The organism is Paraburkholderia sp. EG286B (assembly GCF_040965655.1).
GTDB lineage: Bacteria > Pseudomonadota > Gammaproteobacteria > Burkholderiales > Burkholderiaceae > Paraburkholderia.
In genome coordinates this window covers 1-113981 of the sequence record NZ_JBFRCF010000012.1, presented here as the reverse complement: position 1 = coordinate 113981, position 113981 = coordinate 1, and the positions used below count along the sequence as shown (strand labels likewise).

The 113981-nt window shown below is 65.9% G+C and carries 100 protein-coding genes, 1 other RNA gene and 5 pseudogenes (1 of these 106 running past the window's edge); 69 read left to right on the top strand and 37 right to left on the bottom strand.

Annotated elements, in window-relative coordinates; all coding sequences use genetic code 11:
* Window positions 1-669, top strand: the 3' portion of a protein-coding gene (locus AB4Y42_RS25410; RefSeq protein WP_368692562.1) for an alpha/beta hydrolase. It extends 300 nt beyond the left edge of the window; the window shows 669 of its 969 coding nt (coding positions 301-969); its start codon lies beyond the left edge, outside the window; its stop codon occupies window positions 667-669.
* On the opposite strand, the gene AB4Y42_RS25405 is transcribed toward AB4Y42_RS25410, so the two are convergent.
* A complete protein-coding gene (locus AB4Y42_RS25405) occupies window positions 639-1514 on the bottom strand; it encodes an EcsC family protein (RefSeq protein WP_368695704.1) in 876 nt (291 codons plus the stop codon). The two genes, AB4Y42_RS25410 and AB4Y42_RS25405, sit on opposite strands and share 31 nt — an antisense overlap.
* Before the next feature lie 123 nt (window positions 1515-1637).
* Between AB4Y42_RS25405 and AB4Y42_RS25400 the strand changes: the two genes are divergently transcribed.
* The gene (locus AB4Y42_RS25400; RefSeq protein WP_368695703.1) at window positions 1638-3221 is read left to right on the top strand and encodes an MDR family MFS transporter; all 1584 of its coding nucleotides are present in this window, start codon (window positions 1638-1640) and stop codon (window positions 3219-3221) included.
* An 87-nt stretch (window positions 3222-3308) separates the two neighbouring features.
* Window positions 3309-3785 (top strand): MarR family winged helix-turn-helix transcriptional regulator, encoded by a 477-nt coding sequence (locus AB4Y42_RS25395; protein ID WP_368692565.1) that lies wholly within the window; start codon window positions 3309-3311, stop codon window positions 3783-3785.
* A gap of 23 nt (window positions 3786-3808) precedes the next feature.
* On the opposite strand, the gene AB4Y42_RS25390 is transcribed toward AB4Y42_RS25395, so the two are convergent.
* The gene (locus AB4Y42_RS25390; RefSeq protein WP_368695702.1) at window positions 3809-5089 is read right to left on the bottom strand and encodes an amino acid deaminase; all 1281 of its coding nucleotides are present in this window, start codon (window positions 5087-5089) and stop codon (window positions 3809-3811) included.
* 127 nt (window positions 5090-5216) lie between these two features.
* Here AB4Y42_RS25390 and AB4Y42_RS25385 point away from each other — a divergent pair, with 127 nt between their 5' ends.
* From AB4Y42_RS25385 to pyrF, 14 genes are all read left to right on the top strand, one after another.
* Window positions 5217-6149, top strand: a complete 933-nt coding sequence (locus AB4Y42_RS25385; protein WP_368695701.1) for a MurR/RpiR family transcriptional regulator — start codon at window positions 5217-5219, stop codon at window positions 6147-6149.
* A gap of 34 nt (window positions 6150-6183) precedes the next feature.
* Window positions 6184-7665 (top strand): amidohydrolase family protein, encoded by a 1482-nt coding sequence (locus AB4Y42_RS25380; protein WP_368695700.1) that lies wholly within the window; start codon window positions 6184-6186, stop codon window positions 7663-7665.
* 84 nt (window positions 7666-7749) lie between these two features.
* A complete protein-coding gene (locus tag AB4Y42_RS25375; protein ID WP_028201897.1) occupies window positions 7750-8139 on the top strand; it encodes a RidA family protein in 390 nt (129 codons plus the stop codon).
* 501 nt (window positions 8140-8640) lie between these two features.
* Window positions 8641-9588 carry an IclR family transcriptional regulator gene (locus AB4Y42_RS25370; protein ID WP_368692569.1) on the top strand — a complete coding sequence of 316 codons (948 nt, stop codon included), beginning with the start codon at window positions 8641-8643 and terminating at the stop codon, window positions 9586-9588.
* A complete protein-coding gene (locus AB4Y42_RS25365; RefSeq protein WP_368695699.1) occupies window positions 9585-10601 on the top strand; it encodes a 2-dehydro-3-deoxygalactonokinase in 1017 nt (338 codons plus the stop codon). The genes AB4Y42_RS25370 and AB4Y42_RS25365 overlap by 4 nt, the downstream gene beginning before the upstream one ends.
* Window positions 10602-10708: 107 nt before the next feature.
* The gene (locus AB4Y42_RS25360) at window positions 10709-11386 is read left to right on the top strand and encodes a 2-dehydro-3-deoxy-6-phosphogalactonate aldolase (RefSeq protein ID WP_368692571.1); all 678 of its coding nucleotides are present in this window, start codon (window positions 10709-10711) and stop codon (window positions 11384-11386) included.
* Complete coding sequence (locus AB4Y42_RS25355) at window positions 11383-12162, top strand: SDR family oxidoreductase (protein WP_368695698.1); 780 nt, start codon at window positions 11383-11385, stop codon at window positions 12160-12162. Before AB4Y42_RS25360 ends, AB4Y42_RS25355 begins: the two co-directional genes overlap by 4 nt.
* 152 nt (window positions 12163-12314) lie before the next feature.
* Window positions 12315-13316, top strand: coding sequence for an arabinose ABC transporter substrate-binding protein (locus tag AB4Y42_RS25350; RefSeq protein WP_368692573.1), 1002 nt, complete (start codon window positions 12315-12317; stop codon window positions 13314-13316).
* 105 nt (window positions 13317-13421) lie between these two features.
* Window positions 13422-14933, top strand: a complete 1512-nt coding sequence (gene araG / locus AB4Y42_RS25345) for an L-arabinose ABC transporter ATP-binding protein AraG (RefSeq protein WP_324162371.1) — start codon at window positions 13422-13424, stop codon at window positions 14931-14933.
* A gap of 23 nt (window positions 14934-14956) precedes the next feature.
* Complete coding sequence (gene araH / locus AB4Y42_RS25340; RefSeq protein ID WP_342949485.1) at window positions 14957-15985, top strand: L-arabinose ABC transporter permease AraH; 1029 nt, start codon at window positions 14957-14959, stop codon at window positions 15983-15985.
* Window positions 15986-16018: 33 nt separating this feature from the next.
* Window positions 16019-16831 carry an SDR family NAD(P)-dependent oxidoreductase gene (locus tag AB4Y42_RS25335; protein WP_368695697.1) on the top strand — a complete coding sequence of 271 codons (813 nt, stop codon included), beginning with the start codon at window positions 16019-16021 and terminating at the stop codon, window positions 16829-16831.
* Entirely contained in the window at window positions 16828-17748 is a 921-nt protein-coding gene (locus AB4Y42_RS25330) for an SMP-30/gluconolactonase/LRE family protein (RefSeq protein ID WP_368692575.1), read from the top strand. Before AB4Y42_RS25335 ends, AB4Y42_RS25330 begins: the two co-directional genes overlap by 4 nt.
* 291 nt (window positions 17749-18039) lie before the next feature.
* Window positions 18040-19230, top strand: a complete 1191-nt coding sequence (locus tag AB4Y42_RS25325; RefSeq protein WP_368695696.1) for an aldose 1-epimerase — start codon at window positions 18040-18042, stop codon at window positions 19228-19230.
* Between the two features lie 182 nt (window positions 19231-19412).
* Window positions 19413-20228: an orotidine-5'-phosphate decarboxylase gene (gene pyrF / locus AB4Y42_RS25320; RefSeq protein WP_368695695.1), complete on the top strand. Its 816-nt coding sequence runs from the start codon at window positions 19413-19415 to the stop codon at window positions 20226-20228.
* A gap of 92 nt (window positions 20229-20320) precedes the next feature.
* Here the strand turns inward: pyrF and AB4Y42_RS25315 are convergent, their stop codons facing one another.
* Window positions 20321-23641: an ATP-binding protein gene (locus AB4Y42_RS25315; RefSeq protein WP_368695694.1), complete on the bottom strand. Its 3321-nt coding sequence runs from the start codon at window positions 23639-23641 to the stop codon at window positions 20321-20323.
* A 685-nt stretch (window positions 23642-24326) separates the two neighbouring features.
* On the opposite strand from AB4Y42_RS25315, the pseudogene AB4Y42_RS25310 reads away from it, so the two are divergent.
* The 3 genes and pseudogenes from AB4Y42_RS25310 to AB4Y42_RS25300 form a co-directional block, all read left to right on the top strand.
* A pseudogene (locus tag AB4Y42_RS25310) lies at window positions 24327-24656 on the top strand (ESPR-type extended signal peptide-containing protein); the annotation flags it as partial.
* Between the two features lie 6 nt (window positions 24657-24662).
* A complete protein-coding gene (locus AB4Y42_RS25305; protein ID WP_368695778.1) occupies window positions 24663-26900 on the top strand; it encodes a YadA family autotransporter adhesin in 2238 nt (745 codons plus the stop codon).
* A 117-nt stretch (window positions 26901-27017) separates the two neighbouring features.
* Window positions 27018-27461, top strand: coding sequence for a nuclear transport factor 2 family protein (locus AB4Y42_RS25300; RefSeq protein WP_368695693.1), 444 nt, complete (start codon window positions 27018-27020; stop codon window positions 27459-27461).
* Here the strand turns inward: AB4Y42_RS25300 and AB4Y42_RS25295 are convergent.
* Genes AB4Y42_RS25295 through thiL form a run of 4 tightly spaced genes read right to left on the bottom strand, consistent with a single transcriptional unit; the run spans window position 27458 to window position 30171 of the window.
* A complete protein-coding gene (locus AB4Y42_RS25295; protein ID WP_368695692.1) occupies window positions 27458-28006 on the bottom strand; it encodes a cupin domain-containing protein in 549 nt (182 codons plus the stop codon). The genes AB4Y42_RS25300 and AB4Y42_RS25295 overlap by 4 nt on opposite strands.
* Window positions 28007-28061: 55 nt before the next feature.
* On the bottom strand, window positions 28062-28562 hold the full coding sequence (locus AB4Y42_RS25290) for a CinA family protein (RefSeq protein WP_342919401.1): 501 nt from the start codon (window positions 28560-28562) through the stop codon (window positions 28062-28064).
* A gap of 45 nt (window positions 28563-28607) precedes the next feature.
* Window positions 28608-29192, bottom strand: a complete 585-nt coding sequence (locus AB4Y42_RS25285) for a phosphatidylglycerophosphatase A (RefSeq protein ID WP_368692581.1) — start codon at window positions 29190-29192, stop codon at window positions 28608-28610.
* The gene (gene thiL, locus AB4Y42_RS25280) at window positions 29182-30171 is read right to left on the bottom strand and encodes a thiamine-phosphate kinase (RefSeq protein ID WP_368695691.1); all 990 of its coding nucleotides are present in this window, start codon (window positions 30169-30171) and stop codon (window positions 29182-29184) included. The genes AB4Y42_RS25285 and thiL overlap by 11 nt, the downstream gene beginning before the upstream one ends.
* Before the next feature lie 187 nt (window positions 30172-30358).
* On the opposite strand from thiL, the gene AB4Y42_RS25275 reads away from it, so the two are divergent.
* From AB4Y42_RS25275 to AB4Y42_RS25265, 3 genes and pseudogenes are all read left to right on the top strand, one after another.
* Complete coding sequence (locus AB4Y42_RS25275) at window positions 30359-32653, top strand: NADP-dependent malic enzyme (RefSeq protein WP_368692583.1); 2295 nt, start codon at window positions 30359-30361, stop codon at window positions 32651-32653.
* A gap of 406 nt (window positions 32654-33059) precedes the next feature.
* Window positions 33060-33347 (top strand): annotated as a pseudogene (locus AB4Y42_RS25270) (ribonuclease); the annotation flags it as partial.
* A gap of 7 nt (window positions 33348-33354) precedes the next feature.
* Window positions 33355-33912 carry a barstar family protein gene (locus AB4Y42_RS25265; RefSeq protein ID WP_133182332.1) on the top strand — a complete coding sequence of 186 codons (558 nt, stop codon included), beginning with the start codon at window positions 33355-33357 and terminating at the stop codon, window positions 33910-33912.
* An 86-nt stretch (window positions 33913-33998) separates the two neighbouring features.
* On the opposite strand, the gene AB4Y42_RS25260 is transcribed toward AB4Y42_RS25265, so the two are convergent.
* The 3 genes from AB4Y42_RS25260 to speE all read right to left on the bottom strand — a co-directional run bounded on the left by AB4Y42_RS25260 (window position 33999) and on the right by speE (window position 36140).
* Window positions 33999-34739: a 16S rRNA (uracil(1498)-N(3))-methyltransferase gene (locus AB4Y42_RS25260; protein WP_368695690.1), complete on the bottom strand. Its 741-nt coding sequence runs from the start codon at window positions 34737-34739 to the stop codon at window positions 33999-34001.
* 19 nt (window positions 34740-34758) lie between these two features.
* The gene (locus tag AB4Y42_RS25255) at window positions 34759-35172 is read right to left on the bottom strand and encodes a VOC family protein (protein ID WP_342919395.1); all 414 of its coding nucleotides are present in this window, start codon (window positions 35170-35172) and stop codon (window positions 34759-34761) included.
* Between the two features lie 104 nt (window positions 35173-35276).
* Complete coding sequence (speE, locus tag AB4Y42_RS25250) at window positions 35277-36140, bottom strand: polyamine aminopropyltransferase (protein ID WP_368695689.1); 864 nt, start codon at window positions 36138-36140, stop codon at window positions 35277-35279.
* Window positions 36141-36519: 379 nt separating this feature from the next.
* Between speE and tkt the strand changes: the two genes are divergently transcribed.
* Together tkt and gap are read left to right on the top strand one after the other, a co-directional pair.
* Window positions 36520-38562: a transketolase gene (gene tkt / locus AB4Y42_RS25245; RefSeq protein WP_368692586.1), complete on the top strand. Its 2043-nt coding sequence runs from the start codon at window positions 36520-36522 to the stop codon at window positions 38560-38562.
* A 137-nt stretch (window positions 38563-38699) separates the two neighbouring features.
* Window positions 38700-39710, top strand: a complete 1011-nt coding sequence (gap, locus tag AB4Y42_RS25240; RefSeq protein ID WP_368692587.1) for a type I glyceraldehyde-3-phosphate dehydrogenase — start codon at window positions 38700-38702, stop codon at window positions 39708-39710.
* Window positions 39711-39763: 53 nt separating this feature from the next.
* Here gap and AB4Y42_RS25235 read toward each other — a convergent pair whose 3' ends face one another.
* Window positions 39764-40489 carry a FadR/GntR family transcriptional regulator gene (locus tag AB4Y42_RS25235; protein ID WP_069268413.1) on the bottom strand — a complete coding sequence of 242 codons (726 nt, stop codon included), beginning with the start codon at window positions 40487-40489 and terminating at the stop codon, window positions 39764-39766.
* Between the two features lie 307 nt (window positions 40490-40796).
* On the opposite strand from AB4Y42_RS25235, the gene AB4Y42_RS25230 reads away from it, so the two are divergent.
* The 3 genes from AB4Y42_RS25230 to AB4Y42_RS25220 all read left to right on the top strand — a co-directional run bounded on the left by AB4Y42_RS25230 (window position 40797) and on the right by AB4Y42_RS25220 (window position 43754).
* Window positions 40797-42140, top strand: coding sequence for a C4-dicarboxylate transporter DctA (locus tag AB4Y42_RS25230; protein ID WP_368692894.1), 1344 nt, complete (start codon window positions 40797-40799; stop codon window positions 42138-42140).
* 68 nt (window positions 42141-42208) lie between these two features.
* A complete protein-coding gene (alc, locus tag AB4Y42_RS25225) occupies window positions 42209-43228 on the top strand; it encodes an allantoicase (RefSeq protein WP_368695688.1) in 1020 nt (339 codons plus the stop codon).
* A gap of 13 nt (window positions 43229-43241) precedes the next feature.
* Entirely contained in the window at window positions 43242-43754 is a 513-nt protein-coding gene (locus AB4Y42_RS25220; RefSeq protein WP_368695687.1) for an ureidoglycolate lyase, read from the top strand.
* Between the two features lie 103 nt (window positions 43755-43857).
* Here the strand turns inward: AB4Y42_RS25220 and fur are convergent, their stop codons facing one another.
* Window positions 43858-44286, bottom strand: a complete 429-nt coding sequence (gene fur, locus AB4Y42_RS25215; RefSeq protein ID WP_069268417.1) for a ferric iron uptake transcriptional regulator — start codon at window positions 44284-44286, stop codon at window positions 43858-43860.
* A gap of 136 nt (window positions 44287-44422) precedes the next feature.
* Here fur and AB4Y42_RS25210 point away from each other — a divergent pair, with 136 nt between their 5' ends.
* The 11 genes and pseudogenes from AB4Y42_RS25210 (at window position 44423) to AB4Y42_RS25160 (ending at window position 58577) form a co-directional block, all read left to right on the top strand.
* Window positions 44423-45358 carry an outer membrane protein assembly factor BamE gene (locus AB4Y42_RS25210; RefSeq protein ID WP_368695686.1) on the top strand — a complete coding sequence of 312 codons (936 nt, stop codon included), beginning with the start codon at window positions 44423-44425 and terminating at the stop codon, window positions 45356-45358.
* 173 nt (window positions 45359-45531) lie between these two features.
* Window positions 45532-46329 (top strand): 4-hydroxy-tetrahydrodipicolinate reductase, encoded by a 798-nt coding sequence (gene dapB / locus AB4Y42_RS25205; RefSeq protein WP_368692890.1) that lies wholly within the window; start codon window positions 45532-45534, stop codon window positions 46327-46329.
* A 53-nt stretch (window positions 46330-46382) separates the two neighbouring features.
* Complete coding sequence (locus AB4Y42_RS25200) at window positions 46383-47111, top strand: MotA/TolQ/ExbB proton channel family protein (protein ID WP_254352461.1); 729 nt, start codon at window positions 46383-46385, stop codon at window positions 47109-47111.
* A 12-nt stretch (window positions 47112-47123) separates the two neighbouring features.
* Window positions 47124-47555: a biopolymer transporter ExbD gene (locus AB4Y42_RS25195; protein WP_324162301.1), complete on the top strand. Its 432-nt coding sequence runs from the start codon at window positions 47124-47126 to the stop codon at window positions 47553-47555.
* A 178-nt stretch (window positions 47556-47733) separates the two neighbouring features.
* On the top strand, window positions 47734-50328 hold the full coding sequence (gene leuS, locus AB4Y42_RS25190; protein WP_368695685.1) for a leucine--tRNA ligase: 2595 nt from the start codon (window positions 47734-47736) through the stop codon (window positions 50326-50328).
* Window positions 50329-50426: 98 nt separating this feature from the next.
* Window positions 50427-50990, top strand: coding sequence for an LPS assembly lipoprotein LptE (lptE, locus tag AB4Y42_RS25185; RefSeq protein WP_342950336.1), 564 nt, complete (start codon window positions 50427-50429; stop codon window positions 50988-50990).
* 43 nt (window positions 50991-51033) lie between these two features.
* Complete coding sequence (gene holA, locus AB4Y42_RS25180) at window positions 51034-52233, top strand: DNA polymerase III subunit delta (RefSeq protein WP_368695684.1); 1200 nt, start codon at window positions 51034-51036, stop codon at window positions 52231-52233.
* 192 nt (window positions 52234-52425) lie between these two features.
* On the top strand, window positions 52426-53697 hold the full coding sequence (locus AB4Y42_RS25175; RefSeq protein ID WP_368695777.1) for a glutamate-5-semialdehyde dehydrogenase: 1272 nt from the start codon (window positions 52426-52428) through the stop codon (window positions 53695-53697).
* Window positions 53698-53773: 76 nt separating this feature from the next.
* On the top strand, window positions 53774-54196 hold the full coding sequence (locus AB4Y42_RS25170) for a CopD family protein (RefSeq protein ID WP_368692886.1): 423 nt from the start codon (window positions 53774-53776) through the stop codon (window positions 54194-54196).
* A gap of 769 nt (window positions 54197-54965) precedes the next feature.
* Window positions 54966-55100 (top strand): annotated as a pseudogene (locus AB4Y42_RS25165) (ESPR domain-containing protein); the annotation flags it as partial.
* Window positions 55101-55304: 204 nt separating this feature from the next.
* Window positions 55305-58577: a YadA-like family protein gene (locus AB4Y42_RS25160; RefSeq protein WP_368695776.1), complete on the top strand. Its 3273-nt coding sequence runs from the start codon at window positions 55305-55307 to the stop codon at window positions 58575-58577.
* A 100-nt stretch (window positions 58578-58677) separates the two neighbouring features.
* Here AB4Y42_RS25160 and AB4Y42_RS25155 read toward each other — a convergent pair whose 3' ends face one another.
* The gene (locus tag AB4Y42_RS25155; RefSeq protein WP_368690178.1) at window positions 58678-59535 is read right to left on the bottom strand and encodes a MurR/RpiR family transcriptional regulator; all 858 of its coding nucleotides are present in this window, start codon (window positions 59533-59535) and stop codon (window positions 58678-58680) included.
* Between the two features lie 289 nt (window positions 59536-59824).
* On the opposite strand from AB4Y42_RS25155, the gene edd reads away from it, so the two are divergent.
* The 4 genes from edd to AB4Y42_RS25135 all read left to right on the top strand — a co-directional run bounded on the left by edd (window position 59825) and on the right by AB4Y42_RS25135 (window position 64619).
* The gene (edd, locus tag AB4Y42_RS25150; protein ID WP_368695683.1) at window positions 59825-61738 is read left to right on the top strand and encodes a phosphogluconate dehydratase; all 1914 of its coding nucleotides are present in this window, start codon (window positions 59825-59827) and stop codon (window positions 61736-61738) included.
* 2 nt (window positions 61739-61740) lie between these two features.
* Window positions 61741-62382 carry a bifunctional 4-hydroxy-2-oxoglutarate aldolase/2-dehydro-3-deoxy-phosphogluconate aldolase gene (gene eda / locus AB4Y42_RS25145; RefSeq protein ID WP_368695682.1) on the top strand — a complete coding sequence of 214 codons (642 nt, stop codon included), beginning with the start codon at window positions 61741-61743 and terminating at the stop codon, window positions 62380-62382.
* A gap of 297 nt (window positions 62383-62679) precedes the next feature.
* Window positions 62680-64041 (top strand): GntP family permease, encoded by a 1362-nt coding sequence (locus AB4Y42_RS25140; RefSeq protein WP_368690181.1) that lies wholly within the window; start codon window positions 62680-62682, stop codon window positions 64039-64041.
* A 68-nt stretch (window positions 64042-64109) separates the two neighbouring features.
* Entirely contained in the window at window positions 64110-64619 is a 510-nt protein-coding gene (locus tag AB4Y42_RS25135) for a gluconokinase (protein WP_368695681.1), read from the top strand.
* A gap of 96 nt (window positions 64620-64715) precedes the next feature.
* Here AB4Y42_RS25135 and purB read toward each other — a convergent pair whose 3' ends face one another.
* A complete protein-coding gene (gene purB, locus AB4Y42_RS25130; protein ID WP_368695680.1) occupies window positions 64716-66104 on the bottom strand; it encodes an adenylosuccinate lyase in 1389 nt (462 codons plus the stop codon).
* 254 nt (window positions 66105-66358) lie between these two features.
* On the opposite strand from purB, the gene AB4Y42_RS25125 reads away from it, so the two are divergent.
* From AB4Y42_RS25125 to AB4Y42_RS25095, 7 genes are all read left to right on the top strand, one after another.
* Entirely contained in the window at window positions 66359-68161 is a 1803-nt protein-coding gene (locus AB4Y42_RS25125; protein WP_368695679.1) for a tetratricopeptide repeat protein, read from the top strand.
* 100 nt (window positions 68162-68261) lie between these two features.
* On the top strand, window positions 68262-69218 hold the full coding sequence (locus tag AB4Y42_RS25120) for a LysR family transcriptional regulator (RefSeq protein WP_368690186.1): 957 nt from the start codon (window positions 68262-68264) through the stop codon (window positions 69216-69218).
* A gap of 200 nt (window positions 69219-69418) precedes the next feature.
* On the top strand, window positions 69419-70705 hold the full coding sequence (locus AB4Y42_RS25115; protein WP_069268469.1) for a Glu/Leu/Phe/Val dehydrogenase: 1287 nt from the start codon (window positions 69419-69421) through the stop codon (window positions 70703-70705).
* Window positions 70706-70951: 246 nt separating this feature from the next.
* Window positions 70952-71845: a glutamate/aspartate ABC transporter substrate-binding protein gene (locus AB4Y42_RS25110; RefSeq protein ID WP_342919373.1), complete on the top strand. Its 894-nt coding sequence runs from the start codon at window positions 70952-70954 to the stop codon at window positions 71843-71845.
* A gap of 89 nt (window positions 71846-71934) precedes the next feature.
* The gene (locus tag AB4Y42_RS25105) at window positions 71935-72675 is read left to right on the top strand and encodes an amino acid ABC transporter permease (protein WP_133182381.1); all 741 of its coding nucleotides are present in this window, start codon (window positions 71935-71937) and stop codon (window positions 72673-72675) included.
* Window positions 72675-73352, top strand: a complete 678-nt coding sequence (gene gltK / locus AB4Y42_RS25100; RefSeq protein WP_368695678.1) for a glutamate/aspartate ABC transporter permease GltK — start codon at window positions 72675-72677, stop codon at window positions 73350-73352. Before AB4Y42_RS25105 ends, gltK begins: the two co-directional genes overlap by 1 nt.
* A complete protein-coding gene (locus AB4Y42_RS25095) occupies window positions 73349-74074 on the top strand; it encodes an amino acid ABC transporter ATP-binding protein (protein ID WP_342919370.1) in 726 nt (241 codons plus the stop codon). Before gltK ends, AB4Y42_RS25095 begins: the two co-directional genes overlap by 4 nt.
* Window positions 74075-74142: 68 nt before the next feature.
* On the opposite strand, the gene AB4Y42_RS25090 is transcribed toward AB4Y42_RS25095, so the two are convergent.
* Together AB4Y42_RS25090 and AB4Y42_RS25085 are read right to left on the bottom strand one after the other, a co-directional pair.
* Entirely contained in the window at window positions 74143-75051 is a 909-nt protein-coding gene (locus AB4Y42_RS25090) for a class II glutamine amidotransferase (protein ID WP_133182387.1), read from the bottom strand.
* A 77-nt stretch (window positions 75052-75128) separates the two neighbouring features.
* A complete protein-coding gene (locus tag AB4Y42_RS25085) occupies window positions 75129-75380 on the bottom strand; it encodes a hypothetical protein (protein WP_368695677.1) in 252 nt (83 codons plus the stop codon).
* A 36-nt stretch (window positions 75381-75416) separates the two neighbouring features.
* On the opposite strand from AB4Y42_RS25085, the gene pyrC reads away from it, so the two are divergent.
* From pyrC to rnpB, 3 genes are all read left to right on the top strand, one after another.
* A complete protein-coding gene (pyrC, locus tag AB4Y42_RS25080; RefSeq protein WP_368690189.1) occupies window positions 75417-76472 on the top strand; it encodes a dihydroorotase in 1056 nt (351 codons plus the stop codon).
* Between the two features lie 71 nt (window positions 76473-76543).
* Window positions 76544-77419, top strand: a complete 876-nt coding sequence (locus AB4Y42_RS25075; protein WP_368695775.1) for a DUF3025 domain-containing protein — start codon at window positions 76544-76546, stop codon at window positions 77417-77419.
* A gap of 70 nt (window positions 77420-77489) precedes the next feature.
* Window positions 77490-77900: RNase P RNA component class A (gene rnpB, locus AB4Y42_RS25070), an RNA gene on the top strand.
* An 83-nt stretch (window positions 77901-77983) separates the two neighbouring features.
* On the opposite strand, the gene AB4Y42_RS25065 is transcribed toward rnpB, so the two are convergent.
* Entirely contained in the window at window positions 77984-78406 is a 423-nt protein-coding gene (locus tag AB4Y42_RS25065; RefSeq protein WP_027795839.1) for an OsmC family protein, read from the bottom strand.
* A gap of 636 nt (window positions 78407-79042) precedes the next feature.
* On the opposite strand from AB4Y42_RS25065, the gene rplM reads away from it, so the two are divergent.
* The 4 genes from rplM (at window position 79043) to AB4Y42_RS25045 (ending at window position 81930) form a co-directional block, all read left to right on the top strand.
* Complete coding sequence (gene rplM / locus AB4Y42_RS25060) at window positions 79043-79471, top strand: 50S ribosomal protein L13 (protein WP_027795838.1); 429 nt, start codon at window positions 79043-79045, stop codon at window positions 79469-79471.
* Between the two features lie 11 nt (window positions 79472-79482).
* On the top strand, window positions 79483-79875 hold the full coding sequence (gene rpsI / locus AB4Y42_RS25055) for a 30S ribosomal protein S9 (RefSeq protein ID WP_028209425.1): 393 nt from the start codon (window positions 79483-79485) through the stop codon (window positions 79873-79875).
* A 235-nt stretch (window positions 79876-80110) separates the two neighbouring features.
* Window positions 80111-80476 carry an iron-sulfur cluster insertion protein ErpA gene (erpA, locus tag AB4Y42_RS25050; protein WP_042262553.1) on the top strand — a complete coding sequence of 122 codons (366 nt, stop codon included), beginning with the start codon at window positions 80111-80113 and terminating at the stop codon, window positions 80474-80476.
* 185 nt (window positions 80477-80661) lie between these two features.
* Window positions 80662-81930: an IS4 family transposase gene (locus AB4Y42_RS25045; RefSeq protein WP_368695774.1), complete on the top strand. Its 1269-nt coding sequence runs from the start codon at window positions 80662-80664 to the stop codon at window positions 81928-81930.
* A gap of 43 nt (window positions 81931-81973) precedes the next feature.
* On the opposite strand, the gene AB4Y42_RS25040 is transcribed toward AB4Y42_RS25045, so the two are convergent.
* Window positions 81974-83128 carry an anhydro-N-acetylmuramic acid kinase gene (locus AB4Y42_RS25040; RefSeq protein WP_368695676.1) on the bottom strand — a complete coding sequence of 385 codons (1155 nt, stop codon included), beginning with the start codon at window positions 83126-83128 and terminating at the stop codon, window positions 81974-81976.
* A gap of 289 nt (window positions 83129-83417) precedes the next feature.
* Between AB4Y42_RS25040 and AB4Y42_RS25035 the strand changes: the two are divergent.
* The 6 genes and pseudogenes from AB4Y42_RS25035 to AB4Y42_RS25010 all read left to right on the top strand — a co-directional run.
* Window positions 83418-83693: pseudogene (locus tag AB4Y42_RS25035) on the top strand (type II toxin-antitoxin system RelE/ParE family toxin); the annotation flags it as partial.
* Between the two features lie 15 nt (window positions 83694-83708).
* Complete coding sequence (locus AB4Y42_RS25030; protein ID WP_368690366.1) at window positions 83709-84020, top strand: HigA family addiction module antitoxin; 312 nt, start codon at window positions 83709-83711, stop codon at window positions 84018-84020.
* A 125-nt stretch (window positions 84021-84145) separates the two neighbouring features.
* Entirely contained in the window at window positions 84146-85411 is a 1266-nt protein-coding gene (gene tyrS / locus AB4Y42_RS25025) for a tyrosine--tRNA ligase (protein ID WP_342919364.1), read from the top strand.
* A complete protein-coding gene (dtd, locus tag AB4Y42_RS25020) occupies window positions 85408-85878 on the top strand; it encodes a D-aminoacyl-tRNA deacylase (protein WP_201694296.1) in 471 nt (156 codons plus the stop codon). The genes tyrS and dtd overlap by 4 nt, the downstream gene beginning before the upstream one ends.
* A gap of 31 nt (window positions 85879-85909) precedes the next feature.
* Window positions 85910-86593, top strand: a complete 684-nt coding sequence (locus AB4Y42_RS25015; RefSeq protein ID WP_368695675.1) for a histidine phosphatase family protein — start codon at window positions 85910-85912, stop codon at window positions 86591-86593.
* Between the two features lie 313 nt (window positions 86594-86906).
* On the top strand, window positions 86907-88058 hold the full coding sequence (locus tag AB4Y42_RS25010; RefSeq protein WP_368695674.1) for a branched-chain amino acid ABC transporter substrate-binding protein: 1152 nt from the start codon (window positions 86907-86909) through the stop codon (window positions 88056-88058).
* An 89-nt stretch (window positions 88059-88147) separates the two neighbouring features.
* Here AB4Y42_RS25010 and AB4Y42_RS25005 read toward each other — a convergent pair whose 3' ends face one another.
* The 9 genes from AB4Y42_RS25005 to AB4Y42_RS24965 all read right to left on the bottom strand — a co-directional run bounded on the left by AB4Y42_RS25005 (window position 88148) and on the right by AB4Y42_RS24965 (window position 97608).
* The gene (locus tag AB4Y42_RS25005; RefSeq protein ID WP_368690194.1) at window positions 88148-89092 is read right to left on the bottom strand and encodes an oxygenase MpaB family protein; all 945 of its coding nucleotides are present in this window, start codon (window positions 89090-89092) and stop codon (window positions 88148-88150) included.
* Window positions 89093-89129: 37 nt separating this feature from the next.
* A complete protein-coding gene (ruvB, locus tag AB4Y42_RS25000; RefSeq protein WP_042262539.1) occupies window positions 89130-90206 on the bottom strand; it encodes a Holliday junction branch migration DNA helicase RuvB in 1077 nt (358 codons plus the stop codon).
* 98 nt (window positions 90207-90304) lie between these two features.
* A complete protein-coding gene (gene ruvA / locus AB4Y42_RS24995) occupies window positions 90305-90886 on the bottom strand; it encodes a Holliday junction branch migration protein RuvA (RefSeq protein WP_368695673.1) in 582 nt (193 codons plus the stop codon).
* Between the two features lie 107 nt (window positions 90887-90993).
* A complete protein-coding gene (ruvC, locus tag AB4Y42_RS24990; RefSeq protein ID WP_028201962.1) occupies window positions 90994-91536 on the bottom strand; it encodes a crossover junction endodeoxyribonuclease RuvC in 543 nt (180 codons plus the stop codon).
* Between the two features lie 189 nt (window positions 91537-91725).
* Window positions 91726-93291 carry a bifunctional phosphoribosylaminoimidazolecarboxamide formyltransferase/IMP cyclohydrolase gene (purH, locus tag AB4Y42_RS24985; protein WP_368695672.1) on the bottom strand — a complete coding sequence of 522 codons (1566 nt, stop codon included), beginning with the start codon at window positions 93289-93291 and terminating at the stop codon, window positions 91726-91728.
* Window positions 93292-93361: 70 nt separating this feature from the next.
* On the bottom strand, window positions 93362-93595 hold the full coding sequence (locus AB4Y42_RS24980) for a Fis family transcriptional regulator (protein ID WP_028216158.1): 234 nt from the start codon (window positions 93593-93595) through the stop codon (window positions 93362-93364).
* On the bottom strand, window positions 93592-94659 hold the full coding sequence (dusB, locus tag AB4Y42_RS24975) for a tRNA dihydrouridine synthase DusB (protein WP_368690196.1): 1068 nt from the start codon (window positions 94657-94659) through the stop codon (window positions 93592-93594). The genes AB4Y42_RS24980 and dusB overlap by 4 nt, the downstream gene beginning before the upstream one ends.
* Before the next feature lie 191 nt (window positions 94660-94850).
* Window positions 94851-96140 (bottom strand): UbiH/UbiF/VisC/COQ6 family ubiquinone biosynthesis hydroxylase, encoded by a 1290-nt coding sequence (locus AB4Y42_RS24970; protein WP_368695671.1) that lies wholly within the window; start codon window positions 96138-96140, stop codon window positions 94851-94853.
* A 52-nt stretch (window positions 96141-96192) separates the two neighbouring features.
* On the bottom strand, window positions 96193-97608 hold the full coding sequence (locus AB4Y42_RS24965; RefSeq protein ID WP_368695773.1) for an aminopeptidase P N-terminal domain-containing protein: 1416 nt from the start codon (window positions 97606-97608) through the stop codon (window positions 96193-96195).
* Window positions 97609-97879: 271 nt separating this feature from the next.
* On the opposite strand from AB4Y42_RS24965, the gene AB4Y42_RS24960 reads away from it, so the two are divergent.
* Window positions 97880-98491, top strand: coding sequence for a glutathione S-transferase family protein (locus tag AB4Y42_RS24960; protein WP_368690198.1), 612 nt, complete (start codon window positions 97880-97882; stop codon window positions 98489-98491).
* A 96-nt stretch (window positions 98492-98587) separates the two neighbouring features.
* Here the strand turns inward: AB4Y42_RS24960 and AB4Y42_RS24955 are convergent, their stop codons facing one another.
* The 3 genes from AB4Y42_RS24955 to AB4Y42_RS24945 form a co-directional block, all read right to left on the bottom strand.
* A complete protein-coding gene (locus AB4Y42_RS24955; RefSeq protein ID WP_368695670.1) occupies window positions 98588-100195 on the bottom strand; it encodes an FMN-binding glutamate synthase family protein in 1608 nt (535 codons plus the stop codon).
* Window positions 100196-100442: 247 nt separating this feature from the next.
* On the bottom strand, window positions 100443-101639 hold the full coding sequence (mnmA, locus tag AB4Y42_RS24950; protein WP_368695669.1) for a tRNA 2-thiouridine(34) synthase MnmA: 1197 nt from the start codon (window positions 101637-101639) through the stop codon (window positions 100443-100445).
* A gap of 12 nt (window positions 101640-101651) precedes the next feature.
* Window positions 101652-102146 carry an NUDIX hydrolase gene (locus AB4Y42_RS24945; protein ID WP_368695668.1) on the bottom strand — a complete coding sequence of 165 codons (495 nt, stop codon included), beginning with the start codon at window positions 102144-102146 and terminating at the stop codon, window positions 101652-101654.
* Window positions 102147-102441: 295 nt separating this feature from the next.
* Between AB4Y42_RS24945 and AB4Y42_RS24940 the strand changes: the two genes are divergently transcribed.
* From AB4Y42_RS24940 to AB4Y42_RS24930, 3 genes are read left to right on the top strand one after another with little or no spacing between them, the layout of a single operon-like run.
* A complete protein-coding gene (locus AB4Y42_RS24940) occupies window positions 102442-103593 on the top strand; it encodes a Re/Si-specific NAD(P)(+) transhydrogenase subunit alpha (protein WP_368695667.1) in 1152 nt (383 codons plus the stop codon).
* 17 nt (window positions 103594-103610) lie between these two features.
* Window positions 103611-103940, top strand: a complete 330-nt coding sequence (locus tag AB4Y42_RS24935) for an NAD(P) transhydrogenase subunit alpha (protein ID WP_028201972.1) — start codon at window positions 103611-103613, stop codon at window positions 103938-103940.
* Entirely contained in the window at window positions 103941-105395 is a 1455-nt protein-coding gene (locus tag AB4Y42_RS24930) for an NAD(P)(+) transhydrogenase (Re/Si-specific) subunit beta (RefSeq protein WP_368695666.1), read from the top strand.
* A gap of 75 nt (window positions 105396-105470) precedes the next feature.
* Here the strand turns inward: AB4Y42_RS24930 and AB4Y42_RS24925 are convergent.
* The 7 genes and pseudogenes from AB4Y42_RS24925 to AB4Y42_RS24895 form a co-directional block, all read right to left on the bottom strand.
* Window positions 105471-106163, bottom strand: a pseudogene (locus AB4Y42_RS24925) (helix-turn-helix transcriptional regulator); the annotation flags it as partial.
* 75 nt (window positions 106164-106238) lie between these two features.
* Window positions 106239-106628, bottom strand: coding sequence for a VOC family protein (locus AB4Y42_RS24920; protein ID WP_342919346.1), 390 nt, complete (start codon window positions 106626-106628; stop codon window positions 106239-106241).
* A 187-nt stretch (window positions 106629-106815) separates the two neighbouring features.
* Window positions 106816-108132, bottom strand: coding sequence for a class I SAM-dependent RNA methyltransferase (locus tag AB4Y42_RS24915; protein WP_368690203.1), 1317 nt, complete (start codon window positions 108130-108132; stop codon window positions 106816-106818).
* Window positions 108133-108369: 237 nt separating this feature from the next.
* The gene (locus AB4Y42_RS24910; protein ID WP_368695665.1) at window positions 108370-109074 is read right to left on the bottom strand and encodes a membrane integrity-associated transporter subunit PqiC; all 705 of its coding nucleotides are present in this window, start codon (window positions 109072-109074) and stop codon (window positions 108370-108372) included.
* Entirely contained in the window at window positions 109071-110684 is a 1614-nt protein-coding gene (locus AB4Y42_RS24905; protein ID WP_368690205.1) for an intermembrane transport protein PqiB, read from the bottom strand. Before AB4Y42_RS24905 ends, AB4Y42_RS24910 begins: the two co-directional genes overlap by 4 nt.
* Entirely contained in the window at window positions 110677-111339 is a 663-nt protein-coding gene (locus tag AB4Y42_RS24900) for a paraquat-inducible protein A (RefSeq protein ID WP_342919343.1), read from the bottom strand. Before AB4Y42_RS24900 ends, AB4Y42_RS24905 begins: the two co-directional genes overlap by 8 nt.
* The gene (locus AB4Y42_RS24895) at window positions 111336-112151 is read right to left on the bottom strand and encodes a paraquat-inducible protein A (RefSeq protein WP_368695664.1); all 816 of its coding nucleotides are present in this window, start codon (window positions 112149-112151) and stop codon (window positions 111336-111338) included. Before AB4Y42_RS24895 ends, AB4Y42_RS24900 begins: the two co-directional genes overlap by 4 nt.
* Before the next feature lie 408 nt (window positions 112152-112559).
* Between AB4Y42_RS24895 and AB4Y42_RS24890 the strand changes: the two genes are divergently transcribed.
* Window positions 112560-113159: a YceI family protein gene (locus AB4Y42_RS24890; RefSeq protein ID WP_368695663.1), complete on the top strand. Its 600-nt coding sequence runs from the start codon at window positions 112560-112562 to the stop codon at window positions 113157-113159.
* Between the two features lie 42 nt (window positions 113160-113201).
* A complete protein-coding gene (locus tag AB4Y42_RS24885; RefSeq protein ID WP_368695772.1) occupies window positions 113202-113771 on the top strand; it encodes a YceI family protein in 570 nt (189 codons plus the stop codon).
* Window positions 113772-113981: the final 210 nt, after the last annotated feature.

Sequence of the window (113981 nt, the reverse complement as noted above, 5' to 3'; positions counted from 1 at the left end):
CGCGCCGGCGCCGATGTCTTCTCGCTCGACTATCGCCTCGCGCCCGAGCATCCGTTTCCGGCCGCGCTCGAAGACGCATTGGCCGCGTACCGCCATTTGCTGGCAAGAGGAACGCAGCCCGGCTCGATCGTGATTGGCGGCGATTCGGCGGGCGGCGGGCTCGCGCTTGCGACGCTCGTCGCCTTGCGCGACGCAGGCGACGCGCTCCCCGCCGGCGCCGTGCTCTTTTCTCCGTGGACCGATCTTGCGGCGACGGGCGCTTCGATACGCGAGAACGACGGGCGCGATCCCATGTTCAGCGGCGCGGTATTCAAGCGCATCGCGCCGTTTTACCTCGGATCGGCCAGCGCGACCGATCCCTACGTGTCGCCGCTCTATGCCGACTTTCGCGGCTTGCCGCCGCTAAGCCTGTTCGTCGGAAGCTCCGAAACGCTGCTCGACGACACGCGCCGCGTCGCCGAGCGCGCGCGCGCCGACGGCGTGTCGGTGGAGTGCGAGATTGCCAGCGGCATGCCGCATATCTGGCCGATCTATGCGCCGTTCATGCCCGAGGCGCGCCGCACGCTCGACGTCGCCGCGAGCTTCGTGCGCCGCGTGACGCCTGGGCCGGCGCGCGGCGACGAGAAACCGCAGCCGCCTCAATCGAGCGAGACGTCGATCGCGTCATAGGCCGCGTGCACGGCGGCTTCGCCGTAGCGGCGCTCGAGCCGGCGCACGGTGAAGTGCCCATGCGCCACCTGCTGGAAATGGTCGATGAACACGGTGTTGACCATGGCGCCGAGCACCGCGCCGATGGCCGGTATCGATTTCGCCGCGACCTGCTCGCTCACCTGCACGGAGAAGCGCGCGGCCACGGTCTGCATGAGCTTGAGGAGCGCGGTTGAGCCGTGGGCGGCGAAGCCCTTGGTCGCCATTTCCGACGACGCTGCCGATACCGCCTTCGCGAGCGCGCCGCGCGCGATGAAATAGCCGAAGTCGGCTTCGTCGTCGGCGGCCGAGCGGCCGCCCATGCCGAACACGGTCAGACATTGCAGCTGCGTGTCGGTGCTGGCCAGATTTTCTCCTTCGCTGCGCGCGATGTCGCAGATCGAGCGAAACATCAGCGTGGTCGTGACGGGCAGCTCGACCGGCAGCGCGAAAAGGCCGAACGCGCCGCCCGCCGCGCCGGTGGTCGCCACCGCGAACTTGTGCAGCAGGTTGCTCGGCTTCGTGCTCGCACGCGCTTCGGCCGTGGAGAGGGCGCCTTGCTTGCCGAGCGTCTTCAGCGCGAGTTGCAGACACTTGCGCAGCGCGGCTTGCGTCGCGTCGGTCACCTTGTCGTTCGCGACGCCGGGCAGCCGCGCGATTAGCTTTTCCACCGGCGCACCCACGATCGCTGCGAGCTTCATGCCGAGCGGCGGCGTTTCGAGCTCATGCTTGGCGCGCCGCAGCGCGTCGAGATCGGCCTCGGTGAAGGCCGCGGCGGCGCCCGCGCGGGCTGGATCTGCGGCGGTCGGCTCGGTCGTGGGTTCCATTGCGCTCCCGGATTTTCAGCAACGACGGCGAGGGCATCGCCGCCGTTCGACGCCCCAGTGTAGTGGATCGGAGCGTGCTATGATGATAAATCTTTGACGCGTCAACCGTTGCTGGATCAAAAAATGGCCGTTCATACCGCCGCCCACCATTCGAGCGGGCAGGTTCTGCCGTTCCGGGAGTCGCTGCTCGCGATGCTCGGCGTGTCGTTCGTGACGATGCTCGTCGCGCTCGACCAGACCGTCGTCGGCACCGCGCTGCCGACCATCGTCGCCGAACTGCGCGGCTTTGAGCTTTACGCGTGGGTCGCCACGTCCTATCTGCTCACCTCGGTCATTACTGTCCCCATTTTTGGGCGACTCGGCGACTATTACGGGCGCAAGCCGTTCGTGATCGCGTCGATCGTCGTCTTCACCGCCGCTTCCGTGCTGTGCGGCGCGGCCAACAGCATGCTGTTCCTCGTGATCGCGCGCGGGCTGCAAGGCATCGGCGGCGGCATGCTGGTCGGCACGGCGTTCGCCTGCATTCCCGACCTCTTCCCCGATTCGGTCGTGCGCCTGCGCTGGCAGGTGCTCATGAGTTCCGCGTTCGGCATCGCCAATGCGGTCGGGCCGTCGCTCGGCGGCTTTCTCACGCAATACTACGGCTGGCGTTCCGTGTTTTACGTGAATCTGCCCGTTGGCCTGCTTTCGCTGTTTTTCGTCTGGAAGTATCTGCCGCATCTGCGCCACGTCGCGCACGAGGCGCGCATGCGGCTCGACTGGCCAGGCGCGCTCCTCATCGCGGTCGCGCTCGGCAGCCTGCAGCTTTTCGTGGAACGTCTGCCGGGGCGCGGTCTCACCGCGTCGGCCATCGGCCTGCTCGCTCTCGCGCTGGCAGCCGGCTGGGCGCTCTGGCAATGGGAGCGGCGCTGCCCCCAGGCCATCCTGCCCGTCGACATGTTCCGCAACGCGAGCCTGAATGCGCTTTTCACGCTCGCCGTGCTGGGCGGCTTCACGATGTTTTCGCTGCTCTTCTACGCGCCGCTCCTGTTCCAGGGCGGCTTCGGCATGACGCCGAAGGAAGCGGGCGTCGTCATCACACCGCTCGTGGTGTTCATCACGATCGGCAGTATCGCGAATGGTCGCATCGTCTCACGCATCCGCAATCCGAACCTGATGCTCTACATCGGCTTCGCGATGATCGCGGCAGCCTGCTTCGCCGTGGCGCTCGCTACCCGCAACACGCCGCGCGGCCTGCTCATGACGCTAATGATCGTGGCTGGCATCGGCCTCGGCTTCGTCATGCCGAACCTCACCGTGTTCGCGCAGCAGACCGCGGGGCGCGAGCATCTGGGCATTGCCACCGCGCTGCTGCAGTCGCTGCGCATGATCGGCACGGCGCTCACCGGCACGATGGTCACGCAGCTCTACTCGAGCGGCGTGCAACGCGCGCTCGACGCCGACCACGCCACGCACTGGCTGCCGCAGCTCGCCGACCCGCAGATCCTCATCAACCGCGACGCGCAGGCTTCACTGATCGCCGATCTCGCGCACGCCGGGCATAATGGCGCGCCGCTGCTCGAAGCCGCGCGCGAGGCGCTCGTGGGCGCGATTCACCTGGGCATTGCCGTGGCGGCGGCGATCGCGGTGGTGTCGATCTGGCAAACCCGGCGTGTGCCGCCTGTGAAGCTGCAGCGCAAGGTGGAGCCCGTGATTCACGCGGATTGAGACGTTCCGCCCCTGGCGGGCACCGGCACAGGCCCCGGCACGGACCCCGGCAAACGCGCGGCGATGAAGCCGGCAGGAAAACAAAGCATGGATATTCAGGATCGCATCGCCATCGTGCAGCAGTTTGGACGGACCTACCGGACGTTCATGTCGGCGTTCGAGGCGCAGGTTGGACACCCGCTGCCGCGCTGGCGCATTCTGCTCGCGCTATACGAGCAGAACGGCGAGTCGTCGCAAAAGCGGCTCGTCGAGCGGCTGCGCGTGGACCCGGGCGCGCTCACGCGGCAATTGAAGGCGCTGGAGGCACTCGGCTGGATCGCGCGCCGCGCCGACGAGCGCGACAACCGCATCACCAACGTGACACTGACCGACGCGGGCCGCGCCGTGACCGAAGAGGGGCTGCCGCGCCGCAACGCGTTCCTGAACGTGACGATGTCGCTGCCCGACGACGCGCTCGCGGCGCTGTCGAGCGCGTTGGGGATGATGGAGGCGCGCATCGGCGAGGCCGCCACGGCGGCGGCCTCGCTAGCGCAGGCTCAGGAGGCCGCGCCCGAAGCGGGCTGAGCCCGCGCCGATGCGCGCTGCGCTCAGAAGAACGTCTCGATCACTTCCGTCACGCGATACTTCGCATCGACCATCAGCACCTGGCGCCACTTGTCGAACGTGAGGCAGGGGTGCGAGATGTCGAACGCGATCATGTCGCCGACCTTGAGGTCCGCGCCCGCCGGAATCTTCAGGTAGGCGTGCTGATCCATCATCTGGAACACTTCCCAGCCTTCGCTTGCCGCCACTTCGCGCGGCGCGCCGCCGTTCGCGGGGCGGTAGTGGCGCGACGGCTCCGGGAAGCCCGCGTCGAACGCGGCGTCGCGCTTGCCGAAGCCGATGATCGCTCGGCCAGGCTCCGGAATTGACTGCACGTAGGCCCAGAGCTGCAGCGCGGGCAGCAGCGCCACGCCCATTTCGCGTGCCACGGGGTTGCGCGTGAGGATCTGCGACTGAGCCTGCTTGTAGACGCCCACGTCGTGCGTCACGTAACAGCCGGGGCGCAGCACCACGTCGATCGCGCCCGCCTGCGTGGCCGGCGCGAACTCTTCCGCGACGATGTCGTACCAGGCCGAGCCCGCCCCCGAAAGCAGCGCGGGCGTGCGCGCGAAGCGGCCGGCGGCGGCCAGTTCCTGGGTGACGTTCAGCGCGTCGCGCAGGAAGGTGCGCACTTCGCTTTCTTCCTTGAGGATGCCCTCGTAGATTTCCACACCCGCCAGCTTGAGCGAGTCGGGATAGCGCGCGATCGCCGCGAGCACGGCGTTGCGCGTGTCGGTGTCGCGCACGCCCGTGCGGCCGCGCGGCACGCCCAGTTCGAGCAGCACCTGCAGCGTGCGGCCCGACGCGCGGAAGAACTCGCCTAGGTGCTCCACGCCTTCCACCGAATCGACGAGGCAGAAGAACTCGAAGGTTGCATCGCTGAGCAGCTCGGCGATGATCGCCATGTTGCGCCGGCCCACGAGCTGGTTCGCCATCAGTACGCGCGTGATGCCGCCGCGGTAGGCGGCGCGCGTCTGGTGCGCCGTGGCGAGCGTGATGCCCCACGCGCCGGTGTCGATCTGGCGGCGAAAGAGCTGCGGCGCCATCGTCGTCTTGCCGTGCGGCGCGAGCTTCACGCCATAGCGCGTGACGAACTCCTGCATCCACTTGAGGTTGTGCTCGACGCGGTCGGCATACAGCACCGCAGCGGGCAGGCTCACGTCCTCTTCGAGTAAATTCCATTCGAGGCGCCCTGCGTCCCCGAGCGGCACGCTCGCGCCCGGTACGTTGCCAAGGCCCTTGCTGTTCGGGTCGATCGTTGCACTCTGATAGTTTGTAACTTTCATTTCCCTTCGCTCCATATGCTTCATGCGTCCCGGCTACGCCGGAGTCCTGAGAACCGGCGTTGACTCGGAGATAGTACACAAAGTAACATCGCTTCGTGAATTGTTATTTATTAACAGACTCCCTGCGATGAACACCGCCGCCGATCCGGCCCGCTTCGACATCGTCGCGCGTATTGCGCAATGCGCGCCCGAACTGCGTCCGGCCGAGCGCGACGTGGCCGCGCTCATTCTCGACGATCTTGCCAGCGCCGCGCGCGCGAGTATCGGCGAGCTGGCGCAGCGCGCGGGCGTGAGCGTCGCCTCCGTCACGCGCTTTGCGAAGGCGGTGGGCTGCCACGACGTGCGCGAACTCAAGCTGCGGCTCGCCCAGGCGGCCGCCGTGGGCGACCGCTTCCTGCGCGGTGGGGCTGCCGGCGCTTCCGAAGGCGCGGGCAAGCCGCGCGCCGCCGACGCCAGCGGCGAAGCCGAACCGCTGGCCACGCGCGTCTACGACGAAATTCACACGGCGCTCGCACGCAACCACGAACTGCTGTGCCAGGCGCCGTTTGGGCAAGCCGCCGCGGCGCTGGCGCAGGCCCGCATGGTCTACGTGTTCGGCATGGGCGGCGGCTCGAGCGCGCTCGCCGACGAAATGCGCTTTCGCCTCGTGCGCCTGGGCCGTCCGGTGGCGTCGTACCAGGACAGCCTGCTGCAGCGCATGGTGGCGAGCACACTCTCGCCCGAAGACGTGGTCGTCGCGCTTTCCGTAACAGGACGCGTGCCCGAACTCGTCGACGCGTGCCGCATCGCGCGCGACTACGGCGCGAAGCTCGTCGCGCTCACCGCGCCGGCTTCGCCGCTCGCCGCGCTCGCCGACTGGCTCGTGCCGATCGTCGCGAGCGAGACCGATTTCATCTACAAGCCATCGTCGTCGCGTTACGCGATGATGATGGCACTCGACGTGCTCGTGACCGAGCTGGCGCTCGCGCAACCCGAGGAAAGCCGCGAGTTGCTGCGCCGCATGAAACACACGCTGGACGCGCATCGCGGCGGCGGCGAACGCCAGCCGCTCGGTGACTGAGCGGCCAACCAAGAGCCATCCTGAGGAGACGCGCATGCATTCGCACCCCGAAGCCGCCGACACGCTGATTGTCGGCGCCATGCTTTACGACGGCACCGGCGCGCCGCCCGTCGAGCGCGACGTGGCGCTGCGCGACGGACGCATCGTCGCGATCGGCAACCTGTCGAACTGGCTCGCGGAAGAGGTGATCGAGGCCAATGGGCGCGCGCTCGCGCCGGGTTTCATCGACGTCCATACGCACGACGACACGCACGTGATCCGCGCGCCGCAAATGCTGCCCAAGATCAGCCAGGGCGTGACGACGGTGGTGGTCGGCAACTGCGGGATCAGCGCGTCGCCGGTGACGCTCAGGGGCGATCCGCCCGACCCGATGAACCTGCTCGGCGAGCGCGACGCGTTCAGCTATCCGACGTTCTCCGCGTACGTCGACGCGGTGAACGCGGCGCGGCCCGCCGTGAACGTGGGCGCGCTGATCGGCCATACGGCGCTGCGCAACAACCACATGAACGACCTGAAGCGCGCCGCCACCGGAGACGAGATCGCGGCCATGCGCGCGCAACTCGAAGACGCGCTCGCGCACGGCGCGCTCGGCCTTTCCACGGGCCTCGCGTACGGCTCGGCGTTCGAGGCATCGACCGAAGAGGTCGCCTCGCTGGCCCAGCCGCTCGCCGCCGCCGGCGCGCTCTACACGACGCACATGCGCACCGAGTTCGACGCGATTCTCGAAGCGATGAACGAGGCGTACCACATCGGCCAGCATGCGCGCGTGCCGGTGGTGATCTCGCATCTGAAGTGCGCGGGTCCTTCCAACTGGGGGCGCAGCACGGAGGTGCTTGCGTCGCTCGAAAGCGCGCGCAAGTATCAGCCGGTAGGGTGCGACTGCTATCCGTATAGCCGCAGCTCTTCGACGCTGGATCTCAAGCAGGTGACGGGCGACATCGACATCACGATCACGTGGTCCACGCCGCACCCGGAGCAGGCGGGCAAGCTCATCAAGGACATCGCAGCGGAGTGGGGCGTGTCGCAGCAGGAGGCGGGCAAGCGTCTGCAGCCGGCGGGCGCGGTGTACCACAACATGTCCGAAGACGACGTGCGCCGCATTCTTTCGCATCCGGCCACGATGGTCGGCTCGGATGGACTGCCCAACGATCCGCTGCCGCATCCGCGCCTGTGGGGCGCCTTTCCGCGCGTGCTCGGGCACTACGCGCGCGACGCGGCCTTGCTGCCGCTCGAAGAGGCGGTGCGCAAGATGACGGGCCTGTCGGCACGGCGTTTCGGTCTTTCGCAGCGCGGCGAGGTGCATGTGGGCTGGCACGCCGACCTCGTGCTGTTCGACCCCGCCCGCGTGCGCGACGCCGCGACCTTCGAAAAGCCGCAGCAGGTGGCGGAGGGCATCGATGCGGTATGGGTGAACGGCGTGCTTTCGTACCGCGACGGGCAGCCCACGGGCGAGCGCGCGGGCCACTTCGTCGCGCGCGGCAAACGCGAGGCGCAAGCCGAGGCGACGGGCTTTTAAGCAGGCTTTATCGATCGAATTTCGACCCCCGGCGCGCGTGGCCCAAAAAGCCGCGCGCGCCGCACGATCTCAAAGGAGCAAACGATGAAACGAATTGGAGCGGAAGGCGGCAAGGGCCAGGGCGGACAGCATCTGCCGTTCGCGCGCGCCGTGGAAGCCGACGGCTGGCTATACGTCTCGGGCCAAACGCCGATGGAAGGCGGCGAGGTGATCAACGGCGGGATCGTCGAGCAGTCGCACAAGGCCATCCAGAATCTTTTCGCGATCCTGAAGGAAGCGGGCTACGGCGCGGAGCACGTGGTGCGCTGCGGCGTGTGGCTCGACGACGCGCGCGACTTCACCTCGTTCAACAAGGTGTTCCGCGAGTACTTCGGCGAGCATCCGCCGGCACGCGCTTGCGTGCAGTCGAGCATGGTGGTGGACTGCAAGGTCGAAGTCGACTGCGTGGCCTACAAGGCGCCGGCCGGGAAGTAAGGGCGCGGCTTTTGGCGAGCGATACGCGAAAGCCTCATTGAGTGCCGCACGAAACGGCTGCCGGAATTATCCGGCAGCCGTTTTTTCTTGCGGGGTCATGCCGACGGGATTCTCGAAGCGGAGTTCCGTCCCTCATTAGCCATTCGGCAGATGACACTCCCGTTGTTCGATATTCCCAATATATGAGCGACCCAATCACATATTGGAGAACTCGAAAAAACCTGCCTACAATCCAGTCCATCCGATAAGCCGCGACTGCACTGCGCGGCAAACATCGTCGGCAGACCCAGATAAATCCGGCGCACGCGCAAGACGCGGAGCGAACCGGACCGCAAAGGAGACGTTCGCCATGCTTCAGCCAGCGCTTTGCGCGGCCACGCGCCGCCCGCCGCTACCTGTTCGAGCCCCGGCCGCCCGCGCGCCGGGCCGTCTCCCGAAGCACGGTTCGCGCGCCGCCTGACGGCACGCGCCTTTCGATCGTCTCTTTTCATCGCCCTCGCCATGAACAAAGCGATGTCTTCCACACTCGCCGCGAACCTCCCCGACGAGGCCGCGCCCGAGCAAAACGCCGCGGCAAGCTCCGCGCAAGCGCAGCCGAAAGCCCGCCCCGCCGCCGACGAAATCGGCGTCGCGAGCACGTTGCTCGACGGCTCGATGCAGCAGGCCGGCACCCAGACGCTCCTGCGCGGCCTCGCGATCCTCGAAGCGGCCGCCGCCGGCGTGCGCGACCTGCGCTCGTTTGGCGCGGTGCTCGGCACGACGCGCAGCACCACGCACCGTCTCGTTTCGAGCCTCGTGCAGGCGCGCTACCTGCGCCAGGTGCAGGGCGGCTACCTGCTCGGGCCGAAGCTCATCGAACTCGGCACCATCGCGCTCGAGCAGATGCCGCTCACGGCCGTTGCGCGGCAGCATCTGCAGGCGCTCGCCGACGAAACGCTCGACACGATCCACCTCGGCGTGCGCGACGGCGACGACGTGCTGTACATCGACAAGATTCCCGGCCAGCGCGGCCTCGAAATGCGCTCGCGCGTGGGGCACCGCATGCCGCTCGCATCCACGGGCATCGGCAAGGCAATGATGCTCGACCTTGCGCCGCAATCGTGGCGCGACCTGTTCGACGCGTCGCGCCGCACGCTCGCGGGCGTGAGCTTCCGTCCCGATCACAGCCTCGAACCCGATACCTTCCTCAAGCGCATGGCGACTTACTCAGCGGGCGGGTACACGTTCGATCTGGAGGAGAACGAAATTTCGATCCGCTGCGTGGCGGCGCCCGTGCGCGACGCTTCCGGCGCGATCGTGGCGGCGCTTTCGGTGGCGAGCACGATTCCCTACATGCCACTCGAGCGCATGGACGAACTGATTCCGGTCGTGCAGCGCGAGGCGCGCGCGATTTCGCAGGAACTGGGCTGGCGTGCGCCGCAGCCCACCACGCGCAGGATTCGTCGATGAAAGCACGCGAGAAGTCTGTAAGCGGCGTGGCCATCGACGCCGCGATCGCTCGCGACGCCGCGCTCATCGCGCTCGACTGGGGCACGACCTCGCTGCGCGCGTATCTGTTCGATGCAGCGGGCAAGGTGATCGCCACGCGCGTTTCGACGGCGGGGATCATGAACCTGCCCGTGCCCGCCGAAGAAGGCGGCTTCGACGCCGCCTTCGACGAAGCGTGCGGCGTGTGGCTCGCGCAAGCGCCCTCGCTGCCGGTGCTGGCCGCGGGCATGGTCGGCAGCGCCCAGGGCTGGGTGCAGGCGCCTTATGTCGAAACGCCCGCGAGCGCCCAGGCGCTGGTGGCCGGCATCGTGCGCGTGCGCGCCGCATCCGGCGCCGAAGTCGCCGTGGTGCCGGGCGTGCTGGAGCCGGGTGCGCTGCCCAACGTGATGCGCGGCGAGGAAACGCAAATTTTTGGCGCGCCTGGCGCATCGGGCGACCAAGCCGAGCCGCAAACGGCGCTCGTCGGACTGCCCGGCACGCACGCGAAATGGGTGGTGGTGGAGGGCGAGCGGATTGCGCGCTTCTATACCTTCATGACGGGCGAGGTCTACGCGGCGCTGTGCGCGCATACGATCCTCGGCCGCACGATGAAGCATCCCGTCGAGCCCGACACGGCAGCGTTCCTGCGCGGCGTGAGCGTGGCGCGCGAGCAGGGCTGCGTGGGGCTGCTCGCCACCGCGTTCAGCACGCGCACGCTCGGCCTCACGGCCCAGCTCGCCGCCGACGAGCAGCCCGACTATCTCTCGGGCCTCGTGATCGGCCACGAACTGGCGGGCCTCGAGGCGGCGCTGGCGCGACGCGACGTGGCGCTCGCTGGCTGCGCGCCGCAGCTGATCGGCGCCGAGGCGCTGTGCGAGCGTTACCGCATGGCGCTTGCCGCATTCGGATGCAGCGGCGCGCATCTCGTGCGCCAGGCGACCGAACACGGGCTTTGGCGCATCGCCGTGCAGGCCGGGCTCGTCACGCCGCGCTAAACGCGTGCCGATGGGCCGATGAATCGAACCCGCTGCGAACCCGCTGCGAACCCGCTGCAAATGCGCTGAACCGAACCAGACACGAAGCCACGCAACAGGAAGCCGACATGGAACCCGAACTGAATCTGCCCGCCCCGTACACGCCGCACGCCGGCTTCGTCGCCGCGTTCGGCGCCTGCGGCATGGTCGCGATCGTGCGCGGCATCAAGCCCGCCGAGGCCGCCGAGCATGGCCGCGCGCTCTACGACGCGGGCTTCCGGTTGATCGAGGTGCCGCTCAATTCGCCGCAGCCGCTCGACAGCATCGCGGCATTGCGCGACGCGCTGCCCGACGACGCGATGATCGGCGCGGGCACCGTACTCACCACCGAGCGCGTGCGCGACGTGCGGGAAGCGGGCGGCGAGCTGATCGTGATGCCGCACGCCGATACCGACGTGATCCTCGCCGCCAAGCTCCAGGGCCTCGCCTGCGTGCCCGGCGTCGCCACGCCGACCGAAGCGTTCGCGGCGCTCAAGCACGGCGCCGACGCGCTCAAGATGTTCCCCGCCGAGCAGCTCGGCCCGGCCGTGACGAAGGCGTGGCGCGCCGTGATTCCGCCGATCGTGCCGCTGCTGCCCGTGGGCGGCGTGAAGCCCGACAACATGGGCCCGCAGCTGGCCGCGGGCGCGAGCGGCTTCGGCCTTGGCTCCGCGCTCTACAAGCCGGGCCAGGACGCGGCGGCCACGCGCGCGAACGCGCTGGCTTTCATCGAAGGCTGGAAAGCTGTGCGAGGAGCGCAAAAGTGAATCGCCTCGCGGGCAAGGTCGCGCTCGTCACCGGCGCCGGACGCGGCATCGGCGCGGCGATCGCGCGCGCGTTCGCGGCCGAGGGCGCCGCTGTCGTGCTCGCGGAGCTCGATGGCGCGACGGCGGCTGCGACGGCGCGCGAGATTGCGAACGCATGCGACGGCGCGCGAACGCTCGCCGTGCAAACCGACGTGACGCAGCCCGCCTCGCTGCGCGCCGCCGTGGAAGAAGCGCAACGCGCGTTCGGCCCGGTCGACGTGCTCGTGAACAACGCCGGCATCAACGTGTTCGCCGACCCGCTCACGATGACCGACGACGACTGGCGCCGCTGCTTCGCCGTCGATCTGGACGGCGTGTGGAACGGCTGCCGCGCGGTGCTGCCGGGCATGGTCGAGCGGTGTTCGGGCAGCATCATCAACATCGCCTCGACGCACGCGTTCCAGATCATTCCGGGCTGCTTCCCGTACCCGGTGGCCAAGCACGGCGTCATCGGGCTCACGCGTGCGCTCGGGATCGAGTACGCGCCGAAGAACGTGCGCGTGAACGCCATCGCGCCGGGCTACATCGAAACGCAGCTTACGCACGACTGGTGGAACGCGCAGCCCGACCCGGAAGCCGCGCGCAAGGCCACGCTCGAGTTGCCGCCGATGAAGCGCATCGGCCGCCCGGAGGAAGTCGCGATGACGGCGGTGTTCCTCGCCTCGGACGAAGCGCCGTTCATCAACGCGAGCTGTATCACGATCGATGGCGGCCGCACGGCGCTCCATCACGAATGAGCGCCTTGAAAAAGTAATTCGCAGCACGAAGGAACGCGAGGTTAGAACGAATACGCAGGAATCCGCCGGAGCGCTGGCCGCGCGCATCGGCGGGTAAAAGAAGAGGCGGCCGATACCCTTCCCGTGACTGAAGAAGACAGGAGACTGACAAAATGCAACGACGCATCTTTCTGACGCTGGTGGCCGCCGCAGCTACCGCCGTGTTCGCGCAAGCGCCCGTCGCGCAGGCCGCTGACCAGGTGAAGATCGGCTTTCTCGTGAAGCAGCCCGAAGAGCCGTGGTTCCAGGACGAGTGGAAGTTCGCGGAAATGGCAGCGAAGGAAAAGGGCTTCACGCTGGTGAAGATCGGCGCGCCCTCGGGTGAGAAGGTGATGAGCGCGATCGACAACCTGGCCGCACAAAAGGCGCAGGGCTTCATCATCTGCACGCCTGACGTGAAGCTCGGACCGGGCATCGTCGCCAAGGCCAAGGCCGACAAGCTCAAGATGATGACGGTGGACGACCGCCTCGTCGATGGCGCGGGCAAGCCGATCGAGTCGGTGCCGCACATGGGCATCTCGGCGTACAACATCGGCAAGCAGGTGGGTGACGGCATCGCCGCCGAAATCAAGAAGCGCGGCTGGGACATGAAGGACGTCGGTGCAATCGACGTGACCTACGAGCAGCTGCCGACGGCGCATGACCGCACGTCGGGCGCGACCGACGCGCTCGTGGCCGCGGGCTTCCCGAAGGCGAACATCGTCCAGGCGCCGCAAGCGAAGACCGACACGGAAAACGCCTTCAACGCCGCCAATATCGCGCTCACGAAGAACCCGCAGTACAAGCACTGGGTGGCCTACGCGCTGAATGACGAAGGCGTGCTCGGCGCCGTGCGCGCAGCGGAAGGCCGCGGCTTCAAGGCCGACAACATGATCGGCATCGGCATCGGCGGTTCGGACTCGGCACTCAACGAGTTCAAGAAGCCGCAGCCGACGGGCTTCTACGGCACCGTCATCATCAGCCCGAAGCGCCACGGCGAGGAAACCTCGGACCTGATGTACACGTGGATCACGCAAGGCAAGGAACCGCCGCTGCTCACGCTGACGACCGGCATGCTGGCCACGCGCGACAACGTGGAGAGCGTGCGTCAGCAGATGGGTCTCGCTTCGAAGTAAGCGCTTGATAGTAGTGGGTTAGGGTGTTTCCCGCTGCGGGGCGGCCAGCAAGCCCGAAGGGCGCGAAGGCCGCGCCCGCAGCGTATCGAATGAGAGGAAACCGAAGTGTCAGCGACACTGCGTTTTGACAATATCGGCAAGGTGTTCCCAGGCGTGCGCGCGCTCGACGGCGTGTCGTTCGAGGTGAACGCAGGCGAAGTCCATGGCCTGATGGGCGAGAACGGCGCGGGCAAGTCTACGCTGCTCAAGATTCTCGGCGGCGAGTATCAGCCCGATTCCGGCCGCATCCTGATGGACGGCAACGAGGTGCACTTCTCCGATGCGGCGGCCTCGATTGGCGCGGGCATCGCGGTGATTCACCAGGAACTGCAGTACGTGCCCGACCTGACCGTCGCGGAAAACCTGCTGCTCGGCGCGTTGCCCAATGCGCTCGGCTGGGTGAAGCGCGGCGAGGCGCGCAAGTTCGTGCGCGAACGTCTCGCCGCGATGGGCGTGGACCTCGATCCGGCCGCGAAACTGCGCAAGCTCTCGATCGCGCAGCGCCAGATGGTGGAAATCTGCAAGGCGCTGCTGCGCAACGCGCGCGTGATCGCGCTCGACGAGCCGACCAGCTCGCTCTCGCACCGCGAGACCGAAGTGCTGTTCAAGCTCGTGCGCGAGCTGCGTGCCGACAATCGCGCGCTCATCTATATCTCGCACCGCATGGACGAGATCTACGAGCTGTGCAATGCCTGCACGATTTTCCGCGACGGCCGCAAGGTCGCCTCGCACGAGAAGCTCGAAGAGGTGAAGCGCGAAACGCTCGTGGCCGAAATGGTGGGCCGCGAGATCAGCGACATCTACAACTATTCGCCGCGCGAGCATGGCAACGTGCGTTTCGCCGTGCGTGGCGTGGAAGGGCATCCGCTCAACGAAGCGGCGAGCTTCGAGGTGAAGTCGGGCGAGATCGTCGGTTTCTTCGGGCTCGTGGGCGCGGGGCGCAGCGAGCTGATGCAGCTCATCTACGGCACGCACAAGCGGCGCGCGGGCGAGATCGAGCTGGACGGCAAGACCATTCGCGTGAAGAGCGCGAGCGACGCGATTCGCCACGGCATCGTGCTGTGCCCGGAAGACCGCAAGGAGCAGGGCATCGTTGCGATGGCGACGGTCTCGGAGAACATCAACATCAGCTGCCGCCGCCACTTTCTGCGCGCGGGCATGTTCCTCGACCGCAAGAAGGAAGCGGAAACGGCGGACCGCTTCATCAAGCTGCTGAAGATCAAGACGCCGAGCCGCCGCCAGAAAATCCGCTTTCTCTCGGGCGGCAATCAGCAAAAAGCGATTCTTTCGCGCTGGCTCGCCGAGCCCGATCTGAAGGTCGTGATTCTCGACGAGCCGACGCGCGGCATCGACGTCGGGGCGAAGCATGAAATCTACAACGTGATCTACCAGCTTGCCGCGCGCGGCTGCGCGATCGTGATGGTGTCGTCGGAGTTGCCGGAAGTGCTCGGCGTGTCGGATCGCATCGTGGTGATGCGCGAAGGCCGTATTTCGGGCGAGTTGCCGCGCAGCGCGGCGAGCGAACACGCGGTGCTTGACCTCGCGCTGCCCAAGCGCACGCAGGCCAAGGCTGCATGAGTGGACCGGGAGGAGTGACTGAAATGCAAGCAAGAGAAAACCTGGCGGCCGAGTCTGCCAACAGCGCCGCCAAGAGCGTCGCCGACGCGCTGATTCCGAGTCCCACCGACAAGCAGAAGTGGTGGCAGCAGATCACCGAGTACAGCCTGATCGTGATCTTCGCGGTCATGTTCATCGTGATGTCGCTGACCGTCGATCACTTCTTCTCGATCGAGAACATGCTCGGCCTCGCACTGTCGGTCTCGCAGATCGGCATGGTGGCCTGCACGATGATGTTCTGTCTCGCCTCGCGCGACTTCGACCTTTCCGTGGGCTCGATCGTCGCGTTCGCGGGCGTGCTCTGCGCGATGGTGCTCAACGCGACGAACAACACGTTCATCGCCATCGTCGCGGCCGTTGCGGCGGGTGCCGCGATTGGCTTCGTGAACGGCGCGGTGATCGCGTATCTGCGCATCAACGCGCTGATCACCACGCTCGCCACGATGGAAATCGTGCGCGGCCTCGGCTTCATCGCCTCGCACGGCCAGGCCGTGGGCGTGTCGTCGGACACGTTCATCGCCATGGGCACGGCCTCGCTCTTCGGCGTGCAACTGCCGATCTGGGTCACGCTCGTCTGCTTCATCGTGTTCGGCGTGATGCTCAATCAGACGGTGTACGGGCGCAATACGCTCGCCATCGGCGGCAATCCGGAAGCGTCGCGTCTCGCCGGTATCAAGGTCGAGCGCACGCGCGTGTGGATCTTCCTGATCCAGGGCGCGGTCACGGCGCTCGCGGGCGTGATTCTCGCCTCGCGGATCACGTCGGGCCAGCCGAATGCGGCCGAAGGCTTCGAGCTGAACGTGATCTCGGCGTGCGTGCTGGGCGGCGTCTCGCTGCTGGGCGGCCGTGCGACGATCTCGGGCGTGGTGATCGGCGTGCTGATCATGGGCACGGTCGAAAACGTCATGAACCTGCTCAACATCGACGCGTTCTATCAGTACCTCGTGCGCGGCGCGATCCTGCTCGCGGCGGTGCTGCTCGACCAGCTCAAGAACCGCGGCGCGCGCGATTGAGTTCGCTGACAGTTTCATAAGGAAACCCAAACGATGTCGCCCAACGCAAATTCGCCCGCTAACGCGCTCACGCGCCATGCGCACAAAAACTACGCGCGCTATCCGAGCCTGGCCGACCGCGTGGTGCTGATCACGGGCGGCGCGACCGGCATCGGCGCGTCGTTCGTCGAGCACTTCGCCGCGCAAGGCGCGCGCGTGGCGTTCTTCGACATCGACGCGAGCGCGGGCCAGGCGCTCGCCGACGAACTCGGCGATTCGCGCCACAAGCCGCTGTTCGCCGACGTCGATCTCACCGATATCTCGGCGCTGCGCGCCGCCATCGCCGACGTGAAGGCGGCGCTCGGGCCGATCCAGGTGCTCGTGAACAACGCGGCCAACGACAAACGCCACACGCTGGCCGAAGTCACGCCCGAGTCGTTCGACGCGGGCGTGGCCGTGAACCTGCGGCATCAGCTGTTCGCTGCGCAGGCCGTGGCGGAAGACATGAAGGCCGCGCGCGCGGGCTCGATCATCAACCTGGGCTCGATCAGCTGGATGCTCAAGCAGTCGGAAATGCCGGTCTACACGATGAGCAAGTCGGCGGTGCAGGGTCTCACGCGCGGCCTCGCGAGAGACCTTGGTCCGTACGGCATCCGCGTGAATTCGCTAGTGCCGGGCTGGGTGATGACCGAGAAGCAGCGCCGCCTGTGGCTCACCGACGAAGGCCGCGAGTCGATCAAGCGCGGCCAGTGCATCGACGCCGAGCTGCTGCCCGCCGACCTCGCGCGCATGGCGCTCTTCCTCGCCGCCGACGACAGCCGCATGATCACGTCGCAGGACATCGTCGTTGATGGAGGCTGGGCATGAGCGCAAAGGAAAGCGCTTCGAACGAAGCGGTGGCCGAGCTGCTCGTCCACGCGAAATGCGAGCTGGGCGAAGGCGCGACGTGGTGCGCGCGCAGCGGCCGCCTCTACTGGGTCGATATCTCGGGCAAACGCCTGCAACGCTACGACGCCAATGCGTCCGGCGCCAAACACGTCACCTGGGAGATGCCCGAGCGCCTCGCATGCTTCGCGCTGTGCGAAGACGAGCGCACGCTGCTCCTCGGCCTCGCCTCGCAACTGGCGTTCTTCGACCTGGAAACGGGCGCGATCGACACCATCGTCGAAGTCGAACCCGGCGTGCCGACGCGCCTGAACGACGGACGCTGCGACCGCCAGGGCCGCTTCGTGTTCGGCACGAAGTATGAGGGAACGCCGCGGCAGGCCATCGGCGGTTTCTATCGCCTGAACCACGATCTCACGCTCGAACGTCTGCCGCTGCCCGCGCCCGCGATCTCGAACAGCATCGCGTTCAGCCCGGACGGTTCGACCATGTATTTCTGCGACACGCTCACGCGCGAGATTCGCGCGTGCGACTACGGCGCAGACGGAACGATTGCAAACGAACGTACCTTCGTCACGCTCACCGACGACACCGGCGTGCCGGACGGCTCGACCGTCGATGCGCAAGGCGGCCTCTGGAACGCGCAATGGGGCGGCGAGCGCGTGGTGCGTTATGGCGCCGACGGCGTCGAAACCGAGCGCGTAAAGATTCCCACAGCGCAGCCAAGCTGCGTTACGCTCGGCGGTGCGCTTCTGGACACGCTTTATGTCACGAGCGCACGCGAGGAAATGGAGGAGGAGGCCCTCGCGCGCGAGCCGCATGCGGGCGGCGTGTTTTCGGTTCGAATTGGCCGCCAGGGCCTTGAAGAACCGCGGTTTCAGGGGCGCAGGCGCGCTTGAGTCCGGTGTGTCAGGCGCTTGCGCAGAGGCGTGCGGGTATTTTCATCTGACGATACACGCACGCGAACCGTGCAAGGCGCCGCTGGCGGCAGGCGGCATGAAGAGACGGACAGTCGTTGCAGTTCGGCAACAGATGCAGTCGATCGATAGTGTGCAGTTGGCTTTGCCAGTACCACTAGAAGGGCGAACACAAGAAGCGGCCACAGGCCCGTGCGCATGCGCGGTGTCGACAGGCCTCCGGTGAGCCGCCTTTTGCGGCGGCAATCAAACATGCCTCTCGAGGAGCATCTTATGAGCGTCGCGAATTCCGCTGTGCGTCGACCTACCCGTTCCACCGTTTCTGCAGGCGCCGCTGCTGCAAGCGTGCCGCCCACCGCTACATCTGCTCCGTCTGTCTCACCGGTTGTGTCACCGGCCGCCGCCGCGCGCCGCGCGCGGCTCGAAGCCGCCACACATCCGGTTTTGCCGGGGCCGAGCACCTCGGCGGTCGCGATCGGCGCGGCGGGCTCGAGCGACGTGGCGTGCGTGACGCTCGCGAACGCGTATCTAAGGCTCGACGTCGCGCCCCAGCTGGGCGGCGGAATCACGCGTTTCGACTGGCGCAGCGAAGGCGCGTTCGAGCCCGTGTTTCGCCGCTGCGAGCGCGTGAGCGCGCGCATGGATCCGAACGAACTCGCGTGCTACCCGCTGCTGCCGTACTCGAACCGCATCGGCGCAGGGCGTTTTCACTTTGGCGGCCGCGATATCGAGGTGCCGCGCAATCGCGCTAGCGAACCGCTGCCGATTCACGGCGACGGCTGGCTCGCGCCCTGGAGCATCGACAGTGCCGATCGCGAGAATGTGCGCCTCGTGCTCGACCGCAGCGACGGCGAACCGTATTCGTACCGCGCGGCGCTCACCTATGCGCTCGACGGCGCGACGCTCGCGATGACGCTGGAAGTGGAGAATACGGGCCGCGAGGCGCTGCCGTTCGGCCTTGGCGTGCATCCGTTTCTTGCGCGCGACACGAACACCGAGCTTTCGGCGCCCGCGAGCGGCCTGTGGCTCTCGGGCCAGGACTGGCTGCCGGTGCGCCACGTGCCCGCGCCGCCTGCCTGGCAGTTCGGCGTGGCCTATCCGCTGCCTGCGCAGCTCGTCAATCATGCGTTCAGCGGCTGGAGCGGGCGCGCGGCGGTAGTGTGGGAGCGCCGCAGGCTCTCGCTCTCGATTTGCGCGAACACCGACTACTACGTGCTCTACACGCCTCCTGGCGCAGACTTCTTTTGCTTCGAACCCGTCGATCATCCGATCAACGCCGTGAACCTGCGCGGCGGCGGCGATGCGAACGGCATGACCGTGCTCGCGCACGGCGAGCGGCTCGTGCGGCGCTTTTCCTTCACCGTGGAGCGCATGGACATGCGCGCGTCAGCCAGCCCGCACCGCGCCGGCGCGCGCGGCCGCACGGGCGCGAGAGGCGGCAAGGGCGCGCGCGCCCGGACGTAAGGCGGTCATGAGCCGGGCGTAGCGCACGTCGAGCGCGCGCGCCCGGTTCTTCCGGCGATTCGTCTCGCGTCCCGCGGGAGCGCCGGGCGCAGGCCGATTCAGGCGCCGCGGCGCGGCCTCATCTTCCGGGGCGGGTAAAATACGCGCCGTTTTCCCTTATTGCCTCGCCGCGAGCAACCACCATGACTTCCTTCATCCAGACCCTCGGCGCCGCCTGGCAGCGCACCGGCTCGCTGTTGTGCGTGGGCCTCGACCCTGAGCCCACGAAGTTTCCCGCCGCGCTGGCCGGCCGCAGCGACGCGATCTTCGAGTTTTGCCGCGAGATTGTCGACGCCACCGCGGCGTACGCGTGCTCGTTCAAGCCGCAGATCGCCTACTTCGCCGCGTACCGCGCCGAAGACCAGCTCGAAGCGCTGATCGCGCACGTCCACGAGAAGCACCCGGGCCTGCCCGTGATCCTCGACGCCAAGCGCGGCGACATCGGCAGCACCGCCGAGCAGTACGCGCGCGAAGCCTTCGAGCGCTTCAAGGCAGACGCGGTCACGGTCAATCCGTACATGGGCTTCGATTCGATCGAGCCGTGGCTCGCGCACGAGGGCAAGGGCGTGATCGTGCTGTGCCGTACGTCGAACCCCGGCGGCTCAGACCTGCAGTTCCTCGAAACCGGCGGCAAGCCGCTGTATCAGGTGGTGGCCGACCTCGCCGCGAACAAATGGAACGCAAGCGGCGAACTCGGCCTCGTGGTCGGCGCGACGTTCCCGAAGGAAATCGAAACGGTGCGCGGCATCGTGGGCGACATGCCGCTGCTGATTCCCGGCATCGGCGCACAGGGCGGCGACGTCGAGGCCACCGTGAAGGCGGGCCGCACGGCGAACGGCACGGGCATGCTCATCAACTCGTCGCGCGCGATCATCTACGCGAGCAAGGGCGAGGACTACGCGCAGGCGGCTGCAACGGCCGCGAGAGAAACGCGCGACCGGATCAACGCCTATCGTTGAGATGGGTTTCTGCGGGGGCGGGTAGACGTTCCTGAACGGTCTGGGCGTCACTGCCTTTGCCCGCAGGCGTCACGTCGACGACGCCCGCGCGGCTAACCCGACTGCGAGCGCAGTGCTTCGAGTTCCGCCGCCACGGCGGCCGCCAGATCGCCGACTTCGTCAGTCCACTTGCCCGCTTCGCGCATCGCCGCGTGCAGCTCGAGGCAGGCTTCATTGATCCTCGAAGGACCCAGCACCGCCAGTCCGCCGGACACGCGATGCGCCCAGTCGTTCATCCGCGCGAAGTCGCGCTGCGAGGCGATCTGCGTGTAATCGACGAGATCGTGATCCACCTGCGCGATGAATATATCGGCGAGCGCGGCAGGCAGTGGCGGGAAGCGGGGCAGCCCGGCGCGCGGATCTGCTTCGGAATCCGCTGTGAGTGTCGCGCTCGATGCGCTTGCGCGTTCGCTCGGCGCGGCGCTGATCTGCGCGGACACGACGGCCAGCACCCGGGCGAGGTCCGCGAGCGCGACCGGCTTGGTGAGATAGTCGGTAAAGCCCAACGCGCGCCCCTGCGCGATCTGCTCGGGCAGCGCATCCGAACTCACTGCGTAGACCGGCAGATGAGGGTGCTTTGCGCGTAACGCGTCCAGCAGCGCGTAGCCGTTCATGCCCGGCATGTTCAGATCCGTGAGAATGAGGTCCACTGGCCGCTCGTCGAGTCGCGCCAGCGCCTCCTCGCCGTCCTTCGCCTCGATCACGGTGGCGCCCAGTATGCGCAACTGGTCGCGCAGCAGTGCGCGATTGAGCCGGTTGTCCTCGGCGATCAGCGCAGTTAGCGCTGCGAAATTCTCCTCTGTCGCGGGCTGGTCCGCTGCGGGTTGCTGTGCGTGCGCTGCCGTTCCACGGCTGCGAACCCGCTTCTGCGTCGCGGCACGTATGCCCGCGAGACTGTACAGGCTCACCACGACGGCGCCGCCGTCGAGTTCGAGCGGGACGAGCGGTCCGTCCTGGCGCAGCCATATGATTTTCGCGCGGTCCGGCCAGAGCGAAGCGATGTCGTCGCCGGTGAATTCGTCGGTCACGAGCAGGTAGTCGAACGTGCAGTCATGCGGCGGCGCGTCGAGGCTCAGGAAGGTCGGCGTGCTGCTGCGGCTGTCGAACAGGTTGGCCAGCCACTCGCGGTTCTCCGGCGCGCGGCACAGGATGGCGGGATGTGCGTCGGGCAGCGTCCATTCATCGCCAGCCGTGGCCTCGCCCTCGGGGCGCAGCGGCAGCGTGACGGCCACGCGTGTTCCGACGCCGAGCGCGCTGTCGAGTTCGACGCGGCCGTGCATCAACTGGGCGAGCCGGGCGCAGATCGAAAGCCCGAGGCCGGTGCCGCGCGCTTGCGTGAGCCGATGGGCGTCGCCTTGCGTGAAGGGCTGGAACAGGTGTGGCTTGAGGTCATCGGCAATGCCGTCGCCGGAGTCGCTCACGCTGATCTCAAGCGCACCTTCGCGCCAGCGCGCGCGCAGGACGATCTTCCCGGAGCGGGTGAATTTGAAGGCATTGCTGAGCAGATTGTTGGCGATCTGCGCGACGCGCACGGCGTCGAAGCGAAGTTGCACCGGAATGGCCCGATCCATCACGAGATAGAACGGCAGGTGCTGGCGCACGGCGAGCGGCGCATGGGCGAGCGCGATGCGGACGAGGAGCGCCGCAATCGAGCCAGGTTCTTCGACCAGCTTCATCTGACCCACGTCGATTTTCGAAAAATCGAGCACGTCGCTCACGATCTGCAGCAGTTCGGCCGAGGAGTTTTGCATGGCCTGCACGCGCGCGCCCTGTTCCGGCGCGAGCGGCCCGCGCGCGACGAGTTCGATATTGCCGACGAGCGAAGCGAGCGGCGTGCGGATCTCGTGGCTCATCGCCGCGAAGAAGCTCACCCTGGCGCGCGCGGCTTCGTCGCTCATGCGCTTGGCTTCGCGCAGCAGGCGCTCCGCTTCGTGGCGCTCCGACATGTCCGCTATCGCACAGAACAGGACGGCTTCGTGGTTCATCGTGGCCGGCGCATAGGTGATGGCGAGATGGAGCGCTTCCTTGCCGGGCCGCTCGAGCGAGTACGGCAACTCGTACACCGTCGTCTCGTCCTCGTGTTTCGTGGGGGCGGGCCACGGCCCGTGCTGTTCGAACTCGACACACAGCGCGCTCGGCAAATGCGTGGCGTACTCGTCGATGCCGAGAACATTGCGCACGATCTGGTTCGCCACGACGATCTCGAAGTTGCTGCGCCTGACGATGCACAGGCCTACCGGCGTGGCGTGCACGAGCAGATGATTGAGCAACTCGCCTTCGAGCGCGCGTGTGGCTTCGTCGTAGGTGCGCGTCAGCACCCGGCGATTCCAGTAGCGCGACAGCACGGTGAGCATGGCAATAAGGGCGGCCGTCAGGATCAGGACGATGATGACGGGCGTGCGCGTGATCGCGAAAAGCTCGCCCCACGACAGCGCCACCATGAAGTGCCCAAAGCCATGCACGAGCGGCGCTTCGCGCAGCGCGACGCCGAAGCGGGGGAGTACGTGGAAGTTGCCGGGGGCAAGGTTCGCAAGGCGTCGGTCGAGATACTGCGCGCCAGCAGGGGGCAGCGGGCCGGCGAGCATGATGCCGTCAGCGCCGAACAGCGTCGGGGGGATCGACGGGACGCTGGTGCTCTGGGCGAGGAGGAGCGAGTCGAGATCGACGCTGGTGATCGTGAACGCGTAGAGCGTACCGTTCCTGAGCACCGGCAATGCGCCGAGCACGAGATCGGGCGGGAAGCCGAGCGCTTCGGGTGGGCGGAACCAGGCGACCTTGATACCTTTGGCTGCCGCGACCGGATCCAGGCCGTGGGTCGTGATCTGCAGGAGCGCGGCATCGGCCAGCGTGCGCGCGGCTTCGGCCGGCCGCAATTGCGACCCCTTGGGCGCGACACCACGGCTATACGCCGCGCCGCCGTCGGCGCGCAGCAACATGATGGGCACATCGGAAGAGACGATGTCGAGCACCCCCGCCATGTGCTCGCACACTGCCCTCAGATCTGGCGACCCGTCCATGCCTTCGAAGGTCGTCGCGCAGCGGGAGGTTGGCTCGGCGTTCAACGGTGCCGTCGATGCCGAGGCGGTCTCGAGCACGAGGACGACGCCTGCACTGCCGAGCAGCGTGTACAGCCGGTCGAGCCGCGCGTTGGCCTTCGCACTGAGCGTGTTCGCCTCCAGCGCCTGCGCGCGCAGTGCGCTGAACGCGATGCCGCCGAGCGCGGCGGCGGCCATGCACAGCGCCGCAAGGATCAGCAGGCCGGTCAGCAGTGCGAAGACGCGCCGTTCACGCCTGAGGTTGCGCTGGAGCGCCTCGAGCGCGGCGTACGGCGAAGTGGGAGGGGCGCCATGGCGGCGACCGAAGCTGGGCATCATGCGGATCCGCGATCCTGGGTGAAGCGCACCCAATCGGCGTGCGGATCGGCGCGACACTTGCCCATTGGCGCTCTTTCCTGCGTTGGTGTGGCTGGGGCGTCGCTGGCCGCGCTGATCCACACGTTTCGCGTCTTTTCCGTCATGGGCGCAATCGAGTTGCCAAAAGTTAGGAATCTTGAGGGGATGCCTGAAGGATGCAACACAGGCCCATGCTTTGCAGCAAAGCGTGCCAGTTCATTATATGTCAATGCCTGACAGCGCTTGTCTGACGGCGTGGCATTCCGGCTTGCGAAACGAGCACTTTTTTCTTGGTGGTGCTCGCTAATAACTAAGAACTATTTCAGCCTGGTGGCTGAACAATAGGAGTTGTCTGATTCATCCCGCCTTCGGCCTTCCTTAGCATCGGAGTCATGATGCTGAGGTGGCATTTCGTCTTTCACCTCGCGCGAGGCGCGCGAGCGTCCCGAATCACTCCTTTGCCGGCTCTGTGTCGAACGTGCCGTATTCGGCCCGCTAGCCGCTATCCGCTTCTTTCTCACGGCAGAACGAGCTTGTCTGTGCCAATCGTGCATGAACGAAAACCGGACTTGAAGTCGGGCGATTAGATCCGGCGCGGCGCAACTCCAGGCAATTTGCAAACTCTGCAAAGCCAGTTTCAATGTTTAAATATAGTTAAGGAATACGAATGAATATGGTTTATCGCCCAGTGTGGAATGAGGCGACGGGGACATGGGTTGCGGCTCCGGAACGTGCCAAAGGCAAGAAGAAGGGAGGTGCGGCGAATGCGATCGTGATCGCGGCAGCGGCGCTTGGCGTGGCCAGCCAGGCGCACGCGTATAGCGCCGGCGGGAGTGGCAGCACCGCTGCGAATGACAGCGGCGTTGACGCAAACGTTGCGATCGGTACGAGCGCTTACGCGGCTGATACTTCAAACCAGTATCTGGTTAGTGCCGATGGTCGTTCTCTCCAGCAGCTCAACCTTGCGATCGGCTCCAATGCCAGTGCAACAGGCGCAGGAACAATGGCAATCGGCCAATACGCGCTTGCCAGTGGCCAGAATGCGGGCGCGATTGGCTTCGGTGCCACCGCTACGGGCGCATTTGGAACCGTGGTGGGTTCGCTCGCAACGGCAGCCGGCGATGCCAGCAGCGCTCTGGGCTACCGCACAATAGCAAGTGGCGATTTCTCTGCCGCAATGGGCAGTTACAACGCCGCGTTGGGCTACGGGTCGGTGGCGATGGGCGTATTGACGACGTCGACCGGCGCCACCTCGGTCGCCATCGGCAGCGGCGCGACGTCAGTCGGTGATGGTTCGATGGCGATAGGCAAGTTGGCCGTCGCGAGCAATGCAAACGACGTGGCGCTGGGCACGGGTACGACCACAGCAGCCGTGGTGAACACGCCGGGCGCAACGATCGGCGGCAATGGCTACACCTTCGCCGGCACGAACGCGAAGAGCACGGTCTCGGTGGGTTCGGCGGGGAAGGAGCGCACGATCACCAACGTTGCGGCAGGCCAACTGACGGCTTCGTCGACCGACGCGGTGAATGGCTCGGAACTTTTCGCGACCAACCAGCAGGTCACGCAGAACACGACCGACATCACGAACCTGACGAACAACATCAACAACGGCACGATCGGTCTGGTGCAGCAAGCCATGCCGACGAGCATGGTGACGGTGGCGAAGGACACGGGTGGCACGACCGTGGACTTCACGGGCACGGCGGGTACGCGTGTCCTGACGGGTGTGTCGAACGGCGCGGTGAACGCCTCGAGCGTGGATGCGGTGAACGGCTCGCAGCTCAATGCAACGAACCAGAGCATCTCGGATCTCGCGGGAGACGTCACGAACATCAACGGCCAACTCGCTGATGCGGTCAAGTACGACACGTCGGCGCACGACTCGGTGACGCTAGGCGGTGTGGATTCGACCACGCCGGTGGCGCTGCACAACGTGGCGAATGGCGTGCTGAGCGCGACGAGTCTCGACGCGGTGAACGGCTCGCAGCTGTACAACCTGGCCAGCTCGACGGCGGATTCGTTCGGCGGCGGCTCGACGGTGAACAGCGACGGCTCGATCTCGGCCCCGACGTACCTGATCGGTGGCGACACGTTCAACAACGTGGGCGGCGCACTGACGAACCTCGACGGCCGCGTGACGCAGAACACGACCGACATCATGAACCTGACGAACAACATCAACAACGGCACGATCGGTCTGGTGCGGCAAGCCTCGCCGACGAGCATGGTGACGGTGGCGAAGGACACGGGTGGCACAACCGTGGACTTCACGGGCACGGCGGGTACGCGTGTCCTGACGGGTGTGTCGAACGGCGCGGTGACCGCATCGAGCGTGGATGCGGTGAACGGTTCGCAGCTGTACGCAGTGAGCCAGAGCGTCACCAACATCAGCAGCCAGCTCGCCGATGCCGTGATGTACGACTCGTCGGCGCACGACTCGATCACGTTGGGCGGCCCGGGTTCGACCACGCCGGTTTCGATCCACAACCTGGCTGACGGCGTGGCGGATTCGGACGCGGTGAACGTCGGTCAGATGAACGCGGCGATCGCGAACGTCACCAACATCGCCGAAAACGCGACCGACCCGATGTTCTCGGCACAAGGCGATCGCAACACCGAAGCGGCCACCGCAAGCGGCACGCATGCCACCGCAGGCGGCGCGAATTCGGTGGCAAGCGGGGAGACGTCGTCGGCGTATGGCGCGCGCTCGCAAGCCACCGCGAAGAATTCGACGGCGCTTGGCGCGGGCGCAACAGCAACCGCGCAGAACTCGGTCGCGCTGGGCGCAGGCTCGGTGGCCGATCGTGCAAACACGGTGTCGGTGGGCTCGGCGGGCAGCGAGCGCCAGATTGCCAACGTCGCGGCGGGCACCGCGGGCACGGACGCGGTCAACGTCGACCAGTTGAACGACGCGGTCAGCAATGCGACGGGCAGCGCCGTGCAGCAGGCGACGCAGCAGTCCAACGCATACACGAACCAGCAGATCGGCGTCGTTCGCAAGCAGATGAACGCGCTGGGCGCCACGGCGATGGCAGCTTCGTCGCTCATCCCGAACGCACGGGCGGAAGGCAACTTCCAGATGGCCGTCGCGGCCGGTACCTACGGCGGCGAAAGCGCCCTGGCACTCGGTGCGAACTGGTATGTGAGCAACCGCCTGCTGCTGAACGCGCACCTTGCCCGTTCGACTGGCAGCGGCGGCAGCACTGGCGCTTCGGTTGGCGCGACGTTCGGATTCTGATCACCCAGATAACAACGCCGGCCGCCACGGGTAACCGTGGCGGTGCAACAGAACACGCGAGTGGCAGGCGGTGCGCGTCGGCATCCGAGCCTTGGCTACTCCAGTAAAGGTAAAGCTATGAAGCATCGTTTCAAACTGGCTATCGCGTTGGCCGTTGTCGGCGCGGTTTGCCTGTCTTCGGCCGCTGCCCATGCCGATGAGGCCTCGGACAAAGCACAAATCGGGCAAATCGAGAATGCCTGGGTGGCGGCCCAGATCGCCGCCGACAGGCCGGCTCTCGATCAACTACTGCATGCCGATTTCGTTCAGGTCACCGAACGCGGTGCGATCCAGGACAGGGTCGATGCAATGGCCGGGCACAAGGCACCCGAGAGCTACACGCAGCGCTTCGTTTTCGTGAACGTGCGCGTGTCCGGCGACACCGGCCTCGTCACCGGCGTCGTCGAGTATCGAGTGAACGCCGGCGCTGCCGCGAAGCAGGCAGCGTTCACCGACGTCTTCGTGCGTGGCGGTCCGCGCGGGTGGCAGGTGATCTCCTCCCAGGGGACGCCGCGCCCCTAATCTTTCTTCGTGGCCGCAGCCGCAACGGACGCCGGTTTGCCGAGCAACTCGATGATCGATCGATGCAGCGGGTATTTTCCCGCGAGCGCGTTCGCATCGGCGATCTCGAACTCGCTGAACTCGAACCCCGGCGCCACCGTGCAGCCCACGAGCGCATAGGTCGAAGGATCGCAGCAGCGCGCCGCGAACCAGTGTCCGGCCGGGACCACCGCCTGGAACACGGTGCCCGGATGGTCGAGCGCGTGGCCGAGCTTGCGCGTGGAGAGCACGCCGCGTTCGTCGATCGAATGAATCTCGAGGGGCGAGCCCGCGTAGAAGTGCCAGAGCTCGTCGGAGCGGATCCGGTGCCATGCCGAATAGGCGCCTTCCGCCAGCAGGAAGTAGATGGCCGTCGAGGCTGCGCGCGTGCCCTCTGCGGCGGCTGCGCCGTCGCGCCGCACGAGCTTGTCGGCTCGATAGGTTTCGCTGTAGTAGCCGCCTTCGGGGTGCGGTTCAAGCCCGAAGCGGCGGATCAATTCTTCGACTGCGGTATTCGCGGCTGCCATGGCATGGGCCTCCTTGATGGGCCCGGCCGGCGCTCCAGCGAGGCGCGGGCCGGTTTTAGCGTTCCTGTTCGTCGATGAACGCGAGCAGCCCGCGCAGCGCGTGCGCGGCGGCCTGCACGCGGATCTGTTCGCGGTCGCCCTTGAAGACCAGCGTCTCGACGCTCGTATGCAGCCGGTTGCTCCAGCCGAACGACACCATGCCAACCGGCTTTTCCGGCGTGCCGCCGCCCGGTCCGGCGACGCCGGTGATGGAGAGCGAAACCTGTGCCCGGCTGTTGCTGAGCGCGCCTTCGGCCATCGCACGCGCGACCGGTTCGCTCACCGCGCCGTGCTTGTCGATGAGTTCGGGCGGCACGCCGATCATCTCGGTTTTCGCCTGGTTCGAGTAGGTGACGAAGCCGCGTTCGAACCAGACGCTGCTGCCGGAAATGTCGGTGATGGCGGTGGCGACCATGCCGCCCGTGCAGGACTCGGCGGTCGCGAGCATGAGCCGCCCGTCGCGCAGCTTGTTGCCGACGCGGATGGCGAGTTGGTGGACGACGGAATCGGTAGACATTGCAGCAATCCGTTGGGTTGGCGGCGGCGTGGCGGCGACGTGGCGTTACACCGACATGCGCCAGAGCGCGATGACGAGCAGTGTGAAGAATGCGGCGACGATGTCGTCGAGCATGATGCCGAGGCCGCCCTTGAAGCGCCGGTCGAAATAGCGGATGGGCGGCGGCTTCACCATGTCGAAAAACCGGAAGACGACGAAGGCCCACAGCCGGCCCTCGAAATCGACGGGCGTGATCATGAGCAGCACGAGCCAGAACGCCACGATCTCGTCCCAGACGATGGCCGAGGGATCATCCGTGCGCAGCTTCTTCGCCGTGAAGGCCGTGATCCAGATGCCCGCAAAGAAGCCGAAGAAGATCAGCAGTCCCCACTCGGTCACCGTGAGATAGCGGTTGAGCACCTCGAAGGACGCCCAGGCGAACAGCGTGCCGGCCGTGCCGGGCGCGAGGCGCGAGAGCCCCGAGCCGAAGCCGAGCGAAACGATGTGCAGCGGATGGGTGAGCATGAACGGCGCGTCGGCGCGGCGCGGGCCACCGGCCTGAGCGCCCGTGCCGGGTGCGGCGGCGTTGCTTGCCGAGCCTGCCGGAGGAGCCGGCTGACCGGCGGGCGAGGGCGTGGGGTCAGTCTGCATGGAAGTGATCGAAACCTTGCAACGTCAGGTTGAGCGGCGTGCCACCCGCGTCGCGCCAGGCGATCTCGGGGGCGGCTTGCGGCGAAGTGCGGGAAGTCATTGTACCGATGAGCGTGACGCGCACACCCGCCTGTTGCGCCGCCGCCTCGACCGCGTCGCGCTGCGCGGGCGCCGCCGTGAAGCACAGTTCGTAGTCGTCGCCGCCCGCGAGCGCGCATTGCAGCTGCACGTCGCGCGGCAGGCGCGCGAGCGCAGGCGAGAGCGGCAGGGCGTCGACGTCGATCGTCGCGGCGAGGTGCGAGCGTTCCAGAATATGGCGCAGGTCGCCGGCCAGGCCGTCCGATACGTCGAGCGCCGCGCGCGCCACGCCGCGCAGCGCGAGGCCCAGCGCCACGCGCGGTTCAGGGTATTCGAGCGCCCGGCGCAAGTGCGCGGCGTCGGGCTCGCTCACCGGCCATTCGCCACGCATCATGCCGAGGCCTGCGCGCGCATCGCCGGGCGTGCCGGAAACCCAGATGTCGTCTCCCGCCTGGGCGGCGTCGCGCCGAAGCGCGGCATCCTGACGCACTGAGCCGAACACCGTCAGGCAGAGGTTCAGCGGCCCTGCCGTGGTATCGCCGCCGATCAATTCGCAGTCGAAGCGCTCGGCCAGCTCGAAGAGGCCCGCGCTGAACGCGGCTAGCCAGTCCTCATCCGCCTTGGGGAGCGCGAACGCGAGCGTGAAGCCGAGCGGCTGCGCACCCATCGCGGCGAGGTCAGAGAGATTCACGGCGAGCGCCTTGTGGCCGAGCGCGTGCGGATCGATGTCGGGGAAGAAGTGGCGGCCTTCCACCAGCATGTCGGTCGAGACGGCCAGCATTTCGCCCGCGGCGGGCGCGATGAGCGCGCAGTCGTCGCCGATGCCCAGCGTGGCGCGTTGCGTGTTCGTGCGCGCTCGCCGCGCAAAATATCGGTCAATCAGGGAGAACTCGGAAAGCATGACGAAAGGGTTATGACAGTTGGGGTATGGCCGTCGCCGCATAGGGCGCCCTGGCGTGGCTTTTCCCCCCATCGCGGTCGCGGCACTTGCGCCCGAACTGAAAGGAATGCCGTCTGGGATTGGCGCTACAATCGGTCAACTTAGCGTTCGAGTTGTCATTCTAATCCGCACTCACGTCCTGCCTCCCATGTCGAATCCCGCTACGAACAAGCTTCGCGAAGCCGCCCTCGATTATCACGAGTTCCCCACGCCCGGGAAGATCGCGATCGCGCCGACCAAGCAGATGATCAATCAGCGTGATCTCTCGCTCGCGTATTCGCCGGGCGTCGCGTTCGCGTGCGAGGCGATTGTCGAGAATCCGCTCAACGCCGCGCGCTTCACGGCGCGCAGCAACCTCGTGGGCGTCGTGTCGAACGGCACGGCCGTGCTTGGCCTCGGCAACATCGGGCCGCTCGCCTCGAAGCCGGTGATGGAAGGCAAGGCGGTGCTCTTCAAGAAGTTCGCGGGCATCGACGTGTTCGACATCGAACTCAACGAGACGGACCCGCACAAGCTCGTCGACGTGATCGCCGCGCTCGAACCCACCTTCGGCGGCATCAACCTCGAAGACATCAAGGCGCCCGAGTGCTTCATCGTCGAACGCGAAGCGCGCAAGCGCATGAAGATTCCGGTCTTCCACGACGACCAGCACGGCACGGCCATCGTGGTGGCGGCCGCCTTCACGAACGGCCTGAAGGTCGTGGGCAAGGACATCAAGGACGTGAAGCTGGTCGCCTCGGGCGCAGGCGCGGCCGCGCTGGCGTGTCTGGACCTGCTCGTCGACCTCGGCCTGCCGCTCGAAAACATCGTCGTCACCGACCTGGCGGGCGTGGTCTACAAGGGCCGCACCGAGCTGATGGACCCGGACAAGGAGCGATTCGCGCGGGAAACCCACGCGCGCACGCTCGCCGAAGTGATCGAAGGCGCCGATATTTTCCTCGGCCTTTCGGCTGGCGGCGTGCTCAAGCAGGAGATGGTCAAGCAGATGGCGGCCAAGCCGCTCATCCTCGCGCTCGCCAACCCGACGCCGGAAATCCTGCCGGAGCTCGCGCTCGAAGTGCGTCCGGACGCCGTGCTCGCCACGGGCCGCACGGACTACCCGAACCAGGTGAACAACGTCCTGTGCTTCCCGTTCATCTTCCGCGGCGCGCTCGACGCGGGCGCGACCACCATCACGCGCGAAATGGAAATCGCCGCGGTGAACGCGATTGCGGAACTGGCGCGCCAGGAGCAAAGCGATGTCGTGGCCACGGCCTACGGCATCCAGGATCTGCAGTTCGGGCCCGAGTATCTGATTCCGAAGCCCTTCGACCCGCGCCTGATCGTCAAGATCGCGCCGGCTGTGGCCAGGGCAGCGATGGACTCGGGCGTCGCGACCCGTCCGATCGAGGACATGGACGCCTACGAGCAGCACCTCCAGCAGTTCGTCTACCACAGCGGCACGACCATGAAGCCGATCTTCCAGCTCGCGCGCGCCGTGGAGCCGGAGAAGAAGCGCATCGTGTTCGCCGAGGGCGAAGAAGAGCGCATCCTGCGCGCGGTGCAGATCGTGGTCGACGAAAAGCTCGCGAAGCCCATCCTGATCGGCCGCCCGTCGGTGATCGAGCAGCGCATCGCGCGCTACGGCCTGCGCCTGCACGCCGGCCAGGACTACACGGTCGTGAACACCGACCACGACGAGCGCTACCGCGAGTTCTGGCAGACCTATGCAAAGCTCATGGCGCGCAAGGGCATCACGCAGCAAATGGCTAAGCTCGAAATGCGCCGCCGCACCACGCTGATCGGCTCGATGCTGGTGGAAAAGGGCGAAGCCGACGGCATGATCTGCGGCACGGTCAGCACGACCCATCGCCACCTGCACTTCATCGACCAGGTGATCGGCAAGAAGACGGGTTGCAACGTCTACGCGGCGATGAACGCGCTGGTGCTGCCGAACCGGCAGATTTTCATCGCCGACACGCACGTCAACGTCGACCCGACGCCGGAGCAGCTCGCGGAAATCACCATCATGGCGGCCGAGGAAGTGCGCCGCTTCGGCATCGAGCCGAAGATCGCGCTGTGCTCGCACTCGAACTTCGGTTCGAGCAACGCGCCGAGCGCCCAGAAGATGCGCGACCTGCTCGAGATCCTCCAGGAGCGCGCGCCGGACCTGCACGTGGACGGCGAAATGCACGGCGACGTGGCGATCGACGCGAACCTGCGCAAGGAAATCCTGCCCGAGTCGACGCTCGAAGGCGAAGCGAATCTGCTCATCATGCCGAACATCGACGCGGCGAACATTTCCTACAACCTGCTCAAGACGGCAGCCGGCAACAACATCGCCATCGGGCCGATCCTGCTGGGCGCGGCCAAGCCGGTGCACGTGCTCACGGCTTCCGCCACGGTGCGCCGCATCGTCAACATGACGGCGCTGCTCGTCGCAGACGTGAACGCGGCACGTTAAGCTCAGTTGCTCGGGTTGCCGGCGACGCGGTTCCCGAAATCGGCGTGCTCCTGTGAGCGCGCCGATTTTTTTGCCCGCGAGACCCGGCTCGATCTGGCAAAATCGCGCAAAATTAGATTGTAAGATTTACCGGTTTGGCCCTTGTGCGGGGTCGGGCTGTGGTCCTCCTCGCCTGACTAACGTTGCTTCCAGGCATCATTAGCGATACCCTTACACCTTTCATGGTCGTCGAACGCGTAACCAGGGAAGCGGGAACCAGGCGATGGCGCCTCGTCTAACTCATTGTTTCGGCGGCAGTTTGTCTGGCTTGCGGCGCGCCGCCGCGGTGGCGCTGGTCGCAACCGCAGCGCTTGCGGCAGGTGGCGCTCAGGCGCGCACGAGCCAGCCGGAAGAGGCGGGTAATTCGGTCGGCAGCATTTCGGTCAACGAACTTCCGCGTGAGGCGGTAGGCACGTTGAGCCTGATTGCGGCGGGCGGCCCGTTCCCTTTCGAGAAGGACGGCGTCGTATTCGGGAATTTTGAGCGGATATTGCCACCGCAGCGGCGGGGCTACTATCACGAGTACACGGTCCCGACGCCGGGCGCGCACAACCGCGGTGCCAAGCGCATCGTTTGCGGCGGCCCACGCAAGCGGACCGACAACTGTTACTACTCCGACGACCACTACGCCAGTTTCAGGCGAATTATTGATTGACACCGGGATGAGCGGCATGAGCGATAACGTTTACGCGCACGACCCCCGGGTCGCGAGCGATCTGTTCGCGTCCGGGGAAGGCAACCTGTTCCAGCGCGTCATGCAGTTGAAGCACGACAGCGAGGCGCGCCAGGATGAGGCGGGGCTTTCATCGAACGAGGGGGCCATGAGCCTGTTTTCGACCGTGCAGCCGAATATTGTCCAGTCGATCCGGGCGTTTCGCATTCAGGATCTCTCGGACGAAGCCCAGCGGCTGCAGGAGCATTTCCTCTATGCGTTCTGCGCGAATGCGCAAACCAAGCAGGAAGTACTCGAGACCATTGCCACGTCGTTTCTGTTTCCGAAACATTTCGGCAAGAACTACGACGGCTTGTACGACTGCCTGACCGATCTGGTGCAGAAGGCCGGCGAGCAGCCGGGTTTCGTGATCGTGCTGGAAGGGCTGCCGATCGCCCAGAAGTTCGACAAGGACGGGCGGGAGACGCTGCTCGACGTATTTCGCGAGGCTTCGGAATACTGGGCCGAGCGCAAGGTGCCGTTCCGCGTTTTTTATTCGTTCGCCTGACCTTCGACTCACGTTCCGTCGCGCGCATGCGACAGAAAATCGCGAGCCCGCCTTCCGGCGGGCTTTGTCATTTTTACCCGCTGCGCCTACCAGCCGCCCCAGCGCGCGGCGAGCGCGGCGAGCACCGCGATGCCCGCTGTTTCGGTACGCAGCACGCGCGGCCCGAGCCCCACGGCGAGGAAGCCGTGATCGAGCGCCGCCTCCTCTTCCTGCGACGAGAGTCCGCCCTCAGGCCCGATCAGCACCGTCACTGCGCCCGAAGGCGGCTCGACCGGCAAGGTCGAGAACGCGACGTTGGCGCGTGGCGAGAGCAGCAGGCGCAGTTCGCCCTCGCCGGGGTGCTTGGCCAGGGAGTCGAGCCACGCGGCGATGTCACGCGCGGGCGCGACGTCGGGCAGGCGGTTGCGCCCGCATTGTTCGCACGAGGCCTGGACGATGCGCTGCCAGTGCGCCTGGCGGCGCACGGCGCGCTCGCCCGAAAGCCGCACGACGCTGCGCGCGGCGGTGAGCGGCACGAAGTTCGTCGCGCCCAGTTCGACAGCCTTTTCGATCAGCCAGTCCATCTTGTCGTTGCCGGCAATGCCCTGGGCGAGCGTGATGCGGTAAGGCGGCTCGGCGTCGACGTCGCGGTGAGGCCCGATGCGCACCTGCGTGTCGCGGCGCTCCATGCCGACGATCTCGGCGCTGTACTCGCCGCCAAGACCGTCGAACAGCACGATGCTGTCGCCGGGCTGCAGGCGCAGTACCTGGACGTGGCGCGTGACTTCGTCGGGAAGGGTGACGACCTCGTCGGATTGCAGGGCGTTGCCGACGAAAAAGCGGGGCATAGAACTATTTCTCATTGAATCAGGACAAGTGCCGAGCGAGCGCCCAGCGGTAACCGTCGAGGTCTTCGACCTGCGCGAAACGGTCCCCCCAGAACTGGTCCTGCGGCTCGCTCAACGATTTCGCGCCGGCTTCGAGCGCCCGCGCATACACCGCGTCGACATCGTCGACATACAGATAAAAAGATTGCGGCGCGACGGTCTGTGCGCTTTTGGGCGTGCGCGCCGTCGAACCGAACGCGCCCTCCGGCGCGAACATGACGATCAGCTGATCGTGGTAGGTCATTTCCACGTGCATGATCGCGCCGTCGTCCTCCACGCTGTCGCGTACCGCAAAACCGAGTGCTGCCCGATAGAAGTCCATCGACGCGCGCGCGTCGCGCACCGTCAGATACGGGGTCAGCCATGGCACGCCGGCAGGACGGGGTGCGGTCATCGAGTCTCTCCAGATTCGCGGTTCGGATGAAGCGCCGTGCCGCTCCGGGCAACGGCGCCAGGATAAAGCGCTTTGGAACCAGCCAGTCTCCACGGGCAGGACCCCTAGAGCTGCAGGACTTCGCCTAGTTTATCGCGGGCTGTGCATGAACCTTTTAACAGCGCCGCGTGCAGTCGCGGGTCGTAGTAGCGCAAGCCCTCGAGGCGCCGCCCGGCTGCGCGCGCCTGCAACGTGGTCTCGTCGACGCCGGCCGGGTCGAGCGCGTCGCTCGCGATCGCCATGAGCCAGAGTGAGCCGTAGAGCGGCACGTAGGCTGAAAGCGGCCGCACGACGGCGAAGGCCGCGCGCAGCCCGCCAAGCAGCGCGCCCACGCGCTGCGCATGATGGAACGGCGAGCCCAGATGGAGCGAGACGAGCGCGTCGGTGTTCATCACACGCTTGAGCGCAGCGTAGAACGCCGGTGTGTAGAGGCCGGCAGCCGGCGAATCCGGTGGGGTCAGATCGAATACGACGAGGTCGAAGCGTTCCTGCGCGGAGGCGACAAACGCGGCCGCGTCGCCGATCACGAGTTCCACGCGCGGATCCTCGAAGGCGTCGCCGCGCACCTCGGGAAGATAGTCGCCTGTCAGGCGCACCACGTCCGGGTCCAGTTCGGCCACGACGATGCGCTCGATGTCCGGGTGGCGCAGCAGCTGGCGCGCCGCGCCGCCGTCGCCGCCACCCAGCACGAGCGCCGCGCGGGGCGCGGGATGCGTGAGCGCGGCCGGGTGCGTCATGCATTCGTGATAGATGAACTCGTCGCCGGCGGAGGTCATCGGGCGGCCGTCCAGCGTGAACAGGCAGCCCAGTTGCGGCGTGTCCCAGACCTCGATGCGCTGCCACGGCGTATCGGCCGCGGCGAGGCGGCGCGCGCCAGGAAAGCCGTAGAGCGCATCTGCCGCAGGATGGAAGAGGAGGGAGTCGGTCACGGAGGTCGAGAGGCGCTGCTGGTGCGCTGGAGCGCGCGAAAATCGCGCAAAAAATAGGGCCAACAGAGCCATTATAGGGGTGTGAAGCGGACGTCGGCCGCGGCGGAGGCCAACGCGAGGACCACGGCGCGCACGGCGCATACCGCACGCCTTACGACCAGGGTTCATCCCCACGATCTGCTAGAATATTCCGCTTTGCAGCCCTCTCCGTTTGCTCCGGCCGTTTCGCGTCTCCTGGCGCCGCATGTGCGCCTGAGCGGGCGATTTGCCGAGCTTCCGGACTCCCGCGCTGCTGTGTGCGCCGCAGTTTGCCCTCGCAATATGCGCTGTTCGCGACCTGCGCCGCCCGCGCCGCTTTTTGCACACTTCCGGACTCGACATGACGACCTCGTCCTCCGCCTCCCCCGCTACCACCCAGTTGATGGCCAACGCCATTCGTGCGCTGTCCATGGACGCCGTTCAGCAAGCGAACTCCGGTCACCCCGGCATGCCCATGGGCATGGCCGAGATCGCCGTTGCGCTGTGGTCGCGCCATCTGCGCCATAACCCGACGAACCCGCTCTGGAGCGACCGCGATCGCTTCGTGCTGTCGAACGGCCACGGCTCGATGCTGCTGTACTCGCTGCTGCACCTGACGGGCTACGACCTGCCGATGGCGGAACTGAAGAACTTCCGTCAGCTGCACTCGAAGACGCCGGGTCACCCCGAGTTCGGCATCACGCCGGGCGTCGAGACGACCACGGGCCCGCTCGGCCAGGGGCTGGCGAACTCGGTCGGCATGGCGCTGGCCGAAGCGCTGCTCGCCGCGGAATTCAACAAGGCCGACGCGAAGATCGTCGATCACCACACCTATGTGTTCCTCGGCGACGGCTGCCTGATGGAAGGCATCTCGCACGAAGCCTGCTCGCTCGCCGGCACGCTCAAGCTGAACAAGCTGATCGCGCTGTACGACGACAACGGCATCTCGATCGACGGCGACGTGGTCAACTGGTTCCACGACAACACGCCGGAACGCTTCGAAGCCTACGGCTGGAACGTGATCCCGCACGTGGACGGCCATGACGTGGACGCGGTCGACGCGGCCATCCAGAAGGCCAAGGCCTCGGACAAGCCCACGCTGATCTGCTGCAAGACCATCATCGGCAAGGGCGCGCCCACCAAGCAGGGCGGCCACGACGTGCACGGCGCGGCGCTCGGCGCCGAAGAAATTGCCAAGTGGCGCGAAGCCGCGGGCTGGAAGTGGGAGCCGTTCACGCTACCGCAGGAAGTCTACGCAGACTGGGACGCGAAGGACGCCGGTGCGAAGTTCGAAGCCGCATGGAACGAGCAGTTCGCCGCGTACAAGTCGAAGTACCCGGCCGAAGCCGCCGAGTTCGAGCGCCGCATGGCGCACAAGCTGCCCGCCGACTGGGCGCAGAAGGCCGCCGCGATCGTCGCCGGCGCCGATTCGCGCAAGGAAACGGTTGCCACGCGCAAGGCTTCGCAGCAGGCCATCGAAGGCCTCGCCGCGGCACTGCCCGAACTGCTGGGCGGCTCGGCCGACCTGACCGGCTCGAACCTCACGAACTGGAAGGCTTCGAAGCCCGTGCGCGCCGCCAAGGCCGGCGAAACCGGCATCCAGTGGGGCAACCACATCAACTACGGCGTGCGCGAGTTCGGCATGAGCGCGGCGCTCAACGGCCTTAACCTGCACGGCGGCTACAAGGCGTTCGGTGGCACGTTCCTCACGTTCTCGGACTACAGCCGCAACGCGCTGCGCGTGGCCGCGCTGATGAAGTGCCCGTCGATCTTCGTGTTCACGCACGACTCGATCGGTCTCGGCGAAGACGGCCCGACGCACCAGTCGATCGAACAGGTCGCAAGCCTGCGCCTGATCCCGAACATGACGCTCTGGCGTCCGGCCGACACCGTGGAAACCGCGGTGGCCTGGACCGAGTCGATCGCGCATCACGGCCCGTCGTCGCTGATCTTCAGCCGTCAGAACTTGCAGTTCAACGAGCGCACGGACGCGCAGATCGCGAACATCGCCAAGGGCGGCTACGTCCTCAAGGACTGGAACGACGACATCCCGAGCCGCAAGATCATCCTGATCGCCACGGGCTCTGAAGTCGAACTGGCGATGAAGGCCGTCGAGGCGCTGCAGCGCGAAGGCATCGGCGCCCGCGTGGTGTCCATGCCGTCGACCAACGTGTTCGACAAGCAGGACGCCGAATACCGCGAGCGCGTGCTGCCCAAGGGCGTGCGCCGCGTCGCGATCGAAGCCGGCGTGACCGACTTCTGGCGCAAATACGTGGGCCTCGAAGGCGGCGTGGTCGGCATCGACACGTTCGGCGAATCGGCCCCGGCTGGCGTGCTGTTCAAGCACTTCGGCTTCACGGTCGATCATGTCGTCGCGACGGCCAAGGCCGCGCTCGACAACTAAGCATGCGTAACGGGCCCGCCTGATCGGCAAGATCTGGCGGGCCCGCTGCCTTGAGCGCCCCGCCGGGCCGCCCCAGCCTCGCGTCGGCGCCAGTGCAGCACTGGTTTCAGAATTTTTCAGCCCTTAGGAGATAAACCATGACCATTCGCGTCGCTATCAATGGCTACGGCCGCATCGGCCGTAACACGCTTCGCGCGTTCTATGAGAACGGCAAGAAGCACGACATCCAGATCGTTGCGATCAACGACCTGGGTGACGCGAAGACCAATGCGCATCTGACGCAATACGACACGGCACACGGCAAGTTCCCCGGTGAAGTGAAGGTCGACGGCGACTACCTCGTCGTCAACGGCGACCGTATCCGCGTGCTGGCCAACCGCAACCCGGCCGAACTGCCGTGGGGCGAGCTGGGCGTCGACGTCGTGATGGAGTGCACGGGCTTCTTCACGACCAAGGAAAAGGCGAGCGCGCACCTGAAGGGCGGCGCGAAGAAGGTCATCATCTCGGCGCCGGGCGGCAAGGACGTCGACGCGACCATCGTCTACGGCGTGAACCACAACGTGCTGAAAGCCGAACACACGGTCATCTCGAACGCATCGTGCACGACCAACTGCCTGGCACCGCTCGTCAAGCCGCTGAACGACAAGATCGGCCTCGAAACCGGCCTGATGACGACGATCCACGCGTACACGAACGACCAGGTTCTGACCGACGTGTACCACGAAGACCTGCGCCGCGCGCGCTCGGCCACGCACAGCCAGATCCCGACGAAGACGGGCGCGGCTTCGGCTGTCGGCCTCGTGCTGCCGGAACTGAACGGCAAGCTGGACGGCTACGCGATCCGCGTCCCGACCATCAACGTGTCGATCGTCGACCTGTCGTTCATCGCCAAGCGCGACACGACGGTCGAAGAAGTCAACGCCATCATGAAGGAAGCTTCGGAAGGCGCGCTCAAGGGCATCCTGGGCTACAACGACGCACCGCTGGTGTCGATCGACTTCAACCACAACCCGGCATCGTCGACGTTCGACGCCACGCTCACGAAGGTCTCGGGCCGTCTCGTGAAGGTGTCGAGCTGGTACGACAACGAGTGGGGCTTCTCGAACCGCATGCTGGACACGGCGGTGGCTTTCGCGAACGCGAAGTAAGCACGCTCGACGCTGCATGAAAAAACCGCCCCACGGGGCGGTTTTTTTCGTCCTTATTTTTCGATGGCGCTCTGGGAGGCGGCAGCGAACGCGGGCGGCGTGGGGAAGTACACGCCCGCGCGCTGTGCCGCATTGGCGATGTGCGCCTCGATCGCCTCGCCGGCCGCTGCCGAGTCGCGCGCCTTCAGCGCCACCACGATCAGGCCGTGCTCGCGATGCGTGGAGAGCACGCGCTCGCGCCGGTAGAACGGCATGCGCTGGCTCTCTTTCATGATGTCGGCGCTGCTACGCAGGATCGATTCGATCGCCGCATTGCCCGCGAGATTGACGATACGCATGTGGAACTCGAAGTCGAGTTGCGCGGCTTCGTCGAGTTCGTCGCAGGCGAGGGCGCTGTGCAGGGCCTCGGTGTTCGCTTCGAGCCACGCCACGTCGGCATCGCCGATGGCGAGCGCCGCCATGCGCGCGGCGAAGCCTTCGAGCGCGTAGCGCATCTGGTAGGTGTCGGGCAGCGACGATTGATCGGCGAAACGCCACGGGTGAGCGTTGGTGGCCTGCGCGCTCGTCACGTACACGCCTTTGCCCGCCCGGATCGACAGCATGCCGAGCGCTTCGAGCGTCGAGAGCGCTTCGCGCAGCGACGCGCGGCTGATCGCCAGTTCCTCGGAAAGCTGCCGCTGCGCGGGCAGCAGGCTGCCAACCGGATACAGGCCGCCCTCGATCCGTTCGCGGATCGTGGCGATGGCGGCGTCGGTGACGGTGTGCGGAACGTTCTTCATCGGATGGCGCGGGCAGCTTTCGCGTGGTCTGACCGGTATTGTAGTCCTGTCCGGCGCACCCGCATGGTGCATCGCGTCAACGCCCGCGCGCCATGGGATAAGGCGTGGCGCTCCGGCCCGCAAACTGGTCAGACCGCGCAAGGGTAAACACCACGCTTCCCAACCTTGACTCCGGTATATCGGCTTCCTACTATCCGCCATAACAGTGCTGGTCAGACCAGTCAGAACAGTTGCTTCCCCTTCATGGTTTTGCATGGGATGGGACCCGGCGTTGAAGCGCTGGGTCCCATCGACAAAGGAGACAGTCGTGACGAAGTTCTTCAATTCGCTGTTTGGCCGCGTAGTGATCGCCCTCGTGCTGGGCATCGTCGCAGGCGCGGTGTTTCCCCATTTCGCCCAGTCGCTGCGCCCGCTCGGCGACGGCTTTCTCAAGCTCATCAAGATGGTGATCGGGCCGATCGTGTTCTGTGTGGTCGTGAGCGGCATGGCGCACGCGGGTGACCTGAAGAAGGTGGGTCGCGTCGGCCTGAAGTCGGTGGTGTACTTCGAGGCCATGACGACCGTTGCGCTCGTGATCGGCGCCGTGCTCGCGTACGTCACGCGTCCGGGCGCCGGTATGAACGTGGATCTGCACTCGCTCGACGCGGCCTCGCTTGCGACCTACACCGAGCACGCCAAGAGCCTGAAGGACACCGCGGGCTTCCTGCTGAAGATCATTCCCGACACCGCCTTCGATGCCTTCGCGAAGGGCGACATCCTGCAGATCCTCGTGTTCTCGGTGCTGTTCGGCAGCGCGCTCTCGCTGCTCGGCCCGAAGGCGCAGCGCGTGAACGGCCTGATCGACGAGCTTTCGCAGGTGTTCTTCCGGGTGATGGGCTTCATCATCAAGCTCGCGCCGCTCGGCGTGCTCGGCGCGATTGCGTTCACGACTGGTACGTACGGCGTCGCTTCGCTCAAGCAGCTCGGGCTGCTCGTGATCGTGTTCTACGCGAGCTGCATCGTGTTCGTTGCGGTCGTGCTCGGCATCGTCATGCGGCTGGCGGGCTTCAACGTGTTCAAGCTGATCCGCTACCTGCGCGAAGAACTCTCGATCGTGCTCGGCACCGCGTCGTCCGACGCCGTGCTGCCGCAGATCATGCGCAAGCTCGAATGGATGGGCGTGAAGGATTCCACGGTGGGTCTCGTGATCCCGACGGGCTACTCGTTCAACCTCGACGGCTTTTCGATCTACCTCACGCTCGCGGTGATCTTCATCGCGCAGGCGACCAACACGCCGCTATCGATGCATGACCTCATCGTGGTCGTGCTGGTGTCGCTCATCACCTCGAAGGGCGCGCACGGCATTCCCGGCTCGGCGATCGTGATTCTCGCCGCGACGCTGTCCGCCATTCCCGCGATTCCCGTGCTCGGCCTCGTGCTGATCCTGCCGGTGGACTGGTTCGTCGGCATCGCCCGCGCGCTCACCAACCTGATCGGCAACTGCGTCGCGACGGTCGTGGTCGCGGTCTGGGAGCACGACATCGACAAGGCGCGCGCCAGACGCGTGCTGAACCTCGACGAAGGCTTTCTCTACGTGCCGGCAGGCGACAGCGATGCAGACGCCGCGCATGGCGAAGACGGCGCACTCGGCGGCAAGCCCGCGCACGCCTGAACTTCCGCACCGCATCTGCTGACAATTTCCTTCGACTAACTGAACAACCCCCAGCGAGCGACACCATCATGGCCATTCCGACTCTCGACCCCAACGCCCCCGCCTTCACGCGCCGTTACATGAACCTCGCCGATCCGCGTCTGGGCGCCCGCGCGCTCCACGCGAGCGACGAGTTCTTCGCGCCGAAGGAGCGCATGCTCGATCCGCAGCCCGCGGTCTTCATCCCCGGCAAGTACGACGACAACGGCAAGTGGATGGACGGCTGGGAAACGCGCCGCAAGCGCACGACCGGCCACGACTTCTGCATCGTGCGCCTCGCGCGCCCGGGCGTGATTTACGGCCTCGATCTCGACACGAGCCACTTCACGGGCAACTTTCCGCCGGCGGCTTCGATCGAGGCGTGCTACGCGCAGCTGGGCGACGACGCAACACCCGGTGACAACGCCGACTGGCAGACCATCGTCCCGGCGACGACCCTGCAGGGCAACCAGCACCATTACGTCGAAGTGAGCGATACGCGCGCGTTCACGCATCTGCGTGTGAATCTTTATCCCGACGGCGGCCTCGCGCGTCTGCGCGTCTACGGTCAGCCCCGGCGCGACTGGAGCACGGTGGAGCGCGGCAGCCTCGTCGATCTCGCGGCGATCGAAAACGGCGCGTATCTCGTCGCGGCCAACAACCAGCACTTCGGGCTCGCTTCCACGATCCTCATGCCTGGCCGCGGCGTGAACATGGGTGACGGCTGGGAAACGCGCCGCCGCCGCGAACCCGGCAACGACTGGGCGATCATGGCGCTCGCGCGGCCCGGCATCATCCACAAGATCGAAGTCGACACGGCGCACTTCAAGGGCAACTACCCGGACCGTTGCTCGCTGCAGGCGGCGAGCGTGACGGGCGGCACCGACGACTCGCTCGTCACCCAGGCTATGTTCTGGCCGGAACTGCTCGGCGAGCAGAAGCTCGAAATGGACAAACAGCACGTGTTCGAGAGCGGGATCGCGGCGCTCGGCCCGGTCACGCACGTGCGTTTCAACATCTTCCCGGACGGCGGCGTCTCACGCCTGCGCCTGTGGGGCGAACTGGCTTAAGCGAGGAGCCGCGATGCAGATCCTGCACATGGAACCCTTGACGCGCGTGGCGTTCGCGCCGTTCGGCGACGTCATCGAACTCGAAGGCGCGCGCCACTTTCCGATCAATGGCGGCACGACCGAGCGCTTTCACGATCTCGCCGCCATCGACGTGAACGAGGCGGGCGGCCGGCCCATCGTCAGCGTGTTTCGCGCCCAGCCGCGTGCGTGGCCGGTCGAGATCGCGATGATGGAGCGGCATCCGCTAGGCAGCCAGGCATTCGTGCCGCTCGGCGACGCGGGCTACGCGGTGGTGGTCGCGCCCGCGGGCGAGTTCGATCCGGCCGGGCTGCGGGCGTTCTGGGCCGGGCGCGGGCAGGGCGTCAACTACGCCAAAGGCGTCTGGCATCACCCGCTGCTCGCGTTCGGGGGCGTGAGCGACTTCGTGGTGATCGACCGCGGCGGCACGCAGCCGAACTGCGACGAGATCGCACTCGCGCGGCCCTGGCGGCTCGCGCAAGCCGACACGCCGCTCGTGCCCGCCTGAGGACCGGCCCGTTTTTCCCAAACACGGGCTCACCAAACGAAAACGCCACGGCAGATCTGCCGTGGCGTTTCCTTTTCTGCAGCCTGCAAGCCGCAAGCGGTGGTCAGTGCTTGCGGTGCGGGCAGTTTTCCTTCGTGCAGGCGCCGTACAGGGCGAGGGCGTGCTCCTGGAGCTTGAAACCGCGCTCCGTGGCGATCATCTGCTGGCGCTTTTCGATTTCGGGGTCGAAAAATTCTTCAACGATGCCGCAGTCGAGGCACACGAGGTGGTCGTGGTGACTCCCCTCGTTCAGCTCGAACACCGCCTTGCCCGATTCGAAGTTGCTGCGCGTGAGCAAGCCGGCCTGCTCGAACTGGGTCAGGACGCGGTAGACCGTGGCGAGGCCGATGTCGAGCTCCTCGTTCAGCAGGTTGCGGTAGACGTCTTCGGCGGTCAGATGGCGCACGGGGCTGTGCTGAAAAATCTCCAGGATCTTGAGGCGAGGCAGCGTCGCCTTGAGGCCGATGTTCTTGAGATCGGTTGGATTGGTCATGACGATAAGTCCCTGGAGTACAATGCTAGGTTGTTATGTTAATGCGTTTTTGCCGTTCCGGGCATTTTCGCCAGAACTTCGAACGATCTTCTACAGAATACGCGCGGCTTCGCGAAAAGCCCGCACGGTGAGGGAAATGATTCCAGAATTCACAACGATCGGCCGGCGCATGCACGGCGGCCGCCTGGCGTGCACCCTGCTGGCTGCGGCCGCGTTCGCCGCGCTCGCCGGCTGTAAAACATACGACAGCGTGACACAGCGCGTCGCCCAGAGCATTACGCCTTACCGCATTACCATCGTGCAAGGCAATTTCGTCTCGGCGGAAGCCGCGGCGCAGATGAAGGTGGGCATGTCGCGCGCCGAGGTCAAGCAGCTGCTTGGCACGCCGCTCCTCACCGACATGTTCCATGCGAACCGCTGGGACTACATCTTCTATTTCAAGCGCGGCTCGACCGCCGTGGTCCAGCAGCGCGACTTCGTCGTGCTGTTCGAAGGCGACCGCGTAGCGAGCTGGTCGGGCGGCGAAGACCTGCCCTCGAACCTTGAACTGCTCGCCGAAATCGACGGCGACCGCACCGGCAGGAAGGCCGTCGCGGCCGCGCCGGCCTCGGGCGCTTCGGCGCCGGTGGCGGCTGCAGCAGGCGCGCCCGCGCAGGCTTCGAGCGCGACCGGCCCGACGGTTGGCGACACGGCGCGCACGCCGTCGTCCGAACTCGGCACCGCCACCAACGCACTGCCGCAGGACGCCAACGCGCAGGCGGCCGCCGCCGCGAACCGCGCCACGGAAGCCGTGCAAACGCCGATGGGCCTGACGCCGTCGGTGCGGGCGGGCAATCCGCAGTCGTCGGCGCTGCCCCAGAACGTCGGCACGATGCCCTCGCAGGTTCAACTGCATCGTCAGCCGCAGCCGCAAATCCAGGGCGTGCCGCCGAGCAACCCGGTTGGTCCGGCCGCCGGCGCGCAAGGCACCGGCGACACCAATGCGGCGCCATCGGGCCCCGCACGGGATTCGTCGCTCGCCGCGCCGCCCACGGTGCCGGCCTCGGGGGCGGCCGCGGCTCCGAGCAACTGATCCGGCTGATCTGGCCGGTAACACAAGCAGGGCGTGGTGCGCGAGGCGCGCCACGCTTCGATCCGGCGGCCGGGGTGTCACTACCACCGGCCGCCGCGTTTTTTGGCGGCGGCGCTGCGTGGCGCCTGGTGGCATCCGGCACCGCGGCCAGCGACACATTGGCAGGAAGACTCATGAAAATCGCAATCGCCGGGGCATCGGGCCGCATGGGCCGCATGCTCATCGAAACCGTCCTGAATTCGCCCGACGTCACGCTCTCGGGCGCGCTCGTGCGCAAGGGTTCGGCCGCCGTCGGCCAGGACGCCGGCGCGTTCCTCGGCAAGGACACCGGCGTGCGCATCACCGACGACATCGAGCAGGTCTTCGCGCAAAGCGACTGCCTGATCGACTTCACGCGCCCCGAAGGCACGCTCGTGCACCTCGAGGCGGCGCAGCGCCACGGCGTGAAGATGGTGATCGGCACGACCGGCTTCGACGCCCAGCAAAAGGCGCAGCTCGGCGCGGCCGCGCAGAAGGTCGGCGTCGTGTTCGCGGCCAACATGAGCGTGGGCGTGAACGTCACGCTCAAGCTGCTCGAGTATGCGGCGCGCTTTTTCGAGACCGGCTACGACATCGAGATCATCGAGGCGCACCATCGCCACAAGGTCGATGCGCCCTCGGGCACCGCGCTTGCGATGGGCGAGGCCGTGGCGCACGCGCTCGGCCGCAATCTCGACGAATGCGCCGTGTACGGCCGCGAAGGCGTGACGGGCGAGCGCGACCCCTCGACGATCGGGTTTTCGGCGATTCGCGGCGGCGATATCGTCGGCGATCATACGGTGCTGTTCGCGGGTATTGGCGAGCGCATCGAGATCACGCACAAGTCCTCGAGCCGCCTCTCCTATGCGCAGGGCAGCGTGCGCGCCGCGCGCTTTCTGCAGGACAAGGCCCATGGCCTGTACGATATGCAGGACGTGCTCGGCCTGCGCTGAGCGTTTCCCCTACGGTCCGGCGCCTGCGCCGGGCCGACAGTGAGCGAGGTCCGATGGCAGCGAGTTCCGGAGTCATTCACTATCTGCAGACGGGCGACGCCGTCACCCACGCGGTTGCGTGGGTATTGCTCGCCATGTCGGTCGCGAGCTGGTGTTTCCTCATCATCAAGAGCTGGATCCTGCTGCGCGCGAAGCGCCAGGGGCCGCGCGCCATTGCGCGCTTCTGGCAGGCGCGCACGCTCGCAGACGGCGTTGCCGCCATGCGTCCGGTCGACCGCGAGCGCGTGTTCCTGCCACTGGCGCAGGCGGCGCTCGCCGCCGAGGAAGCCGACGCGCCCGGCATGATGCTCGCGCGCGTGGATCGCGGCGAGCGCGTGCTGCGGGCGCTGCGCGGCGCGCTGCAGGCGTCGCAGCGGCGCCTCGAGTTCGGCCAGGTCCTGCTCGCCTCGGTGGGCAGCACGGCGCCGTTCGTCGGGCTGCTCGGCACCGTCTGGGGCATCTACCACGCGCTCGGCAGCATCGCCGCGAGCGGCCAGGCGATGATCGAGAACGTGGCCGGCCCGGTGGGCGAGGCGCTCATCATGACGGCCTTCGGTCTCGTCGTCGCGATTCCTGCCGTGCTCGCCTACAACGTGCTGGGCCGCCTCGTGCGCCAGCTCTGCGACGATCTCGACGGCTTCGCCCACGACCTGCACGCCTATGCCTGCGCGCCCGAAGGCGCGCCGCTGCGCCGCGAAGGTGCGCAGGGCGCGATGCGCGAAGGCGCGCGCGCCGAGTCGTAGGAGGCAACGCGTATGGCATTCGGCGGACTCGAAAAGAAGCGCGATACGGCACCGATGTCGGAGATCAACATGACGCCGCTCATCGACGTCATGCTCGTGCTGCTCGTCATTTTCATCATTACCGCGCCGCTGTTCTCGCACGCGATCCGGCTCGATTTGCCGAAGGTCGCCGCCGAGCCCGCGCAGCAGACGGCGCAGACCGTCACGCTTTCCATCGACGCCGCCGGCAAGCTCTACTGGAACGCCCAGCCCATCACGCTGGACGAGCTGCGCGCGCGCTTCACGGCAGCGGGCAAACAGCCCGAGTCGCAGCAGCCCGAGCTGCAGCTGCGCGCCGCGCGCGAGACCCGCTACGACGTGATCGCCCAGGTGATGGGCGCCGCGCAGCAGGCCGGTCTCACGCGCCTCGGCTTCGTGACCGAGCCGCCCGCCGGCGCTCATTGAAGACGCCACTGCGCACGCCGCTGAGCGCGCGCCAGTCAACGGTATAATCAACGTTTCCTTTAAAAACGGGCCCAGCGAAACCGCCGCAATCTGCCGGTATCGTGAACGGCCGGCCCGGTGCATCCGGCACTGAAGGTACCGAAGCAGCCGCCCGTTTCCAGCGTTCACCACCCACACCATGCTCGAAAAATACGTTCCCACCGACGTCGAATCCGCCGCGCAAGGCGAATGGCGCGCCACCGACGCTTACCGGACGGCCGAGAAGGCCGACAAGCCCAAGTTCTACTGCGTCTCGATGCTGCCGTATCCGTCGGGCAAGCTGCACATGGGCCACGTGCGGAACTACACGATCAACGACGTGATGTACCGTTACCTGCGCATGAACGGCTACAACACGTTGATGCCGATGGGCTGGGACGCGTTCGGCATGCCCGCCGAAAACGCGGCGATGGCCAATAACGTGCCGCCGGCCAGGTGGACGTACGACAATATCGAGTACATGAAGGGCCAGATGCAGTCGATGGGTCTCGCGATCGACTGGTCGCGTGAGATCGCCACCTGCAAGCCCGACTACTACAAGTGGAACCAGTGGTTCTTCCTGAAGATGCTCGAGAAGGGCATCGCCTACAAGAAGACCGGCACGGTGAACTGGGACCCGGTCGATCAGACCGTGCTCGCCAACGAGCAGGTGATCGACGGGCGCGGCTGGCGCTCGGGCGCGCTGGTGGAAAAGCGCGAAATCCCGATGTACTACTTGCGCATCACGCAGTACGCCGACGAGCTGCTGAACGACCTCGACGGCCTCGGCTGGCCCGAGCGCGTCAAGATCATGCAGCAGAACTGGATCGGCAAGAGCTTCGGCGTGAACTTCGGCTTCCCGTACGAACTCGACGGCGAGAAGAAGCTGCTGCGCGTGTTCACCACGCGCGCCGACACGATCATGGGCGTGACCTTCTGTGCGATCGCGGCGGAGCACCCGCTCGCCACGCGCCTCGCGCAAGAGAAGCCGGAACTGCTGCCGTTCATCGACGAATGCAAGCGCGGCGGCGTGGCCGAAGCCGACATGGCGACGATGGAAAAGAAGGGCATGGCCACAGGCTTCTTCGTCACGCATCCGCTGACGCAGGAAAAGGTCGAAGTGTGGATCGGCAACTACGTGCTGATGAGCTATGGCGAAGGCGCCGTGATGGGCGTGCCGGGCCACGACGAGCGTGACTTCGCGTTCGCGAAGAAGTACGACTTGCCGATCAAGCAGGTCATCGCAGCAGAAGGCGAGACGTACTCGCTCGACGGCTGGCAGGAATGGTACGGCGACAAGGAACGCGCCGTTTGTGTGAACAGCGGCAAGTACGACGGCCTCGCCTACACGGCGGCCGTGGACGCCGTCGCAGCCGACCTCAAGGCGCTCGACTTCGGCGACAAGCAGGTCACGTGGCGCCTGCGCGACTGGGGCATTTCGCGCCAGCGCTACTGGGGCACGCCGATCCCGATCATCCACTGCCCGAGCTGCGGCGACGTGCCGGTGCCCGAAAAGGACCTGCCGGTCGTGCTGCCGGAAGACCTCGTGCCGGACGGCACGGGCAACCCGCTCGCGAAGTCGGAAGCCTTCCTGAACTGCAAGTGCCCGACCTGCGGCGCCGACGCGAAGCGCGAAACCGACACGATGGACACCTTCGTCGACTCGTCGTGGTACTTCTATCGCTACGCCGCGCCGGATGCGGTGAACATGGTCGACGAGCGCACCGATTACTGGATGCCGATGGACCAGTACATCGGCGGTATCGAGCACGCCATTCTTCACCTCTTGTACTCGCGCTTCTGGGCGAAGGTCTCGCGCGACCTCGGCCTCGTGAAGTTCGGCGAGCCGGCCAGGAACCTGCTCACGCAGGGCATGGTGCTCAACGAAACGTTCTACCGCGAAGACGCTGCGGGCAAGAAGACCTGGTACAACCCGGCCGACGTGACCGTCACGCACGACGACAAGGGCCGCCCGATCGGCGCGACGCTCAACAGCGACGGCCAGGCCGTGGTGCTGGGCGGCGTGGAGAAGATGTCGAAGTCGAAGAACAACGGCGTCGACCCGCAGGTGCTGATCGACCAGTACGGCGCAGACACGGCGCGTCTGTTCACGATGTTCGCGGCGCCCCCCGAGCAGCAGCTCGAATGGTCGGGCGCGGGTGTGGAAGGCGCGAGCCGCTTCCTGCGCCGCGTGTGGGCCTTCGGCCACGCGAACGCCGAAGCGATCCAGTCGCGCGCCTCGTTCGATGCGGCTGTGCTCACGGAGGTCGAAAAGGCGCTGCGCCGCGAAGTCTACAGCGTGCTCAAGCAGGCCGACTTCGACTATCAGCGCCTGCAGTACAACACCGTTGTATCGGCGGCGATGAAGATGCTCAACGCCATCGACGGCGCCAAGGGTGCCGGTGCTGGCGTGCAGCGCGAAACGTTCGGCGTGCTGCTGCGCGTGCTGTACCCGGTCGTGCCGCACATCGCATTCGAACTGTGGAAGGCGCTCGGCTACGGCGACGAATACGGCACGCTGCTCGACGCACCGTGGCCGAAGGTCGACGAAAAGGCGCTCGAGCAGGCCGAAATCGAACTCGTGCTGCAGGTGAACGGCAAGGTGCGCGGCGCCGTGACGGTTGCCAAGGACGCGCCGAAGGATGCGATCGAGGCGGCCGCACTCGCGCACGAGATGTTCGTCAAGTTCGCGGAAGGCCGTGCACCGAAGAAGATCATCGTCGTGCCGGGCCGCCTCGTGAACGTCGTGGTCTGACGAGGCAAACCAAGGCCATGTCGAGCGGCGTAGCGCGAAGCACGTGCGGCGCCGCTCAGCCGACACCGGCGACTCTGTCGCGAACCCAGGGAGTCCATGTGATTCGCAGATCGTTTCTCAGGTTGTTCCCGCTCGTGGCGGGCAGCGCGCTGGCCCTCTCGGCGTGCGGCTTCCAGCTGCGTGGCGAGGAGAACTTCGCCTTCAAGCGTCTCGCCGTCGTCGGCGCGCCGCCGCCGCTCGTCGGACGCCTCTCGCGTATGGTCGAAGGCGGCAGCGATTCGGTGGTGGTCGACTCGGTGGCCAACGCCGACGCCGTGCTGCACATATCCGAAGGGCGCAGCTTCAGCACGCTCACGCTGAATTCGCTCGGCGCAGTCGTGGAATATCAGGTCAACTATTCGCTGAACTATACGCTGACGAGACCGGACGGCAGCGTGCTGATCCAGCCGAGCGCAATTTCGCTGAACCGCGCGATGACCTATAGCGATCAGTTCTCGACTGCCAAGACGCAGGAAGCCGATCTGCTGTTCACCGACATGCAGAACGACGCCGTCGACCAGCTCATGCGGCGCCTTGCCGTGCTCAAAACGATCAACCCGACGCCCGATCAGGTCGTGCCGGGTGTCGCGCCGCGCGCACCGCTGCCGCCGCCGCCGCTGTAATGCGCGCGGTTTCCATCTACTGAGCGACCTTCGACCGAGCGCCATGCAACTGCGACCCGACGCACTCGAACCGCACCTCGCGAGAGGGCCGGCCGGCCTGTACGTCGTCTACGGCGACGAACACCTGCTTGCCCAGGAGGCGTGCGACCGCATCCGCGCAGCGGCGCGCGCGGCGGGCTTTACCGACCGCTCCGTGTTCACCGTCGAGCGCGGCTTCGACTGGAGTTCGCTGCTCGGCGCGAGCCAGTCGATGTCGCTGTTTGGGGATCGCCAGCTGGTCGAGTTGCGCATTCCGTCGGGCAAGCCCGGCAAGGAAGGCGCGGACGCGCTCAAGACGCTCGCCGCTGCCTCGAATCCCGACGTGCTGATGCTCGTCACGCTGCCGCGCCTCGACGCCGCCACGCAGAAGTCTGCGTGGTTCACGGCGCTGGCTGAGAGCGGTGTCGCGCTGAAGATCGACCCGGTCGAGCGCGCGGCACTGCCGAACTGGATCGGCCAGCGTCTGGCGCTGCAAGGCCAGCGCGTGGCGCCCGGCGACGACGGCCGGCGCGCGCTGCAATTCGTGGCGGAGCGCGTGGAAGGCAACCTGCTGGCCGCCCATCAGGAAATACAGAAGCTTGGGCTGCTGTATCCGCAAGGCGTGCTGAGCTTCGAGCAGATTCACGACGCCGTGCTCAACGTCGCGCGCTACGACGTATTCAAGCTCAACGAAGCCATGCTCACGGGTGACGTTGGCCGTCTCTCGCGCATGCTCGACGGGCTGCAGGGCGAAGGCGAGGCTTCGGTGCTGGTGCTGTGGGCCGTGGTCGAGGAAATCCGCACGCTATTGCGCATCAAGCGCGGCGTGGCCGCGGGCAAGCCGCTCGCCATGCTGCTGCGCGAGAACCGCGTGTGGGGGCCGCGCGAGCGGCTCATCGGGCCGGCGCTGTCGCGCCTGAGCGAAGCGGCGCTGGAGCGCGGTCTCGCGCTCGCGGCGCGCCTCGACCGCCAGGTCAAGGGGCTTTCGGGTCAATCGCGCGCCGAGTGGCGCAATGCGCTGCCGCCCGATGCCTGGGATGGCCTGTTCGAACTCGCCATGACGGTGGCCGCGCCACGTGAGGGTGCACCGCAGGCGCGCGCTGCCGCCGGTGCGCGTGGTGCTGCTGCGCCAGGTGCCCAGCCAACTGGCCCAGCCGCCGCCGCCGCCGCAGCAGCGGCCGCGGCCCGACCGCGCACCGCAGGGCCGTCGCGCCGGCAAGGGTAAAGCGTCTCGCGCTTGCTTGAACCGGCACTACGGCGCCTGCGATACGCCTGCCGCGCGGCCGGTGCACGCGCCCGGCCACGTCCAGCAAACCTTGGCGGCTGGCCTTAAAATCGGCCTGAACCGCTTTGAATCGAACCGCGCTTGGGCAGCTCATCTGACTTGCGCCTCACGCGCCGCATGACGAAAGACACCATGGATATCGACCAGTACATGACCGACCTCGGCCGCCGCGCCCGCAACGCTTCGCGCGCGATGGCACGGGCCTCGACGGCTGCGAAGAACGCGGCGCTCGAAGCGGTGGCGCAAGCCATCGAGCGCGACGCGCAGCAACTGAAGGATGCGAACGCACGCGACCTCGCGCGCGCGAAGGAGAAAGGCCACGACGCGGCGTTCATCGACCGCCTGACGCTGTCGGACAAGGCGCTCAAGACGATGGTGGAAGGCCTGCGCCAGGTGATGGCGCTGTCCGACCCCATCGGCGAGATCAGCAACCTCAAGTTCCGCCCGAGCGGCATTCAGGTGGGGCAGATGCGCGTGCCGCTCGGCGTGATCGGCATCATCTACGAATCGCGGCCGAACGTGACGATCGACGCGGCCGCGTTGTGCCTGAAGTCGGGCAACGCCACGATTCTGCGCGGCGGCTCTGAGGCGCTCGAATGCAATACGGCGCTCGCGAAGCTGATCGGCGAAGGGCTGGCCGCGGCGGGGTTGCCGCAGGACGCGGTGCAGGTGGTCGAGACCGCCGACCGCGCGGCCGTGGGCAAGCTCATCACGATGACGGAATTCGTGGACGTGATCGTGCCGCGCGGCGGCAAGAGCCTGATCGAGCGCCTGATGGCCGAGGCGCGCGTGCCGATGATCAAGCACCTCGACGGCATCTGCCATGTGTACGTGGACGACCGCGCCGATCTCGCGAAGGCGCTCACCGTGTGCGACAACGCCAAGACGCACCGCTACGGCACCTGCAACACGATGGAGACGCTGCTCGTGGCGCGCGGCATTGCGCACGACGTGCTGCCGCCGCTTGGCCGCCTGTATCGCGAGAAGGAAGTCGAACTGCGCGTGGATGCTGCGGCGCGCTCGATTCTCGCCGACGCGGGCGTAGCTCCGCTGGTGGACGCGACCGAAGAGGACTGGCGCACCGAGTACCTCGCGCCCGTGCTGGCGGTCAAGGTGGTCGACACGCTCGACGACGCGATCGAGCACATCAACGCCTACGGCTCGCACCACACCGATGCGATCGTCACCGAAGACCACGACCGTGCGATGCGCTTCCTGCGCGAAGTCGACTCGGCAAGCGTGATGGTGAACGCCTCGACGCGCTTTGCCGATGGTTTCGAGTTCGGCCTCGGTGCGGAGATCGGCATTTCGAACGACAAGTTGCATGCGCGCGGCCCGGTCGGCCTGGAAGGGCTGACCTCGCTGAAGTACGTGGTGCTCGGCCACGGCGAAGGCCGTCAATAGTCACGAACCGCACGAGGCGGTGCACGGCGTCGCGCGCCGCCTCATTGCACAATCGCTCACGAAGAAGAAAAAAATAATGTCGATGCTCTGGGTCAAGACGTTTCACATCGTGCTCATCGCCTCGTGGTTCGCGGGCCTGTTCTACCTGCCGCGCATCTTCGTGAATCTCGCGATGGAAACCGAGCCTGCGGCCGTCAAGCGTCTGCTCATCATGGCGCGCAAGCTCTACCGCTTCATGACGATGATCGCCGTGCCCGCGCTGCTATGCGGACTGTGGCTGTGGCTCGTGGTGGGGATTGGGCGCGGCCAGGGGTGGATTCACGCGAAAGTGGGCGTGGTCGTGTTGCTCATCGTCTATCACGCGTACTGCGGACATTTGCTCAAGACCTTCGAGCGCGGCGAAAACCGCCGCTCCGACAAGTGGTATCGCATGTTCAACGAGCTTCCCGTGCTCGGCATGCTGGCTGCGGTGGCGCTGGCTGTGATCAAGCCGTTCTGAACCACTGACCCATTGACGCCGCTACTGCGGCGCGTATTCCAGCTTTTTCCCCTGCGCGGGCGCCGTCAGATGGTGCCCGTTGTCTCGCGGCGCATGCGGGCCGCCGCAACACGCCAGCCGTCCTCCTTTACGAACACGTCGGTGAAGCGATAGTCGATCTCCTCCGCAATACTTCGAATAACTTATCGTCGAGAAATTCGTCGAGAACAGCGGGGCCGCCCGTCGCTGCGGGGTTTTAATATTTGCCGAAAAAAATTCTGACAATTCTTAATGCAATTGAGCCGAATGCGTAGGATTTTTTAGAAAAGGCGTAGGGGGATATTATTGGTGCGGAATTAAGGTTTATTTTTTGTAATAAGTTTCTGTGTGATTGAGGGAAAACGCGGAAATTTCCTTTTGATTCTTATGCGCTTCTCTCGACCTTCGAGAGCGTCGTGTACGCCTTCTGCCTGCGGCTATCTTCCTTGCTGATTGTGTGCCTCAGCCCTATCGCATGGCGCCTTTTGCTTTAAGAGTTCTCTTATTCTCCCTGTGATTTCGAGTCCATAAAGTTGCTGCTGTCATCGCATATGGCTCCGATCGGTCTGTAAGCATTTTCTGAGCTATCGAAATAATCGAGCCATGGCGTGTTCGACGCAGATCGTTGGCTTTAATGGGCCAGTTGATTTTCTCTATTGAAGGAAATGGCCGACAGATAGCAGCACGCATCGGGTTGTGACGCCTATGGGTATCACGCGGTCGGTACTCCCGGAATTCACCAGGGCTAGGAATGAACAGGACATACAAATCAGTCTGGAACGAGACCACAAGAACATGGGTTGCAGCGGCGGAAAACGCCAAAGGCAGGCGCAAGGGTAAGGGCAACGTGAGGGCGGTGGCGATTGCCATCGCGGCGTTGGGGGCTGCCAGCCAGGCGCACGCGTATATCGCTGGCGGGAGTGGCGCTACCGCGCCGAATGACAGTGGCATTGACTCGAACCTCGCGATTGGTTCGAACGCTTATGCAGCTGACACTTCAAATACGTATCTGATTACAAAGGATGGTCGCTCTCTGCGGCAGTTCAACCTTGCGATCGGCGCCAATGCCAGTGCAACAGGCGCAGGAACGATGGCAATCGGCCAATACGCGCTTGCCAGTGGCCAGAATGCGGGCGTGGTTGGCTTCGGTGCCACCGCTACGGGCGCATTTGGAACCGTGGTGGGTTCGCTCGCAACGGCAGCCGGCGATGCCAGCAGCGCTCTGGGCTACCGCACAATAGCAAGTGGCGATTTCTCTGCCGCAATGGGCAGTTACAACAAGGCGTTGGGCAATGCGTCGGTGGCGATGGGCGCTACGACGACGTCGGCCGGCGATAGCTCGGTCGCCGTCGGCAGCGGCGCGACGTCAGTCGGCGATGGTTCGATGGCGATAGGCACGTTGGCCGTCGCGAGCAATGCAAACGACGTGGCGCTGGGCACGGGTACGACCACAGCAGCCGTGGTGAACACGCCGGGCGCGACGATCGGCGGCAATGGCTACACCTTCGCCGGCACGAACGCGAAGAGCACGGTCTCGGTGGGTTCGGCGGGGAAGGAGCGCACGATCACCAACGTTGCGGCAGGCCAACTGACGGCTTCGTCGACCGACGCGGTGAATGGCTCGGAACTGTTCGCGACCAACCAGCAGGTCACGCAGAACTCGACCGACATCAGCGACCTGCAAGGCAACGTTACGAACATCAACGGCCAGCTCGCCGATGCGGTGATGTACGACACGTCGGCACACGATTCGGTGACGCTGGGCGGCACGGATGCGACCACGCCGGTGGCGCTGCACAACGTAGCTTCGGGCGCAGTCTCGGCGACGAGCTCCGATGCGGTGAACGGTTCGCAGCTGTACAACCTGGCCAGTTCGACGGCGGATTCGTTCGGCGGCGGCTCGACGGTGAACAGCGATGGCTCGATCTCGAACCCGACGTATAACGTAGGTGGAGACACCTACAACAACGTGGGTGGCGCGATCACGAACCTCGACGGACGCGTGACACAGAACACGACCGACATCACGAACCTGCAAGGCGACGTCACGAACATTGCCGGACAGCTCGCCGATGCGGTGAAGTACGACACGTCGGCACACGATTCGGTGACACTGGGCGGCACGGATGCGCCCACGCCGGTGGCGCTGCATAACGTCGCTTCGGGCGCAGTCTCGGCGACGAGCTTCGACGCGGTGAACGGCTCGCAGCTGTACAACCTGGCCAGCTCGACGGCGGATTCTTTCGGTGGCGGCTCGACGGTGAACAGCGATGGCTCGTTCTCGAACCCGACGTATAACGTGGGTGGCGACACCTATAACAACGTCGGTGGCGCGATCACGAATCTCGACGGACGCGTGACGCAGAACACGACCGACATCACGAACCTGCAAGGCGACGTCACGAACATCAACGGTCAGCTCGCAGACGCGGTGATGTACGACACGTCGACGCACGACTCGGTGACGCTGGGCGGCACGGACCACGCTCCTGTCGTGCTGACGAACGTCGCGGCCGCCCGTCTGAATGCGTCGAGCGTCGACGCCGTGAACGGTGCGCAGTTGTACAACCTTGCCAGTTCCACGGCCGGCGCGCTCGGCGGCGGTTCGACGTACAGCGCAGACGGTTCGATCGTGAATCCGTCCTATACCGTCGATCACAAAACCTACAACAACGTGGGCGATGCGATTGCCGCGCTGAACGCAGGCGGTGGCAGTGGGACGGACCCGAACGCCGTGCACTACGACGACCCGTCGATGAACCTGGTGACGCTCGGAGGCACGGACCACGCTCCGGTCGCGCTGACGAACGTGGCGAACGGCGTGCTGAACGCCACGAGCTTCGACGCGGTGAACGGTTCGCAGCTGTACGCACTGGGCGCGAAGACCGATGGGTCGGGCAACATCACCAACGCGTTTGTCGCCTATGACGACACGACGCTGAACACGGTGACGTTGGGCGGCGCAGGCACCTCGCACGCGCCGGTCGTGCTGACGAACGTGGCGAATGCTGCGCTGAACGCCTCGAGCCTCGACGCGGTGAATGGCTCGCAACTCTACGCGCTGGGCGCGAAGACCGATGCATCGGGCAACATCAGCAACGCGTTCGTCGCATATGACGACACGTCGCTCAATACGGTCACGTTCGGCGGCTCGGGGCATGCGCCGGTCGTGCTGCACAACGTGGCGAACGGCGTGGATGCGAACGACGCGGTCAACGTCGCGCAGCTCGAAGCCATGGGTGCGAAGGTCGATCCGTCGGGCAACATCTCGAACGCGTTCGTCGCCTACGACGACACCTCGCTGAACTCGGTCACGCTCGGCGGGTCGCTGGATCACGCGCCGGTGGCGCTGCATAACGTCGCGAATGGTGTCGTTGCGGCAAGCAGCACGGACGCCGTGAACGGCGGCCAGCTCTACGGTGTTGCATCGAGCACGGCCAGCGCGCTGGGCGGCGGTTCGACGGTCAACCCCGATGGCTCGGTCTCGGCGCCGACGTACGTCGTGGGCGGCGACACTTACAACAACGTCGGCAGCGCGATCTCGAACATCGATGGCCGTGTAACGAACATCGAGCAAACGGTGACCAACATCTCGGGCCAGGTGGCGAACGCGGTTCAGTACGACTCGTCGGCACACGACAAGGTCACGCTGGGCGGCCCGGATTCGACGACGGCGGTCAAGCTGACCAACCTGCAGGACGCCGAGCTCTCGGCGTCGAGCACGGACGCCGTGACGGGCTCGCAGTTGTACGCCACGAACGTCGAGGTCTCGAACCTGAATCAGCAGATCCAGAACATCAGCGTCAACGGCACTGAGTATCTGTCGACCAACACGACGAGCGGCGCGGCTTCGGCCACGGGCGCCAGCTCGATCGCGGCAGGCGGCGGTGCGATCGCTTCGGGTGCGAACGCAACGGCGATTGGCGACTCGGCAAAAGCCATGGGCAACAACTCGGTCGCGCTCGGTGCGAACTCGGTCGCGGACGAGGACAACACCGTGTCCGTGGGCTCGCAAGGCAATGAGCGTCGGATCACCAATGTCGCGAATGGCGTCCACGCCACCGATGCGGTGAACATGGGGCAGTTGCAGGGCGGCCTGAATGCGCTCCAGAGCAACGTCAACTCGGTGGCGCGCAACGCCTACGGCGGTATCGCGGCGGCAACCGCGCTGACGATGATTCCGGAAGTCGATCAGGGCAAGACCGTCGCGGTGGGTATCGGTACGGCCAACTTCCAGGGCTATCAGGCAGTGGCGCTCGGCGCATCGGCGCGCATCACGCAGAACCTCAAGGTGAAGGTGGGCGGCGGGTATGCATCGGGTGGCGGTGCCACGATCGGCGGCGGTATGTCGTACCAGTGGTAAGCCCGGCTTTCCCCAGGCGATCGGCCGCGTAGTTCGGGCCTGAACGCAAAGCGGACTCCCTCGGGAGTCCGCTTTTTTTGGTGCGCCTTCTGGTCCGCCGTCAGCCGTTCGCGTCCAGCCTTCTTCGCGCGATGATCTCCTTCGCATCGGCGAGTTTCTCTGCGAGCTCCGGACCACGCTGCAGCGCCACACCCACCGCGAGTATGTCGCCGATCGCGAGATGCGAAGTCCGCGAAGTCATCGGCGAGAAGACGTCGGTGTCCTCGTCGACGTTCGCGTGCAGGCCGACGCTCGCTAGGCGCGCGAGCGGCGACGTGCCGTGCGTGATGGCGATCACCTTGGCGCCGCGATCGAGCGCCGTGCGCGCGGCATCCACGATGTCGCGCGTGCGCCCCGTGTTCGAGATCGCCACCACGACATCGCCGGGGCCGAGCAGCGCCGCCGACATCAGGAACGTCTGTGGATCCGAATACGCGACGCTCGGCATGCCGAGCCGGAAGAATTTGTGCTGCATGTCCTGCGCGGCGATGCCCGAGCCACCCGCACCATAGAACTCGATGCGCGCCGCGTGCGCGAGCAGGCCGATCGCCGCGGCGAGCGAGTCCGTGGAGAGGTTGTTGCGTACCTGCAGGAGCGCGCCGATGGTGCGGTCGAGCACCTTGGCCGCAACGCCCGGCACCGGCTCGTCCGGGCTCACGTCGCGGTAGACGGCCGGGTGTTCCGAGGGCAGATCCGCGGCAACGGCCTGCGCGAGACGAATCTTGAACTCCCGGAATCCCGAGAATCCCAGCGCATGGCAAAACCGCGCGATGGTCGGCTGGCTCACGCCCGCGCGCTCGGCGACCTCGGTCATCGACAGATCGAGCACCTCGCGCGGCGCCTGAATCACGTAATCGGCGAGCTTGCGCTCCGAAGGGCGCAATTGCTCGCGCATGGCTTTCACCTGGGACAGCAGCATCAGGAAACTCGCACTATGCTGAAAGATCCGTGGACTATAACGGATCGGACGTTATGTACAAAAACTACAGGAGCGCCGTTTGCTTCTTTTCAGTCCAGCCGCGCGTCAACGCGCAAGGCCTGTAAATAATGAGACTAGGCGTTCGCTTACCGTCGCGCTCCCAGGGTCTTACCGGGATTGTCGTCTTGTAGTTTTTCTACTAACATCGCGCCATCGCTGTCTGGTGCGCCCAAAGCACACCTGAACTGGCCCCGAGCGTCCCCGCCGTGACAAGAAGGAAGGAGATTCGATGGTTTCCCCGCATTCTCAGTTGATGAAGGTCACGCAGCGCGTGATCGAGCGCAGCAAGCCCACGCGCGAGGCCTATCTGGCGCGCATCGCGGCGGCTCAGGACCGGTTCCCGGCGCGCGGCGCGCTCTCGTGCGCGAATCTCGCCCACGGCTTCGCCGGCCTCGAGGGTCGCGACAAGATCTCGATCAAGTCGATTCGCGAGCCCAATATCGGCATCGTTTCGGCATACAACGAGATGCTCTCGGCGCACGCGCCCTACAAGGATTTCCCCGACATCATCAAGAAGGCGGCCCGCGAAGGCGGCGGCGTCGCGCAGTTCGCGGGCGGCGTGCCGGCGATGTGCGATGGCGTGACGCAAGGCAACGCCGGCATGGAGCTGTCGCTCTTTTCGCGTGAAGTGATCGCGATGAGCACGGCCGTCGCGCTCACGCACAACATGTTCGATGCGGCGCTCTGCCTCGGCGTGTGCGACAAGATCGTGCCGGGCCTGGTGATCGGCGCGCTGCAATTCGGCCACCTGCCGACCATTTTCGTGCCCGCCGGCCCGATGACGAGCGGCATCACGAACGACGACAAGGCCAAGGTGCGCCAGCAGTTCGCCACCGGTCAGTGCGATCGCGCGGCGCTGCTCGAATCGGAGGCCGCCGCGTATCACGGCCACGGCACCTGCACGTTCTACGGCACGGCCAACAGCAACCAGATGCTCATGGAGATCATGGGCCTCCATCTGCCGGGTTCGGCCTTCATCCATCCGCATACGCCGTTGCGCGACGAACTCACCGCCGCTGCGGCGCGCCGCGTGCTCGAACTCACCGTCGAGCGCGGCAATTACACGCCGATCGGCCATGTGGTCGACGAGAAGGCCGTGATCAACGGCATCGTCGCGCTGATGGCGACGGGTGGCTCGACCAACCACACGTTGCACCTCGTGGCGATGGCACGGGCGGCGGGCATCATCATCGACTGGAACGACTTCGACGTGCTCTCGGACGCCGTGCCGCTGCTCGCACGCGTCTATCCGAACGGCAAGGCCGACGTGAACCATTTCCACGCGGCGGGCGGCATCGCCTTCCTCGTGCGCGAGCTGCTCGATGGCGGGCTGCTGCACGAAGACGTGAATACCGTCGCGGGCCGTGGCCTGCGCCACTACACCGAGGAGCCGAAGCTCATCGACGGCAAGCTCACCTGGGTGCCGGCGGTGGAGAAGAGCGCCGACGAATCCGTGCTGCGTCCGCTGCCGACGCCGTTCCAGCCGGACGGCGGCCTGCGCCTGATGCAGGGCCGTTTGGGCCGCGGTGTCATCAAGGTTTCCGCGGTTGCTCCGGAGCGCCGCAAGGTGCGTGCGCCCGCCATCGTGTTCGATTCGCAGGAAGCCGTGCAGGAAGCATTCGACCGCGGCGAACTCGAGCGCGATTTCGTGGCTGTCGTGCGCTTCCAGGGCGCGCGCGCGAATGGCATGCCGGAGCTGCACCGCCTCACGCCGTTGCTCGGCGTGCTGCAGGACAAGGGCTTTCACGTGGCGCTCGTGACCGACGGGCGCATGTCGGGCGCGTCTGGCAAGGTGCCCGCGGTCATCCACGTTTCGCCTGAAACGCTGCTGCACGGCCCGATCGGCAAGGTGCGCGACGGCGATACGATCGTGATCGACGCAGTGGAAGGCGTGCTCGACATCGAAGTCGATGCTGCCGAGTGGGATGCCCGTCCGGTCGCGCAGCCCGCGCATCAGGAGCTCAATGAAGTGGGCTTTGGCCGCGAGCTGTTCGGCGTGTTCCGCGCCACCGCCGCGCCGGCGGAGCTGGGCGCCACGGTGTTCGGTCCGCTCGTGGGCGAGCAGGCCGCGCCTGCACCGGCCGCTGCGACGACCCATGCACCGGCCCACGCCGCGAACTCAATTCATCATCAAGGAGCCTGAACATGGCAAATAGCACAGTCGCCGACATCGTTCGCCTCGGTCCCGTCATCCCGGTGCTCGCATTCGACACGCCGGAGCAGGGCGAGCACGTTTCCCGCGCGCTCCACGCGGGCGGCGTGAAGGTGCTCGAAATCACGCTGCGCACGAAGGCCGGCCTCGAAGCGATCGAGCGCGCCGCGAAGATCGCCCCGGACATCGTCGTGGGCGTGGGCACGATCACGAAGCCCGAGCACTGCGCGCTCGCGAAGAAGGCCGGCGCACGGTTCGGCGTCTCGCCGGGCCTCACGCGCGAGATCCATCAGGCTTCGCTCGACGCGGGCCTGCCGCTGCTGCCGGGCGTGATGACGCCGACCGACATCATCGTCGCGATGGAACTGGGCTACGAGATCGTCAAGTTCTTCCCGGCGGTGCCGGCCGGTGGCCTGAACATGCTGCAGGCCTTCCACGGCCCGTTCCCGACGCTGAAGTTCTGCCCCACGGGCGGTATCAGCGCCGAATCCGCGCCGACCTTCCTCGCGCTGCCCAACGTGGTGTGTGTGGGCGGTTCGTGGCTCACGCCGAAGGCGGCCATCGCCGCGCAGAACTGGGACGAAGTCACGCGCCTTGCGCACGCCGCGAGCGAGCTGTCGCGCCCGGTGCGCTAATCGAGCGCGTCTGCTCGATGCGCTGAGGCGCGCGCTGCATGTTGCGGCGCAACGAAGACCGGAATGCCGCGCCCCGCGTGTACGGGGGCGTGCAGCGAGCCGCGCAAACGGCGCCTTTCGGGCGCGCGCTTGCGCGGCTCGCGTGTCTTTTAAGTACGCTGCACCAAAAGTCGTTATAAGCTCTACAATCCCCGGCCCGGCGACGGCCGGCACTTTTGTCCCGCATGGGCGCTGCTGCGCGCATCCGTCGCCGCACAGGGCAAAAGGACTTCGAACAACTACCTGGAGAGGAGCCTCATGGGAGTGGCCCACGGCAGCATGCTGCTGATTTACGCGCTCGTCGCGATCGCCGCGCTGATCCTGCTGATCACGCGCTTCAAGGTTTATCCGTTTCTCGTCCTGATCATCGTTTCGCTGCTGCTCGGTCTCGCCGTCGGCATGCCGATGGATCAGATCGTCAAGTCGTTCGAGACCGGCAACGGCAACACGCTCGGCCACATCGCCATCGTGGTGGGCCTCGGCACGATGCTCGGCAAGATGATGGCGGAATCGGGCGGCGCCGAGCGCATTGCCACGACGCTCATTCGCTGGTTCGGCGAGAAGAATATTCACTGGGCCATGATGGTCGTCGCGATCATCGTCGGCTTGCCGGTGTTCTTCGAAGTCGGCTTCGTGCTGCTCATTCCGATCGCGTTCAACGTCGCCAAGCGCACCGGCAAGTCGCTGCTGCTGATCGGCCTGCCGATGGTGGCGGGCCTTTCGGTCGTGCACGGGCTGATTCCGCCGCACCCGGCCGCGCTGCTCGCCGTGCAGGCGTATCACGCCGACATCGGCAAGACCATCGCTTACGGCCTGATGGTGGGCGTGCCTACGGCGATCATCGCCGGGCCGCTTTTCGCGCTCTTCATTCACCGCTACATCAAGCTGCCGGAGAGCAATCCGCTTTCCGAGCAGTTCGTGAGCAAGGCCGACCCCAAGCCCGATAGCGAGCTGCCGGGCTTCGGCGTCACGCTCTTCACGATCCTGCTGCCGGTGATCCTGATGCTGATCGGCAGCTGGGCCGATCTCGTGTTCGAGCCCAAGAGCCTGCCGAGCAATTTGTTGCACTTTGTCGGCACCTCGGACGTCGCGCTGCTGATCGCCGTGCTGGTAAGCTTCTGGACCTTCGGCGCGCAGCGCGGCTTCACGCGTGAGCAGATCCAGAAGTTCTGCGGCGACTGTCTCGCGCCGATCGCCGGCATCACACTGATCGTGGGCGCGGGCGGCGGCTTTGGCCGCGTGCTGATGGACAGCGGCGTGTCGAAGCAGATCGTCGAGCTGGCGCAGAACGAACATCTGTCGCCGCTCTTGCTCGGCTGGCTCGTCGCCGCGCTGATCCGTCTCGCCACGGGTTCGGCCACGGTCGCCATGACCACGGCTTGCGGCATCGTCGCGCCGATCGCATCGGCCAGCGCCATGACCGTGAAACCGGAACTGCTCGTCCTCGCCACGGGCTCGGGCTCGCTGATCTTCTCGCACGTCAACGACGGCGGATTCTGGCTGATCAAGGAGTATTTCGGCATGAGCGTCGTGCAGACGTTCAAGACATGGTCGTTGCTGGAGACCATTATTTCGCTGCTGGGCCTCGGGCTTACCTTCGCCCTCGCAGCGGTGGTGTAACGCGCAACTTTGTTGCATGGGATCGGAGTAAGCGCTAAAGCGCGAACTCCGTTCGACAGGAGCAGTAAATGATTCTGATAGCGATGGGCGTGTCGGGCGCAGGCAAGACACGCATCGGCGAAATGCTCGCCGAGCGCCTCAAGTGCAGCTTCACCGACGGCGACGCCTTCCACAGCGAGGCCAACAAGAAGAAGATGCACGACGGCATTCCCCTCACCGACGACGACCGCTGGCCGTGGCTGCGTACGATTCGCGCGGCGATCGAGGAGAAGCAGCGCGCCCGCGAAACGGCCGTGTTCACCTGTTCGTCGCTCAAGCGCTCGTATCGCGACATCCTGCGCGGCAACGACCGCGACGTGTGCTTCGTCTACCTGAAGGGCTCGTTCGAAGTGCTGCACGAGCGGCTCGCATCGCGCACCGGCCACTTCTTCGACCCGTCGCTGCTGCAAAGCCAGCTCGACACGCTCGAAGCGCCGGGCGCGGACGAGGCGATCGAGGTGAGCATCGAGCACACGCCCGAGCAGATCGTCGACGAGGTCATGAAGCAGATGGAAACGCGCCGCAATCAGGCGTCCTGATCTCGCGGCCACGCACGGCCACGCGATCGTGCGGCGGTAAACGAAAAAGCGCTCGATTCGATCGAGCGCTTTTTTTATGGCCTTGCGGTGTGGCGATTACGAAATGCGCTTTGCCAGCTCCACGGCCTTGCCCACGTACGACGCAGGCGTCATCTCCAGCAGACGCTTCTTCGCGTCATCAGGAATTGCCAGACCGCTCACGAACGTCTGCAGCGCTTCGCGCGTAATGCCCTTGCCGCGCGTGAGTTCCTTGAGCTGCTCGTACGGGTTCTCGATGCCGTAGCGGCGCATGACCGTCTGCACCGGCTCGGCCAGCACTTCCCACGTGGCGTCGAGGTCGTCGTTCAGGCGCTGCGGGTTCACTTCGAGCTTGTCCAGACCGCGGATCAGCGCGTCGTACGCGAGCAGCGAGTAGCCGAATGCGACACCGATGTTGCGCAGCACCGTCGAGTCGGTCAGGTCGCGCTGCCAGCGCGAGACCGGCAGCTTGTCGGCGAGGTGACGCAGCGTCGCGTTCGCGAGGCCCAGGTTGCCTTCCGAATTTTCGAAGTCGATCGGGTTGACCTTGTGCGGCATGGTCGACGAGCCGATTTCGCCGGCCTTCGTCTTCTGCTTGAAGTAGCCGAGCGAGATATAGCCCCAGACGTCGCGGTCGAGGTCGAGCAGGATCGTGTTCGCGCGCGCGACGGCGTCGAACAGCTCCGCCATGTAGTCGTGCGGCTCGATCTGGATCGTGTACGGGTTGAACGTGAGCTTCAGACGCTGCTCGACGACTTCCTTCGAGAAGGCTTCCCAGTCGAATTCCGGATACGCCGAGAGATGCGCATTGAAGTTGCCGACTGCGCCATTCATCTTGCCGAGCAGTTCGACCTTCTCGACGCGCTCGATCGCACGTGCGAGACGCGCCGCGACGTTGGCGATTTCCTTGCCGAGCGTCGTGGGGCTGGCCGGCTGGCCGTGCGTGCGCGAGAGCATCGGCTGCTCGGCGTGCGTATGCGCGAGCGCGACGAGGCGTTGATGCACCGAGCGCAGCGCCGGCAGGATCACGTGCTCGCGTGCGCCTGCGAGCATCAGGCCGTGCGACGTGTTGTTGATGTCTTCCGAGGTGCAGGCGAAGTGGATGAACTCGCTTGCGCGCTCCAGTTCCGGCTGACCCTTCACCGACTCTTTGAGCCAGTACTCCACGGCCTTCACGTCGTGGTTCGTTACGCGCTCGATGTCCTTGATGCGCGCGGCGTCGTGCGCCGTGAAGTTCTCGGCGAGCTTGAGCAGGAATTGCTCCGAGGCTGCCGAGAAGCGCGGCACTTCCGCGAAACCGGCCTGCGAGAGCGCGATCAGCCAGTGGATTTCCACGGTCACGCGGTTGCGCATGAACGCGGCTTCCGAGAGCCAGTCGCGCAGCGCTTCGGTTTTCGAGGCGTAGCGGCCGTCGAGCGGGGAGAGCGCGTTGAGCGCGAAGAGGGTATCGGGACGAGTGTCGGACATGATGGGGACGTAACGTGGCGCGTTACGCTCAGTTGGCAGTCGGTTGCAGTCAGATTCGAGACGGCGGGAACCCGAGATTTTATCACCTTGCCGCCAAGGGCCGAGGGCGGCGCTGTCAGCCACGGCTGAGCGCAGGCCCGTGACGCACCTCAAGGCGTTCAGTCGAACCGGCCTGTTGACGCGATGGGGCGTTTTGAGACGGATATAGAGTGCGATCACGTCAAAAGTTTGCGCTTAATCAAATACTTGCTGCCATGACTCTCGATGCTCCCATCCTCGCTGCCAAAGAGGCCGCTGCCCTGATCGAAGCCGGCCTGGCTTGCCACCGCGCGGGCCGGGTCGCTGACGCCCACGCTTACTATCAGTCCGCGCTCGCGGCGCACCCCGAAAATCCCGGCGCACTGCACTATCTGGGGGTGATTGCGCTCGGCCGCGGCCAACTGCAGGAAGCTGCCGATCTGATGGACCGCGCGCTCGCGCAGACGCCCGACGGCGCCGAATATCTGGCCAACCGCGGCGTGGTCGCGAACCGGCTTGGCGACACTGCGGGCGCCGCCGCCTGGCAGCTCAGGGCACTGGCGCTCGCCCCCGGCTTCGCGAACGCGCACAACAATCTCGGCAATGCGCTGATGGAACTCGGCGACCTCGCCGGCGCGGCGCAACACTATCGGCGTGCGCGTTCACTGGAGCCGCAATCCGCACACTTCGCGTTCAATCTCGGACGCGCACTGGAAGCCACCGGCGAAAAAGACGCCGCACTTGCGCAGTTCCGTACCGCCGCGGCGCTCGATCCCAGCGATCTGAGGACGTCGATCCACATGGGTCGCCTGCTGCGCGCGATGAAGCAGTACGCCGAAGCGGCCGCCTGCTTCGAGGCCGTGATCGCACGCGAGCCCGACAACGTGTTCGCGCTCTTCGAACTCGGCTATGCCTATGACGCGATGCACCGCTACGAAAACGCGATCCCGCTCTACCGGCGCGCCGCGGAACTCAAGCCCGACGGGGCGGGCATCATCAACAATCTGGCCTTCGCGCTGACCGCGCTGGCGCGCTACGACGAAGCGGAAATCGAATATCGCCGCGCACTGGCGCTGAACCCCGACTTGCCCGAATCGCGCTTTCAGCTCGGCATGCTGATGCTGCGGCGCGAAGACTATGCCGGCGGCTGGCCGCTCTTCGAGAACCGCAAGCTCACCTCGACCGCCAGAGCCAACTACCGCAAGCTGCCGTGCCCCGAGTGGCAGGGCGAGCCGCTGCAAGGCAAACGCTTCCTGATCTGCCGCGAGCAGGGCGTGGGCGATCAGATCCAGTTCGTGCGCTATGCGGGCCTGCTGGCGCAGATGGGCGCGCAGGTTCACGCGTGGGTCGCGCCGGAGCTGGCGTCGCTCGCGGCGACGGTGCCGGGTGTCGCACGCGTGCTCGACGCCGCGCCGGGCGACGATGCAATCGCCTCGCACTACGACTACGGGTGCGACGTGATGAGCCTGCCGCTGAAGTTTCCCGGCTGGCCGATCTGCGCCGACACGCCGTATATGCGCGCCGATGCCGTGCAGGCCGCCGCCTGGCGCGCCCGCGTGAACGCACTGGCCGGCGCCGCGCAGCGCCGTATCGGGCTAGTCTGGGCGGGCAACCCGCGCCATCTTTTCGACGCTTTCCGCTCCGTGCCGCTCAAGTCGCTTCTGCCGCTCTCCGCGCTTCCCGGCAACGCCTGGTTCGCGCTCCAGAAAGGCCCGGCGGCCGCGCAGCTTGCGGCGGTCGCGGGCCGCTGGCCGATGGACGCGCCCGGCGACGATCTGCACGACTTCGCGGCCACGGCGGCGCTCATCGAGGCGCTCGACCTCGTCATCACGGTCGATACGTCGGTCGCGCACCTCGCCGGCGCGCTCGGCAAGCCCGTATGGGTACTGCTCGCCGCGCAGCCCGACTGGCGCTGGGGCAAGGATCGCGCCGATTCGGTCTGGTATCCGTCGGCGCGCGTATTCCGCCAGTCCACGCTCGGCGACTGGCGCGGCGTGGTCGCCGAACTGGAAGCCGCGCTTTCCGAGGCGTTCCGCTAAGGCATCCGTCCGGCGCGCCGCGCGATATTCGCCGCACCGCCGCCCAGGCGTGTGCCCGCGGGCCTAGAATGCGGACTTCTCATCCGCTCGCTGGCCTCGCATGGAACTCAAATGGCTCGAAGACTTCGTCTCGCTTGCGGAGACGCATAGTTTCAGTCGCTCAGCCGAGCTGCGCCACGTAACGCAGCCGGCTTTCTCGCGCCGCATTCAGGCGCTCGAAGCGTGGCTCGGCACCGAACTGATCGATCGCTCGGTTTATCCGACCCGCCTCACGGCGGCGGGTCAGGTCTTCTACGAGCAGGCGCTCGCGATGCTTTCGCAGTTTCACGAGGCGCGCACACTGTTGCGCGGCCACACGGCCACGCCCGCGGCGACGATCGAGTTCGCGGTGCCGCACACGCTTTCGCTCACGTACTTTCCGCGCTGGCTGCAGCGCATCGAGGCGAAGCTCGGCCGCATCCACACGCGGCTGCGCGCACTGAACGTGCACGACGCCGTGCTGTCACTGGTGGAGGGCGGCTGCGACCTCGTGATGGGCTATCACCACCCGAGCCACCCCGTGACGCTCGACCCCGCGCGTTACGACACGCTGACGCTCGGCATCGAGTCGATCAGCCCGTACTCGGCGCCGCAGCGTGCGGGGCGTGCGCGTTACACGCTGCCCGGCACGCCCGATGCGCCCGCACCGTATCTCTCCTATACGCCGAACGCGTATCTCGGCCGCATGACCGAGGTGATCGTTGCCAACGCACCGGCGCGGCTCTATCTGGACCGCGTCTACGAAACGGACATGGCGGAAGGGCTCAAGGCGATGACGCTGGCCGGTCACGGCATCGCCTTCCTGCCGCATAGCGCGGTGGAAGACGCCGTGGCCCAGGGCGACCTGATTCGCCTCGACCGTGGCACGCGTGGCGTGCCGGAGGGCCAGTTCACGCTCGACATGGAGATCCGCCTCTATCGCGACAAGCTCGCGACGCAGGGCGACGACGCGCGCCAGGCGCTCGTGCGCGAGCTGTGGGAGGCGGTCAGCGAGGAACTTGCGCAGGGCAGGCGCTGACGAAACGGCAAGCTGAACTCATAACGGCGACGCAAACAGTCAGGCTATTTCAGCCTGTAAGGCCTGAACACGGAGCCCGCGACACGTTTTTTCGACTTCGGGGACGTTATGCACGAAAAGCATAACGGGATGATCAAACGGCATTGGATTTCACGTGGGCGTTTTCTGACAATGGCACCACTTGTTCGATCGGAGCGTTCATGTCATCCCAACTGCAGTCGGTTCCTTCTTATCTCCACGCCGATGATCTCGGCCCCTGGGGCAACTATCTTCGTCAGGTCGACCGCGTGGCGCCGTATCTCGGCTCGCTCTCGCGCTGGCTCGAAACGCTCAAGCGTCCGAAGCGTATCCTGATCGTCGACTGCCCCATCGAACTCGATAACGGCACCGTCGCGCACTTCGAAGGCTATCGTGTCCAGCACAACGTATCGCGTGGTCCCGGCAAGGGCGGCGTGCGTTATCACCAGGACGTTACGCTCTCCGAAGTAATGGCGCTGTCCGCGTGGATGTCGGTGAAGAACGCTGCAGTGAACGTGCCGTACGGCGGTGCGAAGGGCGGTATCCGCGTCGATCCGCGCACGCTGTCGCGTGGTGAGCTCGAGCGCGTGACGCGTCGCTACACCAGCGAAATCGGCATCATCATCGGACCGAACACCGACATTCCCGCGCCGGACGTCAACACGAACGAGCAGATCATGGCGTGGATGATGGACACCTACTCGATGAACCAGGGCCAGACGGCCACGGGCGTCGTGACGGGCAAGCCCATCTCGCTCGGCGGCTCGCTCGGCCGCCGCGAAGCCACGGGCCGCGGCGTGTTCGTGGTCGGCTGCGAGGCCGCGCGCCGCACGGGTCTTTCGATCGACGGCGCACGTATTGCCGTGCAGGGCTTCGGCAACGTGGGCGGCATTGCCGCGCGCCTGTTCCAGGAAGCCGGTTCGAAGATCGTCGCCGTGCAGGACCATACCGGCTCGCTCTACAATTCGAGCGGTATGAGCGCGGAAGCGCTGCTCGAGCACGTTGCGAAGACGGGCGGCGTGGCGGGCTTTGCGGGCGCCGAAGTGATGGCGAACGACGAATTCTGGACCGTCGAAACCGACATCCTCATTCCGGCCGCGCTGGAAAACCAGATCACCGAGAAGAACGCGGGCAAGATCCGCACGAAGATCATCGTGGAAGGCGCCAACGGCCCGACCACGACGGCCGCCGACGACATCCTGCACGACAAGGGCGTGCTCGTGATCCCCGACGTGGTGGCGAACGCGGGCGGCGTGACCGTTTCGTACTTCGAGTGGGTGCAGGACTTCTCGAGCTTCTTCTGGACCGAGCACGAAATTAACGAACGTCTCGAACGCGTGATGCGCGAAGCCTTCACGGCCGTGTGGCAAGTGTCGAGCGAGCAGAAGGTCTCGATGCGTACCGCGGCGTTCATCGTGGCATGTAAGCGCATCTTGATGGCGCGCGAAATGCGCGGTCTGTATCCCTGATCGCACCCGGTTGGCAGGCGTCGCGACGCTGCATGCGGCGCCAGGCAAGGCGCGCAGCGAAGTGACGAAACCGTGACTGCGCCGTGACAGGTTTTTGCGCTGCACATCAAGGCGCATAGAAGGCGGACGTCCTCCACAAGGGGGCGTCCGCCTTCGCACATTCAGCCGTTGCGCCAGGGTCACTCTTGATTCTTTCAAAAAAATTACTTTGATAAACTGGCGGCGGTTCTTGTACCGGAGAAAACAATGCAAATCAAAAAGACCGCCGCACTGCTCGCACTCCTTGGTTGCGTCGCCACCAGCGCTTTCGCGCAGGACGCGGGCACGCTCAAGAAGATCAAGGACACGGGCGTCATCTCGCTGGGGCACCGCGAGTCGTCCATTCCTTTTTCGTACTACGACGACAAGCAGAATGTGATCGGCTACTCGCAAGACTACGCGATGAAGATCGTCGAGGCAGTCAAGCAGAAGCTGAACATGCCTAACCTGAAGGTCAAGCTGGTGCCCATCACCTCGCAGAACCGCATTCCGCTCGTGCAGAACGGCACGGTGGACATCGAATGCGGCTCGACCACGAACAATGCCGAACGTCAGCAGCAGGCCGCCTTCTCGAACACGATTTTCGTAATCGGCACGCGCCTCATGACGAAGAAGGATTCGGGCGTCAAGGACTTCGCCGACCTCAAGGGCAAGACCGTCGTGACGACGGCGGGCACGACGTCCGAGCGCCTCCTGCGCAAGATGAACCAGGACAAGAGCATGGGCATGAACATCATCAGCGCGAAGGACCACGGCGAGTCGTTCATGACGCTCTCGACGGGCCGTGCAGTGGCGTTCATGATGGACGACGCGCTGCTCGCGGGCGAGCGCGCCAAGTCGAACAATCCGGGCGACTTTGTGATCGTTGGCCAGCCGCAGTCGCGTGAAGCGTACGGCTGCATGATGCGCAAGAACGACCCCGAGTTCAAGAAGGTCGCCGACGACGCCATCGCCAAGGTCCAGACCTCGGGCGAAGGCGAAACGATCTACAAGAAGTGGTTCGAGTCGCCGATCCCGCCGAAGGGTCTCAACCTGAACTTCCCGATGAGCGAAGACATGAAAGCGCTGTTCAAGAATCCGAACGACAAGGCGATCGATTAACACGGCCCCGGCCGGTCGACCCGCATTTTGCGTTTAGCACGGAACGGAAGAAGCGCCGCTTCTTCCGTTCTTTTTCTTGGAGTCTCTTGATGTCCTATCACTGGAACTGGGGCATTCTGCTCAGCCCGGTCTCGACGGGCGAACCCACCACGTACCTCGGCTGGATTCTTTCCGGCCTCTGGGTGACGGTCTCGGTGTCGCTGTGCGCGTGGGTGATCGCGCTCATCGTCGGGTCGTTCTTCGGTGTGCTGCGCACGGTGCCGAACAAATTTCTCGCGGGAGTCGGCACAGTTTATGTGGCGATCTTCCGCAATATCCCGCTTATCGCGCAGTTCTTCATCTGGTACTTCGTGCTGCCGGAAATCGTGCCGCAAGCGCTCGGCAATGCGTTCAAGCAATCGCCGCCGGGCGTGCAGTTCTTTTCGGCGTCGGTCGTGTGTCTCGGGCTCTTTACCGCGGCGCGCGTGTGCGAACAGGTGCGCTCGGGCATCAACGCGCTGCCGCGCGGCCAGCGCGCAGCCGGCCTCGCCATGGGCTTCACGCAGTGGCAGACGTACCGCTATGTGCTGCTGCCGGTGGCGTATCGCATCATCGTGCCGCCGCTCACCTCCGAGTTCCTCAACATCTTCAAGAACTCGGCGGTCGCCTCGACGATCGGCCTGCTCGATTTGTCGGCCCAGGCGCGTCAGCTCGTCGACTACACGGCGCAAACCTATGAGTCGTTCATCGCCGTCACGCTCGCTTACGTGATCATCAACCTCGTCGTCATGACGCTCATGCGCTGGGTCGAGGCGAAGTCGCGTCTGCCCGGCTACATCGGAGGCAAGTGATGCATCACTTCGACTGGAGCGGCATTCCCGGCGCGCTGCCCACCCTGTGGACGGGCGCGATCATCACGTTCAAGATCACGCTGTGCGCGATCGTGGTCGGCATTCTCTGGGGCACGCTGCTCGCGCTCATGCGGCTTTCCAGCGTGAAGCCGCTCGAATGGTTCGCCAAGGGCTACGTCACGATCTTCCGCTCGATCCCGCTCGTGATGGTCCTGCTGTGGTTCTTCCTGATCGTGCCGCAGGTGCTGCAAAACGTGCTGGGTCTGTCGCCCGACATCGACATTCGCCTCGCGTCCGCGATGATCGCGTTCTCGCTGTTCGAGGCCGCGTATTATTCGGAGATCATTCGTGCGGGCATTCAGGCGGTGCCGCACGGGCAGGTGAACGCTGCGTTCGCGCTCGGCATGCGCTACGGCCAGGCCATGCAATTCGTGGTGCTGCCGCAGGCGTTCCGCGCGATGGTGCCGCTGTTGCTGACGCAGGCCATCGTGCTGTTTCAGGACACCTCGCTCGTGTACGTGATCAGCCTCGCCGACTTCTTCCGCACGTCCACCAATATCGGCGACCGTGACGGGACGATGGTCGAAATGGTACTGTTCGCGGGCGCGTGTTATTTCGTGATTTGCGTGATCGCGTCGAGCCTTGTCAAAGGTCTTCAGAAAAAGGTCGCAAGATGATTTCAATTAAGAACGTTTCGAAGTGGTACGGCCATTTCCAGGTGCTGACCGACTGCACGACGGAAGTGAAGAAGGGCGAGGTGGTGGTGGTGTGCGGGCCCTCGGGCTCGGGCAAGTCCACGCTCATCAAGACCGTCAACGGGCTCGAACCGTTCCAGCAGGGCGAGATTCTCGTGAACGGCGAGTCGGTGGGCGACAAGCGCACCAATCTCTCGAAGCTGCGCTCGAAGGTGGGCATGGTGTTTCAGCACTTCGAGCTGTTCCCGCATCTGTCGATTACCGAGAATCTCACGCTCGCGCAGATCAAGGTGCTCGGCCGCGGCAAGGACGAGGCCACCCAAAAGGGCCTGAAACTGCTCGACCGCGTGGGCCTGCGCGCGCACGCCGACAAGTTCCCGGGCCAGCTCTCGGGCGGCCAGCAGCAGCGCGTGGCGATTGCGCGCGCGCTGTCGATGGACCCCATCGCCATGCTGTTCGACGAGCCGACCTCGGCGCTCGACCCCGAGATGATCAACGAGGTGCTCGACGTGATGGTGGAGCTTGCCCAGGAAGGCATGACCATGATGTGCGTGACGCACGAAATGGGCTTTGCGAAGAAGGTCGCGCACCGCGTGATCTTCATGGACAAGGGCGCCATCGTCGAGGACGACCAGAAGGAAGCCTTCTTTGCGAGCCCGAAGTCGGATCGCGCGAAGGATTTTCTGGCGAAGATCCTGCACTGAGGCTTCGCACGCTTCGAAAACAAAGCCGCGCTCGATGCGCGGCTTTTTTGTTTCTGGCGTCGCCCGGCTTACTCGCCCCAGGTTTGCAGTGCGTCCACGGCTTCCGGGTCGATCTCGCGCGGCTGCCCGGCGCACGGCGCGCTGGCCGACGCGTCGAGCGACGGGTTGGCGAGCTTGTCGAGCACCTTCTGCGGCACCGGCACGCTCGCCTGGGCGATCACGTCGCCGTGCTGGAACATCAGCAGGTCGCCGGGGGCGAAGCGCGTCCAGACCTCGTTGTCGGTGAGCGGCGCGGTGGCGATCACGGCCACGCGGTCCTCGGGCGTCGTGTACTTGGCGAAGTCGATGGAGACATCGGCGTCGACGAGATGGGCCGTCGAAAACGGCCAGCGTCGTACGAGATAGTAGAGATGCGTCGAGCAATGCGCGAACAGCGCCTGGCCGTTCGACATCAGGAAGTTGAAGACGCCGAACTGCGTGACCTCGCGCGTGAGCGACTCCAGCGCGGCGAACAGCTCGGCGAGCGGCGGCTGCGCACCGGGGAACGCCTTGCGCAAGCCTTGTAGCAGCAGGCAGAACGCGCGCTCGCTATCGGTCGTGCCAACCGGCTGGTAGACGCCCGACATCACCGGATTGAAGTCCTGAAGGTCACCGTTGTGCGCGAAGATCCAGTGCCGGCCCCACAGCTCGCGCTGGAACGGATGACTGTTCTCGAGCGCGCAGTTGCCTTGCGTGGCCTTGCGGATGTGGGCGATGGTGTTGCGCGACTTGATGGGGTAGTGCTTGACCATCTCGGCAATCGGCGAACGTGCCGAGGCCTCGTTGTCGATGAAGAGGCGGCAGGCCTTGTCCTCGAAGAACGCGATACCCCAGCCGTCGGCGTGGTGATCGGTGGCGCCGCCGCGCGCCGCGAATCCTGTGAAGGAGAACGTGACGTCCGTCGGCGCGGCGCAATTCATTCCGAGAAGTTGGCACATGGTACTGATGGTGCGTAATGCGACTGGGACGGCTGAGGCGGCGGCTGCAGTGGTAGGCGGGACCCGCCGTCGACCCGTTACAATGATGATTTTCCAAGCATATCACCGGCCTGCGGGTCGCCAATACGAAATTTGTCGGATGCATTGCAGGCCTGCGTAGAAGGGCGCGTGCCGGGGGCGATGCAACGCGGATTGTCGTGTGCACGCGACGGTGCGGGCAACGCGTGGGTCGTATCAGCATCGATCGTCGCCGCGTTTTTCCCCGTGATATGCCCGGAATTTCCGGCAGCCTGAGCGCGTTTCAAGCGAACTTGCCGCCGTTCATTCATACCGCTGTTGGTTCACTACCGCGCCTGACTCTTGCCATGAACGCCTCTTCCCCCACGACTCTCACGCTCGCCCGCCCCGACGACTGGCACCTGCACGTGCGCGACGGCGCGATGCTCGCGGCCGTGCTGCCGCATACGGCGCGCCAGTTCGGCCGCGCGATCATCATGCCGAACCTCAAGCCGCCGGTCACGACGACCGAGCAGGCCGCCGCCTACCGCGAGCGTATTCTCGCGGCGCTGCCGGCGGGCTCGACGTTCGAGCCGCTGATGACGCTCTATCTCACCGACAACACGCCCCCCGAGGAAATCCGCCGCGCGAAGGCGAGCGGCTTCGTGCATGGCGTGAAGCTGTATCCGGCGGGCGCGACGACGAATTCGGACGCCGGCGTGACCGACATCCGCAAGTGTGCGAAGACGCTCGAAGCCATGCAGGAAGTGGGTATGCCGCTGCTCGTGCACGGTGAAGTGACGAGCGCCGACATCGACCTGTTCGACCGCGAAAAGGTCTTCATCGACCGCGTGATGATTCCGACGCGCCGCGATTTTCCGGGCCTCAAGGTGGTGTTCGAGCACATCACGACGAAGGACGCCGTCGACTATATCCGTGCCGATCATGGCGCGCCCGGCCTGCTCGGCGCGACGATCACCGCGCATCATCTGCTCTACAACCGCAACGCGATCTTCCAGGGCGGCATTCGTCCGCATTACTACTGTCTGCCCGTGCTCAAGCGCGAGACGCATCGCGTGGCGCTCGTGGACGCGGCGACGTCGGGCGATCATCGCTTCTTCCTCGGTACCGACAGCGCGCCGCACCCGAAGGGTCTGAAGGAGCACGCGTGCGGTTGCGCGGGCTGCTACACGGCGCTGCACGCGCTCGAGCTCTACGCCGAAGCGTTCGACAACGCGGGCGCGCTCGACAAGCTCGAGGGCTTCGCGAGCTTCTACGGCGCAGACTTCTACGGCCTGCCGCGCGCGACCGAAACGGTCACGCTGCGTCGCGAGAGCTGGACGCTGCCCGCCGAAGTCGAGGCAGGCGGTACGCCCGTCGTGCCGCTTCGCGGCGGCGAGACGATCGGCTGGAAACTCGCTTGAACGAGGCGGGGCAGGGCGTGGCTGCGGGCGCAACGGTCGCGCCGATCGGGGCAGTCGATGCGCACGCACCGATGCCCGCGCGCGCCCCGCGCCGAACGATGCCGCTGGGCAGTTTCACCGACATCGACTGGACCCGCCCGTGGTTCGCGCAACACGAAGCGCGCGGCGGGCGCTGGCAGCAGGCCGCGCTGGCGGGCTACGCGGCGTACCTGGCTGAACTGAACGGCGATGCGCGGGCTGCCGCCCAAAGCACGGGCCGCGGCCAGCCGCTGCGCTTCATCGCCCAGGACGACCTGCCCGAGGGCTCGGCCTACGAGGCGCACATCGCGGCGACGGGCTGCGTGCCGACGCGCCACAACCTCCACGACTTCTTCAACGCGCTCGCCTGGTTCGCGTTCCCGCGCATCAAGGCGACGCTGAACGCGCGCCAGGCCGCGGCGATCGACGTGCTGGGCGTGGGCCCCACGCGCGGCGGCGTGCGCGACGCGCTCACGCTGTTCGACGAGAACGCGGTGCTCTTTGCCTCATCCGATGCGACGCTGGTCGAGGCGTTGCGCGGCTTCGACTGGCGCACGCTGTTCGTGGCGCAGCGCGCAGGCTGGGAAGCGGCTTTCGGGGAGACGATCGGCGCGGCGCGTTGCGAAGTCCGCGTGTTCGGCCACGCGCTGCTCGAAAAGATGATTTCGCCTTATGCGGCGTGCACGGCGCACGCCTGGGTGATCGAGGTGCCGCAAGCGTACTTCACGTGGCCGCGCGCGCAACGCGACGCGCATCTCGACGAAACAGTGAGCGTGACACTCGCCGCCGACGCGGCGCCTGACGCGCTCAATGGGCGCAGCTTCGCGCCGCTGCCGGTGCTCGGCATTCCGGGCTGGTGGGCGCAAAACGAGGATCCGTCGTTCTACGACGACGCCACCGTCTTTCGCGCCGGCCGCCGGACGCGCTAAAAGCCAGGCGGGCGGCAATCGATCCGGCCCCCGGCGCGGCGCGCCCACCCGTGCTAATATCGCGCCTCGCAAAGCAGGCTAGGCAGTCGCGGCTCCGAGGTTTCGGCCAAAGAGGCGAGGAAAGTCCGGACTCCACAGGGCAGGGTGATGGCTAACGGCCATCCGTGGCGACACGCGGAACAGGGCAACAGAGAACAGACCGCCGATGGCCCGATTTCGGTCGGGATCAGGTAAGGGTGAAACGGTGCGGTAAGAGCGCACCGCGTCTGCGGTGACGTAGACGGCACGGTAACCTCCACCCGGAGCAATTCCAAGTAGGCAGGCGCGCATCTTCGGGATGCAGGATGGGGCCCCCATTCCGTCTGCGGGTAGGAAGCTTGAGCGCGTCAGCAATGGCGCGCCTAGAGGAATGGCTGCCACGCGCGGCGCGTCTTCGGACGCGGCGTGTGCACAGAATCCGGCTTATCGGCCTGCTTTGCAGCCTCATTCATGCAAAAAGCCGGCGCGGTTCTTCGCAGAACCGCGCCGGCTTTTTTCTTTTGCCGCCGATTTTTGCCGCAGAAATTAAGCCGCGACGATCTCGAACGTATGCGTGATCTCGGCGGTCTTGCCGATCATGATCGACGCCGAGCAGTACTTGTCGTGCGAGAGGTTGATCGCGCGCTCCACGGTGGCCGGGTTCAGGTTCTTGCCGGTCACGGTGAAGTGGAAGTGGATCTTCGTGAAGACCTTGGGGTCTTCGCTTGCGCGCTCGGCCTTGAGCGTCACGCTGCAGCCGCTCACTTCCTGGCGGCTCTTCTTGAGGATCAGCACCACGTCGTAGGCCGTGCAGCCGCCGGTGCCGAGCAGCACCATTTCCATCGGCCGCGGCGCGAGGTTGTGGCCGCCGCCTTCCGGTGCGCCGTCCATGTTGACGAGATGGCCGCTGCCCGTTTCGGCCGCGAACGCCATGCCGTCCTGACCCATCCAGCTAACTTTGCATTCCATATGCGTGTGCCCCTGCGCGGTTTCTTGATTCAGACGGCATTGTAGCCCGCACCTTGCTGGTATGTCCGGGGGGACACGGCGGCGCGCGGCTTAGGCCTCGTGCTTGAATGTTGCGTCGCGGCATCCTATGGACAAGACGGATTTCCCTTGTGCAATTAGGGGTTTCGCTCTAGTTGTCTCGCATGCTTTTCGCAAGGCGAGTTTCCAATGCACTGATTTTTAAGAATTTTTCTGCCGACGTGCTGACTTAAGCGAATTTCACATTGTGGTTTTGGATTTCGCAATGCAAATGGTCTTGCGCCGCACAAGGCCCATCCGTATAATTCGACTCATTGGTTGTCGTGCTTCACGACACCTCAGCATGTCTCCTCCACCCTCCTCCAAAGAGTGGATTAAGCCCGAACAAACGCGTTCGGGCTTTTTTTCGTCCGCGGCCCCCGTTTTGCCCGCCTCTGCGCCTACAGCAAGCGATTTTTTGACTCGCCGCCGAATTTCCCTTTATAATCGTAGGTTCTCCGCATCCATGTCCGCGCGGAGACGGGGAAACTCGAACCAGGGAGAGCCTGCGCCGACGTCAACGAGCGTCACCACACAAGCAGGACCAAAACAGGGCACAGCATTTTTTTTGGATCGATCATGAAGACTTTTTCCGCCAAGGCACATGAAGTGCAGCGCGAATGGTACGTGATTGACGCGACGGATAAGGTTCTCGGCCGTGTCGCCAGCGAAGTGGCACGCCGTCTTCGCGGCAAGCACAAGCCTGAGTTCACCCCGCACGTCGACACTGGTGATTTCATCATCATCATCAACGCCGGCAAGCTGAAGGTCACGGGCAACAAGACCACCGACAAGAAGTACTACCGTCACTCGGGTTACCCGGGCGGTATCTACGAAACGACGTTCGGCAAGATGCAGGAACGCTTCCCGGGCCGCGCGCTCGAGAAGGCCGTGAAGGGCATGCTGCCGAAGGGCCCGCTCGGCTACGCGATGATCAAGAAGCTGAAGGTCTACGCAGACGCAACGCACCCGCACTCGGCGCAACAGCCGAAGGCGCTCGAGATCTAAGGGGAGCCCACATGATCGGTAACTGGAATTACGGTACGGGCCGCCGCAAGAGCGCCGTCGCTCGTGTCTTCATCAAGTCGGGCAAGGGCGAGATCGTCGTCAACGGCAAGCCCATCGCCGACTACTTCTCGCGCGAAACGTCGCTCATGATCGTGCGTCAACCGCTGGAACTCACGAACCACGGCACGACGTTCGACATCAAGGTGAACGTGACGGGCGGCGGCGAAACCGGCCAGGCCGGCGCAGTTCGCCACGGCATCACGCGCGCGCTGATGGACTACGACGCAACGCTCAAGCCGGCACTGTCGCAAGCTGGCTTCGTCACCCGTGACGCACGTGAAGTGGAACGTAAGAAGGTCGGTTTCCACAAGGCACGTCGCCGCAAGCAGTTCTCGAAGCGTTAATTTCGCATTGGCGCTTTGTGCCTGCGCCCCTCGCGGGGTGCAGCGCAGCTGCAAAAGCCGTCCGCGCTTCGTGCGCCGGGCGGCTTTTTCGTTTGTTTTTTCGTTTTCGTCGGCGCGCCGCACGTGTGGCGCACAAGCTGCGACAATCTGGAGAAACCCCTTGATTTCGTGGGCTTAAGCACGATATCGGGAAGAGCCCTACAATAGCGGCTAGAAGCTTTTTTGGAGAGTTCGAATGAGCGCTGTCACCGAAACTACCGCGACCGAAATGCCCGGTCCCTTCGTTTTCACCGAAGCAGCGGCTGACAAGGTCAAGCAACTGATCGACGAGGAAGGCAACCCGGAGCTGAAGCTGCGCGTATTCGTGCAGGGCGGCGGCTGCTCGGGCTTCCAGTACGGATTCACGTTTGACGAAACGGTCAACGAAGACGACACCGTGATGAACCGCAACGGCGTCCAGCTTCTGATCGACTCGATGAGCTATCAGTACCTCGTCGGTGCCGAGATCGACTACAAGGACGATCTGAACGGCGCGCAGTTCGTCATCAAGAACCCGAATGCGACCACCACGTGCGGTTGCGGTTCGTCGTTCTCGGTCTGATCGATTTGCTGCAATAAAAAACGGGGCTTCGGCCCTAATGCCGTTCAGTTAAGCAACTGAACGGCATTTTTGTTGGTGGAGCAAAGGGGTTGTAAACACGTCGCGGCGATGTTAACTTTCGTCGCCATGCTGGTTGACACCCTTCCCCTGCTTGTCGAGCGCACCCGCCATTCGAATGGGATAGGCTGGGACAGCATCTGCCATACGAATGGATTGAGCAGGCGGTCCAGGCTAGCGGCAGCGCCAGCATCCGGCGTCGCCGTCTGCCTGCGCAGCAGGTGGTGTGGCTGGTGATCGCCCTGGCGCTATACCGGCATCAGTCAGTCAGCGAGGTCGTTGACGCACTGGGGCTTGCGCTTCCCGCACCCGATGCGTCATTTGTCAGCAAGAGCGCCATCGCCCAGGCTCGACAGCGCACTGGCGCGGCGCCCCTGGCGTGGCTCTTTCACGAATGCGCCAGGAACTGGTCTGTGCAGGATCAGGCGCATTACCTCTTCAAGGGATTCTCGCTGTTCGCAATGGACGGCACCACGCTGCGCACGGCCGACAGTGCCGCCAACCGCAGGCACTTCGGGGCGTCCGTGGCCGCACATGACCGGTTGGGCAGCTACCCCCAGTTGCGCGCCGTCACGCTGACTGCCATTCCCACGCACCTGGTGCGCGACGCCGAATTCGGCCCTTACGACGTCAACGAGATGATCTCGGCGCGCCAGCTTGTTCCGCGCGTGCCGGAGAACTCCATTACGGTGTTTAACAAAGGGTTTCTGTCGGCCCAGTTGTTGTGCAATCTGGTCTCGGGCGGCGCGAACCGGCATTTCATCATTCCAGCCAAGTCCAATACGCGCTGGGAGGTGCTCAGCGGCGAACCCGGCGACCAGATGGTGCGCATGCGTGTATCGCCCCAGGCGCGAAAGGCCTGTCCGGAACTGCCTGAGTTCTGGCAAGCCCGTGCCGTGCTTGCCGTCGATGCGCGTGGCCGGCAGCGGGTATTGCTCAGCTCCCTGTGTGATCGAGAGCGGTTCGAGGCAACGGACATCGTGTCCTGCTACGCACGTCGCTGGCAGATCGAGACCAGTTACCGGGAATTGAAGCAGTCGATGCTGGGCATGGAGTTGACCCTGCGCAGCCAGACCGTTGACGGCGTCTACCAGGAGTTCTGGGGCGCCCTGATTGCCTACAACCTGATCCGGCTGGAGGTGGCGAAGGCCGCGCTTGAGGCCGGACGCGCCCCCGGGGACCTGAGCTTCATCCGCGCGTTTCACACGATTCAGTATGAGATGTCATGGGCAGCCGTGACCCGCTCGTACGGCAAACTTCCTGCGCTGCTTGTGCGCCTGCGCGAACGGCTCAAGCAGCTTGCCAACGAAAAACGGCCCGGGCGCTCTTGCGCCCGGGCCGTCAAGTCCAGACCTTTCCGCTACACCGTTCGGAACCTGAAACGGGACCTTAACTGAACGGCATTAGGGCTTCGGCCCCGTTTTTTATTGGCGCGCTTGTTCAGCGCGGATAAATCGCACCCAGCACGCGTTCGCCGGCGGCCCCGGTTACGGCCGCGAGATTGCCCGGTTCGCGCGCCACGCAGCGCATGGCGAGCCACGCGAAGGCAAGCGGCTCCACCTGGTGCGGCGGGACGCCGAGCGCCTCGGTGGTCGTGACCGGTACGCCCGCCACGCCGCCCGTTTCGAGCGCTTTTTGCAGCGCCGCCATCAATGCCGCATTGCGCGCGCCGCCGCCGCAGACATACACGGCACGGCAGTCGCTCGCGTGACGCTCGATCTCGCGCGCCACGCTCACGGCGGTTAGTGCGACTAGCGTGGCCTGCACGTCGGCGGCCGTGAGCGACTCGAAGCCCTTGAGTTTCTCGTCGAGCCACTGGGCATTGAAAAGATCGCGGCCTGTGCTCTTGGGCGGCTGCTGCTCGAAGAACGGTTCGTCCAAAAGGGCATTCAGAAGCGGCTGATGCAGATTGCCGCTGGCGGCAAACTTGCCGTTCTCGTCGTACGGCTTGCCCAGATGCCGTTCGGCCCACAGGTCGAGCAGGGCGTTGGCCGGGCCGCAGTCGAAGCCGCGCACGGCGCCCGTCGACGAGAGCACCGTGATGTTGCTGATGCCGCCAAGGTTGCAGACCACGCGCGTGTCCTCCTGCGAGCCGAACAGCGTCGCATGAAACGCGGGCACGAGCGGCGCACCCTGGCCGCCCGAGGCGACGTCGCGGCTGCGGAAGTCGGCGATCACGTCGATATGCGTGAGTTCCGCAAGCAGCGCCGGGTTCTGGATCTGCACGGTGTAGCCTTTCTCCGGCCGATGTCGCACGGTCTGGCCGTGCGCGCCGATCGCGCGCACCTCGGCGGGGGGCACGTTGCTCCCTCGCAGCAACTCGTGGCAGCACACCGCATAGCGGGCAGCCAGCGCGTTGCCGGCGAGCGCTTCGCGTTCGATCTCGTTCTCGCCTGGCTGCTGCAACGAAAAGAGCGCCTCGCGCAGCCCCTGCGCAAAGCCGACGAACGCCTCGGCCAGCACCACTGGCCGCTGGCCTGCCTCGAAGCGCACGGCAATGCCGTCCACGCCATCCATGCTGGTGCCCGACATCAGGCCGAAATACACGCCGTCGGCGGCGTGTGCGCTCTCGTTTCGTGCGTCGCGTGGCGCCACGTTGTGCTCCTTTATCAATGCCATTCAGTGCCCTGCGAGGGAATTATCGGCGCAATGCCTCTTGAGCGTAAGCCGAACGGCTGACTGTTGGCCATCTGTGCGTCGTGGGACGCTCATCGCGCTGCTCGATTGCGGGCGGCGCTGGAGCCTTGCGCGAAGTCAACCCGTTGACTGCGCTACGCGCGGTGCGTATAGTGAGCCTATACGCTATACGGAGAGCGCGCACCGACCCCAAGCCGGATCCTGGCTCCAGATCCACCCATGTTGGATCTGCTTAGTCTGGGGAGTCATGATCAAGTCGTGGAACCACAAAGGGCTCAAGGCGTTCTTTTTCACTGGCAACAAGGCGGGCATCCGGCCCGATCATGTACCGCGCCTGCGGCGTCAGCTGGCGCGGCTCGACGAGGCCGAGTCGCCCCGGGACATGAACGTGCCGGGCTGGCGCTGCCATGCGCTGGAAGGCCGTCTCGACGGCCATCACGCGATTCTCGTCAGCGGCAACTGGCGCCTGACTTTTGCGTTCGAAGGCCGCCACGCGGTCCTGGTCGACTATCACGACTATCACTGGGGCACGAGCAAGATGAACGACACGATACGCATGCACAACCCGCCGCACCCCGGCGAAACGCTGCGCGACGACATCCTCCCGGAGCTGGGGCTCACCGTAACGGAGGCCGCGGCGCAACTCGGCGTCACTCGCGCGGCGCTCTCGCGCGTGCTCAATGGCCGCGCCGGCATCTCCCCGGAAATGGCGCTGCGCCTCGAGGCATGGCTCGGCGAAGAGAACGGCGGCCGCGCCGATCTGTGGCTCGCCATGCAGGTTGCTTACGACCTTTGGCAGGCGCGCGCGAAGGGCGTGCCGCGCGTAGAGCGCGCCCCCGCCCGTTCCTGAGCGCTGGGGTTCGCGGCGCGTCGCGGGCTACCGCCGCGCGCGCGACCCGCAAATCTCGGCCCGGCGAGTCGAATCACGTAAAATTGCGGCCTAGACCCAGACTTAACGACAGAACCGATCGAAGCATGAGCAACGAGTCCACCTCCAGCAACGGCGCCAGCACCGGCGCAAAAGACGCCTTTCCGGTCACCGACGAAGTCCGTCACGCGCTTGCCGTCACGAAGCGCGGCGTGGACGAACTGCTGATCGAAGAAGAATTCGAGCAGAAGCTCGCCCGCAGCGCGGCCACCGGCAAGCCGCTGCGCATCAAGCTCGGCCTCGACCCGACCGCGCCCGACATCCACATCGGCCATACGGTCGTGCTCAACAAGATGCGCCAGCTGCAGGATCTCGGCCACAACGTGATCTTCCTGATCGGCGACTTCACCTCGCTCATCGGCGACCCGTCGGGCCGCAACGCCACGCGCCCGCCGCTCACGCGCGAGCAGATCGAATCGAACGCGAAAACGTACTTCGAGCAGGCCGCGCTCGTGCTAGACCGCGAAAAGACCGAAATTCGCTACAACAGCGAATGGTCGATGCCGCTCGGCGCCGACGGCATGATCAAGCTCGCGTCGCGCTACACGGTGGCGCGTATTCTCGAGCGCGAGGACTTCACCAAGCGCTTCCAGAGCGGCGTGCCCATTTCGATCCACGAATTCCTCTATCCGCTCATGCAGGGTTACGACTCGGTCGCGCTCAACGCGGACCTCGAGCTCGGCGGCACGGACCAGAAGTTCAACCTGCTCGTTGGCCGCGAACTGCAAAAGCAGTACGGCCAGGAGCAGCAGTGCATACTCACGATGCCGCTGCTCGAAGGCCTCGACGGCGTCGAGAAGATGTCGAAGTCGAAGAACAACTACATTGGCATCAGCGAGAAGCCCAACGACATGTTCGGCAAGCTCATGAGCATTTCCGACGTGCTGATGTGGCGTTACTTCACGCTGCTCTCGTTCCGTCCGCTGGACGAAATCGAAGGGTTCAAGCGCGAAATCGAAGCGGGCCGCAACCCGCGTGACTTCAAGGTGCTGCTCGCGCAGGAAATCGTCGCGCGCTTTCACTCGCAGGCCGACGCCGAGCGCGCGCTCGAAGACTTCAACCATCGCGCCAAGGGCGGCGTGCCGGACGACATTCCGTCGATCACGCTCGCGGGCGCGCCCCTCGCCATTGGCCAGTTGCTCAAGCAGGCGGGGCTCGTACCGTCCACGAGCGAAGCGCTGCGCAACATCGAGCAGGGCGGCGTGAAGATCGACGGCGCCACCGTCTCCGACAAGGGCCTCAAGGTCGAAGCGGGTGAGTTCGTCGTGCAGGTGGGCAAGCGCCGCTTTGCGCGCGTGACGCTCACGGCATGATTGCGCTGATCCAGCGCGTGCGCCGCGCCGAAGTGCGCGTGGCGCAAGGCGGCAGCGAGCGCGTGACCGGCGCGATCGGCCAGGGGCTGCTCGCGCTGGTTTGCGCCGAGCGCGGCGACACCGAGGCCAACGCCGACAAGCTGCTCGCGAAGCTGCTCGGCTATCGCGTGTTCAGCGACGCGGCGGGCAAGATGAACCTGAGCGTGCAGAACATCGACGGCAACGGCGCTCCCGGCGGCCTGCTGCTCGTCTCGCAGTTCACGCTCGCGGCCGACACGAACAGCGGTCTGCGCCCGAGCTTCACGCCGGCCGCGCCGCCCGAAGAGGGGCGGCGTCTATTCGATTATTTCGTCGCCGCCGCGCGCGAGAAGCATACGACTGTCGAGACCGGCGAGTTCGGCGCCGACATGCAGGTGTCGCTCGTCAACGACGGCCCCGTCACGTTCTGGCTGCAAGTGCGCAACTGAACCCTGTGTTTTTGACCATGCGCTTCTGACCATGAACACGCAGATTCTCTTTATCCGCCACGGCGAAACGGACTGGAACCGTATCAAGCGCATCCAGGGCCATATCGACATTCCGCTCGCGCAAAGCGGCGTGGCGCAGGCGCGGCAACTCGGCGCGCGGCTCGCGAACGAAGTGCAGTCGGGCGCGCGGCTCGACGCCATCTGGTCGAGCGATTTGCTGCGCGCGCAACAAACTGCGCAGCCCATCGCCGAAGCCCTGGGGCTGCCGGTGCAGCTCACCGAAGGCCTGCGCGAGCGCAACTATGGCGCGTTTCAGGGCCACGACAGCGACGAAATCTCCGAGCGCTTTCCGGACGAGTACGCGCACTGGCAAACGCGCGATCCTGGCTTCGCGCCGCCCGAAGGCGAGTCGCAGCGCGAGTTCTACCACCGGGTGCTGCACGCGCTCGAGCCGATCCTGGCCATGCATCCGGGCGGCCGTATCGCGTGTGTCGCGCACGGCGGCGTGCTCGACTGCGTGTACCGTTTCGCGAACGGCCTCGCGCTCGACGCACCGCGAGCGTGGCCGCTCCTCAACACGAGCGTGAACGTCGTCGATTTCGAACGCGGCGAGTACGTGACGCAGGCGCGCGTCGTCGCCTGGGGCGATGTGGCCCATCTGGGCGGCGTCAGCGCCGACGACGGCTTCAAGCGAGCGCCCGAAGCCGGGCGCTAACGTGTCTTTTCAGGCAGCGCGGTGCCTGGCCGCGCTGTCCTGTTCTTCCCGCCATTCCCCTCCCTGCGCCGCTCCCGTGTCTCGGCAACGCTGCGGCCCCATCGATTTCCTTTCCGCTCGCTTGCGGGTTCTTTTCAAAGCCCAACCACGAAGTTAAGCGTCCTGCTAATATTTGTCCGACCTTTGGGCGCGCTGGCCACCGGGCTCCATGCCCGGCCCGGCGTTGAAGAGGGACGCGCGCGCATGACAAGCGCGAGGGCGCGTGCCCAAGGTTCGAACGGGTATTCCAAGAAAACACGCAGGAGAAAGTTCAATGACGTTCAAGCTTCACAAGCTGCTGCCGGTGAGCGCAGCGGTCATGGCGCTCGCAGCGCTGTCGGCCAGCAATACGGCGTCGGCCGACCAGGTCGTCAAGATCGGCCACGTCGGTCCTCTCACGGGCGGTTCGGCCCACCTCGGCAAGGACAACGAGAACGGCGCGCGCCTCGCCATCGAGGAAATCAACGCCAAGGGCCTGACGATCGACGGCCAGAAGATCACGCTCGCGCTCGACGCCCAGGACGACGCCGCCGACCCGCGCCAGGCCACCCAGGTCGCGCAGAAGCTGGTAGACGACAAGGTCGTGGCCGTGATCGGCCACCTGAACTCGGGCGCGTCGATCCCGGCATCGAAGATCTACAGCGACGCCGGGATCGTGCAGATCTCGCCGTCGTCGACCAATCCTTCGTACACGCTGCAGGGCTTCAAGACCACCTACCGCGTCGTCGCGACCGACGCCCAGCAAGGCCCCGCGCTCGCCGATTACGCGGCCAAGAGCCTGAACGTGAAGACCGTGGCCGTGGTCGACGACTCGACCGCCTATGGCCAGGGCCTCGCGAACGAGTTCGAGAAGACGGCAAAGTCGCTCGGCATGAAGGTGCTCTCGCACGACGCGACCAATGACAAGGCCGTCGATTTCCGCGCGATCCTCACGAAGATCAAGGGCGAGAACCCGGACGCCATCATGTACGGCGGCATGGACGCCACGGGCGGCCCGTTCGCGAAGCAGGCGCGGCAACTCGGTCTGCGCGCGAAGGTGCTGTCGGGCGACGGCGTGTGCACGGAAAGCCTCGCGGAACTCGCGGGCGCGGCGACGGACAATATCGTCTGCTCGCAGGCCGGCATGGCGGTCGAGCGTATGAACGGCGGCGCGGCGTTCGCGGCGAAGTACCAAAAGCGCTTCGGTCACCCGATCGAATTCGATGCGCCGTTCACGTATGACGCGGTGTACATCGTCGTCGACGCGATGAAGCGCGCGAATTCCACCGACCACGCGAAGATCCTCGCGCAGATCCCGGGCACGGACTACAAGGGCGTGATTGGCGAGACGACCTTCGATTCGAAGGGCGACCTCAAGCACGGCGTGATCTCGCTCTACAACTACAAGGCAGGCAAGAAGACGCTGCTCGACGTAGTGAAGATGTAAGCACGCGAGCGCGCGCAGTCGCATCGGCGCGCCGCAGATGAACCGGCCAACCTGTGCGAGCGGGTCGGCCGTTTTTTATTGCGCAGCGCTTACTTCGCGGCCGTTGCCGCCGCTCGTCGCCGCGCGCGTTTGGAGACGCCGTTGACGAGCGCCCAGCGTAATACCGGCGCGACGGCGAGCATGCCGGGCCGCACCATGGCGCGGCGCGCGAAGGCGAATGTGTCGAAGCCGAGCATCTGCTGGGCGAAGGGCGGCAACAGGTCGATGCCCGCGTTCCTGATCAGCGCGCCGGCGGGGCGCATCCCCGGGCGCGGCGCGGGCGCTTCCATGAGCACGCGCACCACTTCGAACGTGCGATCGCTCGCGACGAGTTCGGGTTGCATCGACTGCAGATACGCGGCGATTTCGGCGCGCGAGCGCGGCACGTTCGTCGCGCCCAGCAGTTCGGCAATGCGCGCGACTTCGGCGTAGTACTGATCCTGCGTCTCACCGGGCAGCGCGGGATTCACGAAGCGCAAATACGCGCCGAGAAAGCTCGAGACTTCGGCCACGTGCACCCAGGTCAGCAACGCAGGATCGCTTGCACGATAGGGGCGGCCATCGGGCCCGGTGCCCGTCACGGCGAGGTGGATCCGCTTGACGCGTTCAATCAGCGCCAGCGCGTCGGCGCGGCTGCCGTAAGTCGTACCGGCGATGAAGGTCGCGGTGCGTCGCAGCCGCCCGAGAATGTCGATGCGAAACGTCGAATGGTCCCACACACCGGCGAGCGCGAGCGGATGCAGCGCCTGCAGCAGCAGCGCGCTGACGCCGCCCGCCATCATTGCGGCGAAATCGGCATGGACCTTCCAGCAAACGGCGTCGGGGCCGAAGAGGCCGGGGTCGCCCGGCGGATTCGAGTAATCGAGTTTCGGGCCGCTGCCCGTGGTGAGATGCGTGATGTTTTCGGCGAGCGTCATGCGCAGGCGGCGCGCGAGCTGACCGGCGAGGCTGGTCGGTTCAGGCGCGTTGGGAGGGAGGCCGGCGTGATCGGACATCGTGCTCTCGCTCGCGCTGCGTTGAGGCTGGTGCGCCTTACGACGCGTCCGGTTCCCAGTCGCCGCCCGTCGATGCGTCGTCCGGCACCGTGAGGCCGAAGTGGCGGTAGCTGAGTTGCGTGGCCACACGGCCGCGGGGCGTGCGCTGCAGATAGCCCTGCTGGATCAGATACGGTTCGAGCACGTCCTCGATCGTGTCGCGTTCCTCGCCGATGGCGGCGGCAAGGTTGTCCACGCCCACCGGACCGCCGTCGAACTTGTGCAGGATGGCTTCGAGCAGCTTGCGGTCCATCAGGTCGAAGCCGACGGGATCGACATCGAGCATGCGCAGTGCGGCGTCGGCGACCTTCGCGGTGATCGCGCCGTCTGCCTTCACCTCAGCGTAGTCGCGCACGCGGCGCAGCAGGCGGTTGGCGATACGCGGCGTGCCGCGCGAGCGGCGGGCGATTTCGAGCGCGCCATCGGGGTGGATCTGCGCGCCGAGCAGCGAAGCCGAGCGCTGCACGATGCGCGAGAGCTCGCCCGCGTTATAGAACTCGAGGCGCGAGACGATGCCGAAGCGGTCGCGCAGCGGGTTCGTGAGCATGCCCGCGCGCGTGGTCGCACCCACCAGCGTGAACGGCTGCAAGTCGAGCTTCACGCTGCGCGCGGCCGGCCCTTCGCCGATCATGATATCGATCTGGTAGTCCTCGAGCGCCGGATACAGGATTTCCTCGACGACCGGCGAGAGCCGGTGAATTTCGTCGATGAAGAGCACGTCGTTCGCTTCGAGATTGGTGAGCAGCGCCGCGAGATCGCCCGCACGCTCTAGCACGGGGCCCGACGTCTGCCGCAGATTGACCCCCATTTCGCGCGCGATGATATGCGCGAGCGTGGTCTTGCCGAGGCCCGGCGGGCCGAACAGCAGCACGTGGTCGAGCGGTTCGGAACGGCGCTTCGCGGCCTCGATGAAGATCTCGAGCTGGCCGCGCACCTTTTCCTGGCCGACATATTCGTCGAGCTGGCGCGGGCGCAACGCGCGTTCGAACGCTTCCTCATGAGTCGAGGCGGGCGTGGCGGCGATCACGCGGTCGGCGCCGGCGTGGTTGGCGGCGAGTTTGTCGGTTTCGATCATGCAGCGATTGTACCGCGCAGACTCTGCGACGGCGGGGCCGTCCAGGGCACCACGATGGCGCCGCAACTAACAGCCCGCCTCAGCGTGCGCGAGGGTGATCAGGCCTTGGAAAGCGCCTTGAGCGCGAGCTTGATGCCTTCCGAAACGCCGGTGCCGGCGGGCACGTTCTTGATCGCGGCGAGCCCTTCCTTCTCCGAATAGCCGAGCGCGAGCAACGCGTTGAGGATGTCGTTCGCGTGGTCGGAAGGCGAAGCGGCGGCGGCCATCGCGCCGAGGTCCGCGCCGAGCTTGCCCTTGAGTTCGAGCAGCAGGCGCTCGGCCGTTTTCTTGCCGATGCCGGGCACGCGCGTGAGGCGCGCCGCATCCTGCTGCGTGACGGCTTGCGCCAGGTCATTCACGCTCATGCCCGAGAGCACGGCGAGCGCCATGCGTGCGCCGATGCCGCTGATCTTGAGCAACTCGCGAAACGTCGAGCGTTCCTCCTGCGTGCCGAAGCCGAACAGCAGATGCGCGTCTTCGCGCACGATCATCTGCGTGAGCAACACGATTTTTTCGCCGTTGCCGGGCAGGTTGTAGAACGTGCTCATCGGCACGTCGACTTCGTAGCCGACGCCGTTGCAGTCGACGAGCAGGTGCGGCGGGTTCTTTTCCAGCAATACGCCGGCAATGCGACCGATCATGGCGGGTTCTGTGATGAGGGAAAGCTCAAGAGTGTAGCGGAGGGCAGGGCCGTCCGGAGCGCGCGGCCAGAACGTTGGCCGTCCGGCCAGGCGCATCGGCCATGCATTCAGCCTATCAACCGTCCGCGGCGTACCCGCATGCCCTTTTTCGCGAGCGCAGGCGCAAGCCCGCCGAGCGTGGCAAGTGCATCGCCGCCGTGCGCGTGGCAGATCGCCATGCCGAGCGCGTCGGCGGCATCGGTGCCGGGCGTGCCCGTGAGGGCGAGCAGGCGCACGACCATCTGCTGCATTTGTTCCTTGGTCGCGCGTCCGTAGCCCACCACGGCCTGCTTGAGCTGCAGCGCGGTGTATTCGGCCACCGGGACGCCGCCCGAAACCAGCCCGCAAATCGCTGCGCCGCGCGCCTGGCCGAGCAGGAGGGTCGACTGCGGATTGACGTTGACGAAGACCTTTTCGATCGCGGCCTGGTCGGGCGCGTGCTGGCGGATCAGCGTGGAAACGCCTTCGAAGATGGTGCCGAGGCGCGTGGGCAGATCGGCATCGGCGGTGCGGATGACGCCGCTAGCGACGTACGTGAGCTGATGGCCGTGACGTTCGATCACGCCGAAGCCGGTGACGCGCAAGCCGGGGTCGATGCCGAGAATTCTCATGAAATGCGGGAAAGACGGATGTGCCTGCGATGGTACAACGAACGGCACAGATGCCGCGAGCCTTGAAGGCGCGGGCGAACGAGGCGCGCCACGCAAAGAAAAAGCCCGCGAGACGCGAGTCCGGCGGGCTTTGCACAAGCGGCGTGTCACGTGCAGGTCACGCGCCGCACGCAACCAGGGCGGCGAAGATCAGTGACGGAAGTGGCGGATGCCCGTCATCACCATCGCGATGTTGTGCTCGTCGGCGGCGGCGATCACTTCGTCGTCGCGCATCGAGCCGCCCGGCTGGATCACGCAGGTCGCGCCCGCGTTCACCACCACGTCGAGGCCGTCGCGGAACGGGAAGAACGCGTCCGACGCCACTGCCGTGCCCGCGAGCTTGAGGCCAGCGTTCTCGGCCTTGATGCTGGCGATGCGCGCCGAGTCCACGCGGCTCATCTGGCCCGCGCCCACGCCCATCGTCATGCCGTTCGCGCAGAACACGATGGCGTTCGACTTCACGAACTTCGCGACGCGCCATGCGAACAGCAGGTCGTCCATTTCCTTCGGCATGGGGTGGCGCTTCGTCACCACGCGCAGTTCGTGCGGCTGCACGTTCTTCGCGTCGAGCGATTGCACGAGCAGGCCGCCGCCCACGCGCTTCAGATCGAATGCGTTATGGCCATCGCCCAGCGCGATTTCGAGCAGACGCACGTTCTGCTTCGCGGCGAACACGGCCTTCGCGGCTTCCGAGAACGACGGCGCGATCAGCACTTCGACGAACTGCTTGGCCACGGCCTGCGCCGCGGCTTCGTCCACTTCGCGGTTGAACGCGATGATGCCGCCGAACGCCGAGGTCGGGTCGGTCTGGAACGCCTTCGAGTAGGCTTCGAGCGCGTTCGCGCCGATTGCCACGCCGCACGGATTCGCGTGCTTGATGATCACGCAGGCCGGGGCGTCGAACGTCTTCACGCATTCCCATGCCGCGTCCGAGTCGGCGATGTTGTTGTACGAGAGTTCCTTGCCTTGCAACTGCGTGTAGTTCGCGAGCGCGCCGGCGGGCGTCGTGAGGTCGCGGTAGAACGCGGCGCTCTGGTGCGGGTTTTCGCCGTAGCGCAGGTCCTGGACCTTGTCGAACGCGAGGTTCAGCACGGCCGGGTAGGCGTTGCGCGACTTGTGCTCGAGCGCTTCGGTGAGGCTCGTGAGGTAGTTCGTGATCGCGCCGTCGTACTGCGCCGTGTGCGAGAACACCTTGGTCGCGAGGCGGAAATTCGTGGCGTAGCTCACGGTATTGCCGTTCGCGCGCATTTCTTCCAGCACCTTCGCGTAGTCGGCCGGATCGACCACCACGGTCACGTCGCGATGGTTCTTCGCCGCCGAGCGCAGCATGGTCGGGCCGCCGATATCGATGTTCTCGATCGCGTCTTCCAGCGAGCACTCTTCCTTCGAGATCGTCTGGACGAACGGATAGAGGTTCACGACCAGCAGGTCGATCGTCGGGATGTTGTGCTTTTCGAGCGCGGCCATGTGCTCGGGCAGGTCGCGGCGCGCGAGGATGCCGCCGTGCACCTTCGGGTGCAGCGTTTTCACGCGCCCATCGAGCATTTCCGGAAAGCCGGTGTAGTCGGCCACTTCGGTGACGGAAAGGCCCGCGTCCGCGAGCAGTTTCGCGGTGCCGCCGGTCGAGAGGATCTTGACGCCGAGGTCCGACAGCGACTTCGCGAAGTCGACGATGCCGGCCTTATCGGAAACGGAGATGAGCGCTTGCCTGATCATGATGGGTAACGAGGTAGATTGCCGAAAGATCGAGGGGGCCGCGCCGAAGATCCAGTAAAACGCAGCGGCGTTACAGCAGGCCGTGCTGCTGGAGCTTCTTGCGCAGCGTGTTGCGGTTGATGCCGAGATACTCGGCGGCGAGCGACTGATTGCCGCCTGCCTGCTCGAGCACCACCTCGAGCATCGGTTTTTCGACGCACGCCATCACCATTTCGTAGACGTCGTGCGGATTGCTGCCGTCGAGGTCCTGGAAGTAGATGCCAAGGCTCTCGCGGACGGATTGTTCGATGTTGTGCTTGCTCATGCTGCCAGTCGATCGGTTGATTCGTCACTGCCGTCGCTGTCGTTGTTCTCGTCGTCGACGTAGACGAGGCGCTCGGAGCGCGCCTTCTGTTCGTCGAAGAACTGGTTGACGGCGACGAGCTGCTCGCGCGTGGTGTCCAGCGTATTCATGCGGTGCCGGAACGTATTGGCGCCACAAAGGCCGCGAGTGTACCAGCCGATATGCTTGCGCGCAGTACGCACGCCCGTAAATTCACCGTAAAAAGCGTAGTGGTCCTCCAGATGCTCGTTCATGATCGACTGGATTTCGTCTACGCGCGGCGGCGGCAGCAGCTCGCCGGTCGCCAGGAAATGCTCGATTTCGCGGAACAGCCACGGGCGCCCCTGCGCCGCGCGGCCGATCATGATGGCGTCGGCGCCCGTGAGCGCGAGCACTTCACGCGCCTTTTGCGGCGACGTAATGTCGCCGTTCGCGACCACCGGAATGCCCGCGGCGGCCTTCACCGCGGCAATCGTTTCGTACTCCGCTTCACCGTGATAGAGATCGGCGCGCGTGCGGCCGTGCACGGTGAGCATGGCAATGCCGCTTTCTTCGGCAATGCGCGCGATGGTGAGCGCGTTGCGGTTGTCGCGGTCCCAGCCCGTGCGGATCTTGAGCGTGACGGGCACGGCGTCGGGGCCCACGCCCACGGCGTCGACCACGGCCCTGACGATGCGCGCGACGAGCGGTTCGTTCTGCAAGAGCGCCGAGCCGGCCGCGACGTTGCAGACCTTCTTGGCCGGGCAGCCCATGTTGATGTCGATGATCTGCGCGCCGTTCGCGACGTTGTAGCGTGCGGCTTCGGCCATCATTTCCGGATCGGCCCCGGCGATCTGCACGGAGATGGGTTCCACTTCGCCCGCGTGATTGGCGCGGCGCATGGTCTTCTCGCTCTTCCAGAGCTGCGCATTGGACGCGACCATTTCGGAGACCGCATAGCCCGCGCCGAGGCGCTTGCACAGCTGGCGGAACGGCCGGTCCGTGACACCCGCCATGGGGGCGACGAACAGGTTATTACGCAAGGTGTGACGGCCGATAGTGAACATGACGCGCGGGCGAGGCCGGTGCCGCGACCCGGATGGCAATCCGGCTGGCGCGGCGAACGGCGTGAATTTGAAAAAGGGGAAACGCTTATTTTAGCGTAAGCGGGATGCGAGGTCGCGTTGCGCGGACCCTGGTCTTGTTGCGGAGCGGCGTTTCAGCGCTCAAAGAAAAGCGATGCGACCCTTAGTTCGCCTCAACTCCGCTGCCCGAACATCATCTGCCGCGCGAGCGCCGTCTTCACGGGCGGCACGAATTCGAGCGCCGTGAGCGCGAGCCCGCGCAGCGTGGCGAGCGGGCCGAAATCGACGGTGAACAGGCGGGCGAGCGTATCCGTCGCCCCGATCGTCATGCGCCGGTCGAACGCGCGGCGGCCCGCGAACTCGGCGAGTGCGCGCGGCGTGGCGCCGTGCTGCGCGAGCGAATCGGCGAGGGCGTGGGCGTCTCGCAGACCGAGATTGAGGCCTTGGCCCGCCACCGGATGCAGTGTCTGCGCCGCGTTGCCGACCGCCGCGATGCGGCCGTGGCCGGAAACGAGGGCGTCGAGCGCGTTCAGGCCGAGCGGAAACGACGCGCGGCCGTGAATCTGCGTGAAGCGGCCCATGCGCGCGCCGAACGCCACGCCGAGTTCGGCGAGGAAACCGGCGTCCGAAAGCTGCGCGCGGCGCTCGGCCTGGGCCGGGGAGCAGCACCACACCAGCGCGTAATCCGCGCCGCGCACGCCGCCCATCGGCAGGAGCGCGATCGGGCCTTCGCTCGTGAAGCGCTCCCACGCGACGTGCGGCTGCGGAGCAGCGAGCGTCACCACGCCGACCAGCGCCGTTTGCCCGTAGTCGCGCGTGCGTTTGATTTCGGCGGCCGGCGGAGCGGCCTTTGCATCGGCTTCGTCGGCCTCTTCGGCATCGTCGTGCGCGTCGCGTGGCGGCGGCGTGCGATACAGCCCGCCTTCGGCGTTCACGAGGATGCGCGTGCGCAGATGTCGCTCGACGCCCGCGCTCGCGACCGGCAGCGTCACGCCGTCGTTCTCGACGACGGGATCGTGCGCCTGTGTGTGATGCAGCCAGTGCACCGGCGTGCCGCGCACGGCCTGCGCGAGCGCCTGCACGATCGCGCCGTAGCGCGCCACGTAGCCGAGCGCGGGCAGGTCGTAGTCGTGGCGGTCGATCAGCGTGCGCCCGAAATGGCCGCGCTGCGAAACATGGATGCGCTCGATGGGCGTGGCGTCGTGCGGCCACGCGAGCGCTTCGAGCAGCGTGCGGCTGCCTTGCGAAACGGCGATGGCGCGCGGGTCGCCGGCGCTATCCTCGGGTTCGCGCGCGTCGATCAGCGCAATCGAGAGCCCTTGCGTGGCGCTGCGCCGCGCGAGCCAACCCGCGAGCGCGAGACCCACCGGCCCCGCGCCGACGATCGTCACGTCGTGGTCGAAATGGGCGGGCGCATTCGCGCCGGTGGGAATGTCGTTCGCGCTGCCGGAAACTGCGTTCATGTCGTTTGTTTCGCTTCGTGTGGAGTCTTCGCGTCTGCGTCTGCCGTCTGCGTCAGGCGCCGCGTTGTGCGTCCTGCATGAGCGCTTCGATTTCATCGGCGGCAACCGGCACGCCGCGCGTGATCAACTCGCAGCCCGTTTCAGTGACGATGGCGTCGTCCTCGATACGGATGCCGATGTCCCAGTAGCGCTCGGGCACGTCCTCGGCCGCGCGGATGTAGAGACCCGGCTCGATCGTGAGCGTCATGCCGGCGCGCAGCGTGCGCCACGGCGGCGGGGCGGCGGGCTTGTCGGCGCTTGCGGCAACGTCGCGTTCGCCGCGTTCGCCGCGTTCGCGATAGTCGCCCGCGTCGTGCACGTCCATGCCGAGCCAGTGCCCGGTGCGATGCATATAGAAGCGCGCATAGGCGCGCTCGGCGATCACGTCGTCGACGCTCGCAAAGCACTGCGGGTCGATGATGCCGGTATCGAGCAGACCCTGCGCGAGCACGCGCACCGCGGCGTCGTGCGGCGCCTCGAAGTTTACGCCGGGGCGCGTGGCGTCGATGGCGGCCTGCTGCGCGGCGAGCACGATGTCGTACAGCTCGCGTTGCGCGCTCGTGAAGCGGCCGCTCGCGGGGAACGTGCGGGTGATGTCCGAGGCGTAGCCGTTCAACTCGCACGCGGCGTCGATTAGCACGAGGTCGCCCTCGCGCGCCACTGCGTTGCCCGCGGGGTAGTGCAGCACGCACGCGTTCGCGCCTGCCGCGACGATCGAGCCGTAGGCGGGCGCCTGCGCGCCGTGCTTGCGGAACGTGTAGAGCAACTCCGCCTCGATCTCGTATTCGCGCATGCCGGGCCGGCATGTCTGCATCGCGCGAACGTGCGCAAGCGCCGAGATCTTCGCGGCGCGGCGCATGGTGTCGAGTTCGTGCGCATCCTTGAACACGCGCATGTCGTCGAGCAGCGGCAGCAGGTCATACGCGGCGGCCGGCGCCGTGACGCCGCTGCGCCCCTGCGCGCGCACCGCGTCGATCCAGCGCTTCACCTGCGCGTCGAAGCGGTCGGAGGCCGCGAGCGCGTAGTGCAGCGCCGGCCGGTTGGCGATGAACTGCGGAATGCGCGCATCGAGTTCGTCGGCAGGAAACGCGGCGTCGAAGCCGAACGCTTCGCGCGCGGCGTCGGGACCGAAGCGAAAGCCTTCCCACGTTTCGCGCTCGACGTTCTTCGCGCGGCAGAACAGGATGGCGGCGGGCTGATTCTCGCCCGCGTTCGCATCGAGCACGAGCAGCGCCTCGGGCTCCGTGAAGCCGGTGAGGTAGTAGAAGTAGCTGTCGTGCCGATAGGGATAGTCCGCGTCGCGGTTGCGCAGCGCTTCGGGCGCGGTCGGCACGAGCGCGACACCGCCGCCTTGCGCACGCAGCGCCGCAAGCACACGTTCGCGGCGCGCGCGGTAGAGCGCCGCGCCGCCGTCGGGGCCGCGCTGCATGTCGGCGGCGTCGGCCACGCTGGCCGCAGGGTGGGCTTCGCTCGAGGCGGCCGGGGCGCTTTGCTTGAGGGTCGAGTCCATGCTGAGATTGTAGCGCTGGCTACAAACGGACGCGCTGGCTCGCGGTGTCCCAACCCGCGCGCCGCCGTGGCCGGGTGTTGTCTCTTGCTGACATTATTTGTAGGAAAAATCCTGCACTGCAACAGACGGCGCGTCAGAAAATGGCCAATCCAACGTATACTTCGGCCGGATTCCAGAAAAGGCAGGTGGTATGAAACTCATCGGTTCGCTCGGCAGCCCGTATGTCCGCAAGGCGCGGATCACGCTCGCCGAAAAGAAAATCGACTACAAGCTGGTGCTCGAAAACGTGTGGGGCGAGGAAACGGCGATTCACGATTTCAACCCGCTCGGCAAGGTTCCGTGTCTCGTGATGGACGACGGCGAGGCCGTGTTCGACTCGCGCGTGATCTGCGAGTACGTCGACATGCTCTCGCCCGTGGCCAAGCTCATTCCGCCCGCAGGACGCGAGCGTATCGAAGTGCGTTGCTGGGAGGCGCTTGCCGACGGCATGCTCGACGCGACCGTGCTGATCCGCCTCGAAGGCACGCAGCGCACGCCGGAGCAGCGCAACGAGGCGTGGGTGAAGCGCCAGGAGCGCAAGATCCACGAAAGCCTGACCGCGATGGCCAAGGGGCTCGACGGCAACCCGTGGTGCGCGGGCAACCGCTACACGATCGCGGATATCGCCGTGGGCTGCGCGCTCGGCTATCTCGACTTCCGCATGCCGGAGCTGGACTGGCGCGAGGCGCATCCGAATCTCGCGCGCCACTTCGAGAAGCTCTCGCAGCGTCAGTCGTTCGTCGACACGGTGCCGCAAGGCTGACGTCCAGTCGATCGGCAACTGATGTGACTTAGACAAAACGCCCGACGGCATGGTGTGCCGTCGGGCGTTTTTCGTGTGAGTCGCGGATCGCCTTCCTCAGACGATCTTTTCCTCAGCCGGCGCGAACGAGTCGCTGCGCGCAACCGGCCACCACTTTTCGTACAGCTGATAGCGATAGCGGCCTTCGAGCAGATCGCCGGGCTTCAGGTACTTGAGCAGTTCCGACATCAGCTTCACTTCATACGACGACACGCGCCGCACGATGTGATGCGCGCGCAGATCCGATGGGCTCGCGAGACCCGCAGCCTGAATCAGTTCCTGCAGCGCGTGCAGCGTGTTGTGGTGGAAGTTGAAGACGCGCTCGCCCTTGTCCGGCACGTTCAGCGCGCGCTGGCGCACGGGGTCTTGCGTGGCGACGCCGGTGGGGCAGCGGTCCGAGTGGCACTTCTGCGCCTGGATGCAGCCCACGGCGAACATGAAGCCGCGCGCCGAATTCACCCAGTCCGCGCCGATCGCGAGCGTGCGCGCGATATCGAACGCGGTGATGATCTTGCCGCTCGCGCCGATCTTGATCTTGTCGCGCAGGCCGATGCCCACGAGCGTGTTGTGCACGAGGAGCAGCCCTTCCTGCAGCGGCGTGCCGATGTGATCGGTGAATTCGAGCGGCGCGGCGCCCGTGCCGCCTTCCGCGCCGTCCACGACGATGAAGTCGGGCAGGATGCCGGTTTCCAGCATCGCCTTGGCGATGCCGAAAAACTCCCACGGATGACCGATGCACAGCTTGAAGCCCGTGGGCTTGCCGCCCGAGAGCTTGCGCAGGCGCTCGACGAATTCGAGCAGGCCACGCGGCGTGGAGAACTCCGAGTGGCGCGCAGGCGAGACGCAATCCTTGCCGATGGGAATGCCGCGCGTTTCGGCGATCTCGGGCGTGACCTTGGCCGCGAGCAGCATGCCGCCGTGACCGGGCTTCGCACCTTGCGAGAGCTTCACCTCGATCATCTTCACCTGCGGCTCGTTCGCGAGGCGCTGGAATTTATCGGCGCTGAAGGTGCCGTCGTCGTTGCGGCAGCCGAAGTAGCCCGAGGCGATCTCCCAGATGATGTCGCCGCCATTCTCGCGGTGATACTTCGACATCGAGCCTTCGCCGGTGTCGTGCGCGAAGCCGCCTTTCTTCGCGCCCATGTTGAGCGCGCGGATGGCGTTCGCGGAGAGCGCGCCGAAGCTCATCGCCGAGATGTTGAAGATCGACATCGAGTACGGTTGTGCGCGGTTGGGGCCCACGAGCACGCGGAAGTCGCTGCCTGCGAGCTTCGTCGGCGCGAGCGAATGGCTGATCCACTCGTGGCCCACGGCCTTCACGTCGAGCTCGGTGCCGTACGGGCGGCTGTCCACCGCGTTCTTCGCGCGCTGGTAGACGAGGCTGCGCTGGGCGAGCGAGAACGGCTTTTCGTCGGTGTCGTCCTCGACGAAGTACTGGCGGATCTCGGGCCGCACGAACTCGAACAGGAACCGCAGATGACCCCAGATCGGGTAGTTGCGCAGGATCGCGTGGCGCTCCTGGAACATGTCGTAGAAGCCGAGCGCGACGAGCAGCGCGGGCACGATTACGCAGTACCACGACAGGTGATGGAACGCAGCCGCGGCAGCACAGGCTGCGAGCAGCAGCACCGCGCCCCACATGGCGAGATAACGTCGGGAAAACATCGGGGGAACTCCTCGAACTTGATGTAATGCGCGCGCCTGCTCTCCTCTTGTGAAGGGGCGGTGCGCGTCAGCCGCGCGGTTGCCGGGCGCGGCTTGCGGGAATGATGCCGCAAGTTCGTGAATCTGGCCGGGAAGCGGGCAAAGCTTTTTTTCGGCGTTCGGCAGGCGTCGAAAGTCTGATAAAAAAAACGCGGCGCCCTGGGGCGCCGCGCGGTGTTTTCTTACGTTTTGCCTGACGCTGCTCGCATCACGCGGTCGTCGCCGCAGCGGGCTTCTTGCGCGCTACGCGCTTCTTTTTCTTCGGCGCTTCGGGCGGCAGCACGGCGGGCACGTGCGGCGCGAGCGTCGTCACCGCCTCGATGATGCCGCCGCCCAGGCACACGTCGCCGTCATAGAGCACCGCCGACTGGCCGGGCGTCACGGCCCATTGCGCGTCGGGAAAACGCAGCGTGAACTGGCCTGCGCCGAATTCGTCTGCGGTATGGAACGAGCAGGGCGCATCGGCCTGGCGATAGCGCGTTTTCGCCCCGCATGTGTGGTCCTGGGCCGGCGGCTCGCCCGCCACCCAGCTCACGTTGCCGGCGCGCAGCTCGTGCGCGAGCAGCCACGGATGATCGTGGCCCTGCACGACGTAGAGTGTGTTCGAGGCCATGTCCTTGCCGGCCACGAACCACGGATCGCCGCTGCCGTCCTTGCTGCCGCCAAGGCCGATGCCCTTGCGCTGCCCGAACGTGTAGAACGCGAGGCCGATATGCTCGCCTACGACCTTGCCGTCGGGCGTCATCATCGGGCCGGGTTTGGTCGGCAGATAGCGGTTGAGGAAGTCGCGGAACGGCCGTTCGCCGATGAAGCAGATTCCTGTGGAATCCTTCTTTTTCGCGTTCGGCAGGCCGATCTTTTCGGCGATTTCGCGCACCTTCGTCTTCGGGATTTCGCCGAGCGGGAACATCGTCTTCGAAAGCTGCGCCTGGTTCAGGCGATGCAGGAAGTACGACTGATCCTTCGTGTGGTCGAGCGCCTTCAGCAGTTCGAAGCGTCCGTTGCTCTCGTTCTGGCGCACGCGCGCGTAGTGGCCCGTGGCGATCGTTTCCGCGCCGAGCGACATGGCGTGGTCCAGGAATGCCTTGAACTTGATCTCAGCGTTGCAGAGCACGTCCGGATTCGGCGTGCGTCCCGCGGAATACTCGCGCAGGAACTCCGCGAACACGCGGTCCTTGTATTCGGCGGCGAAGTTCACGGCCTCGACGTCGATGCCGATCAGGTCCGCGACCGACACCACGTCGATCCAGTCCTGGCGCGTCGAGCAGTACTCGCCGTCGTCGTCATCTTCCCAGTTCTTCATGAAGAGACCGACGACGTCGAATCCCTGCTCCTTGAGCAGCCATGCGGTAACCGACGAATCGACGCCGCCCGACATGCCTACCACGACCTTACGTTTGCTCATTTCGTTGCTGCCTTAGTTCATCCTGGGTGCTGCCTTGGGCGCCGTCGCGTGCGTCTGGATGAAGTCCAGCGGCACGCGCTTGCCAGCGAGGTAATCGTCGACACAGCGCATCACGAGCGGCGTGCGATGGCGCTCGCTCGCGGCACGCAACTCGTCCACACTCATCCACACCGTGCGGACGATGTCCGGATCGAGCGCGCGGTCTTCCGCCTCGGCTGCGACACTGCCGCAGTATGTGAAGCGCACGTACGTCGCACCGCTCTCGCCGGACTTGCCGAAGTGCGTCATATATACGCCGACCAGCGCTTCCGGCGTGAACGCATGCGCGGTTTCCTCGAGCGTTTCGCGCACCACGGCCTCGTGCAGCGTCTCGCCCGCTTCCAGATGGCCGGCGGGCTGGTTCAGGCGCAGTCCAGCTGGCGTGTGTTCCTCGACGAGCAGAAAACGCCCGTCGCGCTCGACGATCGCGGCCACGGTGACGTGGGGTGCCCAGGTTTCCTCATTCATGGGCCGGTATTTTACCGGGACGGCGCGAACGCTGCCCGGGGCCGGATCTGGCCCCACAGGGGCGCCAGCCCGGCTCGCCTGGCACTGCCGACCGTCCGGTCGGACGACACAGCGTGTTGTGTGCATCGCACAAAAACGGGCAATTCCCGCTACAAAGGCGTCGCTGCTTTCGGTTAAAGTGGTGCCGTCGTTTGCCGTTGCAATGGATGCCGGCGCTTGAACGCCGTTTGTCGGCCTCCCTTCGCTCGATTCGAGCCAGAACAGCTAGAACAAGAAGGTCGAGGAGGAAACAACGATGCATATCGGAGTGCCTGCAGAAACCCGGGCGAACGAAACCCGCGTGGCCGCGACGCCGGAGACAGTCAGGAAATACGTCGCCCAGGGCCACACGGTCACGATCCAGGCGGGCGCCGGCGTCGGCGCGAGCTATCCCGACGAGGCCTACACGACCGTGGGCGCGCAGGTCGCCGATGCGGCCACGGCCTTCGGCGCGGACCTCGTGCTCAAGGTCCAGTCGCCCACGGTCAGCGAATTGCCGTTCATGAAGCGCGGCGCAGTGCTGGTCGGCATGCTCGATCCCTTTAATGCGGAGAACGCCGCGAAACTCGCCGAGGCTGGCGTGACGGCGTTCGCGCTCGAAGCCGCGCCGCGCACCACGCGCGCACAGAGCCTCGACGTGCTGTCGTCGCAGGCCAACATCGCCGGGTACAAGGCGGTGCTCGTGGCCTCGAACCTCTATCCGCGCTTCATGCCGATGCTCATGACCGCCGCCGGCACCGTGAAAGCCGCGCGCGTGCTGATTCTCGGCGCGGGCGTGGCGGGCCTGCAGGCCATTGCCACGGCGCGGCGCCTGGGCGCGGTGATCGAGGCTTCGGACGTGCGCCCGGCCGTGAAGGAGCAGATCGAGTCGCTCGGCGGCAAATTCCTCGACGTGCCTTACGAAACCGATGAGGAGCGCGAAGCCGCCGTCGGCGTGGGCGGCTATGCCCGGCCGATGCCGCCGTCGTGGCTCACGCGCCAGTCGGCGCTGGTGCACGAGCGCGCGAAGCAGGCGGACATCATCATCTCGACCGCACTGATTCCGGGCCGCGACGCGCCGACGCTGCTGCCTTCGGAAACCGTGCAGGCGATGAAGCCGGGCTCGGTCGTGATCGACCTCGCGGCAGGCCGCGGTCCCGTTGCCGACGAGGCCAGCGGGCGACGCGGCGGCAACTGCCCGCTCACCGAGGCCGACAGGGTGGTGACGCACCACGGCGTGCAGATCTGCGGCTATACGAACCTCGCCTCGATGGTCGCCGCCGACGCCTCCGCGCTCTACGCGCGCAACCTGCTCGACTTCCTGAAGCTGATTATCACGAAGGAAGGCACGCTCAACATCGATCTCGCGGACGACATCGTCGCGGCCACGCTGCTGGCCCGCGACGGCCAGGTCACGCGCAAGGCATGACGAGGAGGAGACCAACAATGGAAGTCATCAACCATACCGTCATCAACCTGATCATCTTCGTGCTGGCCGTGTACGTGGGCTATCACGTGGTCTGGAACGTCACGCCCGCGCTGCATACGCCGCTCATGGCCGTGACCAATGCGATTTCCGCGATCGTGATCGTCGGCGCGATGCTCGCCACGGGCCTGACCGTGGGCGGACCGGGCAAGTTCTTCGGCACCTTCGCCGTGCTGCTCGCGGCCGTGAACGTGTTCGGCGGGTTCCTCGTCACGCGGCGAATGCTGGAGATGTTCCGCAAGAAGGAGCCGAAAAAGCTCTCCGCCCCCGGCAGCAAGGAGGGCGCGTAAATGAGCATGAACGTCGTTACGCTGCTTTATCTGGTGGCGTCGGTGTGCTTTATCCAGGCGCTCAAGGGACTGTCGAATCCGAAGAGCGCGCGCGCCGGCAACGTGTTCGGCATGGTCGGTATGGCCATCGCCATTCTCACGACCCTTGCCCTGATCGTGAAGGAGTCCGCACAGTTCGGCTCGAATCTCGGGCTCGGCCTTGGCTTGCTCTTTGGTGTGCTCGTGGTGGGTGGCGGCCTGGGCGCCTACGTCGCCGCGCGCGTCGAGATGACGAAGATGCCCGAACTCGTCGCGGCCATGCACTCGCTGATCGGTCTGGCGGCGGTGTGCATCGCGTATGCGGTCGTCTCCGAACCGGCAGCGTTCGGACTGGTTGCTGAAGACGCGCCGTATCCGGGCTTCCTGCCGTACGGCAACCGTATCGAGCTGTTCATCGGTACGTTCGTCGGCGCGATCACGTTCTCAGGTTCCGTGATCGCCTTCGGCAAGCTCTCCGGCAAGTACAAGTTCAGGCTGTTCCAGGGCGCGCCGGTTGTTTATCCCGGCCAGCATCTGATCAACCTGATGCTCGCGCTCGGCATGATCGGCTTCGGCATCCTGTTCTTCCTCACGCAGTCGTGGCTGCCGTTCATCATCATGACGGCGATCGCGTTCGCGCTGGGCGTGCTCATCATCATCCCGATCGGCGGCGCGGACATGCCCGTGGTCGTCTCGATGCTGAACTCGTACTCGGGCTGGGCGGCGGCGGGCATCGGCTTCTCGCTGAATAACGCCATGCTGATCATCGCGGGCTCGCTGGTGGGCTCTTCCGGCGCGATCCTGTCGTACATCATGTGCCACGCGATGAACCGCTCGTTCTTCAACGTGCTGCTGGGCGGCTTCGGCGGCGAGGCGGGTGCGGCGGCAGCAGGCGGCTCGCAGGAACAGCGTCCGGTGAAGTCGGGCTCGGCTGACGACGCCGCGTTCATGCTCGGCAATGCGGAAAGCGTCGTGATCGTGCCGGGCTACGGTCTCGCGGTGGCGCGCGCACAGCATGCGCTGAAGGAACTCACCGACAAGCTCGTGGAAAAGGGCGTGGACGTGCGCTACGCGATCCATCCGGTGGCGGGCCGCATGCCGGGCCACATGAACGTGCTGCTCGCGGAAGCCGAAGTGCCCTACGACATGGTGTTCGAGATGGAGGACATCAACAACGAGTTCGGCCAGACCGACGTGGTGCTGGTGCTCGGGGCGAACGACGTGGTGAATCCGGCGGCGAAGAATGACCCGAAGTCGCCGATCGCGGGCATGCCGATCATCGAGGCGTACAAGGCGCGCACGATCATCGTGAACAAGCGCTCGATGGCGGCGGGCTACGCGGGCCTCGACAACGAGCTCTTCTACATGGATAAAACCATGATGGTGTTCGGCGACGCGAAGAAGGTGATCGAGGAGATGGTGAAGGCGGTGGAGTAGGTGCGGCTCGCATGAAACCCACGCGAAAGGCGCGCAGCGATGCGCGCCTTTTTCAATTGCGGCTGTGCTGAGCGCTCACAGCGAAGGCGCATTCACGCGGCGCAGATAGTCGGCCAGCCGCCGCCCGCTCACGTCGGGAAACTGCTCGAGCACTTCCACGTTCTCCATGCGCGCGATGTTGAAGTTGCGGAAGTCCTCGCGCATTTCGCACCAGGCGCCCACGGTCCATTGCGCGCCCCAGTACACGAGCCCAAGCGGCCAGATGCGCCGCTCCGTATGCGCGCCGATGCGGTCGCAGTACGCGAAGCGCACGACGAGCCGCGTGTCGACGGCGCGGTGCAGCGCGTCGAGCTTGTCCGAGAACGCGTGGTCCATGTGATACGCCGGCGCGAACACGGCGAGCCGTTCCAGCACGGCGCGCTTTTCCGCGGGCATCGCGGCGGCGATCTTCGCCAGCGCACCGCGTGCGCCGCTCGCGAGCGCCGCGCCGCCCCACGATTCGGCCATGCGCGCCCCCACCGCGAGCGCGGTGAGTTCGTCGGCGGTGAAGGTGAGCGGCGGCAGACTCGCCGTGCGCGCGAGCCGGTAGCCGATGCCCGCCTCGCCCTCGATCGGCACGCCCGAAAGCTGCAGGTCGCGCACGTCGCGATAGACCGTGCGCGGCGAGACTTCGAGCCATTCTGACAGTTGCTGCGCGGTGGTGAGACGGCGGCCGCGCAGCAGTTCGGCGATGCGAAAAAGGCGGTCGGCACGGCGGGTCATGGCAGGGCGGTCGCGAAGGCGGGCGCGGTGACTGGGATAAGCACAGATGATAGCGCCGGGCGCGCGGCGCCCGGCCGTGGCTTAACCGAGCTTCGGCGCGTGCAGACCGACGCGGTTGCCTTCGGTATCGATGAAGAAGCCGATATAACCGTAGTTGTTCGGCAGCTCCACCGCTGGCCCTTGCTGCTTGCCGCCGGCCTTTGCCACACGGTCGAGCACGGCCGTGACCGATGGCTGCGCGTTCAGATACACGAGCACGCCCTTCGGGTCGGGCTTGGCGTCATGCGGATTGAACACGATGCAGCCGCCGGTTTCCGTATCGGTGTGAGCGAACAGCGCCATCGGCACGCCGCCGACTACTTCGCGCTGCAGCGCGGTGTCGAAGGCGGTTTCGTAAAAGCGGGCGGCACGCTCCAGGTCGTGCGCGGGAATTTCGAACCACGAGATCACACGGGACAGATCGGTAGACACGGTGCAGCTCCTCGAAGACAACGGCGGACGTTGAATGGCGGCAGCCGGGCGGCGGCAGCCTCGCCGGATGGCGTAGAAGCAGTGTGCCAGGGGGCTGCTGACAGCGTGTTGTCAGTAGGTTTGACGCGCCGTGCCGGGCGCTTCGGCGGCGGGTGGGAGCGTCACCCGCCGTGCGCGTTTGCCAATGTCAGCTGGCGTCGTCGTTGCCGGCGGCGGGGTTCGCGCCGCCGCTGGCCGGACGCTGGCGCACGCTGCCCGCGATCAGGTCGAAGCGGAACAGGCGGCATTCGAGCGCGCCGTTGTAGAGCGGCGTCTTGGCGGCTTCGCGCAGGCGCAGCTGGCCCGGCAGCTTGCGGTCCGAGGTGAGGACGAACGCGCGCCAGCCCGTGAAGCGCTGCTTGAGCGCGTCGCCGAGTGCCTGGAAGAACTCGGCGTCGGGCGCCTCGTCCTTGGCGCGGCGGAAGCCTTCGTCATCGTCGCCGCGCAGCTCGCGCGCCGTCGGGCGCGCCTCGCCGCGCGCGTTGCGGCCGCGCACTTCGATACGCTCGCCGTACGGCGGATTCGCCACGAGAATGCCGGGCGCAGCCGAGGGCGGCGTCATGTTGCGCGCGTCGAGCTGCTTGAGCGTCACGCTGCCGAAGCCCGCGCGCTTGAAGTTCGCACGCGCCTTTTCCAGCATGACGTCGGAGATGTCACTGCCGTAAATCAGCAGGTCGCTGGTCTTGCTTTGTGCGAGGTTGCGTGCGGTGTTCGCCTCGCTCTTGAGGTGCCTCCACGCGGCCAAGTCGGCCTGCTTGAGCGACTCGAAGCCAAAGCGGCGATCGAGCCCCGGTGCGATGTCGAGCGCGACTTGCGCGGCTTCCGCGAGGAAGGTGCCGCTGCCGCACATCGGGTCATAGAGCGGCGTGCCGGGCGTCCAGCCCGTGAGGCGCAGGATGCCCGCGGCGAGGTTCTCGCGCAGCGGGGCGGCGCCCTTGTCCAGACGCCAGCCGCGTTTGAAAAGCGGCTCGCCCGAGGTGTCGAGATAGAGCGTGCATTCGTTCGCCGTGAGGAAGGCGAACACGCGCACATCGGGATAGGCGGTATCGACGCTCGGACGCGCGCCGGCCTTGTCGCGCATGCGGTCGCAGATCGCGTCCTTCACGCGCAGCGTGGCGAATTCGAGGCTGCGCAGCGGCGACTTGATCGCGGTGATGTCGATGCGGATCGTCTCGTTCGCCGAGAACCACTTCTCCCATTGCTGCTCGCGCGCGAGCGCATAGATGTCCTGTTCGCTGCGGTACGGCCGCTGGGCGATCTTCAGGAGCACGCGGCTCGCGATGCGCGAATGGAGGTTGGCGGCGATGCCGCCGGCCCAGTTGCCGCGGAAGTGCACGCCGCCGGGCACCTCGGCGCCGACCTGGAGTGCGCCGGGCGGCAGGCGCCGTTGCGCGGTTTCGGCCAGTTCGGCGGCGAGCGCGGCTTCGAGGCCGCGCGGGCAGGGGGCAAAGAAATCGAAAGACATGAAGGAGGATGGGACGCTGCGGGGAAGGCGCTATTGTACGCGGGTTGCGGGAGCGGCCAGACGTGTATGCCGCCCGCGCCGCTGAAGACCGCTCAATGCCCGCCCTTGGCCGCCATCTGCCGCGTCCCTGACGCCTCCTCCGAGAATGCCTGGTGCGGGCCTTTATTGGATCCGGATCGCCTGCGGGGCGTGGGGATCAGCTACGCCGCGGGGCCGCGCCAGCGCAAATCCGCCCCCTCAGCCGCCGGCGGCCGCCATCTGCGGGCAGGCAATGCTCGGCGCCGCCTTCGCGCGCGCGCCCGTCTTCGCGCCATTCGCCGCCACGCTCACGCGCGGCGCGGCCGCGAGCGCGCGCACGCCGCTCGCGATCGACTGCGAGAGCGCCTCGACCGCCTGCCGGTGGCCGATGACGAGCGCGTCGTAGCCGTCGCCCACCTTCTGGTTGAGCACGCTGCGGCAGGTCAGGACCGTTTGCGTGTCGAGCGCGCGTACGCTCCACACGGCGTCGATGAGCGCATGCGAGCCCGGCCACGATTCGAAGCGCTGCACGTTCACGCTCACGCGATACACGGGCACGCCCTCGGGATGCGGCGAGCCGTACACGTCGATGGTGCCGAGCTGCTGCGTGAGGTCGCCCGAGAGCGCCCGGCGGATCTCGTCGCCGGGCATCGAGGACCAGCGCTCCTGCTCGAGTACGCGCACCTGGTTGGCGTCGGTTTGCACGACGAACTGGGTCTTTGCGACCTGCGGCGGAACATCCACAGGCGCCAGTTCGATCAGCCACTGGGCGTTGCCTGCGCCCTGCGCGGCCGCGGTGCGAGCCGTGTCGTCGCTCGGGCTGAGCGTGTAGAACCGGCTGGCGGGCGAACTGCAGCCCGCCAGTGCGGCGGCGATGACCAGCGCGCCGAGCGCGGCAAGGGCGGGGACGCGTCGGAGCGTCATGGCTTGTCTCCAGATTTGCCGCGCAGCAGCGATTCGGGATGGCGCTCCAGATAGTCGGAGAGCGCGTTGAGCGATTGCAGCGTACGCGTGAGTTCCTGCATCGCCTGGTGCACGTCGGACTGCAGCGGCGAATCCTGCTGCAGCGTGGACTGCGCGGCGTTGAAGGTCTTCTGCGCCTGGTCGAGCGTGCCTTGCAGCTGCGGCAGGATCTGGTCGTTCACCTTGCCGAACAGCTGGTTGGCGTTCTTGAGCGACTCGTTCAGGTTGTTGCCGATCTTGTCGAACGGAATCTGATCGAGCTTCTTCGCGATGTCCGCGACCTGCAGCTGCAGTTCTTCGAGCGAGTTCGGCACCGTGGGCAGCTCGAGCGGATCGTGGTTGAAGTCGACCGTCGCCGGGCCCGCCTTCGGGAAGATGTCGAGCGCGATGTAAAGCTGACCCGTGATCAAATTGCCGGTGCGCAACTGGCCGCGCAGGCCGCGCGCGACGAGCCGCTTGATCAGCTCCTGGCTTTGCGGCGTATGCGGCGCGGGCGTTTCGCCGCGGATGCGGCGCGACAGGCGCAGCGGGTAGAGGTCGATCGTCACGGGCATCGTGAAGTTGTGCTGTTTCGGGTCGTACTCGATGCCGATGTCGGTTACCTGACCGAGCGCGATGCCGCGGAAATCGACCGTCGCGCCCACCGAAAGGCCGCGCAACGACTGGTTGAAGTACATGACCACGCGTTGCGGCGCGCCGTCCGGCTCGCGCATTGCCTCAGCCTCGTCGGAGGCGAGCGCGAAGGTGGCGCTGTCGGGCGCCTGGGGGCCCATGGACTGGCCGGGCGGCGCCTGGAACGCGAGGCCGCCTACCACGATGGTGGCGAGCGACTGCGTGTTGACCTTGATGCCGTTCGAATCGAGCTGCACGTTCACGCCGCTCGCGTGCCACCAGCGCGTGTTGGTGCCCACGTACTGGTCGAAGGGCGCGCTCACGAACACCTGTACCGTCACGCCGGTGCCGTCCTTGTCGAGCGAATAGCCTGTCACCTGGCCTACCTGGATGCGCCGGAAGAAGATCGGCGTGCCGATGTCGAGCGAGCCGAGCGTCGCACTGTGCAAGGTATAGCGATGCCCCTTCTCGTCGATGGTCACGGCAGGCGGCGCTTCCAGCCCGACGAAGTCGCTTTGCGATTCCTGCGAGCGGCCGGCGTCGGCGCCGATATACGAGCCCGAGAGCAGCGTGGTGAGGCCCGAGACGCCGCTTGCGCCCACGCGCGGGCGCACGACCCAGAAGCGGCTGTCCTTCACGGCGAAGCGTTCGGCGTCCTTGGTGAGCTCGACCGTGACGATCACATGCGAAAGGTTGGGCGAGAGCTTGATCGCACGCACCGAGCCGATGTCCACGTCCTTGTACTTGACCTTGGTCTTGCCGGGCTCGAGTCCTTCGGCGCTCACGAAGCTGATCGTGATGGTCGGGCCGCGCGTGGCGACCGACTTCACGACGAGCGCCACGCCGATCAGCGCCGCGACGATCGGCACGATCCAGACGAGCGAAGGCAGCCAGCGCCGCGGCTTGACGATCTCCGGCTCCGGCAGATTGGGCGGGGTCGGTCCTTTCGGACTATTCATGGGGTTGATCCTGTGTGTGTTGCGCAGGTTTGTGTTTGTCTTCGTCCACCGGATCCCAGATCAAGCGCGGATCGAACTGCATCGAGGCGATCATCGTCAGGATCACGACCGAGCCGAACGCGATCGCGCCGGGGCCCGCCGTGATGACCGCAAGCGACTGGAAGCGTACCAGCGCCACGGTTAGCGTGACAACGAACACGTCGAGCATCGACCAGCGCCCGATGAATTCGACGAGCCGGTAGAGCTTCGTGCGTTCCACGGGCCGCCATGTCGAGCCGCGCTGCGAGGTGATCGCGAGCAGCGCGAGCACCGACAGCTTGAGCATCGGCACGAGAATGCTGGCGATGAAGACGATCACGGCGAGCGGCCAGTCGCCCGAGGTCCAGAAGTAGACCACGCCGCTCATGATGGTGTCGTCCTCGTCGCCGACGAGCGAGGCCGTATGCATCACAGGCAGCAGGTTCGCGGGGATGTAGAGCAGCGCCGCGGCAATCAGGAGCGCCCACGTGCGCATGATGCTGTCCGGATTGCGCTCGTGCACGGGCGAGCCGCAGCGTGCGCAGCGCGCGTGCTTCGGCGCGCGCACGTGCGGCTGCACGTGCCCGCAGGCGTGGCAGGAGACGTAGCCGGCGTCGCTGGCGGTCTGGTATTTCATCGGGGCCCCTTGGGGAGCGGGCCGCCGCGCGGCGCCGCCGGGTCTTGCGCGCGCTCGCCGGGCTCGCGGATCTCGGGCTCGGAGAGCGGATGGGCCGCAGCCGGTGACGGCGCGGCGGGCGAAGGCGGCGCGTGCGGTCCGCCCGTGCCGGCGTCGCCTGCGAGGCCGCCCGGACCCGCGCCGCCCTCGCGCGCCGCGCGTGCGGCGTCGCGCAGGCCGTCGGCGATATCCCAGAGCGTGCGCGCATCGAAGGTGACGACCACGGTGAACATCAGGGTGAGCGCGCCGAAGGCGAAGAGCGCGGTTTCGGGAATCACGCGCGCGAGGCTCACCATTTTCACGATCGTGATGAGCACGCCCAGCATGAAGACTTCGAGCATGCCCCAGGGCCGCACGAACTGGATGGCGCGCAGCACGTGGTCGAAGCCCGGTGGAATGAAGCCGCGCCGCACCGGCAGCAGGACGTAAAGCAGCGCTACCATCTCCGTGAGCGGAAAGAGGATGGTTGCGCAGAAGACGATCACCGCGATGATCTCCATGTCCTCGTGCCACAGCACCACGAGGGCGCCGAACAGGCTCGACTCCGTAGTGATACCGTTCGCATCGAGCTCGATGATCGGGAACGACTGGGCGATGATGAAGGTGACGAGCGCCGCGACCGTGATGGCGCAGATGCGGTCGAGCTGGGACGCGGCGCTGCTGTAGAGCGTGGCGCCGCAGCGCGAGCAGCGCGCTGACTGGCGGCCGAGCAGCCGCGGCTTGCGGTAGAGCGCGTCGCAGTCGTGACACGCGATCAGTTTGTCCTGGGCCATGCGGGCAGGTGACGCAAAACGACGTGAACGAGGGACGCGCTGCGGCGGCACACAATCAGGAAGGTGCCGACAGCGCTTCGCGCCATGTTACCAAACGCGCCCGGCGGCGTGCCGGAACGAGCCGCCGACCCCCGACGGGGCGGCCGCCGGGGCTGCCGCGGGGCTGCCGCGGGGCAAGCCGCGGGTCAGCCGCTCAAGCGGCGCTCGCGTGGCCGGCGAACGGGCTGCGAAGTGTGCCACGTTTGCGCCGTGCGCGTGTGCGAGCCCGGCCCGGACCCGGCCCTTATCTCCGGATGTTTGCAGTCACCCAATTTGGATTATCTTTCGGGCATGGAGCATGCATGGCTGCGCAAGGTGGCCGCTGCCCATCCACGAAGTCAATGACTACGCAATCAAAGCGAGACGATCATGGAAGCCTTGTCGAGGTGGATTCGTTCTTATCGGTGGCGCCCGGCGGTCGGGGCCGCGGCAGTGTGGACCGGCGGCGCCGCGGTGCTGCTCGCGGGCGGGGCCGCCCATGCGCAGCTCGACGCGGCGAAGAGCACGATCGTCGCCGTCTCGCGCCAGATGAACGTATCGGTCCAGGGCAGCTTCACGAAGTTCGACGCGCAGATCGCCTTCGATCCGGCCAAACCCGCGGGCGGCAGCGCGAAGATCACGGTCGACACGGCGAGCTATGATCTGGGAGACCCGACCTACAACGATTCGGTGCACGGGCCCGAATGGTTCGACGCGAAGACGTTCCCGCAGGCAACGTTCGTCTCGACCGCCATCGCGCCGACCGCAACGAACCAGTACAGCGTGAGCGGCAAACTGACGATCAAGGGGCACACGCAGAACGTGGCTGTCCCCGTCGTGCTCACGCAGCAGGGCGGCACGCAGACCTTCGACGGCACGTTGCCGATCCACCGGCTCGCCTTCGAAATCGGCACCGGCGAGTGGAAGGACACCTCGATCGTCGCCGACGAAGTGCTCATCAAATTTCATATCGTCGTCGCGCACAAGTAGATCGACGACTCCGAGGAGGTGCTATTGAACACGCTCGCACTGATGGCCGCAGGGGGCGCCGTGTCGCTCGCCGCCTTGGTGACGCACGCCGTGCACGCCGCCGATACTTACCAGCTCGATCCGAACCACACGTTTCCGAGCTTCGAGTCTGACCACTTCGGCGGTCTTTCCACGTGGCGCGGCAAGTTCACGAAGACCACGGGCATGGTCACGCTGGACCGCGCGGCCAAAACGGGCACCGTGGACGTGACGATCGATCCGGCGTCGATCCAGACCGGCAATCCGCAGCTCGACCAGCACCTGGTGGGCGACGACTTTCTCGATGTCGCGAAGTACCCCACGGCCACCTACAAGGGCACGCGCATCGTCTTCAATGGCGACACGCCCAAGGAAGTGATCGGCGACTTCACGCTGCACGGCGTGACGCGGCCGCTCAAGCTCGAGATCGAGTCGTTCAAGTGCATGCAGCACCCGGTGCTCAAACGCGAGGTGTGCGGCGTGGAGGCCGAGGCCGCATTCAATCGCGACGACTTCGGCATGGACTCGGGCAAGAAGTATGGCTTCAAGATGAAGACCACGCTGCATATCCAGGCCGAAGGGATCAAGCAATAGGGAAGCGCGGCAGCGCGGCGAAGGCCGTTGCGCAGGCACGAAAAAAAAGGTTCTTCGTAGGAAACCGTGGAGCTTCTGAGGAAGATTGCGTAACCTGAGTCCTGACTTTTATGGAATTCAGGAGGCGGAGTTGCTCGATCGCAAGGCACTTCAGGCGCTGGGCTGCTGGACAGGATATCGGCTGGAACGGGTTGAATGGCCACAAGGTGA

Coding starts and splice junctions, on each gene's coding strand:
- eda (WP_368695682.1), top strand. CDS start 61,741: ATGGCAAATAGCACAGTCGCCGACATCGTTCGCCTCGGTCCCGTCATC.
- purH (WP_368695672.1), bottom strand. CDS start 93,291: ATGATCAGGCAAGCGCTCATCTCCGTTTCCGATAAGGCCGGCATCGTC.
- leuS (WP_368695685.1), top strand. CDS start 47,734: ATGCTCGAAAAATACGTTCCCACCGACGTCGAATCCGCCGCGCAAGGC.
- AB4Y42_RS25350 (WP_368692573.1), top strand. CDS start 12,315: ATGCAACGACGCATCTTTCTGACGCTGGTGGCCGCCGCAGCTACCGCC.
- araH (WP_342949485.1), top strand. CDS start 14,957: ATGCAAGCAAGAGAAAACCTGGCGGCCGAGTCTGCCAACAGCGCCGCC.
- ruvB (WP_042262539.1), bottom strand. CDS start 90,206: ATGATCGAAACCGACAAACTCGCCGCCAACCACGCCGGCGCCGACCGC.
- AB4Y42_RS25110 (WP_342919373.1), top strand. CDS start 70,952: ATGCAAATCAAAAAGACCGCCGCACTGCTCGCACTCCTTGGTTGCGTC.
- fur (WP_069268417.1), bottom strand. CDS start 44,286: ATGACCAATCCAACCGATCTCAAGAACATCGGCCTCAAGGCGACGCTG.
- AB4Y42_RS25135 (WP_368695681.1), top strand. CDS start 64,110: ATGATTCTGATAGCGATGGGCGTGTCGGGCGCAGGCAAGACACGCATC.
- dtd (WP_201694296.1), top strand. CDS start 85,408: ATGATTGCGCTGATCCAGCGCGTGCGCCGCGCCGAAGTGCGCGTGGCG.
- AB4Y42_RS25375 (WP_028201897.1), top strand. CDS start 7,750: ATGAAACGAATTGGAGCGGAAGGCGGCAAGGGCCAGGGCGGACAGCAT.
- AB4Y42_RS25200 (WP_254352461.1), top strand. CDS start 46,383: ATGGCAGCGAGTTCCGGAGTCATTCACTATCTGCAGACGGGCGACGCC.
- AB4Y42_RS25330 (WP_368692575.1), top strand. CDS start 16,828: ATGAGCGCAAAGGAAAGCGCTTCGAACGAAGCGGTGGCCGAGCTGCTC.
- AB4Y42_RS25405 (WP_368695704.1), bottom strand. CDS start 1,514: ATGGAACCCACGACCGAGCCGACCGCCGCAGATCCAGCCCGCGCGGGC.
- thiL (WP_368695691.1), bottom strand. CDS start 30,171: ATGCTTTCCGAGTTCTCCCTGATTGACCGATATTTTGCGCGGCGAGCG.
- AB4Y42_RS25125 (WP_368695679.1), top strand. CDS start 66,359: ATGACTCTCGATGCTCCCATCCTCGCTGCCAAAGAGGCCGCTGCCCTG.
- AB4Y42_RS24915 (WP_368690203.1), bottom strand. CDS start 108,132: ATGTCTTTCGATTTCTTTGCCCCCTGCCCGCGCGGCCTCGAAGCCGCG.
- AB4Y42_RS25365 (WP_368695699.1), top strand. CDS start 9,585: ATGAAAGCACGCGAGAAGTCTGTAAGCGGCGTGGCCATCGACGCCGCG.
- AB4Y42_RS25275 (WP_368692583.1), top strand. CDS start 30,359: ATGTCGAATCCCGCTACGAACAAGCTTCGCGAAGCCGCCCTCGATTAT.
- AB4Y42_RS24970 (WP_368695671.1), bottom strand. CDS start 96,140: ATGAACGCAGTTTCCGGCAGCGCGAACGACATTCCCACCGGCGCGAAT.
- AB4Y42_RS25195 (WP_324162301.1), top strand. CDS start 47,124: ATGGCATTCGGCGGACTCGAAAAGAAGCGCGATACGGCACCGATGTCG.
- AB4Y42_RS24965 (WP_368695773.1), bottom strand. CDS start 97,608: ATGCAGCGCGGCCCCGACGGCGGCGCGGCGCTCTACCGCGCGCGCCGC.
- AB4Y42_RS24890 (WP_368695663.1), top strand. CDS start 112,560: ATGGAAGCCTTGTCGAGGTGGATTCGTTCTTATCGGTGGCGCCCGGCG.
- AB4Y42_RS25390 (WP_368695702.1), bottom strand. CDS start 5,089: ATGAAAGTTACAAACTATCAGAGTGCAACGATCGACCCGAACAGCAAG.
- AB4Y42_RS25335 (WP_368695697.1), top strand. CDS start 16,019: ATGTCGCCCAACGCAAATTCGCCCGCTAACGCGCTCACGCGCCATGCG.
- AB4Y42_RS25305 (WP_368695778.1), top strand. CDS start 24,663: ATGGCAATCGGCCAATACGCGCTTGCCAGTGGCCAGAATGCGGGCGCG.
- AB4Y42_RS25030 (WP_368690366.1), top strand. CDS start 83,709: ATGAACGACACGATACGCATGCACAACCCGCCGCACCCCGGCGAAACG.
- AB4Y42_RS24930 (WP_368695666.1), top strand. CDS start 103,941: ATGAGCATGAACGTCGTTACGCTGCTTTATCTGGTGGCGTCGGTGTGC.
- AB4Y42_RS25300 (WP_368695693.1), top strand. CDS start 27,018: ATGAAGCATCGTTTCAAACTGGCTATCGCGTTGGCCGTTGTCGGCGCG.
- gltK (WP_368695678.1), top strand. CDS start 72,675: ATGCATCACTTCGACTGGAGCGGCATTCCCGGCGCGCTGCCCACCCTG.
- pyrC (WP_368690189.1), top strand. CDS start 75,417: ATGAACGCCTCTTCCCCCACGACTCTCACGCTCGCCCGCCCCGACGAC.
- AB4Y42_RS25115 (WP_069268469.1), top strand. CDS start 69,419: ATGTCATCCCAACTGCAGTCGGTTCCTTCTTATCTCCACGCCGATGAT.
- AB4Y42_RS24905 (WP_368690205.1), bottom strand. CDS start 110,684: ATGAATAGTCCGAAAGGACCGACCCCGCCCAATCTGCCGGAGCCGGAG.
- AB4Y42_RS25120 (WP_368690186.1), top strand. CDS start 68,262: ATGGAACTCAAATGGCTCGAAGACTTCGTCTCGCTTGCGGAGACGCAT.
- AB4Y42_RS25005 (WP_368690194.1), bottom strand. CDS start 89,092: ATGTCCGATCACGCCGGCCTCCCTCCCAACGCGCCTGAACCGACCAGC.
- alc (WP_368695688.1), top strand. CDS start 42,209: ATGGCCATTCCGACTCTCGACCCCAACGCCCCCGCCTTCACGCGCCGT.
- AB4Y42_RS25015 (WP_368695675.1), top strand. CDS start 85,910: ATGAACACGCAGATTCTCTTTATCCGCCACGGCGAAACGGACTGGAAC.
- AB4Y42_RS25285 (WP_368692581.1), bottom strand. CDS start 29,192: ATGCAGACTGACCCCACGCCCTCGCCCGCCGGTCAGCCGGCTCCTCCG.
- tkt (WP_368692586.1), top strand. CDS start 36,520: ATGACGACCTCGTCCTCCGCCTCCCCCGCTACCACCCAGTTGATGGCC.
- AB4Y42_RS25010 (WP_368695674.1), top strand. CDS start 86,907: ATGACGTTCAAGCTTCACAAGCTGCTGCCGGTGAGCGCAGCGGTCATG.
- tyrS (WP_342919364.1), top strand. CDS start 84,146: ATGAGCAACGAGTCCACCTCCAGCAACGGCGCCAGCACCGGCGCAAAA.
- AB4Y42_RS25380 (WP_368695700.1), top strand. CDS start 6,184: ATGCATTCGCACCCCGAAGCCGCCGACACGCTGATTGTCGGCGCCATG.
- AB4Y42_RS25255 (WP_342919395.1), bottom strand. CDS start 35,172: ATGACCGCACCCCGTCCTGCCGGCGTGCCATGGCTGACCCCGTATCTG.
- AB4Y42_RS25160 (WP_368695776.1), top strand. CDS start 55,305: ATGGCAATCGGCCAATACGCGCTTGCCAGTGGCCAGAATGCGGGCGTG.
- AB4Y42_RS25105 (WP_133182381.1), top strand. CDS start 71,935: ATGTCCTATCACTGGAACTGGGGCATTCTGCTCAGCCCGGTCTCGACG.
- AB4Y42_RS25395 (WP_368692565.1), top strand. CDS start 3,309: ATGGATATTCAGGATCGCATCGCCATCGTGCAGCAGTTTGGACGGACC.
- dusB (WP_368690196.1), bottom strand. CDS start 94,659: ATGTTCACTATCGGCCGTCACACCTTGCGTAATAACCTGTTCGTCGCC.
- AB4Y42_RS25095 (WP_342919370.1), top strand. CDS start 73,349: ATGATTTCAATTAAGAACGTTTCGAAGTGGTACGGCCATTTCCAGGTG.
- erpA (WP_042262553.1), top strand. CDS start 80,111: ATGAGCGCTGTCACCGAAACTACCGCGACCGAAATGCCCGGTCCCTTC.
- AB4Y42_RS24940 (WP_368695667.1), top strand. CDS start 102,442: ATGCATATCGGAGTGCCTGCAGAAACCCGGGCGAACGAAACCCGCGTG.
- AB4Y42_RS24955 (WP_368695670.1), bottom strand. CDS start 100,195: ATGTTTTCCCGACGTTATCTCGCCATGTGGGGCGCGGTGCTGCTGCTC.
- AB4Y42_RS25085 (WP_368695677.1), bottom strand. CDS start 75,380: ATGAATGAACGGCGGCAAGTTCGCTTGAAACGCGCTCAGGCTGCCGGA.
- AB4Y42_RS25140 (WP_368690181.1), top strand. CDS start 62,680: ATGGGAGTGGCCCACGGCAGCATGCTGCTGATTTACGCGCTCGTCGCG.
- pyrF (WP_368695695.1), top strand. CDS start 19,413: ATGACTTCCTTCATCCAGACCCTCGGCGCCGCCTGGCAGCGCACCGGC.
- dapB (WP_368692890.1), top strand. CDS start 45,532: ATGAAAATCGCAATCGCCGGGGCATCGGGCCGCATGGGCCGCATGCTC.
- AB4Y42_RS25075 (WP_368695775.1), top strand. CDS start 76,544: ATGCCCGCGCGCGCCCCGCGCCGAACGATGCCGCTGGGCAGTTTCACC.
- AB4Y42_RS24980 (WP_028216158.1), bottom strand. CDS start 93,595: ATGAGCAAGCACAACATCGAACAATCCGTCCGCGAGAGCCTTGGCATC.
- ruvC (WP_028201962.1), bottom strand. CDS start 91,536: ATGAGAATTCTCGGCATCGACCCCGGCTTGCGCGTCACCGGCTTCGGC.
- AB4Y42_RS25210 (WP_368695686.1), top strand. CDS start 44,423: ATGATTCCAGAATTCACAACGATCGGCCGGCGCATGCACGGCGGCCGC.
- rpsI (WP_028209425.1), top strand. CDS start 79,483: ATGATCGGTAACTGGAATTACGGTACGGGCCGCCGCAAGAGCGCCGTC.
- AB4Y42_RS24900 (WP_342919343.1), bottom strand. CDS start 111,339: ATGAAATACCAGACCGCCAGCGACGCCGGCTACGTCTCCTGCCACGCC.
- AB4Y42_RS25170 (WP_368692886.1), top strand. CDS start 53,774: ATGTCGATGCTCTGGGTCAAGACGTTTCACATCGTGCTCATCGCCTCG.
- AB4Y42_RS25155 (WP_368690178.1), bottom strand. CDS start 59,535: ATGCTGCTGTCCCAGGTGAAAGCCATGCGCGAGCAATTGCGCCCTTCG.
- AB4Y42_RS25360 (WP_368692571.1), top strand. CDS start 10,709: ATGGAACCCGAACTGAATCTGCCCGCCCCGTACACGCCGCACGCCGGC.
- mnmA (WP_368695669.1), bottom strand. CDS start 101,639: ATGAGCAAACGTAAGGTCGTGGTAGGCATGTCGGGCGGCGTCGATTCG.
- AB4Y42_RS25220 (WP_368695687.1), top strand. CDS start 43,242: ATGCAGATCCTGCACATGGAACCCTTGACGCGCGTGGCGTTCGCGCCG.
- AB4Y42_RS25090 (WP_133182387.1), bottom strand. CDS start 75,051: ATGTGCCAACTTCTCGGAATGAATTGCGCCGCGCCGACGGACGTCACG.
- AB4Y42_RS24885 (WP_368695772.1), top strand. CDS start 113,202: ATGGCCGCAGGGGGCGCCGTGTCGCTCGCCGCCTTGGTGACGCACGCC.
- AB4Y42_RS25290 (WP_342919401.1), bottom strand. CDS start 28,562: ATGTCTACCGATTCCGTCGTCCACCAACTCGCCATCCGCGTCGGCAAC.
- holA (WP_368695684.1), top strand. CDS start 51,034: ATGCAACTGCGACCCGACGCACTCGAACCGCACCTCGCGAGAGGGCCG.
- rplM (WP_027795838.1), top strand. CDS start 79,043: ATGAAGACTTTTTCCGCCAAGGCACATGAAGTGCAGCGCGAATGGTAC.
- AB4Y42_RS25065 (WP_027795839.1), bottom strand. CDS start 78,406: ATGGAATGCAAAGTTAGCTGGATGGGTCAGGACGGCATGGCGTTCGCG.
- AB4Y42_RS25295 (WP_368695692.1), bottom strand. CDS start 28,006: ATGGCAGCCGCGAATACCGCAGTCGAAGAATTGATCCGCCGCTTCGGG.
- AB4Y42_RS25175 (WP_368695777.1), top strand. CDS start 52,426: ATGGATATCGACCAGTACATGACCGACCTCGGCCGCCGCGCCCGCAAC.
- AB4Y42_RS24945 (WP_368695668.1), bottom strand. CDS start 102,146: ATGAATGAGGAAACCTGGGCACCCCACGTCACCGTGGCCGCGATCGTC.
- AB4Y42_RS25265 (WP_133182332.1), top strand. CDS start 33,355: ATGAGCGGCATGAGCGATAACGTTTACGCGCACGACCCCCGGGTCGCG.
- AB4Y42_RS25315 (WP_368695694.1), bottom strand. CDS start 23,641: ATGATGCCCAGCTTCGGTCGCCGCCATGGCGCCCCTCCCACTTCGCCG.
- AB4Y42_RS25385 (WP_368695701.1), top strand. CDS start 5,217: ATGAACACCGCCGCCGATCCGGCCCGCTTCGACATCGTCGCGCGTATT.
- AB4Y42_RS25325 (WP_368695696.1), top strand. CDS start 18,040: ATGAGCGTCGCGAATTCCGCTGTGCGTCGACCTACCCGTTCCACCGTT.
- AB4Y42_RS24910 (WP_368695665.1), bottom strand. CDS start 109,074: ATGACGCTCCGACGCGTCCCCGCCCTTGCCGCGCTCGGCGCGCTGGTC.
- edd (WP_368695683.1), top strand. CDS start 59,825: ATGGTTTCCCCGCATTCTCAGTTGATGAAGGTCACGCAGCGCGTGATC.
- AB4Y42_RS24935 (WP_028201972.1), top strand. CDS start 103,611: ATGGAAGTCATCAACCATACCGTCATCAACCTGATCATCTTCGTGCTG.
- AB4Y42_RS25260 (WP_368695690.1), bottom strand. CDS start 34,739: ATGCCCCGCTTTTTCGTCGGCAACGCCCTGCAATCCGACGAGGTCGTC.
- AB4Y42_RS24960 (WP_368690198.1), top strand. CDS start 97,880: ATGAAACTCATCGGTTCGCTCGGCAGCCCGTATGTCCGCAAGGCGCGG.
- gap (WP_368692587.1), top strand. CDS start 38,700: ATGACCATTCGCGTCGCTATCAATGGCTACGGCCGCATCGGCCGTAAC.
- AB4Y42_RS24895 (WP_368695664.1), bottom strand. CDS start 112,151: ATGGCCCAGGACAAACTGATCGCGTGTCACGACTGCGACGCGCTCTAC.
- AB4Y42_RS25235 (WP_069268413.1), bottom strand. CDS start 40,489: ATGAAGAACGTTCCGCACACCGTCACCGACGCCGCCATCGCCACGATC.
- AB4Y42_RS25400 (WP_368695703.1), top strand. CDS start 1,638: ATGGCCGTTCATACCGCCGCCCACCATTCGAGCGGGCAGGTTCTGCCG.
- purB (WP_368695680.1), bottom strand. CDS start 66,104: ATGTCCGACACTCGTCCCGATACCCTCTTCGCGCTCAACGCGCTCTCC.
- ruvA (WP_368695673.1), bottom strand. CDS start 90,886: ATGATCGGTCGCATTGCCGGCGTATTGCTGGAAAAGAACCCGCCGCAC.
- AB4Y42_RS25370 (WP_368692569.1), top strand. CDS start 8,641: ATGAACAAAGCGATGTCTTCCACACTCGCCGCGAACCTCCCCGACGAG.